Source organism: Kitasatospora sp. NPDC001540, from assembly GCF_042894345.1.
Classification (GTDB): domain Bacteria; phylum Actinomycetota; class Actinomycetes; order Streptomycetales; family Streptomycetaceae; genus Kitasatospora; species Kitasatospora phosalacinea_C.
On record NZ_JBIAVO010000027.1, the window covers coordinates 1 to 108,538 of the forward strand.

General features: G+C 72.4%; 108 protein-coding genes and 1 tRNA gene. 95 read left to right on the top strand and 14 right to left on the bottom strand.

Annotated elements, in window-relative coordinates; all coding sequences use genetic code 11:
- Window positions 1-90: 90 nt before the first annotated feature.
- Both ACFY00_RS26895 and ACFY00_RS26900 read right to left on the bottom strand, forming a co-directional pair.
- A complete protein-coding gene (locus tag ACFY00_RS26895) occupies window positions 91-1,116 on the bottom strand; it encodes an adenosine deaminase (RefSeq protein ID WP_388034132.1) in 1,026 nt (341 codons plus the stop codon).
- Window positions 1,117-1,209: 93 nt separating this feature from the next.
- Window positions 1,210-2,448 (bottom strand): pyridoxal phosphate-dependent aminotransferase, encoded by a 1,239-nt coding sequence (locus tag ACFY00_RS26900; RefSeq protein ID WP_388034133.1) that lies wholly within the window; start codon window positions 2,446-2,448, stop codon window positions 1,210-1,212.
- Between the two features lie 309 nt (window positions 2,449-2,757).
- On the opposite strand from ACFY00_RS26900, the gene ACFY00_RS26905 reads away from it, so the two are divergent.
- The 19 genes from ACFY00_RS26905 to ACFY00_RS26995 all read left to right on the top strand — a co-directional run bounded on the left by ACFY00_RS26905 (window position 2,758) and on the right by ACFY00_RS26995 (window position 25,217).
- Window positions 2,758-2,830, top strand: a tRNA-Trp gene (locus ACFY00_RS26905).
- Window positions 2,831-2,971: 141 nt separating this feature from the next.
- The gene (gene secE, locus ACFY00_RS26910; protein ID WP_388034134.1) at window positions 2,972-3,340 is read left to right on the top strand and encodes a preprotein translocase subunit SecE; all 369 of its coding nucleotides are present in this window, start codon (window positions 2,972-2,974) and stop codon (window positions 3,338-3,340) included.
- Between the two features lie 182 nt (window positions 3,341-3,522).
- Entirely contained in the window at window positions 3,523-4,395 is an 873-nt protein-coding gene (gene nusG / locus ACFY00_RS26915) for a transcription termination/antitermination protein NusG (RefSeq protein ID WP_388034135.1), read from the top strand.
- Window positions 4,396-4,560: 165 nt separating this feature from the next.
- Window positions 4,561-4,995: a 50S ribosomal protein L11 gene (gene rplK, locus ACFY00_RS26920; RefSeq protein ID WP_030457453.1), complete on the top strand. Its 435-nt coding sequence runs from the start codon at window positions 4,561-4,563 to the stop codon at window positions 4,993-4,995.
- Between the two features lie 77 nt (window positions 4,996-5,072).
- Window positions 5,073-5,795 carry a 50S ribosomal protein L1 gene (rplA, locus tag ACFY00_RS26925; protein ID WP_285737048.1) on the top strand — a complete coding sequence of 241 codons (723 nt, stop codon included), beginning with the start codon at window positions 5,073-5,075 and terminating at the stop codon, window positions 5,793-5,795.
- Between the two features lie 188 nt (window positions 5,796-5,983).
- A complete protein-coding gene (locus ACFY00_RS26930; RefSeq protein WP_388034136.1) occupies window positions 5,984-6,787 on the top strand; it encodes a hypothetical protein in 804 nt (267 codons plus the stop codon).
- 101 nt (window positions 6,788-6,888) lie between these two features.
- Complete coding sequence (locus ACFY00_RS26935; RefSeq protein ID WP_388034137.1) at window positions 6,889-7,689, top strand: hypothetical protein; 801 nt, start codon at window positions 6,889-6,891, stop codon at window positions 7,687-7,689.
- Between the two features lie 295 nt (window positions 7,690-7,984).
- Window positions 7,985-8,539, top strand: coding sequence for a 50S ribosomal protein L10 (gene rplJ, locus ACFY00_RS26940; RefSeq protein WP_014136320.1), 555 nt, complete (start codon window positions 7,985-7,987; stop codon window positions 8,537-8,539).
- An 83-nt stretch (window positions 8,540-8,622) separates the two neighbouring features.
- Window positions 8,623-9,006 carry a 50S ribosomal protein L7/L12 gene (rplL, locus tag ACFY00_RS26945; RefSeq protein WP_388034138.1) on the top strand — a complete coding sequence of 128 codons (384 nt, stop codon included), beginning with the start codon at window positions 8,623-8,625 and terminating at the stop codon, window positions 9,004-9,006.
- Between the two features lie 609 nt (window positions 9,007-9,615).
- The gene (gene rpoB / locus ACFY00_RS26950; protein ID WP_388034139.1) at window positions 9,616-13,089 is read left to right on the top strand and encodes a DNA-directed RNA polymerase subunit beta; all 3,474 of its coding nucleotides are present in this window, start codon (window positions 9,616-9,618) and stop codon (window positions 13,087-13,089) included.
- Window positions 13,090-13,188: 99 nt separating this feature from the next.
- On the top strand, window positions 13,189-17,082 hold the full coding sequence (locus ACFY00_RS26955; protein ID WP_285737053.1) for a DNA-directed RNA polymerase subunit beta': 3,894 nt from the start codon (window positions 13,189-13,191) through the stop codon (window positions 17,080-17,082).
- 163 nt (window positions 17,083-17,245) lie between these two features.
- Window positions 17,246-17,914: a hypothetical protein gene (locus ACFY00_RS26960; RefSeq protein ID WP_388034140.1), complete on the top strand. Its 669-nt coding sequence runs from the start codon at window positions 17,246-17,248 to the stop codon at window positions 17,912-17,914.
- 101 nt (window positions 17,915-18,015) lie between these two features.
- Window positions 18,016-19,464, top strand: coding sequence for a WGR domain-containing protein (locus ACFY00_RS26965; RefSeq protein ID WP_388034141.1), 1,449 nt, complete (start codon window positions 18,016-18,018; stop codon window positions 19,462-19,464).
- Window positions 19,465-19,579: 115 nt separating this feature from the next.
- Window positions 19,580-20,752: a sensor histidine kinase gene (locus ACFY00_RS26970; protein WP_388034142.1), complete on the top strand. Its 1,173-nt coding sequence runs from the start codon at window positions 19,580-19,582 to the stop codon at window positions 20,750-20,752.
- Window positions 20,753-20,777: 25 nt separating this feature from the next.
- The gene (locus ACFY00_RS26975; protein ID WP_388034143.1) at window positions 20,778-21,452 is read left to right on the top strand and encodes a response regulator; all 675 of its coding nucleotides are present in this window, start codon (window positions 20,778-20,780) and stop codon (window positions 21,450-21,452) included.
- A gap of 118 nt (window positions 21,453-21,570) precedes the next feature.
- Window positions 21,571-22,152, top strand: coding sequence for a hypothetical protein (locus ACFY00_RS26980; RefSeq protein ID WP_388034144.1), 582 nt, complete (start codon window positions 21,571-21,573; stop codon window positions 22,150-22,152).
- Window positions 22,149-22,898: an NAD-dependent deacetylase gene (locus ACFY00_RS26985; RefSeq protein WP_388034145.1), complete on the top strand. Its 750-nt coding sequence runs from the start codon at window positions 22,149-22,151 to the stop codon at window positions 22,896-22,898. Before ACFY00_RS26980 ends, ACFY00_RS26985 begins: the two co-directional genes overlap by 4 nt.
- 82 nt (window positions 22,899-22,980) lie before the next feature.
- Window positions 22,981-24,192 (top strand): cytochrome P450, encoded by a 1,212-nt coding sequence (locus ACFY00_RS26990; RefSeq protein WP_388034146.1) that lies wholly within the window; start codon window positions 22,981-22,983, stop codon window positions 24,190-24,192.
- A gap of 50 nt (window positions 24,193-24,242) precedes the next feature.
- The gene (locus tag ACFY00_RS26995) at window positions 24,243-25,217 is read left to right on the top strand and encodes an ADP-ribosylglycohydrolase family protein (protein ID WP_388034199.1); all 975 of its coding nucleotides are present in this window, start codon (window positions 24,243-24,245) and stop codon (window positions 25,215-25,217) included.
- Window positions 25,218-25,442: 225 nt separating this feature from the next.
- Here ACFY00_RS26995 and ACFY00_RS27000 read toward each other — a convergent pair whose 3' ends face one another.
- From ACFY00_RS27000 to ACFY00_RS27025, 6 genes are all read right to left on the bottom strand, one after another.
- Window positions 25,443-26,468, bottom strand: a complete 1,026-nt coding sequence (locus ACFY00_RS27000) for an ADP-ribosylglycohydrolase family protein (protein ID WP_388034147.1) — start codon at window positions 26,466-26,468, stop codon at window positions 25,443-25,445.
- 31 nt (window positions 26,469-26,499) lie between these two features.
- Window positions 26,500-27,795: a DUF2786 domain-containing protein gene (locus tag ACFY00_RS27005; protein ID WP_388034148.1), complete on the bottom strand. Its 1,296-nt coding sequence runs from the start codon at window positions 27,793-27,795 to the stop codon at window positions 26,500-26,502.
- Window positions 27,796-27,890: 95 nt separating this feature from the next.
- On the bottom strand, window positions 27,891-28,544 hold the full coding sequence (locus ACFY00_RS27010) for a hypothetical protein (protein WP_388034149.1): 654 nt from the start codon (window positions 28,542-28,544) through the stop codon (window positions 27,891-27,893).
- A 19-nt stretch (window positions 28,545-28,563) separates the two neighbouring features.
- Complete coding sequence (locus ACFY00_RS27015) at window positions 28,564-29,670, bottom strand: hypothetical protein (protein WP_388034150.1); 1,107 nt, start codon at window positions 29,668-29,670, stop codon at window positions 28,564-28,566.
- Window positions 29,667-31,283, bottom strand: a complete 1,617-nt coding sequence (locus ACFY00_RS27020) for a transporter (protein WP_388034151.1) — start codon at window positions 31,281-31,283, stop codon at window positions 29,667-29,669. The genes ACFY00_RS27015 and ACFY00_RS27020 overlap by 4 nt, the downstream gene beginning before the upstream one ends.
- Window positions 31,280-32,059, bottom strand: a complete 780-nt coding sequence (locus tag ACFY00_RS27025) for an ABC transporter ATP-binding protein (protein ID WP_388034152.1) — start codon at window positions 32,057-32,059, stop codon at window positions 31,280-31,282. Before ACFY00_RS27025 ends, ACFY00_RS27020 begins: the two co-directional genes overlap by 4 nt.
- Window positions 32,060-32,326: 267 nt before the next feature.
- On the opposite strand from ACFY00_RS27025, the gene ACFY00_RS27030 reads away from it, so the two are divergent.
- The 51 genes from ACFY00_RS27030 to ACFY00_RS27280 all read left to right on the top strand — a co-directional run bounded on the left by ACFY00_RS27030 (window position 32,327) and on the right by ACFY00_RS27280 (window position 72,938).
- Window positions 32,327-32,812 (top strand): DUF1707 and DUF4190 domain-containing protein, encoded by a 486-nt coding sequence (locus ACFY00_RS27030; protein WP_388034200.1) that lies wholly within the window; start codon window positions 32,327-32,329, stop codon window positions 32,810-32,812.
- A gap of 329 nt (window positions 32,813-33,141) precedes the next feature.
- A complete protein-coding gene (gene rpsL, locus ACFY00_RS27035) occupies window positions 33,142-33,513 on the top strand; it encodes a 30S ribosomal protein S12 (protein WP_014144289.1) in 372 nt (123 codons plus the stop codon).
- Between the two features lie 2 nt (window positions 33,514-33,515).
- Window positions 33,516-33,986 (top strand): 30S ribosomal protein S7, encoded by a 471-nt coding sequence (rpsG, locus tag ACFY00_RS27040; RefSeq protein ID WP_030457432.1) that lies wholly within the window; start codon window positions 33,516-33,518, stop codon window positions 33,984-33,986.
- Window positions 33,987-34,025: 39 nt separating this feature from the next.
- Window positions 34,026-36,131 carry an elongation factor G gene (fusA, locus tag ACFY00_RS27045; RefSeq protein WP_388034153.1) on the top strand — a complete coding sequence of 702 codons (2,106 nt, stop codon included), beginning with the start codon at window positions 34,026-34,028 and terminating at the stop codon, window positions 36,129-36,131.
- A 205-nt stretch (window positions 36,132-36,336) separates the two neighbouring features.
- Window positions 36,337-37,530: an elongation factor Tu gene (gene tuf, locus ACFY00_RS27050; RefSeq protein ID WP_285737068.1), complete on the top strand. Its 1,194-nt coding sequence runs from the start codon at window positions 36,337-36,339 to the stop codon at window positions 37,528-37,530.
- Between the two features lie 518 nt (window positions 37,531-38,048).
- Window positions 38,049-38,357, top strand: a complete 309-nt coding sequence (gene rpsJ, locus ACFY00_RS27055; protein ID WP_012785157.1) for a 30S ribosomal protein S10 — start codon at window positions 38,049-38,051, stop codon at window positions 38,355-38,357.
- A gap of 14 nt (window positions 38,358-38,371) precedes the next feature.
- Entirely contained in the window at window positions 38,372-39,019 is a 648-nt protein-coding gene (gene rplC / locus ACFY00_RS27060) for a 50S ribosomal protein L3 (RefSeq protein WP_285737069.1), read from the top strand.
- Between the two features lie 5 nt (window positions 39,020-39,024).
- On the top strand, window positions 39,025-39,702 hold the full coding sequence (rplD, locus tag ACFY00_RS27065; RefSeq protein WP_033250908.1) for a 50S ribosomal protein L4: 678 nt from the start codon (window positions 39,025-39,027) through the stop codon (window positions 39,700-39,702).
- Window positions 39,702-40,019 (top strand): 50S ribosomal protein L23, encoded by a 318-nt coding sequence (gene rplW, locus ACFY00_RS27070; RefSeq protein ID WP_033214018.1) that lies wholly within the window; start codon window positions 39,702-39,704, stop codon window positions 40,017-40,019. Before rplD ends, rplW begins: the two co-directional genes overlap by 1 nt.
- Before the next feature lie 45 nt (window positions 40,020-40,064).
- Window positions 40,065-40,901, top strand: coding sequence for a 50S ribosomal protein L2 (gene rplB / locus ACFY00_RS27075; RefSeq protein WP_033214016.1), 837 nt, complete (start codon window positions 40,065-40,067; stop codon window positions 40,899-40,901).
- A gap of 11 nt (window positions 40,902-40,912) precedes the next feature.
- Entirely contained in the window at window positions 40,913-41,194 is a 282-nt protein-coding gene (rpsS, locus tag ACFY00_RS27080; protein ID WP_014136283.1) for a 30S ribosomal protein S19, read from the top strand.
- 68 nt (window positions 41,195-41,262) lie between these two features.
- Window positions 41,263-41,610, top strand: coding sequence for a 50S ribosomal protein L22 (gene rplV, locus ACFY00_RS27085; protein ID WP_014136282.1), 348 nt, complete (start codon window positions 41,263-41,265; stop codon window positions 41,608-41,610).
- The gene (rpsC, locus tag ACFY00_RS27090) at window positions 41,610-42,443 is read left to right on the top strand and encodes a 30S ribosomal protein S3 (protein ID WP_388034154.1); all 834 of its coding nucleotides are present in this window, start codon (window positions 41,610-41,612) and stop codon (window positions 42,441-42,443) included. Before rplV ends, rpsC begins: the two co-directional genes overlap by 1 nt.
- A gap of 5 nt (window positions 42,444-42,448) precedes the next feature.
- A complete protein-coding gene (gene rplP / locus ACFY00_RS27095; protein ID WP_030457415.1) occupies window positions 42,449-42,868 on the top strand; it encodes a 50S ribosomal protein L16 in 420 nt (139 codons plus the stop codon).
- Window positions 42,868-43,092, top strand: a complete 225-nt coding sequence (gene rpmC, locus ACFY00_RS27100; RefSeq protein WP_014136279.1) for a 50S ribosomal protein L29 — start codon at window positions 42,868-42,870, stop codon at window positions 43,090-43,092. The genes rplP and rpmC overlap by 1 nt, the downstream gene beginning before the upstream one ends.
- Window positions 43,092-43,364 carry a 30S ribosomal protein S17 gene (rpsQ, locus tag ACFY00_RS27105; protein ID WP_014136278.1) on the top strand — a complete coding sequence of 91 codons (273 nt, stop codon included), beginning with the start codon at window positions 43,092-43,094 and terminating at the stop codon, window positions 43,362-43,364. The genes rpmC and rpsQ overlap by 1 nt, the downstream gene beginning before the upstream one ends.
- Window positions 43,365-43,466: 102 nt before the next feature.
- The gene (gene rplN, locus ACFY00_RS27110; protein ID WP_030300391.1) at window positions 43,467-43,838 is read left to right on the top strand and encodes a 50S ribosomal protein L14; all 372 of its coding nucleotides are present in this window, start codon (window positions 43,467-43,469) and stop codon (window positions 43,836-43,838) included.
- Window positions 43,839-43,854: 16 nt separating this feature from the next.
- Window positions 43,855-44,166: a 50S ribosomal protein L24 gene (gene rplX / locus ACFY00_RS27115; protein ID WP_033214113.1), complete on the top strand. Its 312-nt coding sequence runs from the start codon at window positions 43,855-43,857 to the stop codon at window positions 44,164-44,166.
- Window positions 44,166-44,735 carry a 50S ribosomal protein L5 gene (gene rplE, locus ACFY00_RS27120; RefSeq protein WP_030457412.1) on the top strand — a complete coding sequence of 190 codons (570 nt, stop codon included), beginning with the start codon at window positions 44,166-44,168 and terminating at the stop codon, window positions 44,733-44,735. Before rplX ends, rplE begins: the two co-directional genes overlap by 1 nt.
- Window positions 44,736-44,738: 3 nt before the next feature.
- Window positions 44,739-44,924 (top strand): type Z 30S ribosomal protein S14, encoded by a 186-nt coding sequence (locus ACFY00_RS27125; protein WP_008747480.1) that lies wholly within the window; start codon window positions 44,739-44,741, stop codon window positions 44,922-44,924.
- 266 nt (window positions 44,925-45,190) lie between these two features.
- Window positions 45,191-45,598, top strand: coding sequence for a 30S ribosomal protein S8 (gene rpsH, locus ACFY00_RS27130; RefSeq protein WP_238862988.1), 408 nt, complete (start codon window positions 45,191-45,193; stop codon window positions 45,596-45,598).
- Between the two features lie 22 nt (window positions 45,599-45,620).
- The gene (gene rplF / locus ACFY00_RS27135; RefSeq protein WP_285737073.1) at window positions 45,621-46,160 is read left to right on the top strand and encodes a 50S ribosomal protein L6; all 540 of its coding nucleotides are present in this window, start codon (window positions 45,621-45,623) and stop codon (window positions 46,158-46,160) included.
- A gap of 3 nt (window positions 46,161-46,163) precedes the next feature.
- Window positions 46,164-46,547, top strand: coding sequence for a 50S ribosomal protein L18 (rplR, locus tag ACFY00_RS27140; protein WP_014136272.1), 384 nt, complete (start codon window positions 46,164-46,166; stop codon window positions 46,545-46,547).
- A 48-nt stretch (window positions 46,548-46,595) separates the two neighbouring features.
- The gene (rpsE, locus tag ACFY00_RS27145) at window positions 46,596-47,216 is read left to right on the top strand and encodes a 30S ribosomal protein S5 (RefSeq protein ID WP_014136271.1); all 621 of its coding nucleotides are present in this window, start codon (window positions 46,596-46,598) and stop codon (window positions 47,214-47,216) included.
- A complete protein-coding gene (gene rpmD / locus ACFY00_RS27150; protein WP_014136270.1) occupies window positions 47,216-47,398 on the top strand; it encodes a 50S ribosomal protein L30 in 183 nt (60 codons plus the stop codon). Before rpsE ends, rpmD begins: the two co-directional genes overlap by 1 nt.
- A gap of 2 nt (window positions 47,399-47,400) precedes the next feature.
- A complete protein-coding gene (gene rplO / locus ACFY00_RS27155) occupies window positions 47,401-47,853 on the top strand; it encodes a 50S ribosomal protein L15 (RefSeq protein ID WP_388034155.1) in 453 nt (150 codons plus the stop codon).
- Window positions 47,854-48,113: 260 nt separating this feature from the next.
- Window positions 48,114-49,421 (top strand): preprotein translocase subunit SecY, encoded by a 1,308-nt coding sequence (secY, locus tag ACFY00_RS27160; RefSeq protein ID WP_388034156.1) that lies wholly within the window; start codon window positions 48,114-48,116, stop codon window positions 49,419-49,421.
- Window positions 49,421-50,080 carry an adenylate kinase gene (locus ACFY00_RS27165; RefSeq protein WP_388034157.1) on the top strand — a complete coding sequence of 220 codons (660 nt, stop codon included), beginning with the start codon at window positions 49,421-49,423 and terminating at the stop codon, window positions 50,078-50,080. The genes secY and ACFY00_RS27165 overlap by 1 nt, the downstream gene beginning before the upstream one ends.
- A gap of 114 nt (window positions 50,081-50,194) precedes the next feature.
- Window positions 50,195-51,031: a type I methionyl aminopeptidase gene (gene map, locus ACFY00_RS27170; RefSeq protein WP_285737077.1), complete on the top strand. Its 837-nt coding sequence runs from the start codon at window positions 50,195-50,197 to the stop codon at window positions 51,029-51,031.
- 118 nt (window positions 51,032-51,149) lie between these two features.
- Entirely contained in the window at window positions 51,150-51,584 is a 435-nt protein-coding gene (gene mscL, locus ACFY00_RS27175) for a large conductance mechanosensitive channel protein MscL (RefSeq protein ID WP_388034158.1), read from the top strand.
- Window positions 51,585-51,771: 187 nt separating this feature from the next.
- The gene (infA, locus tag ACFY00_RS27180) at window positions 51,772-51,993 is read left to right on the top strand and encodes a translation initiation factor IF-1 (protein WP_003956442.1); all 222 of its coding nucleotides are present in this window, start codon (window positions 51,772-51,774) and stop codon (window positions 51,991-51,993) included.
- A gap of 34 nt (window positions 51,994-52,027) precedes the next feature.
- Window positions 52,028-52,141, top strand: a complete 114-nt coding sequence (gene rpmJ, locus ACFY00_RS27185) for a 50S ribosomal protein L36 (protein ID WP_003956441.1) — start codon at window positions 52,028-52,030, stop codon at window positions 52,139-52,141.
- Between the two features lie 177 nt (window positions 52,142-52,318).
- Window positions 52,319-52,699, top strand: coding sequence for a 30S ribosomal protein S13 (rpsM, locus tag ACFY00_RS27190; protein WP_033250918.1), 381 nt, complete (start codon window positions 52,319-52,321; stop codon window positions 52,697-52,699).
- Between the two features lie 73 nt (window positions 52,700-52,772).
- On the top strand, window positions 52,773-53,180 hold the full coding sequence (rpsK, locus tag ACFY00_RS27195) for a 30S ribosomal protein S11 (RefSeq protein ID WP_014136257.1): 408 nt from the start codon (window positions 52,773-52,775) through the stop codon (window positions 53,178-53,180).
- A 133-nt stretch (window positions 53,181-53,313) separates the two neighbouring features.
- A complete protein-coding gene (locus ACFY00_RS27200; protein ID WP_030457404.1) occupies window positions 53,314-54,336 on the top strand; it encodes a DNA-directed RNA polymerase subunit alpha in 1,023 nt (340 codons plus the stop codon).
- A 128-nt stretch (window positions 54,337-54,464) separates the two neighbouring features.
- Entirely contained in the window at window positions 54,465-54,965 is a 501-nt protein-coding gene (gene rplQ / locus ACFY00_RS27205; RefSeq protein WP_388034159.1) for a 50S ribosomal protein L17, read from the top strand.
- Between the two features lie 102 nt (window positions 54,966-55,067).
- Entirely contained in the window at window positions 55,068-56,000 is a 933-nt protein-coding gene (truA, locus tag ACFY00_RS27210; protein ID WP_388034201.1) for a tRNA pseudouridine(38-40) synthase TruA, read from the top strand.
- Between the two features lie 42 nt (window positions 56,001-56,042).
- On the top strand, window positions 56,043-57,701 hold the full coding sequence (locus ACFY00_RS27215) for an ABC-F family ATP-binding cassette domain-containing protein (protein ID WP_388034160.1): 1,659 nt from the start codon (window positions 56,043-56,045) through the stop codon (window positions 57,699-57,701).
- 237 nt (window positions 57,702-57,938) lie between these two features.
- The gene (rplM, locus tag ACFY00_RS27220; RefSeq protein WP_014136251.1) at window positions 57,939-58,382 is read left to right on the top strand and encodes a 50S ribosomal protein L13; all 444 of its coding nucleotides are present in this window, start codon (window positions 57,939-57,941) and stop codon (window positions 58,380-58,382) included.
- Between the two features lie 47 nt (window positions 58,383-58,429).
- Window positions 58,430-58,936, top strand: coding sequence for a 30S ribosomal protein S9 (gene rpsI, locus ACFY00_RS27225; RefSeq protein ID WP_176188487.1), 507 nt, complete (start codon window positions 58,430-58,432; stop codon window positions 58,934-58,936).
- 137 nt (window positions 58,937-59,073) lie between these two features.
- Window positions 59,074-60,438 carry a phosphoglucosamine mutase gene (glmM, locus tag ACFY00_RS27230; protein WP_388034161.1) on the top strand — a complete coding sequence of 455 codons (1,365 nt, stop codon included), beginning with the start codon at window positions 59,074-59,076 and terminating at the stop codon, window positions 60,436-60,438.
- Window positions 60,439-60,577: 139 nt separating this feature from the next.
- A complete protein-coding gene (locus ACFY00_RS27235; RefSeq protein WP_388034162.1) occupies window positions 60,578-61,756 on the top strand; it encodes a LamG domain-containing protein in 1,179 nt (392 codons plus the stop codon).
- Between the two features lie 236 nt (window positions 61,757-61,992).
- Window positions 61,993-62,808 (top strand): glycosyltransferase family 2 protein, encoded by an 816-nt coding sequence (locus ACFY00_RS27240; RefSeq protein ID WP_388034163.1) that lies wholly within the window; start codon window positions 61,993-61,995, stop codon window positions 62,806-62,808.
- Window positions 62,805-63,305, top strand: a complete 501-nt coding sequence (locus ACFY00_RS27245; protein WP_388034164.1) for a hypothetical protein — start codon at window positions 62,805-62,807, stop codon at window positions 63,303-63,305. Before ACFY00_RS27240 ends, ACFY00_RS27245 begins: the two co-directional genes overlap by 4 nt.
- Window positions 63,306-63,340: 35 nt before the next feature.
- On the top strand, window positions 63,341-64,447 hold the full coding sequence (locus ACFY00_RS27250; protein WP_388034165.1) for a glycosyltransferase family 4 protein: 1,107 nt from the start codon (window positions 63,341-63,343) through the stop codon (window positions 64,445-64,447).
- On the top strand, window positions 64,444-66,819 hold the full coding sequence (locus tag ACFY00_RS27255; RefSeq protein ID WP_388034166.1) for a hypothetical protein: 2,376 nt from the start codon (window positions 64,444-64,446) through the stop codon (window positions 66,817-66,819). Before ACFY00_RS27250 ends, ACFY00_RS27255 begins: the two co-directional genes overlap by 4 nt.
- Window positions 66,816-67,967: a glycosyltransferase family 4 protein gene (locus tag ACFY00_RS27260; RefSeq protein WP_388034167.1), complete on the top strand. Its 1,152-nt coding sequence runs from the start codon at window positions 66,816-66,818 to the stop codon at window positions 67,965-67,967. Before ACFY00_RS27255 ends, ACFY00_RS27260 begins: the two co-directional genes overlap by 4 nt.
- 24 nt (window positions 67,968-67,991) lie before the next feature.
- Window positions 67,992-69,377, top strand: a complete 1,386-nt coding sequence (locus ACFY00_RS27265) for a lipopolysaccharide biosynthesis protein (protein WP_388034168.1) — start codon at window positions 67,992-67,994, stop codon at window positions 69,375-69,377.
- The gene (locus ACFY00_RS27270) at window positions 69,374-70,531 is read left to right on the top strand and encodes a glycosyltransferase family 4 protein (protein ID WP_388034169.1); all 1,158 of its coding nucleotides are present in this window, start codon (window positions 69,374-69,376) and stop codon (window positions 70,529-70,531) included. Before ACFY00_RS27265 ends, ACFY00_RS27270 begins: the two co-directional genes overlap by 4 nt.
- The gene (locus tag ACFY00_RS27275) at window positions 70,528-71,808 is read left to right on the top strand and encodes a polysaccharide pyruvyl transferase family protein (RefSeq protein WP_388034170.1); all 1,281 of its coding nucleotides are present in this window, start codon (window positions 70,528-70,530) and stop codon (window positions 71,806-71,808) included. Before ACFY00_RS27270 ends, ACFY00_RS27275 begins: the two co-directional genes overlap by 4 nt.
- Window positions 71,805-72,938 carry a glycosyltransferase family 4 protein gene (locus ACFY00_RS27280; RefSeq protein ID WP_388034171.1) on the top strand — a complete coding sequence of 378 codons (1,134 nt, stop codon included), beginning with the start codon at window positions 71,805-71,807 and terminating at the stop codon, window positions 72,936-72,938. Before ACFY00_RS27275 ends, ACFY00_RS27280 begins: the two co-directional genes overlap by 4 nt.
- A 17-nt stretch (window positions 72,939-72,955) precedes the next feature.
- Here the strand turns inward: ACFY00_RS27280 and ACFY00_RS27285 are convergent, their stop codons facing one another.
- A complete protein-coding gene (locus ACFY00_RS27285) occupies window positions 72,956-74,194 on the bottom strand; it encodes a cellulase family glycosylhydrolase (protein WP_388034172.1) in 1,239 nt (412 codons plus the stop codon).
- A gap of 82 nt (window positions 74,195-74,276) precedes the next feature.
- On the bottom strand, window positions 74,277-75,269 hold the full coding sequence (gene coaA / locus ACFY00_RS27290; RefSeq protein ID WP_388034173.1) for a type I pantothenate kinase: 993 nt from the start codon (window positions 75,267-75,269) through the stop codon (window positions 74,277-74,279).
- Between the two features lie 99 nt (window positions 75,270-75,368).
- On the opposite strand from coaA, the gene glmS reads away from it, so the two are divergent.
- The 7 genes from glmS to ACFY00_RS27325 all read left to right on the top strand — a co-directional run bounded on the left by glmS (window position 75,369) and on the right by ACFY00_RS27325 (window position 82,972).
- Window positions 75,369-77,225, top strand: a complete 1,857-nt coding sequence (gene glmS / locus ACFY00_RS27295; RefSeq protein WP_388034174.1) for a glutamine--fructose-6-phosphate transaminase (isomerizing) — start codon at window positions 75,369-75,371, stop codon at window positions 77,223-77,225.
- Between the two features lie 62 nt (window positions 77,226-77,287).
- Complete coding sequence (locus ACFY00_RS27300) at window positions 77,288-77,656, top strand: holo-ACP synthase (RefSeq protein WP_388034175.1); 369 nt, start codon at window positions 77,288-77,290, stop codon at window positions 77,654-77,656.
- A 353-nt stretch (window positions 77,657-78,009) separates the two neighbouring features.
- Window positions 78,010-79,449 (top strand): NAD(P)H-hydrate dehydratase, encoded by a 1,440-nt coding sequence (locus ACFY00_RS27305; protein ID WP_388034176.1) that lies wholly within the window; start codon window positions 78,010-78,012, stop codon window positions 79,447-79,449.
- Window positions 79,450-79,713: 264 nt separating this feature from the next.
- Window positions 79,714-80,898 (top strand): alanine racemase, encoded by a 1,185-nt coding sequence (gene alr, locus ACFY00_RS27310; protein WP_388034177.1) that lies wholly within the window; start codon window positions 79,714-79,716, stop codon window positions 80,896-80,898.
- Window positions 80,899-80,901: 3 nt separating this feature from the next.
- Window positions 80,902-82,056, top strand: coding sequence for an alpha/beta fold hydrolase (locus tag ACFY00_RS27315; protein WP_388034178.1), 1,155 nt, complete (start codon window positions 80,902-80,904; stop codon window positions 82,054-82,056).
- 61 nt (window positions 82,057-82,117) lie between these two features.
- Entirely contained in the window at window positions 82,118-82,630 is a 513-nt protein-coding gene (tsaE, locus tag ACFY00_RS27320; protein WP_388034179.1) for a tRNA (adenosine(37)-N6)-threonylcarbamoyltransferase complex ATPase subunit type 1 TsaE, read from the top strand.
- Between the two features lie 102 nt (window positions 82,631-82,732).
- Window positions 82,733-82,972, top strand: a complete 240-nt coding sequence (locus tag ACFY00_RS27325) for a hypothetical protein (RefSeq protein WP_388034180.1) — start codon at window positions 82,733-82,735, stop codon at window positions 82,970-82,972.
- Window positions 82,973-83,004: 32 nt separating this feature from the next.
- Here the strand turns inward: ACFY00_RS27325 and ACFY00_RS27330 are convergent, their stop codons facing one another.
- The gene (locus ACFY00_RS27330) at window positions 83,005-83,574 is read right to left on the bottom strand and encodes a L,D-transpeptidase (RefSeq protein WP_388034181.1); all 570 of its coding nucleotides are present in this window, start codon (window positions 83,572-83,574) and stop codon (window positions 83,005-83,007) included.
- Window positions 83,575-83,759: 185 nt separating this feature from the next.
- Here ACFY00_RS27330 and tsaB point away from each other — a divergent pair, with 185 nt between their 5' ends.
- From tsaB to ACFY00_RS27355, 5 genes are all read left to right on the top strand, one after another.
- Window positions 83,760-84,407 (top strand): tRNA (adenosine(37)-N6)-threonylcarbamoyltransferase complex dimerization subunit type 1 TsaB, encoded by a 648-nt coding sequence (gene tsaB, locus ACFY00_RS27335; protein WP_388034182.1) that lies wholly within the window; start codon window positions 83,760-83,762, stop codon window positions 84,405-84,407.
- 66 nt (window positions 84,408-84,473) lie between these two features.
- Window positions 84,474-84,962, top strand: a complete 489-nt coding sequence (gene rimI / locus ACFY00_RS27340; RefSeq protein WP_388034183.1) for a ribosomal protein S18-alanine N-acetyltransferase — start codon at window positions 84,474-84,476, stop codon at window positions 84,960-84,962.
- A complete protein-coding gene (tsaD, locus tag ACFY00_RS27345) occupies window positions 84,955-86,043 on the top strand; it encodes a tRNA (adenosine(37)-N6)-threonylcarbamoyltransferase complex transferase subunit TsaD (protein WP_388034184.1) in 1,089 nt (362 codons plus the stop codon). Before rimI ends, tsaD begins: the two co-directional genes overlap by 8 nt.
- Window positions 86,044-86,054: 11 nt before the next feature.
- The gene (locus ACFY00_RS27350) at window positions 86,055-86,300 is read left to right on the top strand and encodes a hypothetical protein (protein ID WP_388034185.1); all 246 of its coding nucleotides are present in this window, start codon (window positions 86,055-86,057) and stop codon (window positions 86,298-86,300) included.
- Window positions 86,301-86,370: 70 nt separating this feature from the next.
- Window positions 86,371-87,255 carry a polysaccharide deacetylase family protein gene (locus ACFY00_RS27355; protein ID WP_388034186.1) on the top strand — a complete coding sequence of 295 codons (885 nt, stop codon included), beginning with the start codon at window positions 86,371-86,373 and terminating at the stop codon, window positions 87,253-87,255.
- On the opposite strand, the gene ACFY00_RS27360 is transcribed toward ACFY00_RS27355, so the two are convergent.
- Window positions 87,231-88,409, bottom strand: a complete 1,179-nt coding sequence (locus ACFY00_RS27360; RefSeq protein WP_388034187.1) for a methyltransferase domain-containing protein — start codon at window positions 88,407-88,409, stop codon at window positions 87,231-87,233. The two genes, ACFY00_RS27355 and ACFY00_RS27360, sit on opposite strands and share 25 nt — an antisense overlap.
- 22 nt (window positions 88,410-88,431) lie before the next feature.
- The gene (locus tag ACFY00_RS27365; protein WP_388034188.1) at window positions 88,432-88,746 is read right to left on the bottom strand and encodes a hypothetical protein; all 315 of its coding nucleotides are present in this window, start codon (window positions 88,744-88,746) and stop codon (window positions 88,432-88,434) included.
- A gap of 270 nt (window positions 88,747-89,016) precedes the next feature.
- Here ACFY00_RS27365 and groES point away from each other — a divergent pair, with 270 nt between their 5' ends.
- The 3 genes from groES to ACFY00_RS27380 all read left to right on the top strand — a co-directional run bounded on the left by groES (window position 89,017) and on the right by ACFY00_RS27380 (window position 92,236).
- A complete protein-coding gene (groES, locus tag ACFY00_RS27370; protein WP_014136232.1) occupies window positions 89,017-89,322 on the top strand; it encodes a co-chaperone GroES in 306 nt (101 codons plus the stop codon).
- A 117-nt stretch (window positions 89,323-89,439) separates the two neighbouring features.
- Window positions 89,440-91,074, top strand: coding sequence for a chaperonin GroEL (gene groL / locus ACFY00_RS27375; protein ID WP_388034189.1), 1,635 nt, complete (start codon window positions 89,440-89,442; stop codon window positions 91,072-91,074).
- A 160-nt stretch (window positions 91,075-91,234) separates the two neighbouring features.
- Complete coding sequence (locus tag ACFY00_RS27380; RefSeq protein ID WP_388034190.1) at window positions 91,235-92,236, top strand: LysR family transcriptional regulator; 1,002 nt, start codon at window positions 91,235-91,237, stop codon at window positions 92,234-92,236.
- A 94-nt stretch (window positions 92,237-92,330) separates the two neighbouring features.
- On the opposite strand, the gene ACFY00_RS27385 is transcribed toward ACFY00_RS27380, so the two are convergent.
- On the bottom strand, window positions 92,331-92,657 hold the full coding sequence (locus ACFY00_RS27385; RefSeq protein WP_285737105.1) for a WhiB family transcriptional regulator: 327 nt from the start codon (window positions 92,655-92,657) through the stop codon (window positions 92,331-92,333).
- Window positions 92,658-93,190: 533 nt separating this feature from the next.
- Here ACFY00_RS27385 and ACFY00_RS27390 point away from each other — a divergent pair.
- The 10 genes from ACFY00_RS27390 (at window position 93,191) to ACFY00_RS27435 (ending at window position 108,018) form a co-directional block, all read left to right on the top strand.
- Entirely contained in the window at window positions 93,191-93,802 is a 612-nt protein-coding gene (locus tag ACFY00_RS27390) for a response regulator transcription factor (RefSeq protein WP_014136228.1), read from the top strand.
- A 195-nt stretch (window positions 93,803-93,997) separates the two neighbouring features.
- Window positions 93,998-94,741: an RNA polymerase sigma factor ShbA gene (gene shbA, locus ACFY00_RS27395; protein ID WP_285737106.1), complete on the top strand. Its 744-nt coding sequence runs from the start codon at window positions 93,998-94,000 to the stop codon at window positions 94,739-94,741.
- Window positions 94,742-95,017: 276 nt separating this feature from the next.
- Complete coding sequence (gene guaB, locus ACFY00_RS27400; RefSeq protein WP_388034191.1) at window positions 95,018-96,520, top strand: IMP dehydrogenase; 1,503 nt, start codon at window positions 95,018-95,020, stop codon at window positions 96,518-96,520.
- A 175-nt stretch (window positions 96,521-96,695) separates the two neighbouring features.
- Window positions 96,696-97,814, top strand: a complete 1,119-nt coding sequence (locus ACFY00_RS27405) for a GuaB3 family IMP dehydrogenase-related protein (protein ID WP_388034192.1) — start codon at window positions 96,696-96,698, stop codon at window positions 97,812-97,814.
- Between the two features lie 249 nt (window positions 97,815-98,063).
- On the top strand, window positions 98,064-99,740 hold the full coding sequence (locus tag ACFY00_RS27410) for a serine/threonine-protein kinase (RefSeq protein ID WP_388034193.1): 1,677 nt from the start codon (window positions 98,064-98,066) through the stop codon (window positions 99,738-99,740).
- 255 nt (window positions 99,741-99,995) lie between these two features.
- Window positions 99,996-101,087 carry a protein kinase gene (locus ACFY00_RS27415; RefSeq protein ID WP_388034194.1) on the top strand — a complete coding sequence of 364 codons (1,092 nt, stop codon included), beginning with the start codon at window positions 99,996-99,998 and terminating at the stop codon, window positions 101,085-101,087.
- Window positions 101,088-101,242: 155 nt separating this feature from the next.
- Window positions 101,243-102,889 carry a serine/threonine-protein kinase gene (locus tag ACFY00_RS27420; protein ID WP_388034195.1) on the top strand — a complete coding sequence of 549 codons (1,647 nt, stop codon included), beginning with the start codon at window positions 101,243-101,245 and terminating at the stop codon, window positions 102,887-102,889.
- A gap of 84 nt (window positions 102,890-102,973) precedes the next feature.
- Window positions 102,974-104,581, top strand: a complete 1,608-nt coding sequence (locus tag ACFY00_RS27425; RefSeq protein WP_388034196.1) for a succinic semialdehyde dehydrogenase — start codon at window positions 102,974-102,976, stop codon at window positions 104,579-104,581.
- A gap of 20 nt (window positions 104,582-104,601) precedes the next feature.
- Entirely contained in the window at window positions 104,602-106,362 is a 1,761-nt protein-coding gene (locus ACFY00_RS27430) for a GMC oxidoreductase (protein WP_388034197.1), read from the top strand.
- A 63-nt stretch (window positions 106,363-106,425) separates the two neighbouring features.
- Window positions 106,426-108,018 carry a hypothetical protein gene (locus ACFY00_RS27435; protein WP_388034198.1) on the top strand — a complete coding sequence of 531 codons (1,593 nt, stop codon included), beginning with the start codon at window positions 106,426-106,428 and terminating at the stop codon, window positions 108,016-108,018.
- The last annotated feature ends 520 nt before the right edge of the window (window positions 108,019-108,538 follow it).

Genomic DNA, 108,538 nt, shown 5'->3' on the forward strand with positions numbered 1-108,538 from the left:
TACCGGGCCGGCGTCGTCCTCGCTTCGCTGATCCTGTGGCTGCGAGCCGAAGAGCAATAACCCACCACAAGATCAATTACGAGACACGGCCTAGGCGTCCTCGGTCAGCCAGGCGTCGATCTCGCCGAGCAGCTCCTTCACCACGTGCTCGGGGGCCTGCGAGGAGCGGATCGACTGGCGGGCCAGTTCGGCCAGTTCGGCGTCGGTGAAGGCGTGCGACTCGCGGGCCAGGGCGTACTGGTCGGCCAGCCGGGAGCCGAACAGCAGCGGGTCGTCGGCGCCCAGGGCGAGCGGGACGCCCGCCTCGAAGAGTTGCCGCAGCGGGACCTGCTCGGGGCTGTCGTAGACGCCGAGGGCGACGTTGGAGGCGGGGCAGACCTCGCAGGTGACCTGCCGGTCGGCGAGGCGCTGGAGCAGCCGCGGGTCCTCGGCGGCGCGCACCCCGTGGCCGATCCGGGTGGCGCCCAGGTCGTCCAGGCAGTCGCGGACGGACTCCGGCCCGGCCAGCTCGCCGCCGTGCGGGGCGGCGATCAGACCGCCGTTGCGGGCGATGGCGAAGGCGCGGTCGAAGTCCCGGGCCAGGCCGCGGCGCTCGTCGTTGGAGAGGCCGAAGCCGATCACGCCCCGGTCGGCGTACCGGACGGCGAGCCGGGCCAGCGTCCGGGCGTCCATCGGGGACTTCATCCGGTTCGCGGCGACCAACACCCGGATGCCGACGCCGGTCGCCTCGGAGGCCTCCCGGACGGCGTCCAGCACCAGCTCCAGGGTCGGGGTCAGACCGCCGAGCAGCGGCGCGTACGAGGTCGGGTCGACCTGGATCTCCAGCCAGCGGGAGCCGTCGGCGCGCTCGTCCTCGGCGGTCTCCCGGACGAGGCGGCGGATGTCGGACTCGTCGCGCAGGCAGGAGCGGGCGGTGTCGTAGAGCCGCTGGAAGCGGAACCAGCCGCGTTCGTCGGTGGCCCGGAGCTTGGGCGGGTGCTCGGAGCTGAGCGCCTCGGGCAGCCGGATGCCGTGCTTGTCGGCGAGTTCGAGCAGCGTCGCGGGGCGCATCGAACCGGTGAAGTGCAGGTGCAGATGGGCCTTCGGCAGGCTCCGGACATCACGCAGGCGATCCATTCACCGATCCTGCCGCAAAACCCCCGGAAACAGGAACCGCCCCCCGCGGCTCGCCCGATCGGGTGAGTCGCGGGGGGCGGTGCTGACGGGAGGTCAGTCGCGGGCCTCGCCGAGCAGCTTCTGCAGCCGGCTGACGCCCTCGACCAGGTCGGTGTCGCCCAGCGCGTAGGACAGCCGCAGGTAGCCGGGGGTGCCGAAGGCCTCGCCCGGGACGACCGCGACCTCGGCCTCGTCCAGGATCAGCGCGGCCAGCTCGGCGGAGGTCTGCGGGCGCTTGCCGCGGATCTCCTTGCCCAGCAGGCCCTTGACCGACGGGTAGGCGTAGAACGCGCCCTCGGGCTCGGGGCAGAACACGCCCTCGATCTCGTTCAGCATCGCCACGATGGTGCGGCGGCGGCGGTCGAACGCGGTCTTCATCTCGTCCACCGCGGAGAGGTCGCCGGAGACGGCGGCGAGCGCCGCGCGCTGGGCCACGTTGGAGACGTTCGAGGTGGCGTGCGACTGCAGGTTGGCGGCCGCGTTGACGACGTCCTTCGGGCCGATCAGCCAGCCCACCCGCCAGCCGGTCATCGCGTAGGTCTTGGCCACGCCGTTGACCACGATGCACTTGTCGGCCAGCTCGGGCAGCAGCGCGGGCAGCGAGGTGAAGGTCGCGTCGCCGTAGACCAGGTGCTCGTAGATCTCGTCGGTGAGCACCCACAGGCCGTGCTCCAGCGCCCAGCGGCCGATCGCCTCGGCCTCGGCCTCGGTGTACACCGCGCCGGTCGGGTTGGACGGCGAGACGAACAGCACCACCTTGGTGTTCGCGGTGCGGGCGGCCTCCAGCTGCTCCACCGAGACCTTGTAGCCGGTGGTCTCGTCCGAGACGACCTCGACGGGGGTGCCGCCGGCCAGCTTCACGGCCTCCGGGTAGGTGGTCCAGTACGGGGCCGGGATGATCACCTCGTCGCCCGGGTCGAGGATCGCGGCGAAGGCGTTGTAGATCGCCTGCTTGCCGCCGTTGGTCACCAGCACCTGCGAGGCGTCCACCTGGTAGCCGGAGTCGCGGAGCGTCTTGGCGGCGATCGCGGCCTTCAGCTCCGGCAGGCCGCCGGCCGGGGTGTAGCGGTGGTTCGCCGGGTCCTGGCAGGCGGCGACCGCGGCGTCCACGATGTAGCCGGGGGTCGGGAAGTCGGGCTCGCCGGCGCCGAAGCCGATCACCGGGCGCCCGGCGGCCTTGAGGGCCTTGGCCTTGGCGTCGACGGCGAGGGTGGCGGACTCGGCGATGGCGCCGACCCGGGCGGAGACCCGGCGGTTGGCGGGGGACACGTTCTCGGGGGTGGGTGCGCTCATGCCCTGAATGGTCCCAGACCGCAGGGGTGCCGGTCATCGCGGTTCCGCGGTGCGGACCCGGGCGTTCCAGCATCCGCGCCGCGGACCCGGACGATCTCGGGCGGACGGCGATCGGAGCCGGAGGATCTCGGGCGGAGGGCGTCGAAAGTCGGCGAATGTGATCTCGGTGAATGAGGTTCGACCAATCGGCGAAGAACCCGTACACTCACTGCTCGATGGCTCCCGAAGTGCGGATCCTCCGGTCGGATACACCACACGGCCGGGCGGATGCGGTAGGTTGGGGGCCACGTCGGAGTCGCGAGGCTCCGTAGGGCACTAGCTCAATTGGTAGAGCACCGGTCTCCAAAACCGGCGGTTGGGGGTTCGAGTCCCTCGTGCCCTGCAGCTCGATCCGTGCCAAGCCCGTTCGCTCCGCAGAGCGAGCGGGCTTGATGCGGAGAGGGCCCCACCCAGCACAGCTTTCGCCGGATCGCCCGTGCACCAGGCACGGACCTCCGCAGGACCGGGATTCAGGTGAGGACGAGTGACGGAGACCACGGGCTCCACCGCAACGCCTGAGAGCGGCAACTCCGAGGGGGCCGAGGGCACCGCGGACGGGACCGCCGGCACCGAGGACGGCAAGAAGCTCTCCCGGCGCGAGCGTCGCCGTGCCAACAAGGCCGAGGGCGGCGAGGGCAAGAAGTCCGGCAAGCGGGCCAAGAAGGGCCTCTTCGCCCGGACGGCGATCTTCTACCGCCAGATCATCGCGGAGCTCCGCAAGGTGGTCTGGCCCACCCGCAGCCAGCTGATCCAGTACACCACCGTCGTGGTCGTCTTCGTGGTCGTGATGATGCTGGTGGTCGCCGGCCTCGACTGGGTCTTCGGGAAGGGCGCCTTCTGGATCTTCGGCTGACGCCCGATCCGGTACCACCCCCCCGCAGGGATCCCCGCCGGTCCCGCACCGAATACTCCACCCCGACCCGGGCCGAATCCTTCGGCCCGGGTCGAGCTGTCGGCGCGAAGGGCCGCGGGCGACTACCGTTGAGTCGGTACTGTTGAGGTATCCGTTCCACAACCAGGAAAGAAGCAGCGACCGTGTCTGAGTCCCCCCTGTACGACGCCGACGAGACCGTCCGCGAGGCGGATGTCGCCGCCGAGCTGGACGCGGCCGAGGCTGCCGACGTCGAGGCTGCCGAGGAGATCGTCACCGAGGCGGACGCCGAGGAGGACGAGGTCGAGGCCGCCGACGAGCTGGAGGCGGGCGAGCCCGCCGAGGCCGCCGCCGTGCACGAGGTGGACGGGGCCGAGGAGGCCGACGTCGAGGCCGCGGAGGAGGTCGAGGCCGAGGCCGAGGAGGTCGAGAGCGACCCGGTCGCCGAGTTCCGCGAGCAGCTGCGCCGCGCGCCGGGCGAGTGGTACGTCATCCACACCTACGCCGGCTACGAGAACCGGGTGAAGCAGAACCTGGAGCAGCGCTCCGTCTCGCTGAACGTCGAGGACTACATCTTCGAGTCCCAGGTTCCGCAGGAGGAGGTCGTCCAGATCAAGAACGGCGACCGCAAGACCATCCGGCAGAACAAGCTCCCCGGCTACGTGCTGGTCCGGATGGACCTCACCCCGGAGTCCTGGGGCGTCGTGCGCAACACCCCCGGTGTCACCGGCTTCGTCGGCAACGCCTACGACCCGTACCCGCTGACCCTGGACGAGGTCGTCAAGATGCTCGCCCCCGACGTGGAGCGCGCCGCGGCCAAGGAGGCCGGCAAGGCCTCGCCGGTGCGCCCGGTCGAGGTGCAGGTGCTGGACTTCGAGGTCGGCGACTCGGTCACCGTCACCGACGGTCCGTTCGCCACCCTGCAGGCGACCATCAACGAGATCAACCCCGACTCGAAGAAGGTCAAGGGCCTGGTGGAGATCTTCGGCCGGGAGACCCCGGTCGAGCTCTCCTTCGACCAGATCCAGAAGAACTGACCCGAAGGTCTCCGGTGCCGGGGCGGGGCGAGAGCCTCCGCCCCGGCACCGTTTTGGTTCCGCGACACCTGACCGGTTAGCCTGGTCCGATGTGTGTCCTGGCGGCCGGGTTTCGCCCCGGGCCGGGCACATCAGCAATCACCTCTCGGAAGGACCCGGAGAGACATGCCTCCCAAGAAGAAGAAGGTCACGGGGCTTATCAAGCTCCAGATCAACGCCGGTGCGGCGAACCCGGCCCCGCCGGTCGGCCCCGCGCTCGGTCAGCACGGCGTCAACATCATGGAGTTCTGCAAGGCGTACAACGCGGCCACCGAGTCGCAGCGCGGCATGATCGTGCCGGTGGAGATCACGGTCTACGACGACCGTTCCTTCACCTTCGTCACGAAGACCCCGCCGGCGGCGCGCCTCATCCTGAAGGCCGCGGGCATCGACAAGGGCTCCAAGGAGCCGCACAAGACCAAGGTCGCCAAGCTGACCTCGGCCCAGGTGCGCGAGATCGCCACCACCAAGATGCCCGACCTGAACGCCAACGACCTGGACGCGGCGGAGAAGATCATCGCCGGCACCGCCCGGTCGATGGGCATCACCGTCGAGGGCTGACCAGCCCGTACGTCCTCCGTGGTAGGGCCGCGCGCGGCCCGTTCCCACCACGACTCCAATAATCACCAGGAGCAGCAGTGAAGCGCAGCAAGGCCCTCAAGGCCGCGGACGCCCAGGTCGACCGCGCCCGGATCTACGCCCCCCTCGAGGCCGTCCGCCTCGCCAAGGCGACCTCCGTCACCAAGTTCGACGGCACCGTCGAGGTCGCCATGCGTCTGGGCGTCGACCCGCGCAAGGCCGACCAGATGGTCCGCAGCACCGTCATCCTCCCGCACGGCACCGGTAAGACCGCCCGGGTCCTGGTCTTCGCGAACGGTGAGCGTGCCGAGGCCGCGCGTGCCGCGGGCGCCGACATCGTCGGCTCCGACGAGCTGATCGACGAGGTCGCCAAGGGCCGTCTGGACTTCGACGCCGTCGTCGCCACCCCGGACCTCATGGGCAAGGTCGGCCGCCTGGGCCGCGTGCTCGGTCCCCGTGGCCTGATGCCGAACCCGAAGACCGGCACCGTGACCCCGGACGTCGCCAAGGCCGTCAACGACATCAAGGGCGGCAAGATCGAGTTCCGCGTCGACAAGCACTCGAACCTGCACCTGATCATCGGCAAGACCTCGTTCACCGACGAGCAGCTGGTCGAGAACTACGCCGCCGCGCTGGACGAGGTCCTCCGGGCCAAGCCGTCCGCCGCCAAGGGCCGCTACCTGAAGAAGGTCTCCTTCTCCACCACCATCGGCCCCGGCATCCAGGTGGACCCGAACCGCACCCGCAACCTCCTCGTCGAGGAGGACCCGGCGGCGGTCTGACCCTGAGTCAGCCCCTGCGAGGTTCCCACCGGGCCCGCACCCCTTCGAGGGGTGCGGGCCCGGTGGCGTTCGAAATGGTGTGCGCGGCGGTCGGCGCGGTTCGGTAGAGTCCGCTCCCGTACTTCAGATGAGAATCCGATGAGTGGGGGACCCTCGTGCGCGCACTGCGTACCGTTGCCGTGGCTTGTGTGGCCATCGGCGCCCTGACCGCCTGCAGCAGCTCCGGTTCGGGCGGCTCGACCGACGGCAAGTCCGGCAGCGACGCCTCGCAGAGCGCCCCGGCCGCGGGCAAGGGCGGGGCCAAGCTGCCCCCCAAGGAGGCCCTGCTGGCCTCGGCCGCGGTGATGGAGAAGGCGGGCAGCGCCAAGCTGACCCTCAAGGACGCCGACGGCGGCGGCTCCGCCGACTACGTCTGGAAGGACCCGTCCTCCTTCCTGATGACCTCCCAGGAAGAGGGCAAGGAGGTCAAGGTCCTCTTCGTCGGCGGCCAGATGTACGTCGGTGCCACCCCCGACATGGCGGCCGCGGCCAAGGGCAAGAAGTGGCTGTCGCTCGACGTGAAGGACGGCTCGGGCGACTCCGACAACGAGGTCGGCTCCTTCGCCGCGGCGATGCAGGTGATGAACCCGGCGGTCCAGCTGGCCGCCGCCGCCCCCACCGCCACCGCGGTCGGCACCGAGACCGTCGCGGGCCAGAGCACCACGCACTACCACAGCCAGCTGAAGGCCGAGGACCTGGCCGCCAAGATGAACCTGGACCCGGCCCTCAAGGCCAAGGCGCTGGCCCAGATCAAGAAGGAGGGCGACACCGTCTCCGCCGACGTGTGGATCAACGGCAAGGGCGAGCTGGTCCAGCAGACCGTCGTCGACCCCACCGCCGAGAAGGGCGGCGCCCCCCTCACGGTCACCTACAGCGACCTGGGCCAGGCCAAGGCCACCCCGGCCCCGACCGCCGACCAGGTCTTCAAGCTCTCGGACCTGATGCAGCAGTAGGCGCGGCTCGGCGGCCCGCCCGGCCCGGGGGCGACTCCGGGGCCGGGCGGGCCGCATGGCATGGTGAGGGGACCGGACGGCAGCGGCAGGAGGAGGGACCGATGGGCGCACGGGCGCGCGGGGCCGGAGCCCTCCTGGCGGTCGCCCTGCTCGTCGGCGCGGCCACCGGCTGCACCGCCTCCGACCGGACGCCCGGCCGCGCCGAGACCTCCACCGCCACCCCGAGCACCGCGCAGCCCAGCCCCACCGACCGCTCCCCGCACGGGGTGATGCTCTCCGCCCAGCTGGTGCTGCACGACGCCCGGCGCGCCGGGTACACCGCGGTGCTGGGCGGCCAGGGGGCCAAGGGCGAGCTGTTCTGGGCGCCGAAGACGGTGCTGAAGTACCAGGCCGACGCGGAGAGCCAGGTGCTGATGGTGCTGGACACCTCCGCCTACCTGGGCGGCGACCCGGGCAGCGCGGCCAGGCTCGGCGGCCCGCACTGGCAGAAGTTCTCCAACGGCCGCATCCCGTACGGCGACCTGATCGACCGGCTCAGCCCGGTGGTCGCGGTCGCCGCCGCCGCGGCCGCCGCGGACCCGCAGCTGGTCGGCGAGGAGAAGCTGCTCGACGGCACCGCCGAGCACTACCGGGTCACCGTGACGGCAGCCCGGTACGTCGCCGCGCAGACCCAGCTCGACCAGACCCGGCGGCAGGCCCTGGCGGCCGCGCTGGGCGCCGGCGACGTGGTGCTCGACCTGTGGCTGGACGACAGCGACCGGCTGGTGCGGCTGCGCCGGGCCGCGGCCGAGGTCGACACCGTGGACTACAGCGAGTTCGGCAGCTCCGCGCTCTCCGTCCAGGCCCCCGCCGAGGCCGACGTCGCGCCCGGCACCGGTGCCAGCCCGCCCGCCTTCCCGTAGCGCGATTTGGTCAAACCCGACTCGTCCCGTTAGGCTGGCCGAGCCAAAGACCGCTGGTTGTCGCCGTGCCCCCGCGAGGGAGGACGGCACCGAAGGGTCCGCACCCGGTGCGGATCGCCCGCGCAGGTTGTGGAGCCAAGTGAAGATCTCCGGGCCGTTCCGGTCCGTCGAGGTCGTTGCCAGCCCCGTGCGCCTGCGCGCCGGGGCTTCTTCGCTTCCTGGGGTCCGAGGCGTTGGATGGTCGACTTCTCGAAGGTCGGCCCGACTTCGACATCACGGAAGGAGGCGTAAGCCTATGGCCAGGCCCGACAAGGCTGCCGACGTCGCCGAGATCACGGACAAGTTCCGTGCCTCCAGCGCCGCCGTTCTGACCGAGTACCGCGGTCTCACGGTGAAGCAGCTGAAGACGCTGCGTCGCTCGCTCGGCGGCAACGCCGATTACGCCGTGGTGAAGAACACGCTGACCAAGATCGCGGCCAATGAGGCCGGGATCTCCGAGCTGGACGACCTGTTCGCCGGTCCGACGGCTGTCGCCTTCGTCACCGGTGACCCGGTGGAGTCGGCGAAGGCTCTGCGTGACTTCGCCAAGGAGAACCCTGCTCTCATCATCAAGGGCGGTGTCCTTGACGGTAAGGCGCTGTCCGCCGATGAGATCAAGAAGCTCGCGGACCTCGAGTCCCGCGAGGTGCTGCTCGCCAAGCTGGCGGGTGCCCTGAAGGCCAAGCCCTCCCAGGCTGCCGCCGTGTTCCAGGCGCTCCCGTCCAAGCTCGTTCGCACCGTGGAAGCGCTGCGCGAGAAGGTCGAGCAGGGCGGTGCCGGTACTCCGGCTCCCGCCGAGGACGCGGAGTAACCACTCCCGTCCCAGCGGGCCCGTAAGCACGCCCGCCAACCCGTACATCCGGCACCTGCCGATTTAGTGGAAGGACGCCAATCATGGCGAAGCTCAGCACCGAGGACCTGCTCGAGCAGTTCGAGGGCATGACCCTGATCGAGCTCTCCGAGTTCGTCAAGGCCTTCGAGGAGAAGTTCGACGTCACCGCCGCCGCCCCGGTCGCCGTTGCCGCCGCCGGTGGCGCTGCCGCCCCGGCCGAGGTCGCGGACGAGCAGGACGAGTTCGACGTCATCCTCGACGGCGCCGGCGACAAGAAGATCCAGGTCATCAAGGAGGTGCGCGCCCTCACCTCCCTCGGCCTGAAGGAGGCCAAGGACCTCGTCGACACCGCTGGTGCCAAGGTTCTGGAGAAGGTCGCCAAGGACGTCGCCGAGAAGGCGAAGGCCCAGCTCGAGGGCGCGGGCGCCAAGGTCACCGTCAAGTGACCCGTTCCTCTCGCTGAGAGGTTCTCTGCCGGGCCGGGCCGGCCACCCTTCGGGGGGGCCGGCCCGGCCTGCTCGCGTTCCGGGCCCGGCGGGCCGTTGCTCCTGATGGCCCACGCGGGACTCGGCTCCTGTCGGTGTCCGGGGGTAGGGTGATCGCTGTCCGTCGGCCCCCGGGTGCAGGCAGCGTGTAACGCCCGGAGCGGTCCGGACGATGGGCAGGACGAGGTCCACACCCTGGTGCGGGCCTTGACGAACAGCACGCGGCGCGCGATTCTCGAGGCGCGTGCCCAAGCGGAACCGCCGCCGATGCATATTCGGGGGCGGCACTGGGAAGGTTCCCGGTGACGCAGAAGTGGGTGCGACGGCCCGGCCGGTGAGGGATCACTGCCCGGGTTGTCGGTTGTACGGGAGGAGCGTCCGATTCGGTCTCCGAATCAGGGCTTGCTAGCAGTGTCGCCTTTGGCTACACTGTCCCTTTGCGCTGCCTGTTAGCTGCTCCGTGACTCGTCGCCCGGAGTGGTCCCTGTCCTGACCTGGGGTTTTCACCCCTCGGCAAGGCCCGGCCGGTATGCGCGTAGTGAGCTCCGAGCCCTCGGAAGGACCCCCCTCTTGGCCGCGCCGCGCAACGCCTCGAACAATTCCGCATCCACCGCCCCGCTCCGCGTCTCGTTCGCGAAGATCAAGGAACCCCTCGAGGTCCCGAACCTCCTGGCCCTGCAGACCGAGAGCTTTGACTGGCTGCTCGGGAACGCGGCCTGGAAGTCCCGGGTCGAGGCTGCCCTGGAGAGCGGTCAGGACGTCCCCACCAAGTCCGGTCTGGAGGAGATCTTCGAAGAGATCTCCCCGATCGAGGACTTCAGCGGGTCGATGTCCCTGACCTTCCGGGACCACCGTTTCGAGCCGCCGAAGAACTCCATCGACGAGTGCAAGGACCGCGACTTCACCTTCGCGGCCCCGCTCTTCGTCACCGCGGAGTTCACCAACAACGAGACCGGTGAGATCAAGTCCCAGACCGTGTTCATGGGCGACTTCCCGCTCATGACCAACAAGGGCACGTTCATCATCAACGGCACCGAGCGTGTCGTCGTGTCCCAGCTGGTGCGCTCCCCGGGCGTCTACTTCGACTCCACGCTGGACAAGGTCTCCGACAAGGACATCTTCTCCGCCAAGATCATCCCCTCCCGCGGTGCCTGGCTGGAGATGGAGATCGACAAGCGCGACATGGTCGGTGTCCGCATCGACCGCAAGCGCAAGCAGTCGGTCACCGTCCTCCTCAAGGCCCTCGGCTGGACCACCGAGATGATCCTGGAGGAGTTCGGCGAGTACGAGTCGATGCGCGCCACCCTGGAGAAGGACCACACCCAGGGCCAGGACGACGCGCTGCTCGACATCTACCGCAAGCTGCGCCCGGGCGAGCCGCCGACCCGCGAGGCCGCGCAGACGCTGCTGGAGAACCTGTACTTCAACCCGAAGCGCTACGACCTCGCCAAGGTCGGCCGCTACAAGGTGAACCGGAAGCTGGGCAACGCCGAGTCGCTCGACTCCGGCGTGCTCACCGAGCCGGACATCATCAACACCATCAAGTACCTGGTGAAGCTGCACGCCGGCGAGACCGAGTGGCGCGATGACGAGGGCCGCGACATCGTCATCGAGGTCGACGACATCGACCACTTCGGCAACCGCCGCCTGCGCAACGTCGGCGAGCTGATCCAGAACCAGGTCCGCACCGGCCTCGCCCGCATGGAGCGCGTGGTCCGCGAGCGCATGACCACCCAGGACGTCGAGGCGATCACGCCGCAGACCCTGATCAACATCCGGCCGGTCGTCGCCTCCATCAAGGAGTTCTTCGGCACCAGCCAGCTGTCGCAGTTCATGGACCAGACGAACCCGCTGTCGGGCCTGACCCACAAGCGCCGTCTGTCCGCGCTGGGCCCCGGTGGTCTGTCCCGCGAGCGGGCCGGCTTCGAGGTCCGCGACGTGCACCCCTCGCACTACGGCCGCATGTGTCCGATCGAGACCCCCGAAGGCCCGAACATCGGTCTGATCGGCTCGCTGGCCTCGTACGGCCGGGTCAACGCGTTCGGCTTCATCGAGACCCCGTACCGCAAGGTCGTCGACGGCGTCGTCACCGAGGCCGTGGACTACCTGACCGCGGACGAGGAGGACCGGTACGTCATCGCGCAGGCCAACGCCCCGCTCACCCCGGAGCTGACCTTCGCCGAGCCCCGCGTCCTGGTCCGCCGCCGCGGCGGCGAGATCGACTACATCCCCGGCACCGAGATCGACTACATGGACGTCTCGCCGCGCCAGATGGTGTCGGTCGCGACCGCCATGATCCCCTTCCTCGAGCACGACGACGCCAACCGCGCGCTGATGGGCTCGAACATGATGCGCCAGGCCGTCCCGCTGCTGCGCAGCGAGGCGCCGCTGGTCGGCACCGGCATGGAGTACCGCTGCGCCGTCGACGCCGCGGACGTCATCACCGCCGACAAGGCCGGTGTGGTGCAGGAGGTCTCGGCCGACTACGTCACCGTCGCCAACGACGACGGCACGTACAACACCTACCGGGCCGCCAAGTTCACCCGCTCCAACCAGGGCACCGCCTTCAACCAGAAGGTGCTCGTGGACGAGGGCGCCCGGGTCGAGGCCGGCCAGGTGCTGGCCGACGGCCCGTGCACCGACGAGGGCGAGATGGCCCTCGGCAAGAACCTCCTCGTGGCGTTCATGTCGTGGGAGGGCCACAACTACGAGGACGCGATCATCCTGTCGCAGCGCCTCGTCCAGGACGACGTCCTCTCCTCGATCCACATCGAGGAGCACGAGGTCGACGCCCGTGACACCAAGCTGGGCCCCGAGGAGATCACCCGGGACATCCCGAACGTCTCCGAGGAGGTCCTCGCCGACCTCGACGAGCGCGGCATCATCCGGATCGGCGCCGACGTCGTCACCGGTGACATCCTGGTCGGCAAGGTCACCCCGAAGGGCGAGACCGAGCTGACCCCGGAGGAGCGCCTGCTCCGCGCGATCTTCGGCGAGAAGGCCCGCGAGGTCCGCGACACCTCGCTGAAGGTGCCGCACGGCGAGTCCGGCAAGGTCATCGGCGTGCGCGTCTTCGACCGCGAGGAGGGGGACGAGCTCCCCCCGGGCGTGAACCAGCTGGTCCGCGTCTACGTCGCCCAGAAGCGCAAGATCACCAACGGCGACAAGCTGGCCGGCCGCCACGGCAACAAGGGCGTCATCTCCAAGATCCTGCCGGTCGAGGACATGCCGTTCCTGGAGGACGGCACCCCGGTCGACATCATCCTGAACCCGCTGGGCGTCCCGTCCCGAATGAACCCGGGACAGGTCCTGGAGATCCACCTCGGCTGGCTCGCCAAGCAGGGCTGGGACGTCTCCGGCCTCGCCGACGAGTGGGCCAAGCGGCTCCAGGCGATCGGCGCCGACCGGGTCGAGGGCGGCACCAACCTCGCCACCCCCGTCTTCGACGGCGCCCGCGAGGACGAGATCACCGGCCTGCTGGACAACACCACCCTCACCCGTGACGGTGAGCGCCTGGTGAACTCCACCGGCAAGGCCCGGCTGTACGACGGCCGCTCCGGCGAGCCGTTCCCGATGCCGATCTCGGTCGGCTACATGTACATCCTCAAGCTGCACCACCTGGTCGACGACAAGCTGCACGCCCGTTCGACCGGCCCGTACTCGATGATCACCCAGCAGCCGCTCGGTGGTAAGGCGCAGTTCGGTGGTCAGCGCTTCGGTGAGATGGAGGTGTGGGCCCTTGAGGCGTACGGCGCCGCTTACGCGCTGCAGGAGCTGCTCACCATCAAGTCCGACGACGTCCTGGGCCGCGTGAAGGTCTACGAGGCGATCGTCAAGGGCGAGAACATCCCCGAGCCCGGCATTCCCGAGTCCTTCAAGGTCCTCATCAAGGAAATGCAGTCGCTCTGCCTCAACGTGGAGGTGCTGTCCTCGGACGGCCAGTCCATCGAGATGCGCGACAGCGACGAGGACGTGTTCCGCGCCGCCGAGGAGCTCGGCATTGACCTGTCCCGGCGCGAGCCGAGCAGCGTCGAAGAGGTCTGACGGAGGTCGGGCCGACCCCTAGTCCGGGTCGGCCCGCCCCCAGGCCCCCCTCAGACCAACAGACAGACTCTCGAATCACGAAAGAGGGCTTGACGACCAGTGCTTGACGTCAACTTCTTCGACGAGCTCCGCATCGGACTGGCCACCGCCGACGACATCCGCCAGTGGTCGCACGGCGAGGTGAAGAAGCCGGAGACCATCAACTACCGCACGCTGAAGCCGGAAAAGGACGGCCTCTTCTGCGAGAAGATCTTCGGTCCCACCCGGGACTGGGAGTGCTACTGCGGCAAGTACAAGCGCGTCCGCTTCAAGGGCATCATCTGTGAGCGCTGCGGCGTCGAGGTGACCCGCGCCAAGGTGCGCCGCGAGCGGATGGGCCACATCGAGCTGGCCGCCCCGGTCACCCACATCTGGTACTTCAAGGGCGTCCCGTCGCGCCTGGGCTACCTGCTCGACCTGGCGCCGAAGGACCTCGAGAAGGTCATCTACTTCGCCGCCTACATGATCACCTGGGTGGACGACGAGCGTCGCCAGCGCGACCTCCCGTCCCTGGAGGCGCACGTCTCGGTCGAGCGCCAGCAGATCGAGAACCGGCGCGACGCCGACCTGGAGGCCCGGGCCAAGAAGGCCGAGGCCGACCTGGCCGAGCTGGAGGCCGAGGGCGCCAAGGCCGACGTGCGCCGCAAGGTGCGCGAGGGCGCCGAGCGCGAGATGAAGCAGCTGCGCGACCGCGCGCAGCGCGAGATCGACCGCCTCGACGAGGTCTGGACCCGGTTCAAGAACCTCAAGGTCCAGGACCTGGAGGGCGACGAGCTGCTCTACCGCGAGCTGCGCGACCGCTTCGGCACCTACTTCTCCGGCTCGATGGGCGCGGCGGCCCTCAAGGACCGCCTGGAGTCCTTCGACCTGGGCGAGGAGGCCGAGCGCCTCCGCGAGATCATCCGCACCGGCAAGGGCCAGAAGAAGACCCGCGCGCTCAAGCGCCTCAAGGTCGTCTCCGCCTTCCTGCAGACCAGCAACAAGCCCAAGGGCATGGTGCTCGACTGCGTCCCGGTGATCCCGCCGGACCTGCGCCCGATGGTCCAGCTCGACGGTGGCCGCTTCGCCACCTCCGACCTGAACGACCTGTACCGCCGCGTCATCAACCGCAACAACCGCCTGAAGCGGCTTCTCGACCTCGGCGCGCCCGAGATCATCGTGAACAACGAGAAGCGCATGCTCCAGGAGGCCGTCGACGCGCTCTTCGACAACGGCCGCCGCGGCCGCCCGGTCACGGGCCCCGGCAACCGTCCGCTGAAGTCGCTGTCCGACATGCTCAAGGGCAAGCAGGGTCGTTTCCGCCAGAACCTGCTCGGCAAGCGCGTCGACTACTCGGCCCGTTCGGTCATCGTCGTCGGCCCGCAGCTCAAGCTGCACCAGTGCGGCCTGCCCAAGGCCATGGCGCTGGAGCTCTTCAAGCCGTTCGTGATGAAGCGCCTGGTCGACCTGAACCACGCGCAGAACATCAAGTCGGCCAAGCGCATGGTCGAGCGCGCCCGCCCCGTGGTGTGGGACGTCCTCGAAGAGGTCATCGCCGAGCACCCGGTGCTGCTGAACCGTGCGCCCACCCTGCACCGCCTCGGCATCCAGGCCTTCGAGCCGCAGCTGGTCGAGGGCAAGGCCATCCAGATCCACCCGCTCGTCTGCACCGCGTTCAACGCGGACTTCGACGGCGACCAGATGGCCGTGCACCTGCCGCTGTCCGCGGAGGCGCAGGCCGAGGCCCGCATCCTGATGCTGTCCTCGAACAACATCCTGAAGCCGGCCGACGGTCGCCCCGTCACCATGCCGACCCAGGACATGGTGCTGGGCCTGTTCTTCCTCACCTCGGACCGCGAGGAGGTCAAGGGCAAGGGCCGTTCCTTCTCCTCGACCGCCGAGGCGATCATGGCCTTCGACGCCCGCGAGCTGGACGTCCAGGCCCCGATCGACCTGCGCCTCCCGGCCGGCACCGTCCCGCCCCGCGGCTGGACCCCGCCGGTGGACGAGGACGGGCAGCCGGCCTGGACCGAGGGCGAGCCGTTCCGGATCACCACCACGCTGGGCCGCGCGCTCTTCAACGAGCTGCTGCCCGAGGACTACCCGTTCGTCGACTACGAGGTCGGCAAGAAGCAGCTGTCGGCGATCGTCAACGACCTCGCCGAGCGCTACCCGAAGGTCGTCGTCGCCGCGGCGCTCGACAACCTGAAGGCGGCCGGCTTCCACTGGTCGACCCGTTCCGGTGTCACCGTCTCGATCTCGGACGTCATCGTCCCGCCGAGCAAGCCCGCCATCCTGGAGGGCTACGAGGCGCAGGCGGAGAAGGTCCAGAAGCAGTACGAGCGCGGTCTGATCACCGACAACGAGCGCAAGTCCGAGCTGGTCGGCATCTGGACCCGCGCGACCAACGAGGTCGCCGACGCGATGGCCGCGAACTTCCCGAAGACGAACCCCATCTTCATGATGGTCGACTCGGGCGCGCGCGGAAACATGATGCAGATGCGTCAGATCGCCGGTATGCGTGGTCTGGTGTCGAACGCGAAGAACGAGACCATCGCGCGTCCCATCAAGGCCTCGTTCCGCGAGGGCCTGTCCGTGCTGGAGTACTTCATCTCCACCCACGGTGCCCGTAAGGGTCTGGCCGACACCGCGCTGCGCACCGCCGACTCGGGTTACCTGACCCGTCGTCTGGTGGACGTCTCGCAGGACGTGATCATCCGCGAGGAGGACTGCGGCACCGAGCGCGGCCTCAAGCTGTCGATCGGCTCGGTCGGCGCGGACGGCGTGCTGCGCAAGGCCGACGACGTCGAGACCAGCGTGTACGCCCGCATGCTCGCCGAGGACATCACCGTCGACGGCAAGCTGATCGCCACCGCCAACACCGACCTCGGCGACGTCCTGATGGACGAGCTGATCCGGCACGGCGTGAGCGAGGTCAAGGTCCGCTCGATCCTGACCTGCGAGTCCGCGGTCGGCACCTGTGCCTTCTGCTACGGCCGCTCGCTGGCCACCGGCAAGCTGGTCGACATCGGTGAGGCGGTCGGCATCATCGCCGCCCAGTCCATCGGTGAGCCCGGCACCCAGCTGACCATGCGCACCTTCCACACCGGTGGTGTGGCCGGTGACGACATCACCCAGGGTCTGCCGCGTGTCGTCGAGCTCTTCGAGGCCCGCACCCCCAAGGGCGTGGCCCCGATCTCGGAGGCGGCTGGCCGCGTCCGGATCGAGGACACCGAGAAGACCCGCAAGGTCGTCGTCACCCCCGACGACGGCAGCGACGAGATCGCCTACCCGGTCTCCAAGCGCGTCAAGCTGCTGGTCAGCGAGGGCGAGGCGGTCGAGGTCGGCCAGAAGCTGACCGTCGGTGCGACCAACCCGCACGACGTGCTGCGCATCATGGGCCAGCGTGCCGTCCAGATCCACCTGGTGGCCGAGGTCCAGAAGGTCTACAACTCGCAGGGCGTGTCGATCCACGACAAGCACATCGAGATCATCATCCGGCAGATGCTCCGCCGCGTGACGATCATCGAGTCGGGCGACGCCGAGCTGCTCCCGGGCGAGCTCGTCGAGCGCGGCCGCTTCGAGCAGGAGAACCGTCGCGTGGTCTCCGAGGGCGGTCACCCCGCCTCCGGCCGTCCGCAGCTGATGGGCATCACCAAGGCCTCGCTGGCCACCGAGTCCTGGCTGTCGGCCGCCTCCTTCCAGGAGACGACCCGGGTGCTCACCGACGCGGCGATCCACGCCAAGTCGGACCCGCTGCTGGGCCTCAAGGAGAACGTCATCCTCGGCAAGCTCATCCCGGCCGGTACGGGTCTGCCCCGCTACCGCAACATCCGGGTCGAGCCGACCGAGGAGGCCAAGGCCGCGATGTACTCGGCCGTCGGCTACGACGACTACGACCTGTCGCCGTTCGGCGCGGGCTCCGGTCAGGCCGTCCCGCTGGACGACTACGACTACGGCCCGTACACCGGCTGATCCCCGGTACGGAACGCAGGGCGGTCACCCCGATCGGGGTGGCCGCCCTGCGGCGTTCCCTAGGGGGAATCCCCCCGGGGAGGGAGGGGGGCGAACCCGCCGCGGGAGGGAGGCGGGCGGGGGTGGGCGGCCGGGAGACTGGGGGTGTCGAAGGGAGGCCGCGGTGAAGCGGTGGGTGGGGACGGTGGCCGTCGTGGGGCTGCTGGCGGGCGGGGCGGCCGGATGCGGGCCGTGGGACGACCGGAAGCAGACGGTGTCGTACGAGGTGCCCGGGCAGGTCACCGAGCTGCGGGTGGACGGCGAGGTCGGCGGGATCGAGGTGCGGGCCGGGGACGGGCCGGTGCAGGTGGTGGAGAAGCGCAGCTGGCGGGACGAGGAGCCGCAGGCCGCCCACGTGCTCGCCGACGGGGTGCTGAAGCTGTCGTACTCCTGCACGCAGTGCGGGATCGGCTACCAGGTGCGGGTGCCCGCCGGGACGGTGCTGCGGCTGACGGCGACCACCGGCGGCATCCGGGTGCACGGCCTGAGCGGCGACGTCACCGCGGAGACGGTCACCGGCGGGGTGGAGGCCACCGGGCTGCGCAGCGCGAACGTGGTGCTGAAGGCCGAGACCGGGGGCGTGTCGGCCCGGTTCGAGGCGGCCCCGACCCGGGCCGAACTGCGCACCGGCACCGGCGGGGTGGAGCTGACCGTGCCCGCCGGGGAGGCGTACGCGGTGGACGCGCACGCATCGACGGGCGGCACCGAGGTGGACGTCCCCTCGCAGGCCGGGGCGGCGCACGCGCTGGTCGCCCGGGCCGACACCGGTGGCGTGAAGGTCGGCACCGGCTGAGCGCCAACTGTCGTTGCCGGGCCGTAGGTTGAGCGGTGTCGGCAGGTGGCGAGACCCCGCCGGCACCCCTCCGAACTCTGTGCCCGAAAGGGGCGTCGGCCATGTCCGTCACCGTTTCCGCGGACCCGCAGGTGACCTACCTGGAACTCTCCGAGGACCAGGGGAGCGCCCACAAGTTCTACGAAGTCACGGTCGAGGGCGCCGAGTTGACGATCCGCTACGGGCGGATCGGCGAGAGCGGCACCACCAGGTCCACGGTGTGCGCGAGCGCCGAGAAGGCCGCCGCGCAGGCCGCCAGGAAGATCGGCGAGAAGGTCCGCAAGGGCTACGCCCCGGCCGTCCGGGGCGTGCGCCGGCGCCGGGCGGTGACCCGGCGGCAGATCACCTCCAGCCGCTCCACCGCCCGCCAGGCGCCGCTGCTGTGGCGCTTCCGCTCCGGCTCGCCCGCCTTCGGGGTGTACGTCGGCGAGGAGCACGCCTGGGTCGGCAACGAGCAGGGCGACGTCTACACGCTGACCACCGACGGGCAGGTCACCGGCCGGTTCGGGCTGCCCGACGGCGTCAAGTGCATCGTCGCCGACGACTGGTGGATCTACGCGGGCTGCGACGACGGCAAGGTGTACGACCTCGGCGGGAAGGTGCCGCGGGTGGCGTACGAGATCGCCCAGGACGTGGACATCTACTGGCTGGACATCCACGACGGCGTGCTCGGCGTCGCCGACGAGCGCGGCGGGCTGACCACCGTCGACCACGAGGACGAGTTCCAGTGGCGGCGCGGCGCGCAGGGCTCGGCCGGCTGGATGGTGCGCTGCGACGCCGAGTCGGTCTACCACGGCTGGTCGGCGGGCGTGGCCCGGTACGCCGGGCGGGGCGGCGAGCAGCTGTGGCACACCCGGACCAAGGGTGCGGTGCTGTTCGGCTGGCAGGAGCGGGACGAGGTGTTCGCGGGCACCTCGCAGGGCTGGGTGCACCGGCTGCGCAAGGCCGACGGCTCGGAGGCCGCCGCGTACAGGTGCGACGCCGCGGTGTTCTCCTGCGCGGCCTCCCCCGACGGGGAGTTCGTCTTCGCGGGCGACAACCACTCGTCCGTCTACTGCTTCGCCGCGGACGGCACCCGGCTGTGGAAGCTCGGCACCGGCTGCGGCTCGGCGTACAGCATGCAGTACCGGGACGGGCGGCTGTACCTGGTCACCACCGACGGCTCGCTGGCCTGCCTGGACGCCTCCCAGGGCGCCGTGCGGGACGCCGAGCGGGGCACCCTGCCGGCCACCGCGGAGGTGAACGGGGCGGGCGTCGAACGCGTCGCGGCGGGCGCCGAGCTGGAGACCGTCAGCGCCGGGGCGGCGGCCGGGGGCGTCGAGGTGGAGTGCGTGGCCGAGGGCGGGCGGCTGCGGGTGCGGGTGGTGACGCCCGGCTACGACGCCGCGCTGCGGGTGCAGTTCCCGAAGGACGTCCGGGTGGCCGGGGCCAGGTACCTGGTCGCCGAGGTGCGCCGGTCCGAGTCCGGCGGGTTCTACCGGGCGCGGGGGGAGATCAAGCGGCTGCTGTGACGTCCCGGGGCGCTCGCCCAGGGGGTGCTCCCGGTCGGGGGCGCCCCCTCGCGCGTGCGGTCGCCGGTGGGGCGGGCGTGCGGCGGTCGACCGACGGTGCGAGAGGATGCGCGGCATGGGGACGTGGGGGAAGTGGACGGACGGGCTGCTCGCTTGGGGGCGGGCCCGGCCCTGGGCGGTGAACGGGCCGGTGGTGGCGCTCGCCGTCGGCGTCTCGCTGTGGGGGGTGTACACCGACCGGATCCCCTCCGAACGGCAGTGGTGGGCCTACGCGTTGGCGCTCGCCGGCTCGCTGCCGCTGTGGTGGCGCCAGCGCGCGCCGTGGGCGGTGATGCTGGCCTGTGCGGTGCCCACGGCGGCGCTGTCGGCGCTCGCGCACTTCGCGATGCCGCAGATCCAGCTCGCCATGGCGGTCGCCATCTACACCGTCGCCGACCGCGGCCGGGACTGGCAGCGGGCCGTGCTGCTGACCGTCGCGGTGCTCGGCAACGTGTACGGCACCCGGTCCTTCGGCGGCATGCTGTTCAGCATGGTGGTGTCGGTGGGCAGCTTCGTGCTCGGCTCGCTGGTGCGGGAGCTGCGCCGCCTGGCGGGCGTCGAGGCCGAACGGGCCCGGCAGGCCGGGCTGCGGGCCGCCAGCGACGCCGCCCGCGCGGTCGCCGAGGAGCGGGCCCGGATCGCCCGCGAGATGCACGACATCCTGGCGCACGCGGTCTCGCTGATGGTGGTCCAGGCCGAGGCCGGGCCGCTGGTGGTGCGCGGCAACCCCGACCGGGCGATCCGGGCGTTCGACGCCATCGCCGACTCCGGGCGTGACGCGATGGTCCAACTCCGGCGGGTGCTGGGCGTGTTGAAGGAGGACGGGGCGGCTCCCGCGCTCGCCCCGCAGCCCCGGCTGGCGGAGCTCGCCGACGTGCTGCAGCGGGTCCGCGACTCCGGGATCGCGGTCGACGCCGAGATCGAGGAGGCCGGGCCCGCCGAGGTGCAGGCCGCGGCCTTCCGGATCGTCCAGGAGGCGCTGACCAACGTGGTCAAGCACGCCGACGCCCGGCACGTCAGCGTCCGGGTCGCGGTCCGCGACGGCGCCCGGCTGCACGTCGAGGTCGCCGACGACGGCGCCGGACCGGCCCCCGCCCCGGTCGGCGCGGGCATCGACGGGCGCTCCGGCGGCCGCGGCCTGCTCTCCATCCGGGAGCGCGCCGCGGCCTGCGGCGGCAGCGCCGAGACCGGGCCCCGGCCGGGTCGCACCGGCTACCTGGTGGCCGCCGTGCTGCCGCTCCATGCCTGAGCAATTCACAAGAGGGGAACGAGAGTTGACCATCCGCGTGGTGATCGCCGACGACCAGGAGCTGGTCCGGGCCGGATTCGGCATGATCCTGGAGGCCCAGCCCGACATCGAGGTCGTCGCCGAGGCGGGCGACGGGCGGCAGGCCGTCGCGGCCGTCCGCGAACACGCCCCCGACGTCCTGCTGCTGGACGTCCGGATGCCCGTCATGGACGGCCTGGAGGCCGCCCGCCGGGTCTGCGCCGACCACCCCGACTGCAAGGTGGTCATGCTGACCACCTTCGACGTCGACGACTACGTCTTCGACGCGCTGTACGCCGGGGCCAGCGGCTTCCTGCTCAAGGACGTCCGCCGCGACGACCTCGTCCACGCCGTCCGGGTCGTCCACTCCGGCGAGGCGCTGCTGGCCCCGTCCGTCACCCGCCGGGTCATCGGCGAGGTCACCGCCCGCAAGGCGGGCGGCGCGCTGGCCCTCTCCCGGCCGCTCGGGCGGCTCCTGGAGTCGCTCACCGCACGGGAGTTGGAGATCCTGCGGCTGGTCGCCCGCGGCATGTCGAACGCCGAGATCGCCGCCGCCCTGGTGGTCAGCGAGCACACCGTCAAGACGCACGTCAGCAACCTCCTGCAGAAGCTCGGCCTGCGCGACCGCGTCCACGCCGTGGTGTTCGCCTACGAGGCGGGCGCGGTCACCGCAGGGGAGTAGCCGACTCCTCCCCGCGGGGGAGGCCCGACTCTCACCGGCGCGGGGGAGGCGCGCCGCGGGCCGCCGCGGCAGGGTTGGGGGTGCCGGAAAGGGCATTCTCACAAGGGGGTCGGGGCAGATGGTGACGGGACGACGGGCGCTGGGGTGGTCGGCCGGGCTGATGGCGGTGTACGGGCTGGTGCGGCTGCTGCCGGGCTCGCGCGACGTGGGCACCGGCTGGACGGTGGGGCACCTGGCGCTGTTCGCCGCCCTGGCGCTGCTGGGCGTCGGCCTGCTCGAACTGTGGCGGCTGGGCGGCCGGACCTCGCGGTGGGGCCGGGCCTGGCTGGCGACGGGCTGGGCGGGCGTCGCCGCCGGACTGGCCCAGTCCGGGATCGACCTGTACGCCAACGCCGTCTCCGCCGACCGGGCGGCCCGCTCGGCGGTGTTCGACCGGGTCCGGTCGGTGCCCGGCGTGCGGCCGGTGGTGTACGACGTGGTGCCGGTGCTGCTGTACGTCGGCCTGATCGCGCTGCTGGTCCGGCTGGCCCTGCGGCGCGCCACCCCCTGGTGGAGCCCCGCCCTGGTGCTGCTGGGCACCCTGGCCATGGCCGCGTCCCTGGACTACCTGGCGGTCGGCGCGGCGCTGTACCTGACCGCCTTCCTGCCGGTGATAACCGGTGGCCGCGGACGGGGACGGGCCGTACCCTCCGGGACATGACCGGTAAGCGGCCGCTGGTGGCGGTGTTGACAGGGGCGGGCATCTCTACGGACTCGGGGATCCCCGACTACCGCGGCCCGCAAGGACTCTGGCAGCGGGACCCGAGCGCGCAGGAACTGGTGACGATCGGCCCGTACCTGGCGAGCCGCGAGGTGCGCCGCCGCTCCTGGCTGATGCGGCGGGACGCCGGGGCGATCGGCGCCGCACCCAACGCGGGCCACCGGGCGCTGGCCGAACTGGAGCGCGCGGGCGTCCCGGTGCGGGTCCTTACCCAGAACGTGGACGGGCTGCACCAGGCCGCCGGCCTCCCGGCGCGCAAGGTGCTCGAACTGCACGGGACGGCCACCGAGGTGCAGTGCGTGCGCTGCCGGGCCACCGGCCCGATGGCGGACGCCCTGGAACGCGTCGCCGCGGGCGAGGACGACCCGGCCTGCGAGCAGTGCGGCGGCGTGCTGCGCCCGCGCACCGTGATGTTCGGCGAGGCGCTGGACGAGCGGGTGCTGGAGCAGGCCGACGCGATCGCCAGGAACTGCCAGGTGTTCCTGGCGGTCGGCAGCTCGCTGCAGGTGCACCCGGCCGCGCTGCTGCCGAAGATCGCGCTGGAGCACGACGCGCGGCTGATCGTGGTCAACGGCGAACCCACGCCCTGGGACTGGGCCGCGCACGAGGTGATCCGGACACCGATCTCGCAGGCGCTCCCGGAGCTGGTGGCCCGCCTGGTGGACGGCGACCTGTCCGAAGTCTGACCGTCGCCGGCCGTCCGCTGCCCGCTGCGGGACGGCGGACCGGCCCGCGTAGCATGGCGGCCCGACGACCAGGGAGGACCCCGTGACGACCGACGCCTTCGACCCCCGGTCGGCCGAGTTCGTGGCCCGCCCCTACCCCGCGTACGCCGCCCTGCGCGAACGGGCGCCCGTCCACCGCCACGAGCCGACCGGGCAGTGGCTGGTCTCCCGGTACGCCGACGTCAACGCGCTGCTGCGGGACCGCCGACTCGGCCGCACCTACACCCACCGCTTCACCCACGAGGAGTTCGGCCGCCCCGCGCCCGATCCGGCGTACGAGCCGTTCCACACCCTCAACGACCACGGGCTGCTCGACCTGGAGGGCCCCGACCACGCCCGGATCCGCCGCCTGGTCTCCAAGGCCTTCACCCCGCGCACGGTCGAGTCGCTGCGCCCCACCGTCCGGCGGCTGGCCGCCGAACTCGTCGACGGCCTGCTCGCCGACGGCGGCGGCGACCTGATCGCCCGGGTCGCCGAACCGCTGCCGGTCGCCGTGATCGCCGAGATGCTGGGCATCCCCGCCTCCGACCGGCACCTGCTGCGCCCCTGGTCCGCCGACATCACCGGCATGTTCGAACTCGACCCGAGCCCGGAGACCGCCCGCCGCGCCGTCACCGCCAGCCTCGAATTCTCCTCCTACCTGCGGGAGTTGATCCGCCGACGGCGCGCCGAGCCCGGCCCCGACCTGATCAGCGCCCTGGCCCTGGCCGCCGAGGACGGGCAGGTGCTCAGCGAGCAGGAGACCGTCTCCACCTGCGTCCTGCTGCTCAACGCGGGCCACGAGGCCACCGTCAACACCACCGGCAACGGCTGGCTCGCCCTGTTCCGCAACCCCGACCAACTCGCCCGGCTGCGCGGCGCGGTGGACGAACTGCTGCCCACCGCCGTCGAGGAACTCATGCGGTACGACACCCCGCTGCAGATGTTCGAACGCTGGGTGCTGGACGACATCGAGATCGGTGGCACGACCGTCCCGCGCGGTGCGGAGGTCGCCCTGCTGTTCGGCTCCGCCAACCGCGACCCCGAGCGCTTCACCGACCCCGACCGGCTCGACCTCGGCCGCACCGACAACCCGCACCTCAGCTTCGGCGCCGGAATCCACTTCTGCCTCGGCGCCCCGCTCGCCAGAATGGAACTCACCGAGTCCTACGGCGCACTGCTCCGCAAGGCCCCCGGGCTACGCCTGCTGCGCGAGCCCGCCTGGCGCCCCGGCTACGTGATCCGGGGGCTGGAACAGCTACTGGTCGAGGTCTGAGGACCGACGTTCGAAGAAGGGGGCGCACGGTGCGACGGGCGACGGGAGCGATGCTGGGGCTGGCGATCGGCGACGCCCTGGGCAAGCGCACCGAATTCCTGAACCTCCACGAGATCGGACTGCTCAGCCCCGCCTGGCGCACCCTCCCGCTCCCGAAGAAGGCCCAGGTCACCGACGACACCCAGATGACCCTCGCGCTCGCTCGCGCCCTGCGCGACGCCCTCACCGAGGGGCCGCTCGCCCCGCTGCGCCTCGAACTGCCGCTGCGCGAGGAGTTCGTCGACTGGTGGCGTTCCCCGGAGAACAACCGGGCCCCCGGCATGACCTGCCTGCGCTCCTGCTTCCGGCTCTCCACCGGGCGCCCCTGGCAGGACGCCAGCGACCTCGGCTCCAAGGGCTGCGGCGCGAACATGCGGGTCGCCCCGCTCGGCCTGGTCCGCGAACTGACCGACCGCCAGGTGGCCGGCGCCGCCCAGCTGCAGTCCGGCCTCACCCACGGCCACCCCACCGCGCTCGCCGCCAGCGAACTCACCGCCTTCACCGTCCGCTGGCTCGCCCGGGGCGTCGACCCCGCCGAGCTCCCCGCCCGGCTGCGCGCCCACGCGCAGCAGCAGCGCACCCACTACGACGCGACCTGGCTCGGCGACCTCGCCGCCCGGGACCACTTCGGCTCCCCGGAGGAGTTCATCGCCCGCGGCTGGGACGAGAGCCTGCGCGCCCTCGACCGGCTCGACGCGGCGCTCGCGGCGGGGGACGTCGAGGCCGACCCGTGCGAGCGCACCGGCGAGGGCTGGGTCGCCGAGGAGGCCTTCGCCACCGCGCTGCTCTGCTTCCTCCTGCTGCCCGACGACCCGGTCGCCGCCGTCCGCCGCGCCGCGGTCTCCTCCGGCGACTCCGACTCGCTGGCCTGCCTGGCCGGCGCGTTCGCCGGGGCCAGGCACGGCGCGGACGCCTGGCCGCGGGAGTGGGTGGACCGGATCGAGTACCGCGAGGAGCTGCTGGCCTTTGGCGCGCTCTGGGACTGAGACGGTGCCCGGATGGGCCCTTCAGGGGCCCGGGGAACGGCGGGCTCGGGACTGCTCACGGTTCACTGCCGGTGCGTGCCATTGGCTTCGGGTTCTGTTCAGGCGGCCCGAAGCAGCACGGACATTCCGATGGGCTCCGGCCGGTAGCAGCTCGGACCCGCCGTTCCCCGGGCCCCTGAAGGGGCTACTGCGCAGCTCGGACCCGCCGTTCCCCGGGCCCCTGGATTACCTGCCCGCCGGGTAGCGCCCGTCCAGCGCCGTGCGGTCGCCGAGGGCGAACGCGGTGACCAGGTCGTCGGCCACCCGGAGGACGACCTCGCGGCCCTCGACCAGCTCGCACCAGTCCGCGGGGAGGCCGGACAGGCCGTGCAGGGCGCCGACCAGGTTGCCGCAGACCGCGCCGGTGGAGTCGCTGTCGCCGGAGTGGTTGACCGCCAGGACGAGGGCCGCGCGGGCGTCCTCGCCGACCAGGGCCGCGTACACGGCGACGGCCAGGCACTCCTCGGCGATCCAGCCGAGGCCGACGCGTTCGACGGCCTCCGCGCTGCCGGGGCCCTCCGCGGCCACCCGCAGGGCCCGGCGCAGGGCGTCGGCGGTCTCCGCGCCCCGGTGCTGGGCGTCGAGCCGGACGAGGACGGCGTCGAGGGCCGGGCGCAGCGGGGTACCGGCGGCGACCAGGGTGATCAGGGCGGCGAAGGCGCCCGCCGCCAGGTAGCCGGTGGGGTGGCCGTGGGTCAACTGGGCGGCCACGGCGGCGCGTTGGAAGGCCTGCTGCGGATCGAGGCCGATCAGGCCGAACGGGGCCGAGCGCATGACGGTGCCGCAGCCCTTGGAGTGGGGGTTGAGCGGGCCGTCCTGGCCGAACGGGGCGGCGGGCCGGTAGTCGGTGGCGATGCCGGTGGTGCAGGCGTTGCCGGGGGCCCGGGAGGCGTACAGGAACTCCTGGGCGGCCAGCCAGCCGTCGGGCCGGGGGCCGGGTCCGGGCAGCCGCTGGGTGGTGAACCAGCGGCGGTAGGCGGCGTGCAGGTCCTCCGGGCGGCCGCCGCGCAGCAGGCCCTCCGCGGTGAACAGGGTCATCTGGGTGTCGTCGGTGACCTGGCCCCCGAGGGGGGTGTCGGCCAGGTCGGTCAGGCCGTCCGGCCCGTACTCGGCCCGGATCTGGTCCAGGCGCCGGAACTCGACCGGCCAGCCCAGGGCGTCGCCCAGGGCCCCGCCGAGCAGGGCGCCCCGTACCCGTTCCGTGAAGTCCATCGTCGTCCCCCCCGTGTGCGCCGACGGTCCGTCAGCGTTCGATGCGTCCGGAGCCGCGGTGCAGGGAGGCCCGGTCGGCGGCGGCCCGGCCCTCGGCCCAGCCCTCGCCGTCGCTCACCCGCACCCGCTGCGACACCAGCTTGGGGAACATTCTGCCCACCGCGTCGTCGACGGCCTCCGCCCGGGCCGCCAGGACCGGCAGCAGGCCGCCGTCGGGGACGGCCGGGAGCGGCGCGCCGTCCGGGTCGGCGGCGGTCGCGCGACCGGTGGCGGCCTCCTGGGCGGCCTCCTCGGTGGCCCGCTCGGTGGCGTCCGCCAGCCGCTCCCGGATCCGGGCCGCGTACGCGACCAGGAAGGACTGCCGGAACGCCTTGGTACGGGCCGCGCCGTCCTTGTGCTTGCGGCTGCCCGCCCGGTGCATCGCGGCCGTGGCCTGCACCAGCAGCGAGGTGTAGAGCAGTTCCACCGCGTCCAGGTCGGCGTCGAATCCGATCACCGTGCAGAACCCGAACTCCTTCGCCCACACCACCCGGCACCGGTTCGCCGCCGCGACGGCGTCCAGCAGCATCGTCTTGGGGCCCTCGTACGGGTTGTCCACGCCGATCCGCACCGCCGCCGGATCGTCCGCCGACCGGCCGCCGCCCGCCGCGAGCAGCGCCTCGTCGATCGAGTGGCGGGCCATCAGCTCCTGCGCCTTCGCGGTCAGCGCCTCCGCCTCCTCCGGGAACCCGGTCGACTCGGCCTTCGCCAGCAGCGCCCGGATCCGGCCCAGCATCCGCGGCTCGTCCGCGCGCGGCGCGCCCGCCCGCGGCGCGGCGGCCTGCCCGGGCGCCGGGCCCACCGGCTGGACGGGCGGCAGCAGCGCCCAGGCCCGCAGCAGCTCCAGCGCGGCGGTGGCCAGCGCGAACCGGTCCAGCCGGTGCCGGGACGCGAACTCCGGCAGGTACGCCTCGTCGGAGGGCCACCACGGGTGCGCGTCCAGCTCCCGCAACTGCTCCCGCCAGCGCCGGTCCAGGGACGCCGCCGGGTGCCGCCGCCCCTCCGCCGCGATCAGGTCCGCCGCCAGCGCGACCTGCACCGGGCCCAGCTCCCGCCGGGCCACCCGCACCAGGTCGGCGGGCTGCCATCCGGCCGCCCAGCAGCGGCCCACCGCGCGCTCCGCGGCCCCGAGCAGCGCCCGGCTCACCGCGGGCCACCGCTCCGCCGAGGCCGCCAGCAGCGACGCGGCCCCGTCCACCACGTACTCCAGGCCGTCGGCGGACGCCCCCGCGACCCGGGCCACCGCCTCCGCCACCAGCTCGTCCACGGGCTGATCGGTGCTGGCCACGGCGGTTCCTGCTTCCTGCGGGGACGGGGGAGGGGACGCCCTCCATGATGCCGGAGCGCGCCGCACCGCCCGGCGCCGCCCGGGAACGCCGCGGTTCAGGCGCGGTGCCGCGCCCGCAGCCGGAGCCGCACCGCGTTGCCCGCCAGGGCGAGGCCGGGCAGCAGCGCGGCCGTGCCGGCCAGCAGCGGCGGGCGCCCGGCGCCGTCCGGCGAGTCCGAGGTCTCCGCCCGCATCCAGTCCTTCCGGACCGCGACCAGCGCGCCGCGCCAGAACACGCCGGTGACCCGGTCCTCGACCGCGACCTGCTGGAACAGCCGTCCGTCGGCCGGGACCTGGACCTCGTGGGGCGCCCCGCCGTCCGGTCCGAGCAGTTGCAGACGCCCCGTGCTCTTCTGGGCGTACCTGCTGACGACCGTCATCGGCACCTCCCGAACGCACTCCCGGGCGCCCGCGGCACAGGACCGCCCGGCGGCGTACGCCCGCTCCTCGGCCCGCGCGTGCGGCAGGGCGAACAGCAGCAGCAGGACGGCCAGGAACAGCAGCAGCGCCGCCAGCGCGACGGAGGCCCCGGCCTGCCGCTGCTCGTCCGGCGTCAGCCGCTGCCCGGGCGGACGCCAGACCTCTCCCCGCCCGAACGGGCCCCTGGGACCGCCCGCCGCACCACCCGTGACGACCGGCCGTCCGACCGGGCCGAAGCCGGTCGTCCCGACGCTTGCCGGTTCGCCGCGCTGTTCCTCGCCCGCCGTCACCGCTCCTGCTCTCCCCCCGTCACGGCCCCGCCCCCGCCGCCGCCCCGTCGCCCGCCCGGAGGGCCGCCAGCAGCGGTGGCGCGTCGGACGCGTCGAGGGCGAGCAGCACCGGCGCACCGGACCCCGCCTCCCGGCACTCGACGGCCAGCGGCTCCTTGCCCGTACCCACCAGGGGATCGTCCCGAAACGGCCGCCGGACCTCCTCCACCACCAGCCGGGCCGGGTACGGCCGCACCGACAGGTTCTCGCCCAGCGCGGTGGACAGCCGGCCGTCGAGGACGATCAGGCAGTGGTGCCCCATCGTCCGCGGGGGAGCGCCGGGGCCGGCCACCGCGCCCGGGACGCAGACCCGGCCCGGGGCCGCCACGGCCGGGACGTCGACCAGCGGCGTCCGGTCCCGGCGGCGCAGGAGCAGCGCCCGCCCGCCCACCACCGCCAGCGCCGGTACGCCGAGGAGCGCCAGCACCGAGGAGTACGGGACGTCGGGCGCGTCGACCGCCCCGGCGAGCATGCCGACCGCGGCCGACGCGAGCGCCGCCTCCCGGGCCGAGCGCAACTGCCAGGGCCGCACCAGCGGGTTGCGCCAGGACCGCAGGCCCAGCCACAGCGCCTGCCAGAGCGCGCCCGCGGCCAGCGGCAGGGTGGCCAGGCCCAGACCCAGCGGGAGGTGGTGCGAGGTGTTGGGCGTCGCCGTGGTCTCCTGCCGCACGCCGTCCAGCCGGAGTGCGACCAGGCCGCCGCGCCAGAACTCGGCGGTGACCCGGGCGCCGTCCTCGGCCCCGAACAGCGAGTCGCCGTCCGGCAGTTCGGGCCGGAGGACGGTGCCGTCCGCCCCGGCCAGCCGCAGCCACCAGGCCTCGCCCTTCCCCGCCCGGTGGTCCTTCCCGACGACGGTCAGCGGCACCTCCAGGACGCAGGCCGCACCGTCCGCCGCCGGGCAGCGCGGCGCGGCCGCGAAGGCCCGCTGCTGGGCCCGGGCGGCGGGCAGCGCACCCAGCAGCGCCCGGCCCGCGACGGCCGCGAGCAGCACGGCGGCCAGCAGGGACAGCCACGCCCCGCGACGGTCCCCCGGTGACACCGGTCGGCGCACCGCAGCCCCGGCCGCCGACCCGCGGCGGCTCGTCACCGCTCGATCACCTTGGCGAGGATCTCCGGCGCCCGCCCGAGCAGCCGCCCCGAGGCCAGCCGGATCCCCAGCAGCGCCAGCCCGGCCCCGTACAGCGCGCCCGCGGGGAGCAGCGGCCAGGCCGGGCGGTGGCCCAGCAGCAGGAAGCCGAGCAGCGCTCCGACCGGCAGGCAGAGCACCGCCACGCCGACCATCGAGCCGAAGGCGTTCAGCATCACCGCGCCGTTCTGCCCGGGCGCCGCGTTGCGCATCGGGTTGCCGTCGGCGGGCAGGGCGTACGGGGCGAGCACGCTGAGCACGCAGCCCAGGCCGAGCGCGGTGCCGAGCGCGGCCAGGGCCAGGCCGAGCGCCGGGGCCAGGTCGGCCCAGTCGCCGGTGAGGGCGGCCACCGGCGGGCCGAACAGCAGCAGCACCGGCACCGCGTACAGCGCGATCGCCAGCACCCGGCCGCGCAGTTCGTCCCGGGCGTCGCGCCGGGTGCCGAGGGTCGCGGCGACCATCCAGAACCCGGAGCCGTCCATGCCGAACAGGTTGCCGGACTGCAGGCCGAGCATCATCCCGCCGATCGCGATCACGTACACCGAGCCCCAGCCCTGCACCACCGACAGCACCGCGAACACCGCGGTCATGCCGATCCCGGTGAACACCGCGGCCTTCGACCGCGGCTCCCGCCAGGCGTACCGCAGGTGCCGCTGGGCGACGGTGCCGACCCGGCCCTCGGGCAGCAGCCGCCACAGGCCCTCCGCCCGGGCGGAGGCGGCGGACGAGGTCTCCAGCAGCGTCGAGGAGTCGCCGCTCACCATCAGCTCCCGCAGGCTGCGCAGCCACCAGCGCAGCAGCAGCGCCAGCAGCCCCGCGGTGAGCAGCAACTGCCCGGCCGCGACCGCGTACGCGCCCTCCCCGGCCGAGCGCACCGCGTCGATCGCCGCCACCGGCGGGATCCACCGCACCACCGAGGCGTACGGGTGCAGCACCGACAGGTCGACGCCCCGGCCCGAGCCGTTCAGGGTGCTCTGCAGGCCCAGGTTCCCGGCCTGCGCCAGGACCGCGAACAGCAGGCCGCCGAAGATCGCGAAGTCCTTGCCGCGGCGGCTCGACAGCAGCCGGGCGTTGCCCGCCCCGACCGACCGGATCAGCGCCACCAGCGTCAGCAGGACCAGCGGCACCGCGAGCACCGCCACCGCCGCCGAGGCCGCGCCCCGCCCGGCCGCCACCGCGGCGCCGACCAGCAGCAGCAGGTTGATCAGCGGCCCCGGCCCGACCAGCCCGCCCAGCAGGGTGCCGCGCAGCAGCGCGGACTCCCGCAGCGGCAGCACGGTCAGCCGGGTCGGGTCGGCGCTCTCGTCGCTGGAGAAGAAGAACAGCGGCATCGCGGCCCAGCACACCGTCAGCCCGGTGACCAGCACCGCGGCCGCGTCCGCCGCCCCCTCCCGGCCGTGCAGCGCCACCAGTCCGACGGCCCCGGACAGCCCGAACAGCAGCCCGATCAGCAGGCCGAGGACGTACCCGACGGCCAGGCCGCGGCTGCGGCGCAGCCCGTTCAGCAGCAGCCGGACCTTGAGCGCGACCAGGGCCCGGACGACCGCGCGGTCCTCGGCGAGGGCGGTGCTCACCGCTGACCCCCGCCCAGCCAGTCGAGCGCGTTCCCGTCGTCCTCGCGGACGCCGACCAGCCCGAGGAACGCCTGGTGCAGCGAAGTCCCGCCGCGCACCTGCTCGGTGGGCCCGGCGGCGACCACCTGCCCGGCGTTGACCACGGCGACCCAGTCGCACAGCGACTCGACCAGTTCCATCACGTGGCTGGAGAACACCACGGTGGAGCCGGAGGCGGCGTACCTGGTCAGCACCCCGCGGATGGTCTGCGCGGAGACCGGGTCGACGCCCTCGAACGGCTCGTCCAGGAACAGCACGTCGGGGTTGTGCAGCAGCGCGGCGGCCAGGCCGATCTTCTTGCGCATGCCGGTGGAGTAGTCGGCGACCAGCTTGTCGGCGGAGCCGGTCAGGTCCAGCACCGCCAGCAGCTCCTCGGCCCGCCGGTCGGTCTCCTTCCCGGCCAGCCCGCGCAACCGCCCGTTGAAGCGCAGCAGTTCGCGCCCGCTGAGCCGCTCGAACATCCGCAGCCCCTCCGGCAGGATGCCGATCCGGGCCTTGACCGCGACCGGGTCCCGCCAGACGTCCGCGCCGTGCACCAGCACCGTGCCCCGGTCGGGCCGCAGCAGCCCGGTGGCCATCGACAGCGTGGTGGTCTTGCCGGCCCCGTTCGGGCCGACCAGGCCGATGAACGACCCGGCGGGCAGGTCCAGGCTCAGCCCGGCGACGGCGGTCTGCGCGCCAAAGCGCTTCCACAGGTCGCGGATCGAGACGGCGGGCGGCGGGGTGGTCGCCTCCATGGCGGGTGGTCTCCTTCGCGGGCGGTCCGGACGGGGTGCCGGTGCGACCCTATGATCATTCCTTTACCCCGCACATCCCCCGAACGGCGGTGCGCCACCGGTTCCCGCCGCGCCCCGGCAACTACCCGGCGCCGCCGTTCGTCCTGCATGCTGGGAAGGCAATCGCAGCACGGGGATTCGGAGGTGGCCGCGGTGGCAGGTCAATGGGGGCCGCCGGCGCCGTACGGGCAGCAGCCCTGGCAGCCGGCACCGACGCCGCAGTCCGCCATGCGGGCCGCCAACGCGGACCGGGAGCGGACCGTCGACGTGCTGAAGGCCGCGTTCGCCGAGGGCCGGCTGACCGCCGCCGAGTACGAGCAGCGGATGTCCGCCACCTACCAGGCCAGCACCTACGGGCAGTTGGCCGCCCTGGTGGCCGACCTGCCCTCCGGACCGATGGTGCAGCCGACGGCCGCGCCCGCCCCGGTGGTGCCGCAGACCTTCCTGCCGCCGCCCTACCCGTTCCCGCCGACGCGCCGCAGCAACGGCCTGGCGGTCGCCTCCGCGACGCTCGGCTGCCTGACCGTGGTCACCGGCGGCCTCACCGGGCTGCCCGCCGTGATCACCGGCCACATGGCGCGCAACCGGATCCGCGTCACCCGCGAGGACGGCGACGGCCTGGCGGTGCTGGGCCTGGTGCTGGGCTGGCTCTCGGTGGCCGGTTGGCTGCTGATCGGCCTGCTCGTCGTGCTGGCGTCCTCGTCGTCGAGCTGACCGCCCGCGCCCGGCGGCCCCGTTCCGCGCCGCGCCGGGCGGCGTGCCCGGCCGGGTGCGCCCCATTTGTTTTGACCGCCGCCTGTGCGCTAGGTACGCTCTGACCTTGTGCCTGGGGTGTGCCCGGGTCCTTGTGCGTGCCAGCAGATCGGCCGCCGCAGCGGAGACTCCACCCGCTCGGTGCGTGCCGTAGCCGCAGCGCAGCTCATGGGATTCCGCGATTCTTCCCCCGAAGAAGGCCCAACACGCCCGACCGCGTGGGTCGGTGTGTGCGGGCCATACCGCAGGTTAGTTCCACCAAGCCTTGGCACACAGAAAACGGAGAAACGGTGCCTACGATCCAGCAGCTGGTCCGAAAGGGCCGGCAGGACAAGGTCGAGAAGAACAAGACGCCCGCACTGAAGGGTTCGCCCCAGCGCCGCGGCGTCTGCACGCGTGTGTACACGACCACCCCGAAGAAGCCGAACTCGGCTCTCCGCAAGGTCGCCCGTGTGCGCCTCACCAGCGGGATCGAGGTCACCGCTTACATTCCGGGCGAGGGCCACAACCTGCAGGAGCACTCCATCGTGCTGGTCCGCGGTGGCCGTGTGAAGGACCTTCCTGGTGTCCGCTACAAGATCATCCGCGGCTCGCTCGACACCCAGGGTGTCAAGAACCGCAAGCAGGCCCGCAGCCGCTACGGCGCCAAGAAGGAGAAGTAAGAATGCCTCGTAAGGGCCCCGCCCCGAAGCGCCCGGTCATCATCGACCCGGTCTACGGCTCCCCGCTGGTGACCTCGCTGGTCAACAAGATCCTGCTGCACGGCAAGCGCTCCACCGCCGAGCGGATCGTCTACGGCGCCCTCGAGGGCGTCCGCGAGAAGACCGGCGCCGACCCGGTGGTCGCGCTCAAGCGCGCCCTGGAGAACGTCAAGCCGACCCTCGAGGTCAAGTCCCGCCGCGTCGGTGGCGCCACCTACCAGGTGCCGGTCGAGGTCCGCCCGGGCCGCGCCAACACCCTGGCGCTGCGCTGGCTGGTCGGCTACTCCCGCGCCCGTCGCGAGAAGACCATGACCGAGCGTCTGCTCAACGAGATCCTCGACGCCAGCAACGGCCTGGGCGCTTCCGTGAAGCGTCGCGAGGACACCCACAAGATGGCCGAGTCCAACAAGGCCTTCGCGCACTACCGCTGGTAGTCCGAACCCCGTCACTAGACAGAGAGAGAACGAGCCACCATGGCTGCAACCTCCCTTGACCTCGCCAGGGTCCGCAACATCGGGATCATGGCGCACATCGACGCGGGCAAGACCACCACCACCGAGCGGATCCTGTTCTACACCGGTGTCTCGTACAAGATCGGTGAGGTCCACGACGGCGCTGCCACGATGGACTGGATGGAGCAGGAGCAGGAGCGCGGCATCACCATCACGTCGGCCGCGACGACCTGTCACTGGACCCTCGACGGTGTCGACAACACCATCAACATCATCGACACCCCGGGCCACGTCGACTTCACCGTCGAGGTGGAGCGCTCGCTGCGCGTGCTCGACGGTGGCGTGACGGTGTTCGACGGTGTCGCCGGTGTCGAGCCCCAGTCCGAGACCGTGTGGCGGCAGGCTGACCGCTACGGCGTCCCGCGCATCTGCTTCATCAACAAGCTGGACCGCACGGGTGCCGACTTCTACTTCTGCGTGCAGACCATCGTGGACCGCCTCGGCGCCACCCCGCTGGTCATGCAGCTGCCGATCGGCGCCGAGGGCGACTTCTCCGGTGTCGTCGACCTGGTGAAGATGAAGGCCCTGGTCTGGTCCGCGGACGCGCCCAAGGGCGAGATGTACGACGTCGTCGACATCCCGGCCGACCTCGCCGACAAGGCCGCGGAGTACCGCGAGGCCCTGCTCGACACCGTGTCGAACGTCAGCGACGAGGTGATGGAGCTCGCCCTGGAGGGCGAGGACATCCCCGAGGAGCTGCTGGTCGCCGCGATCCGCAAGGGCACGCTGAACTCGGACTTCACCCCGATCTTCTGCGGCTCGGCCTTCAAGAATAAGGGCGTCCAGCCCCTGCTCGACGCGGTTGTGAAGTACCTGCCGTCGCCCCTCGACATCGAGGGCATCGAGGGCACCAAGCCGAACAACCCCGACGAGAAGATCGTCCGCCAGGCCTCGGACGACGAGCCGCTCGCCGCGCTCGCGTTCAAGATCATGTCGGACCCGCACCTGGGCAAGCTCACCTTCGTCCGCGTGTACTCCGGCCGCCTGGAGTCCGGCACCTCGGTGCTGAACTCCGTCAAGGGCAAGAAGGAGCGCATCGGCAAGATCTACCGCATGCACGCGAACAAGCGTGAGGAGATCGACTCGGTGGGCGCCGGCGACATCATCGCCGTCATGGGCCTCAAGCAGACCACCACCGGTGAGACGCTGTCCGACGAGAAGCAGCCGGTCATCCTGGAGTCCATGGACTTCCCGGCCCCGGTCATCCGCGTCGCGATCGAGCCCAAGTCCAAGGGCGACCAGGAGAAGCTGGGTGTCGCCATCCAGCGCCTGGCCGAGGAGGACCCGTCCTTCCAGGTCAACACCGACGAGGAGACCGGCCAGACGATCATCGCCGGCATGGGCGAGCTGCACCTCGAGGTGCTGGTCGACCGCATGCGCCGCGAGTTCAAGGTCGAGGCCAACGTCGGCAAGCCGCAGGTGGCGTACCGCGAGACGATCCGCAAGGCCGTCGAGCGCATCGACTACACGCACAAGAAGCAGACCGGTGGTTCCGGCCAGTTCGCGAAGATCCAGATCGCGATCGAGCCGCTGGAGTCCGGCGAGGGCTACGAGTTCGTGAACAAGGTCACCGGTGGCCGCGTTCCGAAGGAGTACATCCCCTCGGTCGACGCCGGTTGCCAGGAGGCCATGGAGTTCGGCGTGCTCGCCGGCTACCCGCTCCAGGGCGTCCGCGTCAGCCTGCTCGACGGTGCGTCGCACGACGTCGACTCGTCCGAGCTGGCGTTCAAGATCGCCGGTTCCATGGCGTTCAAGGAAGGTGCCAAGAAGGCGTCGCCGGCTCTGCTCGAGCCGATGATGGCCGTCGAGGTCACCACCCCCGAGGACTACATGGGCGACGTGATCGGCGACATCAACTCCCGCCGTGGCCAGATCCGGGCCATGGAGGAGCGTCACGGCGCCCGCGTCGTCAAGGCGCTGGTGCCGCTCTCCGAGATGTTCGGCTACGTCGGTGACCTGCGCAGCAAGACCTCTGGTCGCGCGAGCTACTCGATGCAGTTCGACTCGTACGCCGAGGTTCCGCGGAACGTGGCGGACGACATCATCGCCAAGGCCAAGGGCGAGTGACGTCCCGGTAATCGGGACGAACCAGACCCTTTAGGCTAGAAGGAGGGCACCCGGACCTCACCCGTCCGGGTTCCGCCCGGGAGCCCTCCGGCACCCCCACCCGCGGGACGGCTACGGGGCGCGACACCAGCGCCCCGTTACCAAAAACCCGATCCAGACCAACTGACGTCGTACGGCGTACAGAACTGTCCTCAGGAGGACTGCAGTGGCGAAGGCGAAGTTCGAGCGGACGAAGCCCCACGTCAACATCGGCACCATCGGTCACATCGACCACGGTAAGACCACGCTGACCGCGGCCATCACCAAGGTGCTGCACGACGCGTACCCGGACATCAACCCCTTCACGCCGTTCGACCAGATCGACAAGGCGCCGGAGGAGCGTCAGCGCGGTATCACCATCTCCATCGCGCACGTCGAGTACCAGACCGAGGCGCGTCACTACGCCCACGTCGACTGCCCGGGTCACGCCGACTACATCAAGAACATGATCACCGGTGCGGCCCAGATGGACGGTGCGATCCTCGTCGTCGCCGCCACCGACGGCCCGATGCCGCAGACCAAGGAGCACGTCCTCCTGGCCCGCCAGGTCGGCGTCCCCTACATCGTCGTCGCCCTGAACAAGGCCGACATGGTGGACGACGAGGAGATCCTGGAGCTCGTCGAGCTCGAGGTCCGCGAGCTCCTCTCCGAGTACGAGTTCCCGGGCGACGACCTGCCGGTCGTCCGCGTCTCGGCGCTGAAGGCGCTCGAGGGCGACAAGGAGTGGGGCGAGAAGCTCCTCGGCCTGATGCACGCCGTCGACGAGGCCATCCCGACCCCGGCCCGCCTCACCGACCAGCCGTTCCTGATGCCGATCGAGGACGTCTTCACGATCACCGGTCGTGGCACCGTCGTCACCGGCCGCATCGAGCGCGGCATCCTCAAGGTCAACGAGACCGTCGACATCATCGGCATCAAGACCACCAAGACCACCACCACGGTCACCGGTATCGAGATGTTCCGCAAGCTGCTCGACGAGGGCCAGGCCGGTGAGAACGTCGGTCTGCTGCTCCGCGGCATCAAGCGCGAGGACGTCGAGCGCGGCCAGGTCATCATCAAGCCGGGTTCGGTCACCCCGCACACCGACTTCGAGGCCCAGGCCTACATCCTGTCGAAGGACGAGGGTGGCCGTCACACCCCCTTCTTCAACAACTACCGTCCGCAGTTCTACTTCCGCACCACCGACGTGACCGGCGTCGTGACCCTCCCCGAGGGCACCGAGATGGTCATGCCGGGCGACAACACCGCCATGACCGTCGCGCTGATCCAGCCCGTCGCCATGGAGGAGGGCCTCAAGTTCGCCATCCGTGAGGGTGGTCGTACCGTCGGCGCCGGCCAGGTCACCAAGATCCTCAAGTAATTGACGATCTGACCTCGGGTCAACTCCAGGGCCCGGCCCACTCCTTCGCGGGAGTGGGCCGGGCCCTCGGCGTTTTTCCCGCGGGGGAGAGGTTTGGCGGGCGCGCAGCGGGTGTGACGTGCACCCCAGCGGGTGAACCCGATTGGCGTATCGCCCGCGTTCTGTGGCAGGATGTCTGAGTTGCTCGGTTGAGTACCGATGCTGCGCGCCTCCCGCCGGGAGGACCGGAAGCGAGTCCCACGTACTCGTCGTTCCCGTGAATGGCCGTTCATGCTCCCACGTGCTGTGTGTGGGTGCAGTGGTGTGTAAGCGACACCGCGGCAGCTGCGGGGCGAAAGTACGGGAATCTTCCGGGAAGCGTGTGCGGGGTATCGACCCGGCTCCACCTCCCCCAGCAGTTCGAAGCCGACGAGATCGTTTCGCCGGTTTTTTGCAAGCGCGAGTGCGACACGCCCGAGCGCGGGGGTCGGAGGGGGAGTCGTGCAGCAACGGACGACACAAAGGACTACGAAGTAGCCATGGCGGGACAGAAGATCCGCATCCGGCTCAAGGCCTACGACCACGAGGTCATCGACTCCTCGGCGAAGAAGATCGTCGAGACGGTGATCCGTACTGGTGCGCAGGTCGCGGGCCCGGTGCCGCTGCCCACTGAGAAGAACGTGTACTGCGTCATCCGCTCGCCGCACAAGTACAAGGACTCGCGCGAGCACTTCGAGATGCGCACTCACAAGCGTCTGATCGACATCCTCGACCCCACGCCGAAGACGGTTGACTCGCTGATGCGTCTCGACCTGCCGGCTGGTGTCGACATCGAGATCAAGCTCTGAGAGGCGCACCGAAGATGGCTAAGCAGATTAAGGGCATCCTGGGCGAGAAGCTCGGCATGACCCAGGTCTGGGACGAGAACAACCGGGTCGTTCCGGTGACCGTCGTCAAGGCTGGGCCCAATGTCGTGACCCAGGTCCACACCGCCGACAGCCCGGCCGGCTACGACGCCGTGCAGCTCGGCTTCGGCGAGATCGACCCCCGCAAGGTGAACAAGCCCCTCCAGGGCCACTTCGCCAAGGCCGGTGTCACCCCCCGTCGCCACCTGGTCGAGATCCGTACCTCGGACGCGTCCGAGTACACCCTGGGCCAGGAAGTCACCGCCGAGACCTTCGAGGCGGGTGTCAAGGTCGACGTGACCGGCACCTCCAAGGGCAAGGGCTTCGCCGGTGTCATGAAGCGTCACAACTTCAAGGGCCTCGGCGCCGGTCACGGCACCCAGCGCAAGCACCGCTCGCCCGGTTCCATCGGTGGCTGCGCCACCCCGGGCCGTGTGTTCAAGGGCCTGCGCATGGCGGGTCGGATGGGCCACGAGCGTGTGACCACCCAGAACCTGACCGTGCACGCGGTCGACGCGGAGAAGGGCCTGCTCCTCATCAAGGGCGCGATCCCGGGTCCGAACGGCGGCCTCGTCCTCGTCCGCACCGCGGCGAAGGGGCTGTGAAGGATATGAGCACCATTGACATCCTGTCGCCCTCCGGCGACAAGGCCGGCAGCCTGGAGCTGCCCGCCGAGATCTTCGACGCCAAGGTCAGCGTCCCGCTGATGCACCAGGTCGTCGTGGCGCAGCTCGCCGCGGCTCGCCAGGGCACCCACAAGGTCAAGCGTCGTGGCGAGGTCCGCGGTGGCGGCAAGAAGCCGTACCGCCAGAAGGGCACCGGCCGCGCCCGCCAGGGCTCGACCCGCGCCCCGCAGTTCGCCGGTGGTGGCGTCGTGCACGGTCCCGTGCCGCGCGACTACTCGCAGCGGACCCCGAAGAAGATGATCGCCGCCGCCCTGCGCAGCGCGCTCACCGACCGGGCCCGCCACGAGCGCATCCACGTCGTGACCGGCGTGACCGCGACCGAGGCTCCGTCGACCAAGGCCGCCAAGGTCCTGTTCGGCAAGATCTCCGAGCGCAAGAACCTCCTCCTGGTGGTCGAGCGCGAGGACGAGCTGGGCATCCTGTCCGCTCGCAACCTGCCGAACGTGCACATCCTGGACGCCGGCCAGCTGAACACCTACGACGTGCTCGTCTCCGACGATGTGGTCTTCACCCAGGCCGCCTTCGAGCGTTTCGTGGCCGGTCCGGCCGCGTCCGCCAAGGCCGTTGCTGCTGAGGGCGAGCTCGAAGGGACTGCCGCCTGATGAGCGAGATCACCTCCAAGACGTTCACGGACCCCCGTGACGTCCTGATCAAGCCGGTCATCTCCGAGAAGAGCTACTCGCTCCTCGACGAGAACAAGTACACGTTCGTCGTGGCTCCCGGTGCCAACAAGACCCAGATCAAGCAGGCCGTCGAGGCGGTCTTCTCGGTCAAGGTCGAGGCCGTGAACACGCTGAACCGCCAGGGCAAGCGCAAGCGCTCCCGCACCGGTTTCGGCAAGCGCAAGGACACCAAGCGCGCGATCGTGACGCTGGCCGAGGGCAACCGCATCGACATCTTCGGTGGTCCGGTCGCCTGACCCTCGGGTCAGGGACTGCGATCGTCGTAAAGGACGAGGACAGAAATGGGTATCCGCAAGTACAAGCCGACTACGCCGGGCCGTCGTGGCTCCAGCGTGGCCGACTTCGTCGAAATCACGCGGTCCACGCCGGAGAAGTCGCTGGTTCGCCCGCTGCACAGCAAGGGCGGCCGTAACAACGCCGGTCGTGTCACCGCTCGCCACCAGGGTGGCGGTCACAAGCGCGCCTACCGCGTGATCGACTTCCGTCGTCACGACAAGGACGGCGTGCCGGCCAAGGTCGCGCACATCGAGTACGACCCGAACCGCACCGCGCGCATCGCGCTCCTGCACTACGCGGACGGCGAGAAGCGCTACATCATCGCCCCCCGTGGCGTCGCGCAGGGTGACCGGATCGAGAACGGCGCTGGCGCCGACATCAAGCCGGGCAACAACCTGCCGCTCCGCAACATCCCGGTCGGTACCACCATCCACGCGGTGGAGCTCCGTCCCGGCGGTGGCGCCAAGATGGCCCGCTCCGCGGGTGCCGGCATCCAGCTGCTCGCCCGTGAGGGCCGCATGGCGCACCTGCGCATGCCCTCCGGTGAGATCCGCCTGGTGGACGCGCGCTGCCGCGCGACCGTCGGCGAGGTCGGCAACGCCGAGCAGTCGAACATCAACTGGGGCAAGGCCGGCCGTATGCGGTGGAAGGGCGTTCGCCCGACCGTCCGCGGTGTGGCCATGAACCCGATCGACCACCCGCACGGTGGTGGTGAGGGTAAGACCTCCGGTGGTCGCCACCCGGTCTCGCCGTGGGGCAAGCCCGAGGGCCGCACCCGTCGCCCGAACAAGGCGTCGGACAAGCTCATCGTGCGCCGCCGCAAGACCAACAAGAAGCGCTAGGAGCAGGTCAGATGCCGCGCAGTCTCAAGAAGGGCCCCTTCATCGACGACCACCTTCAGAAGAAGGTGGACGTGCAGAACGAGGCGGGCACGCAGAACGTCATCAAGACCTGGTCCCGTCGTTCCGTGATCTCCCCGGCCATGCTGGGCCACACGATCGCGGTTCACGATGGCCGCAAGCACGTCCCGGTGTTCGTCACCGAGTCGATGGTCGGCCACAAGCTCGGCGAGTTCGCTCCCACGCGCACCTTCAAGGGGCACGTGAAGGAAGACCGCAAGTCGAAGCGTCGCTAGTCGCGGCCCGCTTCTACGAGCTGTAGCGCCAGAACGACAAAGTGACTTACTCCATTAAGGGGACAACCATGGAAGCCAGGGCCCAGGCGCGGTACATCCGCGTCACGCCCATGAAGGCCCGCCGCGTGGTGGACCTCATCCGTGGCCTGCCGGCCACGGAGGCCCAGGCGGTCCTGCGTTTCGCTCCGCAGGCCGCCACCGTGCCGGTCGGCAAGGTGCTCAACAGCGCCATCGCCAACGCCGCGCACAACTACAACCACTCCAACGTGGACGACCTCTACATCTCCGAGGCGTACGTTGACGAGGGTCCGACCCTGAAGCGGTTCCGTCCGCGCGCCCAGGGCCGTGCCTACCGGATCCGCAAGCGGACCAGCCACATCACCGTGGTCGTCAGCAGCAAGGAAGGGACCCGGTAATGGGCCAGAAGGTTAACCCGCACGGGTTCCGCCTCGGCATCAGCACGGACTTCAAGTCCCGCTGGTACGCCGACAAGCTGTACAAGGACTACGTCAAGGAAGACGTCGCCATCCGGCGTCTCATGACGAAGGGCATGGAGCGCGCCGGCATCTCGAAGGTGGAGATCGAGCGCACCCGTGACCGCGTCCGCGTGGACATCCACACCGCCCGTCCGGGCATCGTGATCGGCCGCCGCGGCGCGGAGGCCGACAAGATCCGGGGCAACCTGGAGAAGCTGACCGGCAAGCAGGTCCAGCTGAACATCCTCGAGGTCAAGAACCCCGAGCTGGACGCCCAGCTCGTGGCTCAGGGCGTCGCGGAGCAGCTGTCCTCCCGCGTCTCCTTCCGTCGCGCCATGCGCAAGAGCATGCAGTCGACGATGAAGGCCGGCGCCAAGGGCATCAAGGTCCAGTGCTCCGGTCGTCTCGGCGGCGCCGAGATGAGCCGTTCGGAGTTCTACCGCGAGGGCCGTGTGCCGCTGCACACCCTGCGCGCGAACGTCGACTACGGCTTCTTCGAGGCCAAGACCACCTTCGGCCGCATCGGCGTGAAGGTCTGGATCTACAAGGGCGACGTCAAGAACATCGCCGAGGTCCGCGCTGAGAACGCCGCTGCCCGCTCCGGCAACCGCCCGGCCCGTCCCGAGGGCGGTCGTCCCGCCCGCGGCGGCGAGCGCGGTGGCCGTGGTGGCGAGCGCGGTGGCCGTGGCCGTCGTCCCGCCGCTGCCGAGGCCGCTGCGGCCCCGGTCGCCGAGGCTCCGGCTGCCGCTGAGAACACCGGAACGGAGGCCTGACCGCAATGCTGATCCCCCGTCGGGTCAAGCACCGCAAGCAGCACCACCCGAAGCGCCGCGGCGCGGCCAAGGGTGGCACCGAGCTGGCGTTCGGCCAGTTCGGCATCCAGGCCGTGACCCCGGCCTACGTGACGAACCGCCAGATCGAGTCCGCTCGTATCGCGATCACCCGTCACATCCGTCGTGGCGGCAAGGTCTGGATCAACATCTACCCGGACCGCCCGCTCACCAAGAAGCCGGCCGAGACCCGCATGGGTTCCGGTAAGGGTTCGCCGGAGTGGTGGATCGCGAACGTGCACCCGGGTCGGGTCATGTTCGAACTGTCGTACCCGAACGAGAAGATTGCTCGCGAGGCGCTCACCCGTGCCGCGCACAAGCTTCCGATGAAGTGCCGGATCGTTCGGCGCGAGGACGGTGAGAGCTGATGTCGGCCGCTACCAAGGCTGCTGAGCTTCGCGAACTGGACAACGAGGGTCTCGTTGCCAAGCTCCGTGAGGCCAAGGAGGAGCTGTTCAACCTCCGCTTCCAGGCGGCGACCGGGCAGCTCGACAACCACGGACGGCTCCGGCTGGTCCGTAAGGACATCGCGCGGATCTACACCCTGATGCGCGAGCGCGAGCTGGGCATCGAGACGGTGGAGAACGCCTGATGACTGAGAACACCAACGAGACGCGCGGTTTCCGCAAGACCCGTGAGGGTCTGGTCGTCAGCGACAAGATGGACAAGACCGTCGTCGTCGCCGTCGAGGACCGCGTCAAGCACGCGCTGTACGGCAAGGTCATCCGCCGTACCAACAAGCTGAAGGCGCACGACGAGCAGAACGCGTGCGGTGTCGGCGACCGTGTCCTCCTGATGGAGACCCGGCCGCTGTCCGCGACGAAGCGCTGGCGCGTCGTCGAGATCCTCGAGAAGGCCAAGTAACAAGGTTGTTCGCGGTACGGCCGTATGTGCACCAGGCCCCCAGGGGCGCGGGTGTGAGCAGCGGCCGGCCCGTCAACACTTGTTGACGATCAGGAGAAAGCTGTGATCCAGCAGGAGTCGCGACTGCGCGTCGCCGACAACACGGGTGCCAAGGAGATTCTCTGCATCCGCGTTCTCGGTGGCTCCGGTCGCCGCTACGCCGGTATCGGGGACGTCATCGTCGCCACCGTCAAGGACGCGATCCCCGGCGGTTCGGTGAAGAAGGGCGACGTCGTGAAGTGCGTCGTCGTTCGCACCGTCAAGGAGCGTCGTCGTCCGGACGGTTCGTACATCCGCTTCGACGAGAACGCCGCGGTTGTTCTCAAGAACACCGATGGCGACCCCCGCGGTACCCGCATCTTCGGCCCGGTGGGCCGCGAGCTGCGCGACAAGAAGTTCATGAAGATCATCTCGCTGGCGCCGGAGGTGCTCTAATCTCATGGCGAACAGCATGAAGATCAAGAAGGGTGACCTGGTCCAGGTCATCACCGGCAAGGACAAGGGCAAGCAGGGCAAGGTCATCCAGGCCATCCCCGCTGAGAACAAGGTCCTGGTCGAGGGTGTCAACCGGGTCAAGAAGCACACCAAGCCGGGCCCCGGCACCCAGGGTGGCATCGTGACCGTCGAGGCCCCGGTGCACGTCTCCAACGTCCAGCTGGTCGTGGAGAAGGACGGCAAGAAGGTCGTCACCCGCGTCGGCTACCGCTTTGACGACCAGGGCAACAAGATCCGCGTTGCCAAGCGGACCGGTGAGGACATCTGATGTCTGAGACGACTGTTGAGAAGGTGACCCCCCGCCTCAAGGAGAAGTACCTCTCCGAGGTCAAGGGTCAGCTGCACGAGCAGTTCTCGTACGAGAACGTCATGCTGATCCCCGGCCTGGTCAAGGTCGTGGTCAACATGGGTGTCGGCGAGGCCGCCCGTGACAGCAAGCTGATCGAGGGTGCCATCAAGGACCTGACCGCGATCACCGGTCAGAAGCCGGCCGTCACCAAGGCCCGCAAGTCCATCGCGCAGTTCAAGCTGCGCGAGGGCCAGCCGATCGGTGCCCACGTCACCCTCCGTGGTGACCGCATGTGGGAGTTCGTGGACCGTCTGGTGTCGCTGGCCCTGCCGCGCATCCGTGACTTCCGCGGCCTCTCGCCCAAGCAGTTCGACGGCCGTGGCAACTACACCTTCGGTCTGACCGAGCAGGTCATGTTCCACGAGATCGACCAGGACAAGGTCGACCGTCAGCGCGGTATGGACATCACCGTCGTGACCACCGCTCAGACCGACGATGAGGGCCGGGCGCTGCTGCGCGCTCTGGGCTTCCCGTTCAAGGAGGCGTGAGCCATGGCGAAGAAGGCCCTGATCGCTAAGTCCGAGCGCAAGCCGAAGTTCGGCGTCCGGGCGTACACCCGGTGCCAGCGCTGCGGCCGTCCGCACTCGGTGTACCGCAAGTTCGGCCTGTGCCGTGTGTGCCTCCGTGAGATGGCGCACCGCGGCGAGCTGCCGGGCGTGACCAAGAGCTCCTGGTAATCCCTTACCGGTTGTTCTGACATCGGCGAGCAGTGTGCCCGACCTCGACGCTTTTGGGTTCCCGAGAGGGATCCCGTAAGGTGTTGGGGTCGGGCCCCTGCTGCGGCGTCCCCTTCGGGCGAGCCGCGGCCTTCCTTCGAGGGCCCGCAACACCCAGTCTTACTACGTCGCAGGTCCCCTGCGCTTGTGCCCCTTTCGCACTCCTCCGAGTGCGCGGAGGGGGACCTGGCGCGGAGAAACCACGGCGGGAGAGGCCTGAGGCCACCATGACCATGACCGACCCCATCGCAGACATGCTCACGCGTCTGCGTAACGCGAACTCGGCGTACCACGACTCCGTGGCGATGCCGGCCAGCAAGATCAAGGCGCACGTCGCCGAGATCCTGCAGCAGGAGGGGTACATCTCCTCCTACAAGGTTGAGGAGCCGGCTGAGGGCGAGGTCGGCAAGAAGCTGACCATCGAGCTCAAGTTCGGTCCCAACCGCGAGCGTTCCATCGCCGGCATCAAGCGCATCAGCAAGCCGGGTCTGCGTGTGTACGCAAAGTCCACCAACCTGCCGAAGGTGCTCGGCGGCCTGGGCGTGGCGATCATCTCCACGTCCTCCGGCCTCCTGACCGACAAGCAGGCCGCCAAGAAGGGCGTAGGCGGAGAAGTTCTCGCCTACGTCTGGTAATTCGGGAAACGGAGGTACAGCAATGTCGCGCATTGGACGGCTGCCCATCCAGGTTCCCGCTGGTGTGGACGTCACCATCGACGGCCAGACGGTCACGGTGAAGGGCCCCAAGGGCTCCCTCACCCACGTCGTCGCCGCGCCGATCGAGATCGGCAAGGGCGAGGACGGCACTCTGGTCGTCACCCGCCCGAACGACGAGCGTCAGTCGAAGGCCCTGCACGGCCTGTCGCGCACGCTGGTGGCGAACATGATCACCGGCGTGACCGCGGGCTACCGCAAGTCGCTGGAGATCAGCGGCGTCGGCTACCGAGTCACGGCGAAGGGCTCCGACATGGAGTTCGCGCTGGGCTACAGCCACCCGATCCTGGTCACCGCGCCCGAGGGGATCTCCTTCGTCGTCGAGACGCCCACCAAGTTCCACGTGGACGGCACCGACAAGCAGAAGGTCGGCGAGGTCGCCGCGAAGATCCGCAAGCTGCGCAAGCCCGACCCGTACAAGGCCAAGGGCGTCAAGTACGCGGGCGAGGTCATCCGCCGCAAGGTCGGAAAGAGTGGTAAGTAAGCGATGAGCGTCTCTGTCAAGATCGGCAAGGGCAACGCCTACAAGAACGCCGCCCGCAAGCGCCGTGCCATTCGCGTTCGCAAGCGCGTCGTCGGCACCGAGGTGCGTCCGCGCCTCGTCGTGACGCGTTCGAACCGCCACATGGTCGCCCAGGTCATCGACGACGCCAAGGGTCACACCCTGGCGTCGGCGTCCACCCTCGACGTGTCCATCAAGGGCACCGAGGGCGACAAGACCGAGCTGGCCAAGAAGGTCGGAAGCCTGGTCGCCGAGCGCGCCAAGGCCGCCGGCGTCGAGTCGGTCGTCTTCGACCGCGCGGGCAACCGGTACGCCGGCCGCATCGCCGCCCTGGCGGACGCGGCCCGCGAGTCCGGGCTCGACTTCTAAGCCGCTCGTCGACTCTGTCGGCGGACGTAAACGAGAGAGGTAATTCCAATGGCTGGACCCCAGCGCCGCGGTAGCGGCGCCGGCGGCGGCACCGGTGGCGAGCGGCGCGACCGCAAGCGGGACGACCGGGGCGGCGCCCCCGTCGCCGAGAAGACCGCTTACGTCGAGCGCGTCGTCGCGATCAACCGTGTCGCCAAGGTTGTCAAGGGTGGTCGTCGTTTCAGCTTCACCGCGCTGGTCGTGGTGGGCGACGGTGACGGCACCGTGGGTGTCGGTTACGGCAAGGCGAAGGAGGTTCCGGCCGCCATCGCCAAGGGCGTTGAGGAGGCCAAGAAGAACTTCTTCAAGGTCCCCCGTATCCAGGGCACCATCCCGCACCCCATCCAGGGCGAGAAGGCCGCCGGCGTCGTGCTGCTGAAGCCGGCGTCCCCCGGTACCGGTGTCATCGCCGGTGGCCCGGTGCGTGCCGTCCTGGAGTGCGCCGGCGTTCACGACATCCTGTCGAAGTCGCTCGGCTCGGACAACGCGATCAACATCGTGCACGCCACGGTGGCCGCTCTGAAGGGCCTCGTGCGCCCCGAGGAGATCGCCGCCCGTCGTGGCCTGCCCCTGGAGGACGTGGCCCCGGCCGCGCTGCTCCGGGCCCGTGCGGCTGGGGTGAGCGCCTGATGGCTCGCCTGAAGGTCACCCAGACCAAGTCGTACATCGGTAGCAAGCAGAACCACCGTGACACCCTCCGTTCGCTCGGCCTCAAGCGGCTGAACGACACCGTGGTGAAGGAGGACCGCCCGGAGATCCGCGGCATGGTCCACACCGTTCGCCACCTCGTCACGGTCGAGGAGGTGGACTGATCATGACGGACTCGCCGATCAAGCTCCACAACCTGAAGCCCGCCCCGGGTGCCAAGAAGGACAAGATCCGTGTTGGTCGCGGTGAGGGCTCCAAGGGCAAGACTGCAGGTCGTGGTACCAAGGGCACCAAGGCCCGCTACCAGGTTCCGCAGCGCTTCGAGGGTGGCCAGATGCCCCTCCACATGCGCCTGCCGAAGCTGAAGGGCTTCAAGAACCCGGCCCACAAGCAGTTCCAGGTCGTGAACCTGGACCGCCTGGCCGAGCTCTACCCGAACGGTGGCGAGGTCACCGTGGCCGACCTGATCGCGAAGGGCGCCGTTCGCAAGAACGAGCTCGTCAAGGTCCTCGGCCAGGGCGACATCGCGGTGGCGCTGCAGGTGACGGTCGACGCCGTCTCCGGCTCCGCCGCCGAGAAGATCAACGCGGCCGGCGGTTCGGTCACCGAACTGCTCTGACGCCGTCGATCCGACGCACGGACAGACACCGGGCCCCGGCCCCCTCTTGCGAAAGAGGGGCCGGGGCCCGGTGCCGTTGCGGCCCCTTGCACACGGATGATTTGTGTGTCAAACCCGGGCAAGCCGTACCCCGTGAGTGGGGGAGCGGCTGCACGCGCTTCTGTCCGGGACCCGGGCACTGTTAGAGTCCGTGAAGTTCCCTTTCCCCACATCAGGACCGACCCTTCCGCCGACGACGCGCGGGAGGCGCAGGAGGCACCGTGCTCAGTGCGTTCGCGCGGGCGTTCCAGACGCCCGACCTGCGCAAGAAGCTGCTGTTCACGCTGGGCATCATGGTGCTGTTCCGGCTGGGCGCCCACATTCCGATGCCCGGGATCAACTTCCAGGCCGTCCACGAGTGCGTGAAGCAGCAAAGCGATGGACTGTTCGGTCTGGTCAACCTGTTCAGCGGCAACGCGCTGCTGCAGCTGACCATCTTCGCGCTCGGCATCATGCCGTACATCACGGCGAGCATCATCCTGCAGCTCCTCACCGTGGTCATCCCGCGGCTGGAGGCCCTGAAGAAGGAGGGGCAGGCCGGAACCGCGAAGATCACGCAGTACACCCGCTACCTGACCATCGCCCTCGCCGTGCTGCAGGGCACCGGCATCCTGGCGACCGCGTCCAGCGGCGCGCTGTTCTCCGGCTGCCCGCAGGGCAACAACATCGTGCCGGACCAGTCGGTCTTCCGGATCGCCACCATGGTCATCATCATGACCGCGGGCACCACGGTGATCATGTGGCTGGGTGAGCTCATCACCGACCGCGGCATCGGCAACGGCATGTCCATCCTGATCTTCACCTCCATCGCGGCCGGCTTCCCGGGCTCGATGTGGTCGATCAAGAAGACCGGCAGCCTGCTGGGCGGTTGGGGCGAGTTCGCCTCCGTCATCGCGGTCGGCATCATCGTGGTCTGCCTGGTCATCTTCGTCGAGCAGGCCCAGCGCCGGATCCCGGTGCAGTACGCGAAGCGCATGGTCGGGCGCCGTTCCTTCGGCGGCACCTCGACCTACATCCCGCTGAAGGTCAACCAGGCGGGCGTGATCCCGGTCATCTTCGCCTCCTCGCTGCTGTACATCCCCGCGCTGGTGGTGCAGCTGACCAACTCGCAGGCGGACTGGGCGATCTGGATCAAGAACCACTTCGTCAAGGGTGACCACCCGGTCTACATGGCCACCTACTTCGTGCTGATCGTCTTCTTCGCCTTCTTCTACGTCGCGATCTCCTTCAACCCCGAAGAAGTTGCCGACAACATGAAGAAGTATGGTGGGTTCATCCCGGGCATCCGGGCCGGCCGACCGACGGCCGAGTACCTGAACTACGTGCTCACCCGCATCACGTGGCCGGGTTCCCTCTACCTGGGCCTCATCGCGTTGATCCCGATGGTCGCCCTGGTCGCCTTCGGACAGCAGACCAACTTCCCGTTCGGCGGCACCTCCGTGCTCATCGTCGTCGGCGTCGGACTCGAAACTGTGAAGCAGATCGAGAGCCAACTCCAGCAGCGCAATTACGAAGGGTTCCTCCGCTGATGCGAATCGTCCTCGTCGGACCCCCCGGGGCCGGGAAGGGTACTCAGGCGCACGTTCTGGCCAAGACCCTGTCCATTCCCCACATCTCCACCGGTGACCTGTTCCGCGCCAACATCAGCCAGGGCACCCCGCTGGGTGTCGAGGCGAAGTCCTACATGGACGCCGGGCGCCTGGTGCCCGACGAGGTCACCATCGGGATGGCCAAGGACCGGATGCTCCAGCCGGACGCCGCGAACGGCTTCCTGCTGGACGGCTTCCCGCGGAACCTCGGCCAGGCCGAGGCGCTGGACGCCATCCTGGCCGAGAACGGCATCGCGCTGGACGGGGTGCTGGACCTGGAGGTCCCCGAGGACGAGGTCGTCAAGCGGATCGCCGGTCGCCGGCTGTGCCGCAACGACGGCTCCCACGTGTTCCACGTGGTGTACAACCCGCCGAAGACCGAGGGCGTCTGCGACGAGTGCGGTGGCGAGCTGTACCAGCGCTCGGACGACACCGAGGAGGCCGTGCGGGTCCGGCTGGAGGAGTACCACTCCAAGACCGAGCCGATCATCGGCTACTACCAGGAGCAGGGCCTGCTGGTCACCATCTCCGCCCTCGGCAAGGTGGACGAGGTGACCGAGCGCGCGGTCGCCGCCCTGGAGAAGAACAAGAACGCCTGACGCCACGACGCGTCGCGAGACGGCCGGGTCGCCCCGAAGCGGGCGGCCCGGCCGTCTCGTGCGTCGTACGGTGGAGGGCAGTCCGAGATACAGAACGTGGAAGGCGTTGACCAGATGGTGGAGATCAAGACCCCCGAGCAGATCGCCAAGATGCGGGCGGCCGGGCTGGTCGTCGCCGAGGCGCTGAAGGCCTGCCGCGAGGCGGTCGCCCCGGGGGTGACCACCGGGGAGCTGAACGACATCGCCGACGCGGTCATCGCCAAGCACGGCGCCACCTCCAACTTCCGCGCCGACCACGGCGGCCTGTGGTTCCCGGGCGTGATCTGCGCCTCGGTGAACGAGGAGGTCGTGCACGGCATCCCCGGCGAGCGGGTGCTGAGGGCGGGCGACCTGATCTCGATCGACTGCGGGGCGATCCTGGACGGCTGGCACGGCGACGCGGCGATCACCGTCGCGGTCGGCGAGACCGCCGCCGAGAACGTGATGCTGTCGAAGGTCACCGAGGGCTCGATGTGGGCGGGCATCGCCCAGATGAAGAAGGGCAACCGGCTGGTCGACGTCTCCCGGGCGATCGAGGGCTTCATCCGCCGCCAGCCGCTGCCGCCGAAGGGCAAGTGGGGCATCACCGAGGGCTACGGCGGCCACGGCATCGGCACCGCGATGCACATGGAGCCGCACGTGCTGAACTACGTGGCGGGCCGCGGCAAGGGCATGAAGCTCGTCCCGGGCACCGTGCTGGCCATCGAGCCGATGGTCTCGCTCGGCACCCCGCACACCGAGGTGCTGGCGGACGACTGGACGGTCGTCACCACCGACGGGACGTGGGCCTCGCACTGGGAGCACTCGGTGGCCGTCACCGAGCAGGGTCCGCTGGTGCTGACCGCCTTCGACGGCGGCCGGGCCGAGCTCGCCAAGCTGGGCGTCACCGCGGCGCCGGACCCGCTGGGCTGAGCCCGGCGAGCTGAGTCGCTTCTCTCACCGGGGCGGGATCGGGGCCCGGGGGTTTGGTCCTCCGGGCCCCGTGTCCTATTTTCATCAGCTGATACCTGCAGCTATCCAGGGAGAGACAGTGCTCAAGGGTTTCCGCGACTTCATGATGCGCGGCAACGTCATCGACATGGCCGTCGGTGTGGTCATCGGTGCCGCCTTCACCGGCGTGGTCACCGGCTTCGTCACCGCCTTCCTGACCCCGGTGCTGGGCGTGGTGGTCGGCGCGGCGGGCGACTTCAGCGCCTACAAGTTCACGGTGGCGGACGTCACCTTCCCGTACGGCCAGTTCCTGAACGTGCTGATCGCGTTCGTGCTGACCGCCGCGGTGCTGTACTTCTGCGTGGTGCTGCCGGTCTCCAAGGCCACCGCCCGCTACCTGCCGAAGAAGCCCTCGGTGCCCAAGCGCCCCTGCCCGGAGTGCCTGACCGAGATCCCCGAGGCCGCCCGCCGCTGCTCGGCCTGCACGGCCGTGGTGCAGCCGGTCGTCCCGGTCCAGGTCGCCGTCAAGCGCTGAGCGGCGGCGCCGGGCGGCGCTGATTTCGCTCCGGTGCGGTGCTTGGTTTACGATGGTGCGTCGGCTCTCTCGTAGCGTGTTCGCGCACGCCCTCGGCCCAGGGGCAACCCCGGACCGAGGTGAAGCCTGGTTCGCACGAGCGTTCCGCATACGGTAGCCGGACCCCGAAGGGTGGATCTCGCAGTTCATGGCTAAGAAGCAAGGCGCCATTGAGATCGAGGGCACCGTGATCGAGTCTCTTCCGAACGCGATGTTCAAGGTCGAGCTGCAGAACGGTCACAAGGTCCTCGCGCACATCAGCGGCAAGATGCGCATGCACTACATCCGCATCCTCCCGGATGACCGGGTCGTGGTGGAGCTCAGCCCCTACGACCTGACCCGCGGCCGGATCGTCTACCGCTACAAGTAACAACGCCAGATCTAGACCCCGGAGAACCTGAGTCATGAAGGTCAAGCCGAGCGTCAAGAAGATCTGCGACAAGTGCAAGGTGATCCGCCGCCACGGCCGGGTCATGGTGATCTGCGACAACCTGCGCCACAAGCAGCGCCAGGGCTGATCTCCCCCCCGCATTTCTCGTAGGACCTTCGCGCGACGCGCACCAACGTCATAAGCGGGCCGCCCGATCCGTCCGGCAGGACGGACTGCCACCCCCGGTCAGAGGCCGGGGCTCCCTGTCGAGAGACAGCGAGTAGGCGGCGCGTCAGACCTCTGAAAAGAACCACAGGAGCCTTGAATGGCACGCCTTTCCGGCGTTGATCTCCCCCGCGAGAAGCGGATCGAGATCGCCCTCACCTACGTGTACGGCATCGGCAAGACCCGCGCCCAGCAGGCCCTCGCCGAGACCGGCGTGAGCGGTGACATCCGCGTGCGCGACATCAGCGAGGACGACCTCGTCAAGCTGCAGAAGTTCGTCGACGCGAACTTCGAGGTCGAGGGTGACCTCCGCCGCCAGGTCGCCGCCGACATCCGCCGCAAGGTCGAGATCGGCTGCTACGAGGGCCTGCGCCACCGCCGTGGCCTGCCCGTCCGTGGCCAGCGCACCCACACCAACGCGCGTACCCGCAAGGGCCCGCGTCGCGCGATCGCCGGCAAGAAGAAGCCGGGCAAGAAGTAGTCCGTCCCGTCAACCGGACATCCCTCCGGCCCGCGGGTTAGCGGACCGACCACCTCAGTAGGAGAACAGACTTATGCCCCCCAAGGGTCGTCAGGCTGCCGGCGCGAAGAAGATCCGCCGCAAGGAGAAGAAGAACGTCGCTCACGGGCACGCCCACATCAAGAGCACGTTCAACAACACCATCGTTTCGATCACCGACCCCTCGGGCAACGTGATCTCCTGGGCCTCGGCCGGCCACGTGGGCTTCAAGGGCTCGCGCAAGTCCACCCCGTTCGCCGCGCAGATGGCCGCCGAGGCCGCTGCCCGCCGCGCGCAGGAGCACGGCATGCGCAAGGTCGACGTCTTCGTCAAGGGCCCGGGCTCCGGCCGCGAGACCGCGATCCGCTCGCTCCAGGCCACCGGCCTGGAGGTGGGCTCGATCCAGGACGTCACCCCCACCCCGCACAACGGCTGCCGTCCGCCGAAGCGCCGCCGCGTCTGACGCGACGCCTGGGGTCACCAGGCGATCGGTGTTTTAAACCTCGTACGGGCTCCCGTTTGTCGCGGGAGCCCGTACGCTTGAGTTCTGTCGGCATCAAATAGTGGGTGCCGAAGACAACTGGAGGATCCAGAACATGCTGATCGCTCAGCGTCCTTCGCTGACCGAAGAGGTCGTCGACGAGTTCCGCTCGCGGTTCGTGATCGAGCCGCTGGAGCCGGGCTTCGGCTACACCCTCGGCAACTCGCTCCGCCGCACGCTCCTCTCCTCGATCCCGGGTGCCGCCGTCACCAGCATCCGGATCGACGGCGTCCTGCACGAGTTCACCACCGTGCCGGGCGTCAAGGAGGACGTCACCGACCTCATCCTGAACATCAAGCAGCTGGTCGTCTCCTCGGAGCACGACGAGCCGGTCGTGATGTACCTGCGCAAGCAGGGTCCGGGTGTGGTCACCGCCGCCGACATCGCGCCCCCGGCCGGTGTCGAGGTGCACAACCCCGAGCTGGTCCTCGCCACGCTGAACGGCAAGGGCAAGCTGGAGATGGAGCTGACCGTCGAGCGCGGTCGCGGCTACGTCTCCGCCGTGCAGAACAAGGCCTCGGGCCAGGAGATCGGCCGCATCCCGGTCGACTCCATCTACAGCCCGGTGCTCAAGGTCACCTACAAGGTCGAGGCGACCCGTGTCGAGCAGCGCACCGACTTCGACAAGCTGATCGTCGACGTCGAGACCAAGCCGGCCATGCGTCCGCGCGACGCGATGGCCTCGGCGGGCAAGACCCTGGTCGAGCTGTTCGGCCTGGCCCGCGAGCTGAACGTCGACGCCGAGGGCATCGACATGGGCCCGTCCCCGACGGACGCCGCCCTGGCCGCGGACCTGGCGCTGCCGATCGAGGAGCTGGAACTCACCGTCCGCTCCTACAACTGCCTCAAGCGCGAGGGCATCCACACCGTGGGTGAGCTCGTCGCCCGCTCGGAGGCCGACCTGCTCGACATCCGCAACTTCGGTGCGAAGTCGATCGACGAGGTCAAGGCGAAGCTGGCCGGCATGGGCCTGGCCCTCAAGGACAGCCCGCCCGGGTTCGACCCGACCGCCGCCGCCGACGCCTTCGGCGCCGACGACCTGGACGACCAGGGCTACGCGGAGACCGAGCAGTACTGAGTTTCGACACCGGGGGCGGCCCTTCGCCGGGCCGCCTCCGGTGGCGTGAGAAGTCGTGCGGACGCGGTGTCCGCACGCCCGCTGCGGTACCTGGTACGGCCGCAGTCGGAGATCCGAGGAGCTAAACCATGCCCCGTCCCACCAAGGGTGCCCGTCTCGGCGGCGGCCCGTCCCACGAGCCGCTGCTGCTGGCCGGCCTGGCCCGCGAGCTGTTCCAGTACGGCCGCATCACCACCACCGAGGCCAAGGCCCGCCGCCTGCGCCCGCTGGCGGAGAAGCTGATCACCAAGGCGAAGAAGGGCGACATCCACAACCGTCGCCTGGTGCGCAAGACCATCACCGACGTGTCGGTGCTGCACACCCTCTTCACCGAGATCGCCCCGCGGTTCGAGAACCGCCCCGGCGGTTACACCCGCATCACCAAGATCGGCTCCCGTCGTGGCGACAACGCCCCGATGGCCGTGATCGAGCTGGTCGAGGGCGAGATCGCCACCAAGGCGACCGTCGCCGAGGCCGAGGCCGCCACCAAGCGCTCCGTCAAGGAGGCCGAGACCAAGGCCGCCGAGACCAAGGCCGCCGAGGCCGAGGAGACCAAGGCCGACGAGGCCGCCGAGACCACCGAGGCCTGAGCCTCCGCGTAGGTCTTCGTCCGGGCCCGTTCTCCCGCTCGTCGGGGGAGCGGGCCCGTTCGCATCCCGGCTACGGCACAGGACAGGGGAGTGGGAGTGGGAGTGGTGAACGACTGCGCGGAGCTGCCGCCGGTGAAGGACGGCCCGGCGGACGGGCACACCCGGATCCGGCTGGACCTCGCCTACCACGGCGCGGAGTTCTCCGGTTGGGCCCGGCAGCGCGAACGGCGCACCGTACAGGGCGAGTTGGAGGAAGCGCTGCGGGTCGTGCTGCGCAGCGAGGAGAACTTCCCGCTGACCGTCGCGGGCCGCACCGACGCCGGGGTGCACGCCCGCGGCCAGGTCGCCCACGTCGACCTGCCGGACGCGCTGTGGGCCCAGCACGGCGCGAAGCTGCTGCGCAGGCTGGCCGGGCGGCTGCCCGCCGACGTCCGGGTGTACCGGGTCTCCGAGGCGCCGCACGGCTTCGACGCCCGGTTCGCCGCGATCTGGCGCCGCTACGCGTACCGGGTGGCCGACCACCCGGGCGGGGTGGACCCGCTGCTGCGCGGGCACGTGCTGTGGCACGACCGGCCGCTGGACCTGGAGAAGATGAACGAGGCGGCGGCGCTGCTGGTCGGCGAGCACGACTTCGCGGCGTACTGCAAGAAGCGCGAGGGCGCCACCACCATCCGCACCCTGCTGGAGCTGTACTGGGAGCGGGTGCCGATCGACCCGTACGCGGCCCAGGAGGGCTCGCTGGCGGTGGCCACGGTGCGGGCGGACGCGTTCTGCCACAACATGGTGCGCTCGCTGGTCGGGGCGATGCTGCTGGTCGGCGACGGGCACCGGCCGGTGGAGTTCCCGGGCGAGGTGCTGGCGGGCGGGGTGCGGAACTCGGCGGTCAACGTGATCCGGCCGCACGGGCTGACCCTGGAGGAGGTCGGCTACCCGGCCGACGAGCTGCTCGCCGAGCGGAACCGGATCTCGCGGCGGCTGCGGACGCTGCCGGTCGCGGTCGGGGGCGCGACCGCCGGGGGAGCGGCGAGCGGGTAATCCGTTTTGTCGCGGGGTGGGGGCTTGGCACAATTCCGTCGCATGGGACACGTCGAGATTTCGCACCTGGAGTACTACCTGCCGGACGGGCGGGTGCTGTTCGACGACGCGTCCTTCCGGGTCGGCGAGGGCGCGGCCGTCGCGCTGGTCGGCGCGAACGGCGCGGGCAAGACCACGCTGCTGCGGATGATCGCGGGCGACGTCCAGCCGCACGGCGGCTCGGTGACGGTCTCCGGCGGGCTGGGCGTGATGCGCCAGTTCGTCGGCACCACCGGCCGGGAGAGCACCGAGGAGGCTCCGGGCGCGCTGCCCGCCGACGCCTCGGTGCGCGACCTGCTGGTCTCCGTCGCCCCGAAGCGGATCGCCGACGCGGCCCGCGCGGTGGACGCCGCGGAGCTGGCGATGATCGCCCAGGACGACGAGAAGTCGCAGATGGCCTACGCCCAGGCGCTGTCCGACTGGTCGGACGCCGGCGGCTACGAGTACGAGGCCGACTGGGACGTCTGCACCACGGCCGCGCTCGGGATGCCGTTCGAGCGGGCCCAGTGGCGCGGCCTGAACACGCTCTCCGGCGGCGAGCAGAAGCGGCTGGTGCTGGAGGCGCTGCTGCGCGGCCCGGACGAGGTGCTGCTGCTGGACGAGCCGGACAACTACCTGGACGTCCCGGGCAAGCGCTGGCTGGAGGAGGCCATCCGGGCCACCGGCAAGACGGTGCTGTACATCTCGCACGACCGCGAGCTGCTCTCCCGCACGGCCGAGAAGATCATCGCGGTGGAGTCCGGCGCGACCGGCTCCAGCGTCTGGGTGCACGGCGGCGGTTTCGACACCTTCCACGAGGCCCGCAAGGCCCGCTTCGAGCGCTTCGAGGAGCTGCGCCGCCGCTGGGACGAGGAACACGCCAAGCTGAAGAAGCTGGTGGTCACCCTCCGGCAGGCGGCCGCGGTCAGCCACGAGATGGCCTCCCGGTACGCCGCGGCGCAGACCCGGCTGAGGAAGTTCGAGGACGCCGGCCCGCCCGAGGCGCCGCCGCGCGAGCAGTCGATCACCATGCGGCTCAAGGGCGGCCGCACCGGCGTGCGGGCCTTCACCATGCAGGGCCTGGAGCTGACCGGCCTGATGAAGCCCTTCGACCTGGAGGTCTTCTACGGCGAGCGGGTCGCGGTGCTGGGCTCCAACGGCTCCGGCAAGTCGCACTTCCTGCGGCTGCTGGCCGGGGACGGGTCGGTGCGGCACGGCGGCAGCTGGAAGCTCGGCGCCCGGGTGGTGCCGGGCCACTTCCGGCAGACCCACGCCCATCCGGAGCTGCTCGGCCGCACGGTGCGCTCGATCGTCGAGGAGGAGCACGCGCTCTCCCGCGGCGCGGCGATGTCCGCGCTGCGCCGCTACGAGCTGGACCGGCAGGAGGAGCAGAAGTTCGAGTCGCTGTCCGGCGGGCAGCAGGCCCGGCTGATGATCCTCAAGCTGGAGCTGTCCGGCTCGACGGCGCTGCTGCTGGACGAGCCGACCGACAACCTGGACCTGGAGAGCGCCGAGGCGCTGCAGCAGGGCCTGGAGGCCTTCGACGGCACCGTGCTGTGCGTCACCCACGACCGCTGGTTCGCCCGGAGCTTCGACCGCTTCCTGGTGTTCGGCTCGGACGGCCGGGTCTACGAGGCCCCGGAGCCGGTCTGGGACGAGACCCGGGTCGTCCGCGACCGCTGACCCGCCCGTCCGGTGCCCCCGCCGCCGGGCCGGTTTGGAATCCGCGCCACCTGCCCGGTATCGTTGGCCGCTGTTGTGCGTATTGGCTCGCTCTATCTCACGTGAGAGGTCGGTACGCCGGAGACGACAGGCCGAACTCCAGCGGCTGCCCGAATTGCGTCCGGGCAGGTCGGCTGGAGGCCCCGGGCCTTGGTGCTCCTGTCAGGACACACTCACTGAAAAGCGAAGGCTACGACCGTGCGTACGTACAGCCCCAAGCCCGGCGACGTCCAGCGTCAGTGGCACGTCATCGACGCGACCGACGTCGTGCTCGGCCGCCTGGCCTCCCAGGCCGCCAACCTCCTGCGGGGCAAGCACAAGGCGATCTACGCGCCGCACGTTGACACTGGTGACTTCGTCATCATCATCAACGCCGACAAGGTGCACCTCTCGGGCAACAAGAAGACCCAGAAGCTGGCCTACCGCCACAGCGGCTTCCCGGGCGGTCTCCGCTCGGTCCGCTACGACGACCTGCTCGCGAACAACCCGGAGAAGGCCGTCGAGAAGGCCATCAAGGGCATGGTTCCGAAGAACAGCCTGGGCCGTCAGATGCTCTCGAAGCTGAAGGTCTACTCGGGCGACCAGCACCCGCACGCTGCGCAGCAGCCGGTGCCGTTCGAGATCACCCAGGTCGCGCAGTAATTCCGGCCACCCGCACCCCAACTGACGTAGAAGAGCTGAGGAACACCGTGGCCGAGACTGCCATCGAGAGCACCCTCGAGGTCGACTTCGACGACGAGAACGTCGACGAGTACACCACCGAGACCGAGTACACCACCGAGTCGCTGGCCGGCCGCTTCGGCGAGGCCGTCCCCGGCGCCGGCCTCGGCCGTCGCAAGGAGGCGATCGCCCGCGTGCGCATCGTCCCCGGCACCGGCCAGTGGAAGATCAACGGTCGCACCCTGGAGAACTACTTCCCCAACAAGGTGCACCAGCAGACCGTGAACGAGCCCTTCAAGCTCCTCGAGCTGGACGGCCGTTACGACGTCATCGCCCGCATCGCCGGCGGCGGCGTCTCCGGCCAGGCCTACGCGCTGCGCCTCGGCGTGGCCCGTGCGCTGAACGAGGCGGACGTGGACAACAACCGCGGCCCGCTCAAGAAGGCCGGCTTCCTGACCCGTGACGCCCGCGCCGTCGAGCGCAAGAAGGCCGGTCTCAAGAAGGCCCGCAAGGCGCCGCAGTACAGCAAGCGCTAATCGCACCCTTCATGCGATCCTCGCCCCGGAGCACTCCTGTGCTCCGGGGCGTCGTGCCTCCCGGACCGGTGCGGGGTCCGCGGGGGCGGCACCACACGAGCCCACCACAGGCGCGACAGGACGGGACGAACGCGAACATGGCACGACTCTTCGGTACGGACGGGGTGCGCGGGGTGGCCAACGAGGGCCTGACCGCCGAACTGGCGCTCGGGCTGTCGGTGGCCGCCGCGCATGTGCTCGGGGACGCCAACGCGTTCGAGGGGCACCGGCCGGTGGCCGTGGTCGGCCGCGACCCCCGGGCGTCCGGAGAGTTCCTGGAGGCCGCGGTGATCGCGGGCCTGGCCAGCGCGGGCGTCGACGTGCTGCGGGTCGGCGTGCTGCCCACCCCCGCGGTGGCGTACCTGACCGGCGCGCTGGGCGCGGACTTCGGCGTGATGCTGTCCGCCAGCCACAACGCGATGCCCGACAACGGCATCAAGTTCCTCGCCCGCGGCGGCCACAAGCTGGACGACGCGCTGGAGGACGCCATCGAGGCGCACTACCGCCGCTACGGCGCCGGCGACGAGAGCTGGAAGCGCCCCACCGGCGCGGCGGTCGGCCGGGTGCGCCAGTACAACGAGGGCTTCGACCGGTACGTGGCGCACCTGGTCGCGGTGCTGCCGAACCGGCTCGACGGGGTGAAGGTCGTCATCGACGGCGCGCACGGCGCGGCCGCCCGGGTCGCCCCGGAGGCGTTCGCCCGGGCCGGGGCCGAGGTGGTGTACACCCTGGGCACCGAGCCGACCGGCCTGAACATCAACGACGGCGTCGGCTCCACCCACCTGGACAAGCTGCGCGCCGCGATGAAGGAGCACAAGGCCGACCTGGGCATCGCCCTGGACGGCGACGCCGACCGCTGCCTGGCCGCCGACGCGGAGGGCAACGAGGTCGACGGCGACCAGATCATCGCGATCCTGGCGGTCGCCATGAAGGAGGCCGGCACGCTGCGCCGCAACACCGCCGTCGTCACCGTGATGTCGAACCTGGGCTTCACCCTGGCGATGGAGCGCGAGGGCGTCGAACTGGTGCGGACCGCGGTCGGCGACCGGTACGTGCTGGAGGAGATGAAGCGGCACGGCTACGCGCTGGGCGGCGAGCAGTCCGGGCACGTCATCCTGCTGGACCACGCCACCACCGGCGACGGCACCCTGACCGGTCTGATGCTGGCCGCCCGGCTGGCCGCGACCAAACAGCCGCTGGCGGACCTGGCCGCGGTGATGACCCGGCTGCCGCAGGTCATGATCAACGTCAAGGACGTGGACAAGAACCGGGTCGAGTCCTGCGTCGAGCTGCAGGCCGCGGTCGCCGCGGCGGAGGCCGAGCTCGGCAGCACCGGCCGGGTGCTGCTGCGCAAGTCCGGCACCGAGCCGCTGGTGCGGGTGATGGTCGAGGCGGTCGGCCACGAGCAGGCGCAGGACGTCTGCCAGCGGCTCGCCGACGCGGTGCGGCTGCACCTGGGCTGAGGGCCGGCCCTGACGCGCCCTCGGGTGGCGGCGCGTCAGGTCGCGGTAAAGAAGCGGGAAGGTTTCGATGAAGGACTTCGGAGAACTTTCTCGGGATCCGGCGTTCGGGTGAAGAAGCGGATGTTCTAGCATCCGGTCTATGACTGACGGCACCCACCAGCCGGGCGGGCCGGCCGCCCAGGGCCCCGGCCCGAATCCCGCGAACGCCGGAGCGCCGCAAGGTGGCCCGCCGCCCGGGCAGTTCGGCGCTTTCGGCCCCCCGCAGACGGACGCCCCCGCGCCGGGCGCCGCACCGCAGCCCGACGGCTACGGGTACCCGCACGCGGCCGTGCCGCCGCCCGCCTACGGCTACCCGCAGGGCCCGTACGGGCAGCAGGTCCCGTACGGGCCGCCCGCGTTCCCGGCGCAGCAGGACCCCGGCGCGCCCGACTGGGAGGCGCTGGCCGAGGAGGCGGCCGCCTCCTCCCGGCGCCGCCGCCGGTTGTGGACGATCGGCATCGTGGTGGTCGCCTGCCTGCTCGGCGCGGGCGTCGGCGGGGTGATCATCAAGAACCGCGGCGGCCACCCGGAGGCGTCCAGCACGTCCACCGCCTCGCCGGGCGCGAGCGGCGGCCCCTCGGGCGGCGCGTCCCCCTCGGGCAACCTGCCCAGCGACGCGCCGACGGTGCCCGGTCAGCCGAACCTGCTCGCCGACCACTCCGGGCAGGCCAACCTCGGGGTCAGCCCGGACGCGCAGGTCAGCCAGGTGCAGAACGGGTACGTGCTGCGCCTGCGGTCCAACCCCAACTCGTACGCGCAGTCCACCGACCCGGTGGTCGACGTGAGCAAGAGCTTCAGCATCTCGGCCTGGGTCTACAACGAGGCGGGCGGCGTCTCCCGGGCCGCGGTCAGCCAGGGCGACGGCGTCTCGTACTCCTTCCTGCTCGGGCGGGACGACACCAACGGCCACAAGGCGTGGATGTTCAAGGTGCAGACCGCGGACGGCGGGGCCGACGGCACCACCGTGCAGGTGCTCTCCGACAACGCCAACACGGTCGGCGAGTGGGCCCAGTTGACGGCGGTGTACGACGCCGACCAGAAGTCCATCGCGCTGTACGTCAACGGCAAGCTGGCGGGCAGCGCCAAGGTGCCGGGCATCTGGGCCGGGCCCGGGCCGCTGCAGATCGGCCGGACCAGGCTGCACAGCCAGTGGGGCAACTACTGGGCGGGCGTGATCGGGCACATCCGGATCTGGAACCAGGCGATCCCGGCGGAGCAGATCAAGGGCGACGGTTCGGCCATCACGGCCAAGCCGATCGCGTCCTGGCTGGTCGGCTGAGTGCGGAGCGGCCGGCCGCCCGGCCGGCCGCCCGCCCGTGCGGGCCAACCCGGTGGGCGGTGGGAGTCGCCCGGTGCGGCACCGGTATTCTGTCGTTGTTTCAGGCCACGGGGGTGACCACGCACACCACCGGCCGCGGCCGACGACGGTGGACGGTGCAGGGAGAGCAAGCCCCGACCGCCGCCCGTTCGGAAGCGCGTCGCACGTGACGCACGGTCAATTCAGGGGGCGAACCGGTGGACACGCTGTCGATAGTCATTCCCGCGCTCAACGAGGCGGAGAACCTGCCGTCCGTGATGGCCTCCATCCCGGTGGCGGAACTCGCCGCCGAGGGCTGGGAGACCGAGGTCGTGGTGGTGGACAACGCCTCGGTCGACGACACCGCGGAGGTCGCCCGCAGGCTCGGCGCGCGCGTGGTCTCGCAGCCCGAGCGCGGCTACGGCAACGCCTACCAGGCGGGCTTCGACGCCGCCGGGGGCGAGGTGATAGCCACCGGCGACGCCGACTGCACCTACCCGTTCGACGCCCTGCCGGAGATGCTGCGCACCCTGCGCGAGCACGACGTCGAGTTCATGACGACCAATCGGCTGCTGCGCCGCAACCGCGGCGCCATGAAGCCCTCGCACTTCGCCGCCAACCACGCCCTCAGCGCGCTCAGCCGGACGCTGTTCCGCAACGGCCTGAAGGACTCCCAGTCCGGGATGTGGATCTTCCGGCGGTACGTGTGGCACGGCGTGGACGTCCGCTCCGGCGGCATGGCCTTCTCGCAGGAGATCAAGAACGCCGCCACCGACGCCGGCTTCCGCTTCCTCGAAGTGCCGATCGACTACCGGGTGCGCGGCGGCGAGGTGAAGCTGCGCGCCCTGCCCGACGGCATGGGCAACCTGCGCCAGCTGTTCCGGCACCGCTTCCGGCGTCCCGCCGTCAAGCAGACCCCGGACCAGTTGCGGGCCGAGCGCGTCGGCCTGCCGCACCGGTCGCAGCCCGAACCGCGGCCCCAGGAGACGACGTTCGCCGAGGAGCTCCGGACCGGACGGTACGAGGCGGTATGAGCGCCGTCACGGAGGAGGAGGCCGGCTCCCGGGCCGCGGGGCGCCGCGACCGCCGCCGCCCGGGCCGCCGCGGCCCGCGCGCCCTGCTCGCGGTCGCGGCCGCCGTGGTGCTGCTGGCGACCGCCGTCGCGGTCGCGGCCGTCCCCTCGCTGCGGGAGGAGATCAGGCTGTCCTTCACCCGGCGTCCGGCCTCGTTCACCGAGCTGTACTTCACCGCGGACCCGAGCATCGACGGGGCCGCCGTCACCCTGCCGATGGCCCTCAACGCCCACGGCACCGGCGTGAAGTCGTACCAGCTGAAGGTCGTCCTGCAGGCCGCCGACGGCACCGAGGTGGCCGGCACCGTGCTCACGGTGCAGCCCCGGGACGGCACCCCGGTGCCGTCGGTCGCCAAGCTCCAGACCACGAAGGAAGTGACGTCCGCCCTGGTCGAGCTGGTCGGCCACCCGCAGACCCTGCGCTTCCGTTTCGACAAGCCGAAGACCGCCAACCCCTGAGGGCACCGCACCACGCCCCTGCCCCTGGAAGAGCGATGAGCACGATCCTGCAGGTCACCCCCTACTACCCGCCGCACCTGGGCGGACTGGAACGCGTCGTGGAGCAGCTCGCGCAGCGCCTCGCCGCGCGCCACGACGTCCGGGTCGTGACCACCGTGCTCGGCGCGGACGGCGCGCCCCGCCACCAGAGCGAGGGGCGGCTCGGCATCCGCCGCCACCGGGCGGTCGAACTCGCCCACACCGCGCTCGCCCCCGGCCTGCCGCTGGCCCTGCTGCGGGCCCCGCGCGGCGCGCTGGCCCACGTGCACTGCGCGCACGCGCTGATGCCCGAGACGGTGGCCCTGGTGGCGGCGCTGCGCCGGCAGCCCTTCGTCCTGCACTTCCACCTGGACGTGGACGCCTCCGGGCCGCTGGGCCGCCTGCTACGCCCCTACAAGCGGCACGTGTTCGCCCGGGTGATGCGGGCCGCCGCCGCGGTGATCGTGCTCACCGAGTCGCAGCGGGAGTTCGTCCGCACCGCCTACCGGGTGCCGGACGACCGGATCCACGTCATCCCCAACGGCGTCGCCGAGCACTGGTTCCGTCCGGTCGCCGCGCCCCGCCCGGACGGGCCGCTGCGGGTGCTGTTCGTCGGCCGGCTGAACGTGCAGAAGCGGGTGGACCGGCTGCTGGAGGCCGTCGCGCTGGCCCGCGCACCGCTGGCGGTGCGGATCGCCGGGGACGGCGAACTGCGCGCCGAGCTCACCGCCCGGGCCGCCGAACTCGGCCTGGACGACGTGGAGTTCACCGGCGCGCTGGACGCCGACCGGCTGCGCGCCGCGCACGCCTGGGCGGACGCCTTCGTGCTGCCCTCCGACAAGGAGGGCATGCCGCTGGCCGCCCTGGAGGCGATGGCCGCGGCCCTCCCGGTGGTCGCCACCGAGGTGCCCGGCAACCGCGAACTCCTCGACGGCACCGGCCTGCTGACCGCCCCCGAACCGGCCGCCCTGGCCGCCGCCCTGGACCGCCTGGCCGCCGACCGGCAGCTGCGCGCCGACCTCGCCGCCCGCAGCGCCCGCACCGCCGCCGGGCACGGCTGGGAGCACGTCACCGCCCGGGTCGAAGAGGTCTACGAGCTGGTGCGCGCCGGGGGCGGACGGTGAGCCGCCGGGCCGGGGACGCCGGTGGCGCCGGGGCCGCCGCGGGCCGTTCCGCGCGGCTGCGGGCGCGACTGGCGCCGCTGCGCGGCCGGGGCGGCGTGCTGGCCGCCGTCGGTCTGGCCACCGTCCCGGTGGCGCACGACGTCCTGCCCGGCCCGCTGCGCACCCTGGCGGGGCTGTGGCTGCTGCTCGGCGCCCCGGTGCTGATCTGGCGGGGCACCGCCGCCCGGGTGGTCTCCACCCGCGACGGCGCGCTGCTGCTGGCGGTCGGCTTCACCCTGCTCACCGACCTGCTGACCGCGCTGGCCGTGAACACCCTGCTGCCGCTGCTGGGCGAGCCGCACCCGCTGACCCGGCCGTGGCTGACCCTGGCCACCGCGACGGTGCTGCTCGCCCTGGGCGTCCTGCTGCCCGAGGAGGACCGGCCCGCCGCCCCGCGCCGACGCGGCCCCGTCCCCGGCCGGCTGCCGGTGCTGTGCACGGGCGGCCTGGCGCTGCTGCTGTCGGTGGCCGGTCCGGTCCGGCTCAACAACGGCCTGCCCGGCACCGTCAGCGCGGTGGCGACGGCGGTCGTCGCGGCCCTGCTGGTGATGCTGCTGGTGCGCCGCCGCCGCTGGTCCACCGGGGTGCTGGAGCTCGGCCTGTACCTCGGCTCGGCGTCGTTGCTGCTGCTGAACTCGCTGCGCGGCTGGTACATCACCGGCCACGACGTGCAGCGCGAGTACGAGTACTTCCGGCTGGCGCTGGGCGGCTCGCTGTGGTCGGTGAACACCTACCCGGACGCGTACAACGCCTGCCTGAGCATCGTGCTGCTGCCGGTGAGCGTGGTCCGGATGACCACCCTGCCGGACATCTACGTCTTCAAGGCGCTGCTGCCGCTGCTGTTCGCGCTCGCCCCGGTGCTGGTGTACCGGGCGGTGCGCAACACCGCGCCGCAACTGGTGGCGCTGCTGTCCGCGGTCTACTTCCTGGTCTTCCCGACCTTCCTCAACGACATGACCTCGCTGGGCCGGCAGGAGGTCGCGTTCCTGCTGCTGGGCTGCGCGCTGGTGGTGCTCACCGACCGCGGCCGACCGCTGGCCCGGCGGCGGCTGGTGTTCCAGGTGCTGCTGGGCGGCGTGGTGCTCTCGCACTACGCGACCATCTACGTGGTGGTGGCGGTGCTCGCGGTCGCCTCCGCGGTCGACCTGGCGTGGCGGCTGGTGACCCGGCGCGGCCGGGCCCGCACCCGGCGGCGCAGCCGGGGCCAGGCCCGGGAGTGGACCTTCGTCACCTGGTGGATGGTGCTGGTCCCGGCCGCCCTCGCCCTGGTGTGGGCCGGTCCGGTCACCCACACCGGCGGCCAGCTGCGCACCACGCTGTCGGCGGTGGCGCACTCAGCGCTGCACCCGGGCAGCGGTGGGGGCGGCTCCTCCGACACCGCGTACAGCCTGTTCGGCGGCAGCTCCTCGATGACCCCGGAGCAGCGGCTGGCCGCGCACCGGCAGGAGAGCCTGGAGAAGACCGAGCAGGCCCGCAACGAGGGCGTCTACCTGCCGCTGAAGACCGTCAACGCCTACCCCACCAAGCTGATCAAGCAGCGCGAGATGCCGCTGACCTCGGCCGGGCGGGCGCTGGACTCCGCCGGGGTCGACGTGTCCTGGCTGAACGCGGCGCTGCGCGCCCTCATCACGAAGTGGTTCCAGCTGCTGATCCTGGTGGGGCTGCTGGTGGCCCTGCTGGCGCGCCGCCGACCGGTGTTCCGGCCGCAGCGCGACCAGGTGACGCTGGCGGTCGGCTCGGTGGTGCTGCTCGGGGCGATCACCGTGCTGCCGCAGTTGTCGGTGGACTACGGCGTGCTGCGGGCCTTCCAGCAGGGCCTGTTCTTCTTCGCCCCGTTCCTGGCGGCGGGCACCGTCTGGCTGGCCCGGTTCGCCGGGCGGCGCGCGGTGCCGCTGGTGGGCACGCTGGTCGCGGCGCTGCTGCTGGACCTGGGCGGCGTGGTGCCGCAGACGCTGGGCGGCTTCCCGGCGCAGCTGCAGCTCAACAACGCCGGCCAGTCGTACGACATCTACTACCCGACCACGGAGGAGCGGCTCGCCGCGTACTGGCTGGAGCAGCGGACCTCCAAGGACAAGCCCCGGCTGACCCTGCAGACCGACAACTTCACCTACGGCCGGGTGCAGACCCTGGTCTCCGGCCCGGTGAAGGGCGACGTGTTCCCGACCGTGGTCGGCACCCGGACGTACGTCCTGCAGGGCACCACCACGACCCGCACCGGCGACGTCACGCTGTCCTACCGGGGCGACCTGATCACCTACCACTACCCGACCGACCTGCTGGAGCACACCAAGAACGAGGTCTACAGCAGCGAAGGGGCGAGGATCTTCCGATGACGTCCATCGCGCGCCCGCAGCGGGTCCTGCTGGTCAGCCACTACTACCCGCCGCACCTGGGCGGGGTGGAGAACGTGGTGCGCCAGGAGGCCCTGCACCTGGCCGCCGCCGGTGCCGAGGTGACCGTGCTGACCAGCGGCGAGCGGAGCTCCCGCACGGTCGAGGACGGCGTGCGGGTGGTCCGGGTCGCGGCCTGGAACGGCCTGGAGCGGGCCGGGGTGCCGTTCCCGGTGCTGTCGCCCGCCGTGCTGCCCGCCGCGCTGCGCGAGGCCCGCCGGGCGGACGTCGTGCACGTCCACGACTGCCTGTACCTGACCTCGTGGACGGCGGGCCTGGCGGCCGCGCTGACCCGCACCCCGCACCTGCTGACCCAGCACGTCGGCCTGGTCGAGCACCCGTCCGCGCCGGTCCGCGCCGTCCAGCGGGCGGTGTACGCCACCGTCGGGCGGGCCCTGCTGCGCCGCGCCCGCGCCGTGTTCACGCTGAACGCCGACGTCGCCGCGTTCGTCCGCCGCTACGGGGCCCGGCCGGAGCGGGCCCGGCACCTGCCCAACGGGGTGGACGCCGAGCTGTTCCGGCCCGCCGCCTCCGAGCGGGAGCGGCAGGAGGTCCGGGCCCGGTACGGGTTGCCCGCCGGGCGGCCGCTGGTGCTGTTCGCCGGGCGGCTGGTCCCGAAGAAGGGCTACGACCTGCTGCTGGAGGCGCACGACCCGGCGGACGGCTGGGACCTGGTGCTGGCCGGGGACGGCGCGCCGGTGCCGGACCGCCCCGGGGTGCACCGGCTGGGCGCGCTCCCCGCGGAGGAGCTGGCCGGGGTGTACCGGGCCTGCGACGTGTTCGCGCTGCCGTCCACCGCGGAGGGCTTCCCGCTGACCGTCCAGGAGGCGATGGCCTCCGGCCTCCCGGTCGTCACCACCGACGACCCCGGGTACGCCCCCTACCGGCTGGACCGCGCCCTGGTGGAGCTGGTGCCGCGCCGCCCCGACGCGCTGCGGGCCGTGCTGACCGCCCTGGCGGGGGACGCCGACCGGCGCGCCGCGATGGCCGACTACTCTCGTCGCCATGCCACGGAGCAGTTCGCCTGGGAGGAGCACGTGCGCGTGCTGAGCGGCCACTACCGCGGTGCGGCGGACGCGGGGACGACATGAGCAGCACCACCGCGGCGTCCGCCGATGGCTAGGCACGGCCGTCCGGCGGGCGCGCCCCCCGCGGTGCCGGCCGCCCGGGGCGGCGGCGGCCACCGCCGGGCCCGGCACGCCAAGAAGGCCGACCAGGTCTACCGCAGCTCGTTCTTCGTGCTGGCGGCGACGGCGACGACCGCCGCCCTCGGCTTCGTGTTCTGGGTGGTGGTCGCCCGCTACTACACGCCCTCCGAGGTCGGCCTGGCGACCTCGCTGATCTCCGCGACCACGCTGATCTCCTACCTGAGCATGTTCGGCCTGAACAGCACCCTGGTGCGGTTCCCCGCCGACGAGTCCGCCCGCAACGGCCAGCTCACCCTCGCGGTGGTGCTGGTCGCGGGCATCTCCTGCGTGGTCGGGGCCGGCTACCTGCTGGGGCTGCCGCTGTACGGGCGCAAGCTGATGTTCGTCCGGGACGACCCGGTCGCGATCGCCGCCTTCGTGCTGTTCTGCGCCTGCGCGTCGGTCAACCAGCTCACCAAGTCGATCTTCGTGGGCTCCCGGATGCCGCAGACCAACGTCCTGGTGGACGGCCTGCTGCAGGGCGCCGCCAAGCTGGCCCTGCCGGTCGCGCTGGCCGGCTTCGGCGTGTTCGGGGTGGTCGGCTCCACCGGCGGCGGCTACGTGGTCGCCGCCCTGGTCGCGCTCGCGGTGATGCACCGCCGACTCGGCTGGCGGCCGGACTTCCGCACCCGCGGCACCCGGCTGCGCGAGCAGTTCCGGTTCTCGCTGGCCAGCTACACCTCCAGCCTGCTCAACCTGCTCCCGCAACTGGTGCTGCCGCTGATCGTGCTGCACCACCTGGGCGCGGCCGCGGCCGGCTACTACTACGTGGCGTTCCAGATCGCGGCGCTGCTGAACGCGGTGTCCTTCTCGGTGGGCGAGGCGCTGTTCGCCGAGGCGTCCAACGACCCGTCCCGGTTCTTCGTCCTGCTGCGCCGCACCGCCGCGATCATCGCCGCCGTCCAGGTGCCCGCCGCGCTGGCCGTCGCGCTCGGCAGCGGGCTGCTGCTGCGGCTGTTCGGCGCCGGGTACGCGGGCCAGGCCAGGTCGCTGCTGGTGGCGTACGCGGTCGGCGCGCTGGCCGTCGCCCTGAACACCTGGGTGGCGTTCGCCCTCAAGCTGACCGGACAGCTGCGCAACCTGGTGCTCGGCAACGTGGTGTACGTGCTGGTCACCGTCGGGACGGCGCTGCGCACCGCGCCCCGCGGCCTGGTCTGGATGGGCTGGAGCTGGGGCGCGGGCAACCTCGCGGCCGGCCTGGTCGGCCTGGTCGGCCTGTTCTGGTGGCGCTACCGGCAGCGCAACCCGCGCCGCGCCGCCGCCGGGCCCCCCGCGGCGGGGAGCGCCGCGCCGACCGCGGAGGCCGTCCGGTGAGGGTGCTGCAGATCGTCAACCTGGGCTTCGGGGCGGGCGGCGCCGAGAAGAGCGTCCGGCTGATCGCCGAGGGGCTCGGTGCCCGCGGCCACCGGGTGCGGGTGGTCGCCACCGACCTGCTCGCCGACGGCCGCGAGGTGTTCGCCGACCGGCTGGTGCCCGCCATCGGCGGCTCGGCGGCGGCCCGGCTGCGCCGCAAGTTCTGGTACCGGCGGGCGTACCGCGACCTGCGCGCCGAGATCGCCGAGTTCCCGCCCGACGTGGTGCACCTGCACACCGTCGGCGAGTTCAGCCCGTCGGTGCTGGACGCCACCCGCGGCCTGCCCCGGGTGCTGACCGTGCACGGCCCGGAGGACTGGACCCGCGACCTGCTGCGCTGGAACCTGCCCAGCGCCGCGGCCGGCGGCCGGCTGTCCGCCGCCGACACCGCCCGGCTGCTGTACCTGCGGCTGCTGCAGCGCCCCGCCTACCTGCCCCGGCTGCGGCGGGTCGACCTGCTGCTGGCGCCCAGCCGGTACTTCGCCGGGGCGGTGCGCGCCGACGCCGGTCGCGTCCCGGTGCGGGTGCTGCCCAACGGCATCCCGCGGCTGACCGCGGCCGCGCCGCCCGCCCCCGGGCGGGAGGTGCTGTTCGTCGGCCGGCTGGAGCGGGTCAAGGGCGTGCACGTGCTGCTGGAGGCGTTCGACGCGGTGCGGCGGCGGTTCCCGGACGCCCGGCTGACCGTGGTCGGGGACGGCGCCGAACGGGCCGCGCTCGAACGGACGGCCCGCGAACTCCCCTGCGGCGGCGTGGAGTTCACCGGCTGGGCGGAGCAGCGGCAGGTCGCCGAACGGCTCCGGGCCGCCGCCGTCGTGGTGCTGCCCTCGCTGTGGCCGGAGAACTTCCCCACCGTCGCCCTGGAGGCCCTGCAGCTGGGGCGCCCGCTGGTCGCCTCCCGGGTCGGCGGCCTGCCCGAACTCGTGGGCGAGGACAACGGCGTGCTGGTCGCCCCCGGCGACCCGGCCGCCCTGGCCGCGGCGCTGACCGGCCTGCTCGGCGATCCGGAGCGGCTGCGCCGGCTCGGCGCGGCCTCGGCGGCCCGCGCCGACCACTACGGCGTCGAGGAGTTCCTCGACGCCCTCGAACGGCACTACGGAGAGGTGCGGACGCGGTGAGGGTCCTCGTCGTCAACATGTTCGTCCGGGGCAACCGGGGCGACGCCGCCCTGCTGTCGGTGGCCCTGGAGCAGGTCCGCCGGGCCTGGCCGGACGCCGAACTGGCGATCGCCGGGTTCGAGCACCCGGCGCAGTGGCCGACCTTCGACGGCGTCCCCAACCTGGGGTCGATCCGCCGCTACGCGGGCGAGGAGTCGGCCGGCCGGCTGGCCCGCCCGGCCCGCAAGCTGCTGGCCTTCGGCCTCGGCCTGCTCGCCGCACTGCCCCGCGGCGGCCGGCTGGTGCGCCGCCTCGCCGGGCGGCTGCCCGCCGAGATGCGCGCCGAGGTGCGGGCGCTGGCCGCCGCCGACCTGGTGCTGTCGGTCGGCGGCGGCTACCTCAACGGCCGCAAGGACTTCGCCTCCGACCTGTCGATCGCGCTGTACGCGCTGCCGCTGTGGCTGGCCCAGCGCTTCGGCGTGCCGGTGGTCCTCGGCCCGCAGTCGTACGGCCCGTTCCCGACCCGGCTGCAGGCGCTGCTGATCCGCCACGTGGTGGGGCGCAGCCGACGGGTGGTGGCCCGGGAGGGCATCAGCGTGCAGCGCCTGGCCGAGGTCGGGGTCCGCGCGCCGCTGGTGGTGCGCGGCGTGGACAGCGCGTTCGCGTTCCGCGGCACCTCCGACCGGCCGTGGCGGGCCGAGCTGGGCGTCCCGGCCGACTCCCGGCTGGTGCTGGTGACGGCCCGCCGCTCGCTGACCGGCGCCGCCCAGGACCGCTACGAGCAGGCGGTGACCGCCGCGGTGCGGCACCTGCTCGACGAGGGCTGCCACGTGGTGCTCGTCCCGCAGGTCACCTGCGCGTACCTGCAGGACGACGACCGCCTCGTCAACCGCCGGATCGCCGCCGCCCTCGGCGGCGCCGACGCCTCGCCGAGGCTGCACGTGCTGGACGACGACACCCTCGACCACCACGAGGTGTTCGGCCTCTACCGGACCGCGGACCTCATCCTCGGCACCCGCTTCCACTCGGTGATCTTCGGCCTGGTCTCCCGGGTGCCGTGCATCGCGATCGAGTACGACCACAAGACCTCCGGCATCATGGCCGACCTGGACCTGTCCCGCTGGGTGGTGCGCACCGAGGACGCCGACCCCGCCACGCTGGTCGCCCTGGTGCGGCGCCTGGTCGCCGAGCGCGAGGAGTACCGGGCCCACCTGGAGGAGGTGTTGCCCGCCTACTCGGCGCGCGCCGAGGAGTTCACCGCGCTGCTGCGCGCCGAGGTGGCGGCGGCGGCCCGGTGAGCGCGCGCACCGTCGCGGTGGTCGCCCCGTACTACCCGCCGCGGATCGGCGGCGTCGAGCACTACGCGTCCCGGGTGGCCCGGGCGGTGGCCGCCGACCCGGCGTTCCGGGCGGTGGTGATCACTAGTGGCGCGGGCCTGCGCACCACCGTCACCGAGGAGGACGGGGTGCGGGTGGTGCGGCTCGGCACCTGGCTGAAGCTCTCCAACACCCCGCTGAGCCCGCTGTGGCCGCTGCAGCTGCGCCGCTGGCTGCGCCGCACCGGCGCGCAGGTGGTCAACGCGCACGCCCCGGTGCCCGGCCTCGGTGACCTGGCGGTGCTGCTGGCGGGCCGCCGACCCGCGGTCCTGACGTACCACGCCGGGTCGATGCGCAAGGGCGGGCCCGGCAGCGGCCTCGCGGACCGGTTGATCGGCGCCTACGAGCGGCACGTGCTGCCGCGGGTGTTCGCCCGGGCCCGGACGCTCGTCGCGGTGTCGCCCGTGTCGCTGGCCGAGGGCCGTCCGCACGCGGTGCGGATCACCCCGGGCGTCGACCCGGAGCGCTTCACCCCGGGCGCGCCGCCGTCCGCCCGCCCGCGCACCGTGCTGTACGTGGGCCGGATGGACCGCAGCTCGGCCTGGAAGGGCGTGGACGTGCTGCTGCGGGCCTTCGCCGACCTGCCCGCGGACCCCGGGGACCCGGTGCGGCTGCGCCTGGTCGGCGGCGGCGACGCCCTGCCCGACCACCTGGCGCTGGCCGCCGACCTGGGCGTCGCCGACCGGGTGGAGGCCACCGGCGAGCTGACCGGCGACCGGCTGGTGGAGGCGGTGCGCACCGCCGCGGTGGTGGTGCTGCCCTCCCGCACCGAGGCCGAGTCCTTCGGCATGGCGCTGGTCGAGGCGATGGCCTGCGGCACCCCGGTGGTGGGCTCCGCGGTCGGCGGCATCCCGTACCTGGTGGAGGACGGGGCCTGCGGGCTGCTCGTCCCGCCGGGCGACCCGGTGGCGCTGGCGGCGGCCGTGCGGCGGGTGCTGGCGGACGGCGCGCTGGCCGACCGGCTGGGCGCGGAGGGCCGCCGCCGGGCCGAACGCGACTACGCCTGGCCCGCCCTGACGGCCCGCTACCTGGAGCTGTTCGCCGCGTCCTGAGGCCGCCGGGGCGGCTCTCAGCGGCCGGCGCTCGGGCTCGGGCCGCGGCGGCCCGCCGCCAGCCCGTCGCGGTAGGCCGCCACCGCCGCGCCCCACGCCGCGAGGGCGGGCTTGGGGGTGCCGTCGTAGCGGCGCAGCCCGTAGAACATCGAGCGGTGCGCCTTGTCCTTGTCGGTGCCGGAGTCCTGGTCGGAGTACCAGAACACGGCGTTCACGTGCGGGTTGGCGGCCGAGGCCGGGACGGTGTCGGTGGCGATGGCGGCCTGCAGGTCCTCGGTGACGTGGGTGGCGTTCGCCGGGGTCGTCCTCCCGTCACTGGCCTGCCCGGGGCCGTTGGTGGCGGCGCCGGTCTCGGTCAGCCAGATCGGCAGGTTCGGGGTGCCGTAGCGCTGCAGGATCCCGACCAGGTTGTCGTGGGTGGAGCTGATGTTCTCGAAGGCGGTGCCGAAGTCGGTCCGGTCGCTGGGCAGGTGCGGGTAGGTGTAGGGGTGGTAGCCGATCGCGTCGACCACCTTGTTGGCGCCGAGCTCGCAGACCGCGGTCAGGAAGTCGAACTGCGAGACGTAGCCCTCGTTCTGACCGGTCGACACCGCGGCGAGCCCGCCCAGCACGACGTACGCCTGCTTGTCGGCGGCGCGCAGCGCGGCGGCGGTGGACTTCAGCAGCTTGGTGTACGCGGCCGGGTCGGGCTTGGGCGCCCAGAACGGCAGGTTCGGCTCGTTCCAGACCTCCCAGGTGTGCACGCCCATCGGCGCGTACCGCTCGGCGGCCTTGCGGGCGAACGCGGCGAAGGTGTCGGGGTTGGCCGGGGCGCAGGACGAGTCGCCGCCGCAGCCGGTGCGGCGGGCCCACTTGGGGGTGTAGCCGATGGTGGCGAGCACGGTGAGGTGGCGCTCCTGGGCGGCCTTGGCGATCCGGTCGAAGCGCTGCCACTCGTAGTTCTTCGGGGTGTCCGGCTGGATGTTGTTCCAGGACAGGTCGACCCGGATCCAACCGGCGCGGCTGTTCACCGCGTCGTCCAGGGCGACGGCGAGCTCGGTCTCGGACTTCCAGGTCAGCGAGTCGCCGTAGGCGATGCCGATGTTCAGCTCGCGGGGGCCGTCGGACGCGGTCGCCGACGGTTCGGCCGTCGCGCCCGTCCCGGGGGCCGGTGCGGCCGGCGGCGCGTCGACGGCCAGCAGCGTGGCGATGAGCGAGACAACGAACGCGCCGAGCGCGATGATCAGCCGCTGGCGCTTCCCCGAGTGCGTCATCATGCGCGCCAGCCTAGGACAGTGCTCTCCGGCGGTACCCGGAGGGTTGTGGAAACGGCCGCCGGGCGGCCCTCCCGGGGCCGGGTCAGAGTTTGCGCAGCAGCGCCCGGCGGACCTTGTGGTCCTGGCCCTTCTGGAGGATCAGGGTGGCCCGGCCGCGGGTGGGCAGCACGTTCTCCAGCAGGTTGGGGCGGTTGATGGTCCGCCAGACCTGGCGGCCGTAGTCCATCGCCTCCTCCTCGGGCACCTCGGTGAAGCGCCGGAAGTAGGAGTTCGGGTCCTGGAACGCGGTCTCCCGCAGCTTGCGGAACCGGTCCAGGTACCAGGCCTCGATGTCGTCGGTGCGGGCGTCGACGTAGATCGAGAAGTCGAAGTAGTCGGCGACCGCCATCCTGGTGCGGCCGTCGGTGCCGGGCAGCGCGGGCTGCAGCACGTTCAGGCCCTCGACGATCAGGATGTCGGGGCGCTCCACCACCAGCCGCTCGTCCGGCACGATGTCGTACACCAGGTGCGAGTACACCGGCGCGGTGACCCGGTCCTTGCCCGCCTTCACGTCCGCGACGAAGCGCATCAGCGCCCGCCGGTCGTACGACTCGGGGAAGCCCTTGCGGGCCATCAGGCCGCGGCGGCGCAGCTCCGCGTTGGGCAGCAGGAAGCCGTCGGTGGTGACCAGTTCGACCCGCGGGTGCTCGGGCCAGCGGGCCAGCAGCGCCTGCAGCAGGCGGGCGGTGGTGGACTTGCCGACCGCGACGGACCCGGCCACGCCGATGATGAACGGGGTGCGCACCCGCTCGGTGTCGGGCGTGTCGAGGAAGCTCCCGACCGCGCCGCGCAGCTCGTGGGTGGCGTGCACGTAGAGGTTCAGCAGGCGCGACAGCGGCAGGTAGACGTCCCGGACCTCGTCGAGGTCCAGGGCGGTGCCGAGTCCGCGCAGGCGCTCGACCTCCTCGGCGGTCAGCGGCAGCGGGGTGCGCTCGCGCAGCGCGCTCCACTCGGCGCGGTCCAGATCCACGTACGGGGAGGGAGTGGGCGCGGGCGGCGCACCCGTCGTACAGAGTTCGGTCAGCACGCTGTCCATTGTGAGCCGTTCCGGGGGCGCCGGGTGCTGTGGTGTCGGTCACCCGGTGTGCTCATCCGACCCCTCGGGGGTCGAACGGACGCACATATGCTGGCGCACATGTGCGGAATTGTTGGATATACCGGGCCCCAGGGGGCCCTGGACGTGGTGATCGCGGGACTGCGGAGGCTGGAGTACCGGGGCTACGACTCGGCCGGCGTCGCGGTCCAGACCCGGGGGGCCGACGGGCAGTGGCTCCTCACCACCGACAAACGGGCCGGAAAGCTCGTCAACCTGGAGAAGTCGCTGGCCGAAACCCCTCTCCCGGCCGGCACCACGGGCATCGGACACACCCGGTGGGCCACCCACGGCGGCCCCACCGACGCCAACGCCCACCCCCACCTGGACGACCACCGCAGGGTCGCGGTGGTCCACAACGGCATCATCGAGAACTTCGCCACGCTGCGCGCCGACCTCGCCGACCGGGGCCACACCCTCCGCTCCGAGACCGACACCGAGGTCGTCGCCCACCTGCTCGCCGAGGCCTACGACGGCGACCTCGCCGAGGCCATGCGCACCGTCTGCCGCCAGCTCGACGGTGCCTTCACCCTCGTCGCGGTGCACGCCGACGCCCCGGGCACGGTGGTCGGCGCCCGCCGCAACTCCCCGCTGGTGGTCGGCGTCGGCGACGGCGAGAACTTCCTCGCCTCCGACGTCGCCGCGTTCATCGCGCACACCCGCGAGGCGATCGAGCTCGGCCAGGACCAGGTCGTCGAACTGCGCCCCGACGGCGTCACGGTCACGAACTTCGACGGCACGCCCGCCGAGGTCCGCGCCTACCACGTCGACTGGGACGCCTCCGCCGCCGAGAAGGGCGGCTACGACTACTTCATGCTCAAGGAGATCGCCGAGCAGCCCAAGGCCGTCGCCGACACCCTCCTCGGCCGGATCGGCACCGACGGCCGCCTCACCCTCGACGAGCTGCGCATCCCCGACCAGGTGCTGCGCGAGGTCGACAAGGTGGTGATCGTCGCCTGCGGCACCGCCTTCCACGCCGGGATGATCGCCAAGTACGCGATCGAGCACTGGACCCGCGTCCCCTGCGAGGTCGAGGTCGCCAGCGAGTTCCGCTACCGCGACCCGATCATGGACGACCGCACCCTGGTCGTCGCCATCTCGCAGTCCGGCGAGACCATGGACACCCTGATGGCGCTGCGGCACGCCCGCGAGCAGGGGGCGAAGGTGCTGGCGATCTGCAACACCAACGGCTCGACCATCCCGCGCGAGTCCGACGCCGTCCTCTACACCCACGCCGGCCCCGAGGTCGCGGTCGCCTCCACCAAGGCCTTCCTCACCCAGCTGGTCGCCTGCTACCTGGTCGCCCTCTACCTGGGCCAGGTCCGCGGCACCAAGTGGGGCGACGAGATCTCCTCCGTCATCCGCGAACTCGGCGACGCCCCCCGCCAGGTCGAGCAGGTGCTCGGCACCATGGAGCCCGTCCGCGCCCTGGCCCGCTCGCTGGCCGACGCCCGCTCGGTGCTCTTCCTCGGCCGGCACGTCGGCTACCCCGTCGCCCTCGAAGGCGCGCTCAAGCTCAAGGAGCTCGCCTACATGCACGCCGAGGGCTTCGCCGCGGGCGAGCTCAAGCACGGCCCGATCGCCCTGATCGAGGAGGGCCTGCCGGTGGTCGTCGTGGTGCCCTCGCCGCGCGGCCGCTCGATCCTGCACGACAAGATCGTCTCCAACATCCAGGAGATCCGGGCCCGCGGCGCCCGGACCATCGTGATCGCCGAGGAGGGCGACGAGGCCGTCGTCCCCTACGCCGACCACCTGATCCGGATCCCCGCCACCCCCACCCTCCTGCAGCCCCTGGTCTCCACCGTCCCGCTCCAGGTCTTCGCCTGCGAACTGGCCACCGCCAAGGGCCACGAGGTCGACCAGCCGCGCAACCTCGCCAAGTCCGTCACCGTCGAGTAGCCGCGTATCGTCCATCCCCGGGGCGGTCGGCCCGTCCCGGGGACGGACGAGGGAGTACACAGGTGATCATCGGGGTCGGCATCGACGTGGCGGACATCGAACGGTTCGGACAGTCCCTGGAACGCACCCCCGGACTCGCCGAGCGCCTCTTCACCCCCGCCGAACTGACCCTCCCCTCCGGCAAGCGCCGCGGCACCGCCTCCCTCGCCGCCCGCTTCGCCGCGAAGGAGGCCGTCGCCAAGGCCCTCGGCGCCCCGCCCGGCCTGCACTGGGAGGACGCCGAAATCCGCGTCGAGGAGTCCGGCCGCCCCGTCCTCCACATCACCGGCACCGTCGAAGCCTGCGCCGCCAAGCTCGGCGTCACCTCCTGGCACCTCTCCCTCAGCCACGACGCGGGCGTCGCCTCGGCGGTGGTCGTCGCCGAGGGGTGAGCAAGCAGGGGCCGGGGAACTCTTCGGCAGACGAGCACGCACAACAGGGGCTCGGGGAACTCTTCGGCAGACGAGCATGCACAACAGGGGCTCGGGGAACGGCGAGTCCGAGCTGCTGCTGGTCGGAACCCACCGAAGGTCCGTGCTGCTTCGGGCCGCCTGAACAGAACCCGGAGCCACGGCACGCACCGGCAGTGCACCGCCAGCAGCCCCGAGCCCGCCGTTCCCCGGGCCCCTGATTGCACGACCCGTGTGCCCGACAGTTCCCCGGGCCCCTGATCGCACGACCCGTGTGCCCGACAGTTCCCCGGGCCCCCGATGTCGCTTCCCGTCCGTCGAGAATGGAGAACCGCATGCGCCACGCCCACACCGTCGAGCAGGTCCGTTCCGCCGAAGCCGCACTGATGGCCGCGCTGCCGGAGGGCACGCTGATGCAGCGGGCCGCCGCCGGGCTGGCCGCGGTCTGTGCCGGGCTGCTGCCCCGGGTGTACGGGAGCCGGGTGCTGGTGCTGGCCGGGTCGGGGGACAACGGCGGCGACGCCCTGTTCGCGGCCGCGCGGCTGGCCCGGCGCGGGGCCCGGGTCGAGGCGCTGCTGCTGGACCCGGCGAAGGCGCACGCCGGGGGCCTGGCCGCGCTGCTCGCCGCCGGAGGCCGTCCCACCGCCGACCGGGACGCCTTCACCCGGGCCGACCTGGTGCTGGACGGCATCGTCGGCATCGGCGGCCGCGGCCCGCTGCGCCCCGCCGCCGCCCCGTTCGCGACGATGCCGCGCCGCGGCCGCCTGGTCGCGGTCGACGTCCCGTCCGGCGTCGACCCGGACACCGGCGAGGTCGCCGGACCCGCGCTGCGCGCCGACGTCACGGTCTGCTTCGGCACCCACAAGCCCGGCCTGCTGATCGACCCCGGCGCCCAGTACGCGGGCGTGGTCCACCTGGTCGGCATCGGGCTCGACCTGCCGCCCGCCCCGGTCGAGGCGCTCCAGCACGCCGACGTGGCCGCGCTGCTGCCGGTGCCCGGCGCGGAGAGCGACAAGTACCGGCGCGGGGTGGTCGGCGTCGCCGCCGGGTCGGCCCGCTACCCGGGGGCGGCGGTGCTGGCCGTCGCGGGGGCGCTGCACGGCGGGGCCGGGGCGGTGCGCTACACCGGGCACGCGGCCGCGGAGGTGGTCCGCCGCCACCCCGAGACGCTGGTCACCGAGGACGGCCCGGCCCGGGCCGGGAAGGTCCAGGCGTGGGTGGTCGGCCCGGGCGGCGGCGCGGACGCCGAACGGACGCTGCGCGAGGCGCTGGACAGCGAGGTGCCCGTCCTGGTCGACGCCGACGCCCTCACCGAACTCGCCCGCCTCGGCCCGTCCGCCCTGTCCGGCCGCCCCGCCCCCGTCCTGCTCACCCCGCACGCGGGCGAGGCCGCCCGCCTGCTCGCCGGGCTCGGCGAGGACACCGACGCCACGGCCGTCGCCGCCCGGCGGCTGCGCACCGCCCGGCGGCTCGCCGCGGGGTACGGCGCGACCGTGCTGCTCAAGGGCTCCACCACGGTCGTCGCCGACCCGGACGGCCGGGCCCGGGTCAACTCCACCGGCACCGGCTGGCTCGGCACCGCGGGCAGCGGCGACGTCCTCTCCGGCCTGGCCGGCTCCCTGCTCGCCACCGGCCTCTCCCCGCTGGACGCCGCCTCCGCCGCCGCCCACCTGCACGGCCTGGCCGGCCGCCACGCGGCCGCCCCGGGCGCCCCGATCACCGCCCTCGACCTCGTCGCCGCCCTCCACCACGCCTGGGCGTCCCTCACGGAGTAGCGGGACGCGCGTCCAGGGGCTGGGGGAACGGCGGGTCCGTGCTGCCGACGGCCGGAGCCCACCGATGCGTCCGTGCTGCTTCGGGCCGCCCGAACAGAACCCGGAGCCACCGCACGCACCGGCGGTGCGCCGCCAGCAGCCCCGAGCCCGCCGTTCCCCGGGGCCCCTGCGTACGCGCCCTCCGGGCGGGCAGGCGGGTGGTGCGGCCCGGTCGGCCGTGCCCCTGATGGGGGGACCGGTCGCTGTCTGGGAGACTGATACGCGATGACGACTGCGAACACCACCGGGACGCCCGCCCTGGCCCAGGGGGCACGGGCCGAGGCGACCGTCGACCTGGCCGCGCTGCGCGACAACCTGGCCGCGCTGCGGGCCCGCACCAACGGGCCCGAGCTGATGGCCGTGGTCAAGGCGGACGCCTACGGCCACGGCGCGCTGCGGTGCGCCCGGGAGGCCGTCGCGGCCGGGGCCGGCTGGCTCGGGACGGCGACCCCGGAGGAGGCGCTCGCGCTGCGGGCCGCCGGGATCGGCCCGGAGCAGGCCCGCATCCTGTGCTGGCTGTGGACGCCGGGCGGCCCGTGGGCGCGGGCGCTGCGCGAGTCGGTGGACATCTCGGTCAGCGGCCAGTGGGCGCTGGACGAACTGCTCGCCGCCGTCCGCGAGACCGGCGTCCCGGCCCGGGTGCACCTGAAGGCCGACACCGGCCTGGGCCGCAACGGCTGCCAGCCGCACGACTGGCCGGACCTGGTGGAGAACGCGGTCAAGGCGCAGGCCGACGGCCTGCTGCGGGTGGTCGGCGTCTGGTCGCACTTCGCGGCCGCCGACGAGCCCGGCCACCCCTCGATCCAGGCCCAGCTGGACGGCTTCGCGCAGGCCCTGGCGTTCGCCGAGCGCTCCGGCGTCGACCCCGAGGTGCGCCACCTGGCGAACTCCCCGGCGACGCTGCTGCTCCCGCAGTCGCACTACGACCTGGTCCGCCCCGGCCTGGCGATGTACGGCCTGTCGCCCGTCCCGGACGTCGGCGCCCCCGCCGACTTCGGCCTGCGCCCGGTGATGTCGCTGGCGGCCCGGCTGGCGCTGGTCAAGCGCGTCCCCGGCGGCCACGGCGTCTCGTACGGGCACCACTACACGACCTCCGGCCCGACCACGCTCGGCCTGGTCCCGCTCGGCTACGCGGACGGCGTGCCGCGGCACGCCAGCAACACCGGCCCGGTGCAGATCGGCTCGACCTGGTACCGGGTGGCCGGGCGGGTCGCGATGGACCAGTTCGTCGTCGACCTCGGCGGGGACGCGCCGGAGGTCGGCGAGGAGGTGCTGCTGTTCGGCGCCGGGGAGCGGGGCGAGCCCACCGCCGAGGACTGGGCGCGGGCCTGCGGCACCATCGCGTACGAGGTCATCACCCGGATCGGGGGCCGGGTCCCGCGACGCTACGTCGGCGGACTGCGGGGGTGACGGATGGCTGAGGAGTCCTCCTCCGGCGGGGTGTCCCGAGCCGGGCTGATCGGCATCTCGCTGGGCGTGCTGGCGGCCGGGGCGGCCGCCGGGGTGGCGATCGAACGGCTGACGGTCGGGAGAGCGATGCGCAGGCGGGCCCGAGAGGAACTGGACGCGGCCGCGGGCTTCGGAACGCTGCGCGGCACCGCCGTGACGGTGCCCGCCGCGGACGGCACCGGGCTGTACGTGGAGGTCGACGAGGCGGACGGGGCGCCCGGCCCCACCGTGGTGTTCTGCCACGGCTACTGCCTCAACCAGGACAGCTGGCACTTCCAGCGGGCCGCGCTGCGCGGCGTCCTGCGCACCGTGTTCTGGGACCAGCGCAGCCACGGCCGCTCCGAGCGCTCCCGCACCCACCTGGACGGCGAGCCCGCCTCGATCGACCAGCTCGGCGCCGACCTGGCGGCGGTGCTGGACGCGGTCGTCCCCGAGGGGCCGGTCGTGCTGGTCGGGCACTCGATGGGCGGGATGACGGTGATGGCGCTCGCGGACCGGCACCCCGAGCTGTTCGGCCCCGGCGGTCGGGTGGTCGGCGTCGCGCTGCTCGGCACCCTGGCGGGCGACTGGGACGCGGTGCCGCTGGGCCTGCCCGCGGTCGGCGCCAAGGTGGTCAAGCGGGTCGCGCCCGGGGTGATAAAGGCGCTGGGCCGCCAGGTCGAACTGGTCGAGGCCACCCGCCGCTGGGGCTCCGACCTGGCCGCGGTGTTCTACCGGCGGTTCTCCTTCGGCAGCAGGGACGTCGACCCGTCGGTCGCCCGGTTCGCCGACCAACTGCTGGACGCCACCCCCATCGACGTGGTCGCCGAGTTCTACCCGGCGTTCTCCGCGCACGACAAGCGCGCCGCACTGGCCGCGCTGTCCGGCCTGCCCGCCCTCGTCCTGGCCGGGACGAAGGACCTGCTGACCCCGCCCGAGTACTCCGAAGCGATCGCCGCCGAACTGCCCGGCTCCCGGCTGGCGCTGGTCGAGGGCGCCGGACACCTGGTGATGCTGGAGACCCCCGGCACCGTCGACCGCGAGCTCGCCGCGCTGCTGGAGCGCGCCGCCGAGCGCGCCGGGACGGGCCCGCTGCCGGACGCGGTGCGGAAGCTGGCGCAGCAGCCGACCGAGGACTGAACCGAGCCCTTCGCGCGGTGTGGCACCTTAGGGGTGGCCGCAACGATCGAAGAAGGACGCCATGGGTTCGCAGACCACTCTGACCGTCGAAACCGCGGAGCGGATGACCGGCCTCGGCCGGCGCCTGGCCGCCCTGCTGCGCCCCGGCGACCTGGTGCTGCTCTCGGGGGAGCTGGGCGCGGGCAAGACCACGCTGACCCGCGGCCTGGGCGAGGGCCTGGGCGTGCGCGGCGCGGTCACCTCGCCGACCTTCGTGATCGCCCGGGTGCACCCCTCGCTGACCGGCGGCCCCGCCCTGGTGCACGTGGACGCGTACCGGCTGGGCGGCGGGCTGGAGGAGATGGAGGACCTCGACCTGGACGTGTCGCTGCCCGAGTCGGTGGTGGTCGTCGAGTGGGGCGAGGGCAAGGTCGAGGAGCTCTCCGAGGACCGGCTGGAGGTCCGGATCGAGCGGACCCTCGGCGGCGAGGCGGTGGGGGCGCTGGACGAGGAGTCGGACGGGCGGCGGGTCGTCCTCACCGGGCTGGGCGCTCGCTGGGACGGTGCGGACCTCACCGGATTGGGTGAGAACTGACCCGGGTTTCCGACACCCTGTCGGGAAACGGTTGCGGCGCACCGGGCGGGCGTGATGGGATGGCGACAGCAGGTTAGGTATGCCTAACTAGGGAGGCGCCCGATGCCGAGCACACCCCCCACGAACACCGAGGACCGCCCGGAGCGGACTCCGGCCGCCGGAACCACCGGAGCCGCCGGAACCACCGGAGCCGCCGGAACCACCGGAACCACTGGAGCCGCCGGGGCCGGGCCGGAGCGCGTCGCCGCGACGCCCGTGCCGATGCGCGCCCTGCTGGCGTCCTGCCGGGCCGCCGAGGCCGTCTCCACCCCGCCGGAGCGCGACGCCGCCGCTGCCGCGTAGCGCTCCCGTGCGGGGCGTGCGGGCGTGCGGGGTCAGGCGACCACGACCACCCGGGTGCCGGCCGGCGCGAAGTCCCAGATCAGCTGGCCGTCCGCCCGGGTGGCCCGGATGCCGCCGGTCTTCGTCTTCGGGTCCAGCGACGGGGCCGGGGCCTTCTCGTCCACCAGCGCGCTGAAGCCGAAGACCGTGCCCGACTGCTGGGCGAACCGCACCACGTGCTCGATCTGCCGCCCGTCGGTGCCGGTGCCCGCCGCGGTCCGGCTGGCGACGCTGTAGGTGCCCACCGGCGGGAGGGTGTTGCCCGGCACCACCTTGAACGAGGCCACCACCGGGGTCGGCTTCTTCGGGTCGACCAGCCACACCTGCTGCTGCTGCAGCGAGTACACCACCCGCAGACCCGAGCCGGACTCGGCGGGCAGCGGTGGCGCGGTCGGCCGGCCGCTCTCCGGGGCGGAGGCCGAGGGAGCGGCGCTCGACGCGGACGGCGCGGCCGCGACCGCGCGCGATGCCGCGCCGTTCGCCTGGAAGGCCAGCAGCCCGATCACCGCCAGGGCGCCCAGGGTGAGCCCGCCGACCACCGCACCAGGACCCAGCTTCGCCACGTCTGCTCCTCCACGTTCCGCGCCGCACCGCATCGACCTCAGCGAAGCCCATCGTGCCAGGTGCGGTCCGCCGTTCCGGCCTCTTGGCGATCGTGTGTTCCCGGCCGTGGCCGCCGGGCCGCCGGGCCGCGGGCGGGGACGGGCGCGGTGCGGGCCGCCGCGCCGGACCCTCTAACCTTGAACCCGTGCTCCTCCTCGCCTTCGACACCGCCACCCCCGCCGTCACCGCCGCCGTCCACGACGGCGAACGGGTGCTCGCCGAGTCCTACGAGGTCGACGCCCGGCGGCACGGCGAACTGCTGCTGCCCACCGTCGCCGCCGTCCTGCGCGACGCGGGCGTGGACAAGCGCGAGCTGACCGACCTCGCGGTCGGCGTCGGCCCCGGCCCGTACACCGGCCTGCGGGTCGGCCTGGTCACCGCCGCCGCCCTCGGCGACACGCTCGGCCTGCCTGTGCACGGCGTCTGCACCCTCGACGCGATCGCCCACCAGGCCCGCACCGAGGGCCTGGACGGGGCGTTCACGGTGGCGACGGACGCCCGCCGCAAGGAGGTCTACTGGGCCTCGTACGGCGCGGACGGCGCCCGGCTGAGCGGCCCCGCGGTGGACCGCCCGGCGGAGATCGACCCCGGCGAGCGGACGGTCGGCGCGGGCGCCCTGCTGTACGCGCTGCCCGCGGCCAGCGGCCCCGAGCACGTCTCGGCGGGCGCCCTGGCCGACTTCGCCGTCCGCGAGCTGGCCGCGGGCCGCGCCCTGCTGCCGAACGTGCCGCTGTACCTGCGGCGGCCGGACGCGCAGGTGCCCGCGGGCTACAAGGCGGTGCTCCCGGCATGACCGCAGGTGCGCGCCGCGCCCCGGCCGGAACGGCCGGTCGGCGTGGCTAGGTACGCGTTGCGCCCGATGCGGTGGTGGGACATCGAGCCGGTCATGGCGCTGGAGCACCAGCTGTTCCCCGAGGACGCGTGGTCGCGCGGGATGTACTGGTCGGAGCTGGCGGAGGCGCACCCGGGCGGCAGCCGGCACTACGTGGTGGCCGTGGACGGGAGCGGCGCGGTCGTCGGGTACGCCGGGCTGATGGCGGTCGGGACGGACGGCGACGTGCAGACGATCGCGGTGGCCCCGGAGCACCAGGGGGCGGGGCTCGGGGCGCTGCTGCTGGCGGAGCTGACGGGGGAGTCGGTCCGGCGCGGCTGCACGGAGACGCTGCTGGAGGTGCGGGTGGACAACCCGCGCGCGCAGCGGCTGTACGAGCGGTTCGGGTTCGAGCCGGTCGGGATCCGGCGGGGCTACTACCAGCCCGCCAACGTGGACGCACTGGTGATGCGTCTGGACCACCTGGCAAGTGACGCAAGTGACGCAAGCGATCTGAAGGATCATCACAATGGCTGACGAACCCCTCGTCCTCGGCATCGAGACCTCCTGCGACGAGACCGGCGTCGGCATCGTCCGCGGCACCACGCTGCTGGCCGACGCGGTCGCCTCCAGCGTCAACGACCACGCCCGGTACGGCGGCGTGGTGCCGGAGATCGCCAGCCGGGCGCACCTGGAGGCGATGGTCCCCACCATCCGGCGGGCGCTGGAAACCGCCGGGGTGAAGGCGAGCGACCTGGACGGCATCGCCGTCACCGCGGGCCCGGGCCTGGCGGGCGCGCTGCTGGTGGGCGTGAGCGCGGCCAAGGCGTACGCGTGGGCACTGGACAAGCCGCTGTACGGGGTGAACCACCTGGCCTCGCACATCTGCGTGGACCAGCTGGAGCACGGCCGGCTGCCGGAGCCGACGATGGCGCTGCTGGTGTCGGGCGGGCACTCCTCGCTGCTGCTCAGCGGTGACATCACCTCCGACGTGCGGCCGCTGGGCGCGACCATCGACGACGCGGCGGGCGAGGCGTTCGACAAGGTGGCGCGCGTCCTCGGGCTGGGCTTCCCGGGCGGGCCGGTGGTGGACCGGATGGCCAAGGAGGGCGACGGCTCGGCGATCGCCTTCCCGCGCGGGCTGAACAACGCCGGGGACCCGGCGTACGACTTCTCGTTCTCCGGCCTGAAGACGGCCGTGGCGCGCTGGGTGGAGGCCAAGCGGCGGGCGGGGGAGCCGGTGCCGGTGGCGGACGTCGCGGCGTCCTTCCAGGAGGCGGTCACCGACGTGCTGACCCGCAAGGCGGTGCGGGCGTGCAAGGACAACGGCGTCGACCACCTGATGATCGGCGGCGGCGTGGCGGCGAACTCGCGGCTGCGCGAGATGGCGCAGCAGCGCTGCGACAGGGCGGGCATCGTGCTGCGGGTGCCGCGGCCGGGCCTGTGCACCGACAACGGCGCGATGGTGGCGGCGCTCGGCGCCGAGATGGTGTGGCGGGACCGCACGCCCTCCTCCTTCGACCTGTCGGCGGACTCCTCGCTGCCGGTCACCGAGACCCACGTGCCGGGCGACGGGCACGGGCACGTCCACGCGCACGCGCACGAGGCGCTGAAGTGACCCTGGCGGCGATGTGGGAGGCCCGGGCGGTGGACGGCCGGGGCGGTGAACTGCACGCCTGGGCCCGGGAGTTCGCGCTGCCCGCGGTGCGCGCGGCGGCCGGTCTGGAGCGGGTGGAGCTGTTCACCGCGCCGGGCGACCGGGTGCTGCTGATCGCGCTGTGGGAGGGCGAGCCGGTGCCGGTGCCGGAGCCCCCCGCCGGGCTGCTGGCCCGTCCGGTGCACCGCTGGACCTTCACCCGCACGGACGCGGGGTAGCAACCGAGAGACCACCCCCGTTAGTCCTATTATCGACACGCGTGTCGAGGACGAGCGGGGGACATCGGTGATGCAGCGGGTACGGATCGGGTACGGGGCGGGTGCCCTCGCGGTGCTGCTGGCGGCCAGCGGGTGCAGCAGCGGATCGGGGCCCGCCGACTCCCGGCCCGTCCCGGCCAAGCCGGTCGCCGCCGCCTCCCCGGCCGCCTCCGCCTCCGGCGCCCCCTCGGCGCCCGCGCAGCAGGCGGTCAGCGAGGCCACCTGGGCGAAGTGGGGCGTCAAGCCGCTGCCCAAGGCGCCCGCGCCGCCCGCCGACCGGCCGGTCAAGCTCACCAGGTCCGGCCCCGTACCGGTGTTCAGCGACGTCCCCACCGGCGACAAGGTCGTGTTCGTCACCATCGACGACGGGGCCGAGAAGGACCCGAAGTTCGTCGAGATGCTCACCGAGCTGAAGGTGCCGATCACGATGTTCCTGACCAAGGACATCGTCAAGAACGACTACGCCTACTTCAAGCCGCTGCAGGCGCTCGGCAACAGCATCCAGAACCACACCGTCAGCCACCCGGTGATGAGCAAGCTCCCGGCCGCCCAGCAGAAGTCGCAGGTCTGCGACGACCAGGCGGCCCTCACCGAGCAGTACGGCACCGCCCCGTACCTGTTCCGCCCGCCCTACGGCGACGGCGCCAACACCCCGACCCTGAACACCGCCGTCCAGGAGTGCGGGCCGCGCGCCGTCGTGCTGTGGCGCGAGTCCATGCAGATCCACGACATGCAGTACCAGGCCGCCGACAAGAAGCTCCGCAACGGCGACATCATCCTCGCCCACTTCCGCGGCCCGTCCGAGCTCAAGGGCGAGACCATGACCCAGATGTTCGCCGAACTGCTCAACCGGATCCAGGAGCAGGGCTTTGCCGTCGCCCGCCTCGACGACTACGTGGCCGGGCCCACCGGCTGACCCAGCATCATCACCGGGCCGGCCGCGGTGCGGGCCACGATCACCGTCACCGCGTTCGGCCCGGCCGGCTTCAGCTGCCGCCGCAGCTCCTCCGGCACCACCGACGCCCCGCGCTTTTTGACCACCACGGTGCCGATCCGGCGCTCCTTCACCAGTGCCTTCAACCGCTTGACCTGGAACGGCAGCACTTCGGTCAGCTCGTACGCCTGCGCGTACGGGGTCGGCCGCAGCTCGTCCGAGGTGACGTACGCGATCATCGGGTCGATCAGCCGCCCGTTCACCGCCGCCACCACCTCGGCCACCATCCGGCCCCGGATCACCGCGCCGTCCGGCTCGTACAGGTAGCGGCCCACCGGGCCCACCGGCGGGTCGGGCAGCGCGCCGCCGGACAGCGAGTGCGGGCCCGGCAGCAGCGTCGCCCGGTACGGCTCGGCGGCGGCCGTGCCGAACCACAGCACCGCCTCCTTCACCTCGCCCCGGTCCGACACCCACTCCGCCTCGGCGCCCTCCGGGACCAGCTCGTGCGGGATCCCCGGCGCCACCTTCAACGCCCCGAACGGGGCGCTGCGGGCCGCCCGCACCGCCCAGGACAGCGGCGGCGAGTACGCCTCGGGGTCGAACACCCGGCCGCGCGAGGTGCGCCGCGCCGGATCGGTGAACACCGCGTCGAAGCCCGCGGTGTCCACGTCCGCGACGTCCGCCCGGCGCACCTCCACCAGCTCCGCCACGCCCAGCGCCGCCGCGTTCGCCCGCGCCACCTCGCAGGTCAGCTCGTCCCGGTCCACCGCCAGCACCGCGATCCCGGCCCGGGCCAGCGCGACCGCGTCCCCGCCGATCCCGCAGCACAGGTCGGCCAGCCGCCGCACCCCCAGCGCCGCGAACCGACCCGCCCGCCACTCGGCCACCGAACGGCGGGTCGCCTGCTCCACCCCGGGCTGGGTGAAGTACATCGACGCGGCGTCCGCCCCGAACTTCGCCTCCGCCCGCTGCCGCAGCCGGGCCTGCTCGAACGCCGCCCGCACCAGCTCCGCCGGGTGCTCCCGCCGCAGCGCGGTCGCCAGCGCCAGCTCCCGCTCCGCCGTGAACCCCTGCAACTCGGCCAGCAGCGCCTGCCCCTGCTCGGTCAGCAGCGCCCGGAACGACTCGATCTCCACCGCACCATTGTCCCGGCTCGGATCAGTGCGCCAGCACCGCGAACACCGCCGCGACCAGCGCGGGGGCGGCCAGCCCCACCGACAGCGGCGCGATCCGGTAGCCCCGCCGGGCGGTCACCACCACCGCCACCGCCGGCACCGCCACCCCCACCACCGCCACCGCGACGCCCAGCGCCACCAGCGCCCCGGCCCCGCCCCCGCGCTCCGACGCCGCGCTCACCGCGAACACCACCAGCATGAGCGCGTAGGGCACCGCGCACAGCAGCGGCACCGACAGGGCCGTCAGCCACACCGCGTGGAACGCGTCCCGTCCCACCGGAGGTCGTGTCGTCGTCATGGGCCGAGCCTGGCGGGGGATCCGGACCGCCGCCTGAGTAGCCGTACTCGGAAGGAGCCGGGTCGGCACCCGGGTCGAACGGAAACTCGACCGCGACGTCGTTGGCACTCTGGTTGACTGAGTGCTAACGGCGTCCTAAGGTCATACCTGGCACTCCCCCCATGGAGAGTGCTAACGCGATGAAGCGCGTCCGACCCCCGCGACGGCGGCCGCGAACATTCGCCACCTACCTGTTAGACAACCCCGTAATCTCCGAAGGGGAGCTCGGACGTGACCACCAGCAGCAAGGTTGCCATCAAGCCGCTCGAGGACCGCATCGTGGTCCAGCCGCTCGACGCCGAGACCACCACCGCCTCCGGCCTGGTGATCCCGGACACCGCCAAGGAGAAGCCCCAGGAGGGCGTCGTCCTGGCCGTCGGCCCGGGCCGCTTCGAGGACGGCCAGCGTCTGCCGCTCGACGTCGCCGTCGGTGACATCGTCCTGTACTCGAAGTACGGCGGCACCGAGGTGAAGTACCAGGGCGAGGAGTACCTCGTCCTCTCGGCCCGCGACGTCCTCGCGATCATCGAGAAGTAAGACGTCCGCGCAGTAAAGACGTCCCAGCCCCGCCCCGGATCCGTGTCGCACCGACAGGGGCCCGGGGCGCGGTTGTTGCTCCACGTACGCAGACTGAACCCCTGAGGAAACGGGACCATGGCGAAGACCCTGCAGTTCGACGAGGACGCCCGCCGCTCGCTGGAGCGCGGTGTCAACAAGCTGGCCGACACGGTCAAGGTGACCATCGGCCCCAAGGGCCGCAACGTCGTCATCGACAAGAAGTTCGGCGCCCCGACCATCACCAACGACGGTGTGACCATCGCCCGCGAGGTCGAGCTCGACGACCCGTACGAGAACCTCGGCGCGCAGCTGGTCAAGGAGGTCGCCACCAAGACCAACGACGTCGCGGGCGACGGCACCACCACCGCCACCGTGCTCGCCCAGGCCCTGGTGAACGAGGGTCTGCGCAACGTGGCCGCGGGCGCCGGCCCGGCCGCCCTGAAGAAGGGCATCGACAAGGCCGTCGCCGCCGTCTCCGAGCACCTGCTCTCGGTGGCCCGCGAGATCGACGGCAAGGACGACATCGCCGCCGTCGCCTCCCTCTCCGCCCAGGACACCCAGGTCGGCGAGCTGATCGCCGAGGCGATCGACAAGGTCGGCAAGGACGGTGTGATCACCGTCGAGGAGTCCAACACCTTCGGCGTCGAGCTCGAGTTCACCGAGGGCATGCAGTTCGACAAGGGCTACCTGTCGCCGTACTTCGTCACCGACGCGGAGCGCCAGGAAGCGATCCTGGAGGACCCGTACGTCCTGATCAACCAGGGCAAGATCTCCTCCATCCAGGAGCTCCTGCCGCTGCTGGAGAAGGTCCTGCAGGCCGGCGGCTCCCGCCCGCTGCTGATCATCGCCGAGGACGTCGACGGCGAGGCCCTCTCCACCCTGGTGGTCAACAAGATCCGCGGCACCTTCAACGCGGTCGCGGTCAAGGCCCCCGGCTTCGGCGACCGCCGCAAGGCCATCCTCGGCGACATCGCCACCCTCACCGGCGGCCAGGTCGTCTCCGAGGAGGTCGGCCTCAAGCTCGACCAGGTCGGCCTGGACGTGCTCGGCACCGCCCGCCGGATCACCGTCACCAAGGACGAGACCATCGTCGTCGACGGCGCCGGTGACTCCGCCGAGGTCGCCGGCCGGGTCGCCCAGATCAAGGCCGAGATCGCCAACACCGACTCCGACTGGGACCGCGAGAAGCTCCAGGAGCGCCTCGCCAAGCTGGCCGGCGGCGTCTGCGTGATCAAGGTCGGCGCGGCCACCGAGGTCGAGCTCAAGGAGCGCAAGCACCGCCTGGAGGACGCCATCTCCGCGACCCGCGCCGCGGTCGAGGAGGGCATCGTCGCCGGTGGTGGCGCCTCGCTCGTCCACGCCGCGAAGGTCCTGGCGGACGGCCTCGGCCTGTCCGGCGACGAGGCCACCGGTGTCGCCGTGGTCCGCAAGGCGCTCGCCGAGCCGCTGCGCTGGATCGCCCAGAACGCCGGCCTGGAGGGCTACGTCATCACCTCCAAGGTCGCCGAGCTGGACGCGGGCCAGGGCTACAACGCCGCCACCGGCGAGTACGGCGACCTGGTCAAGGCCGGCGTCATCGACCCGGTCAAGGTCACCCGCTCCGCCCTGGAGAACGCCGCCTCCATCGCCTCCCTGCTGCTCACCACCGAGACCCTCGTGGTGGAGAAGAAGGAAGAGGAGGAGGCCGCGGGCCACGGCCACTCGCACGGCGGCCACGGCCACAGCCACTGAGGCGCTAGCCGCTAGCCGTTGAGGCGGCGAGAGGCGAAACCAGGGGCGCGAGGAACCGCGCGACCGACCGGGCACCCCCGTGGTGCCGGGCTCGGACCGCCGGTTCCCCGCGCCCCTTCGCGTGCGCGGGGCGCGCAGCGGGTTCCGTACAGTTGACGGCGTGATCGAAGCCCGCCACCTCCGTGTCCTGCACGCCGTCGCCCGGACCGGGTCGTTCTCCGCCGCGGCGCGGGAGCTGGGGTGCACGCAGCCCGCGGTGAGCCAGCAGATGAAGGCGCTGGAGAAGGCGGTGGGCACCCCGCTGGTGGTGCGGGCCGGGCGGGAGATGCAGCTGAGCGAGGCCGGGCGGGTGCTGCTGCGGCACGCGGACGGGATCCTCGCCGGGCTGTCGGCCGCCGAGGAGGAGGTCGCGGCGATCGCCGGGCTGCGGGCCGGCCGGGTGCGGCTGGTCTCGTTCCCGACGGCGAGCTCGACGCTGGTGCCGCGGTCGGTGGCGCAGGTGCGGGCGGCGCACCCGGGGGTGCGGGTCTCGCTGGTGGAGGCGGAGCCGACCCAGGCGCTGGCGATGCTGCGCGGCGGGGAGTGCGAGGTGGCGCTGGCGTTCCGGTACCCGGACTCGCAGGGCGGGCTGAGCCTGCCGTCCCCGCACGCGACGCTGCGCGAGGCGCGGGCCGAGGCGGCGCTGGAGGCGGCGGCGACGGCGGCCGCGAACGACTGGTCGGAGCTGGTGGTGCGCCCGCTGCTGGACGACCCGCTGGTGGGCCTGGTCCCGGCCGGGCACCCGCTCGCGGACCGCGGCGAGGACGCGCCGGTGGACCTGTCCGAGCTGGCGGGGGAGCAGTGGATCGCGGGCTGCCCGCAGTGCCGGGGCCACCTGGTGGAGCTGTGCGCGGACGCGGGCTTCGCGCCGTCGATCGAGTTCGCGACGGACGACTACCCGGCGGTGGTGGGCCTGGTGGGCGCGGGCCTGGGGGTGGCGGTGCTGCCGGGGCTGGCGCTGGAGTCGGTGCGGCACCCGGGTGCGGCGGCGGTGCCGGTGCGGGTGGCGTCGGGGGAGCCGGCCCGGCGCGAGGTGGTGGCGCTGACCCTGCCGGACCTGGTGGGGGTTCCGGCGGTGGCGCTGATGCTGGAGCAGCTCGCGGCGGCGGCCGCCGCCCGCTGAGCGCGGCGGCCGCCGGGGACGGGCGGGCGACGCGTCCGCGCGGTGCGTTCCGCTGCGGCGGGGACGGCCGCGGCGGGGCGGGGGCGGGCGGGGTTCAGCGGCGGATGGTCTGCGGCATGGCCAGCGGCACCTCGGCCAGCCGGTTGCGCGAGCGGCCGAGCAGCTCCTCGCGCTCGTCCTCGGTCATGCCGCCCCACACCCCGTAGGGCTCGCGGACGGCCAGGGCGTGGGCCGCGCACTGGGCGCGCACCGGGCAGCGCATGCAGACCTCCTTGGCGCTCGTCTCGCGGGAGGTCCGGGCCGCGCCGCGCTCGCCCTCGGGGTGGAAGAACAGCGAACTGTCCACGCCGCGGCAGGCTGCGGAGAGCTGCCAGTCCCAGAGATCTGCGTTGGGGCCGGGGAGGCGGGAGAAATCTGCCATGGCACGTTCCCTTCATGGCTCGGGGCCGGGCTCCTCGGTCGCGGTCGTTGCGGCGAGGCTGCACGGGGCCGGTACGGACACCTGGAAATATGACTTACGCCCACTACACGGACAAGTCACCCACAGTCCAGCGAATCAGTCAATGACCTGACAGAAGCTATAAAAACGGACAAAAGGGGCAATAGGTTTGAACCCGAATGCTGCACCGATCGGGTGTCCGACCGGGCGCGGACCGCCCCCGGAGGGCGCGCAGGACGCGGACACCGCGTGCGAGCTGCACAAAAGAGCGGCGCGTGCACCGCGAGGTGGCTCCTGCGTGATGGGTTGGCCACGTACAGTGGTGGAGATGGAGGTGAAGCCGTAACTCATTCGAGTGACGGTCGTTGGATGTACGGAGGCGGTCAGAGGGCACGGGACATCGGGGACGGTCGCGCAGCGAGGCGATCGGAACGGGTCCGTACCGGGGCCGTGTCGGAGAGGTTCGTACCAGCCAGGAGGCTCAACGTGACGCGGATCAGCTGCGGAGGACGGTCATGACATCCGTACTCGTCTGCGACGATTCCCCGCTCGCCCGGGAGGCGCTTCGCCGTGCGGTGGCGACCGTGCCCGGAGTGGACCGGGTGACCACTGCGACGAACGGTGAGGAGGTCCTCCGCCGCTGGGTGGCCGACCGTTCCGATCTCGTTCTGATGGACGTCCGGATGCCCGGCCTCGGCGGGGTCGAAACGGTCCGCCGACTGCTGTCGGCCGACCCGGGCGCCCGGATCATCATGCTCACCGTCGCCGAGGACCTGGACGGGGTGGCCCTCGCGGTCGCCGCCGGGGCCCGCGGCTACCTGCACAAGGACGCCTCGCGCGCCGAGCTGCGGGCCACCGTCACCCAGGCGCTGGCCGACCCGACCTGGCGCCTGGCGCCGCGTCGGCTCCGCAGCCCGGACATGGGCGCCGCGCCGACCCTGACGGCCCGTGAGATCCAGGTGCTGGAGGGGATGAGCCACGGCCGTTCCAACGCCGAGATCGGCCGCGAGCTGTTCCTGTCCGAGGACACCGTGAAGACGCACGCCAGGCGGCTGTTCAAGAAGCTGGGCGCCTCGGACCGCGCGCACGCGGTGGCGCTGGGCTTCCGTTGGGGCCTGGTCCGCTGAGCGGACGCGCGAACTGCGCTCGCTCGGACGTGTGACGTTGTGGTCCCGAGGCTGCACCATGGAGTAGTGGAGCACCTCGGGGACCAGCGGACAGGCAGGGGAGGCGGCACGGTGCACGCGGCGACGGATAACGTTCCGATGCACAAGTCCGGACGCGGTGCCGCGTTTTCCGGCCCGACCAGGCACCATGGACCGATGCGTGACGACGAGGAGGCCGCCGGGCCCGACCCGGTGCAGCCCGCCCCCGGGGGTGCGGCTGCCGATCCGTCGTCGGCACCGGAGGGTGCGGTGAGCGGCTCCGACGACCGGGCGGCCGGATTCGACGACCCGTCGGGAGCGGCGCCCCGCCCGCCCGTCCTCGGCGCGGGGACGTCGCCGGAGGTGGCCGAACTGGTCGCGGCGGCGGTCCGCGGGGACGGCCCGGCGATCGAGGCGCTGCTCGGCTACGTGCTCCCGCTGGCGCTGCGCTACTGCCGCGGCCGCCTGGTGCGGCTACCCGGCGGGGCCCGGCACCACGTGGACGACGTGGCCCAGGAGGTCTGCGTCGCGGTGCTCTGCGCGCTGCCCCGCTACCGGGACACCGGGCGTCCGTTCGAGGCCTTCGTCTACGGGATCGCCGCGCACAAGATCGCCGACCTGCAGCGGGCCGCGATGCGCGGGCCCGGCTCGACCGTGATCCCGCCGGACGACCTGCCGGAGACGCCGGACGACTCGCTCGGCCCCGAGGAGCGGGCGCTGCTCTCCAGCGACGCCGAGTGGATCAAGGAGCTGCTGTCGTACCTGCCGGCCCGTCAGCGCGAGCTGGTGCTGCTGCGGGTGGCGGACGGGCTGTCGGCGGAGGAGACCGGCGAGGTGCTCGGGATGTCGCCCGGCGCGGTGCGGGTCGCCCAGCACCGGGCGCTGTCGCGGCTGCGGGCGCTGGCGGAGGAGAGCGGCTGAGCCCCGGCCCGCTCACCGTCCGCGCTGCTGGACGCGCGTGGACGACGGGCGGGCCGCGCGCGGAAGAAGCGCGGGCGGTCGGGCGTTGTCAAGAGGGCGCGACGACCTACCCCGCGTCACCAGTACCATGGGGTATCGGCGCCTGGTCGGGTCGCCAAAGTTTCTCCGGTGCGCGCGGGGTTCCGTTGGAGGTTCCTCCAGTTGCCGGGCGTCTTGGCGGCCGATGACAGCCGGGCGCCCGTGCGCAGAACGACGGCCCGCCACGGAAGGTTCCCCATGTCTTACAACGCCGCCGGCGTACCCGAGAAGTTCGCGATGCTCGGACTCACGTACGACGACGTCCTGCTGCTGCCCGGGGCCTCCGAGGTGCTGCCCAACCAGGTCGACACCTCCTCGCGGATCTCCCGGAACGTGCGGGTCAACATCCCGCTGCTGTCGGCGGCGATGGACAAGGTCACCGAGTCGCGGATGGCGATCGCGATGGCCCGCCAGGGCGGCGTCGGCGTCCTGCACCGCAACCTCTCGATCGAGGACCAGGTCAACCAGGTCGACCTGGTGAAGCGCTCCGAGTCCGGCATGGTCACCGACCCGATCACGGTCGGCCCGGAGGCGACGCTGGCCGAGGCCGACGCGCTGTGCGCCCGGTTCCGGATCTCCGGCGTGCCGGTGGCGACGCCGGAGGGCAAGCTGCTGGGCATCGTCACCAACCGCGACATGGCCTTCGAGACCGACCGCAGCCGCAAGGTCGCCGACATCATGACCCCGATGCCGCTGATCACCGGCAAGGTCGGCATCTCCGCCGAGGACGCGGTGGCCCTGCTGCGCCGCCACAAGATCGAGAAGCTGCCGCTGGTCGACGACGAGGGCCGGCTCAAGGGCCTGATCACCGTCAAGGACTTCGTCAAGGCCGAGAAGTACCCGAACGCCGCCAAGGACTCCGAGGGCCGACTGCTGGTGGGTGCCGCCGTCGGCGCCTCCGCCGAGGCCTTCGACCGCGCCCAGGCGCTGGTCGGCGCGGGCGTGGACTTCCTGGTCGTCGACACCTCGCACGGGCACTCGCACAACGCGCTGTCCTGGATCTCCAAGATCAAGGCCGCCGTGCCGGTCGACGTGGTCGGCGGCAACGTCGCCACCCGGGACGGCGCCCAGGCGCTGCTCGACGCGGGCGTGGACGGCGTGAAGGTCGGCGTCGGCCCCGGCTCGATCTGCACCACCCGGGTGGTCGCGGGCGTCGGCGTCCCGCAGGTCACCGCGATCTACGAGGCCGCCCAGGCCTGCCAGGACGCGGGCGTCCCGATCATCGGCGACGGCGGCCTGCAGTACTCCGGCGACATCGGCAAGGCGCTGTGCGCCGGCGCCGACACCGTGATGCTCGGCTCGCTGCTGGCCGGCTGCGAGGAGTCGCCCGGCGAGCTGCTCTTCATCAACGGCAAGCAGTTCAAGTCGTACCGCGGCATGGGCTCGCTGGGCGCGATGCAGACCCGCGGGCAGGCGAAGTCCTTCTCCAAGGACCGCTACTTCCAGGCCGAGGTGTCCTCCGACGAGAAGCTGATCGCCGAGGGCATCGAGGGCCAGGTGCCCTACCGCGGCCCGCTGTCCGCGGTGCTGTTCCAGCTGGTCGGCGGCCTGCGCCAGACCATGGGCTACGTGGGCGCGGCGAACATCGAGGAGATGCAGACCAAGGGCCGGTTCGTCCGGATCACCTCGGCCGGCCTCAAGGAGAGCCACCCGCACGACATCCAGATGACCGTCGAGGCGCCGAACTACAACGCGCGCTGAGCGTCCTCCCGCACGGATCCGCCCGGCCCGCAGCTCGCTGCGGGCCGGGCGGATCTCCGCTGTTCCGGGGGGAGCGGGTGCGCCCCTGGCGGGGCGGGCGGGCCCGGTACGGGATACTTGGGGGCGTGGCCGGGGGGACCCGGTCGGGAGATGGAAAGCAGCAGAAGGGCTCGAAGTGACTGAGATCGAGATCGGGCGAGGCAAGCGCGGCCGCCGGGCGTACTCCTTCGACGACATCGCCGTCGTCCCCAGCCGCCGTACGCGTGACCCGAAGGAGGTCTCGATCGCCTGGCAGATCGACGCCTACCGGTTCGAACTGCCGTTCCTGGCCGCGCCGATGGACAGCGTGGTGTCGCCGCAGCAGGCCATCGCGATCGGGCAGCTGGGCGGCCTGGGCGTGCTGAACCTGGAGGGCCTGTGGACGCGGTACGAGGACCCGCGGCCGCTGCTGGAGGAGATCGCCTCCATCACCGACGAGGCGGCGGCGACCCGGCGCCTGCAGGAGGTGTACGCGGAGCCGATCAAGGCCGAGCTGATCAAGGAGCGGATCAAGGAGGTCCGTGACTCGGGCGTCGTGACCGCCGCGGCGCTCTCGCCGCAGCGCACCGCCGAGTTCTCCAAGACCGTGGTGGACGCCGGGGTCGACGTGTTCGTCATCCGCGGCACCACCGTCTCCGCCGAGCACGTCTCGGGCGCGGCCGAGCCGCTGAACCTGAAGCAGTTCATCTACGAGCTGGACGTGCCGGTGATCGTCGGCGGCTGCGCCACCTACACCGCCGCGCTGCACCTGATGCGCACCGGCGCGGCCGGCGTGCTGGTCGGCTTCGGCGGCGGCGCCGCGCACACCACCCGGGGCGTGCTGGGCATCCAGGTGCCGATGGCGACCGCCGTGGCGGACGTCGCGGCCGCCCGCCGCGACTACATGGACGAGTCCGGCGGCCGGTACGTGCACGTGATCGCGGACGGCGGCGTCGGCTACAGCGGCGACATCCCCAAGGCCGTCGCCTGCGGCGCGGACGCGGTGATGATCGGCGCCGCGCTGGCCCGCGCCACCGACGCGCCCGGCCGGGGCTACCACTGGGGCATGGAGGCCGTCCACGAGGAGCTGCCGCGCGGCAAGCGGGTCCACCTGGGCACCGTCGGCACCACCGAGCAGATCCTGGCCGGCCCGTCGCACACCCCCGACGGCACCATGAACCTGTTCGGCGCGCTGCGCCGGGCGATGGCCACCACCGGCTACACCGAGCTCAAGGAGTTCCAGCGGGTCGAGGTCACGGTCAACCCCGCCCGCTGACCGCCCCGTTGGAGCCGGAAGGGCCCCCGCCGTCACGCGACGGCGGGGGCCCTTCCGGATGTCGGCGGGTGGCGGGCCCCGGAGCCGCCGACGGCACGGCCACGGCCAGGGGGGCGGGTGGCCGGGACGGGACGGGACAGGGGATGATGGGTGTCCGGCGTGCGACCGCCACCCTCGGCGGTCCGACACGCCGTCAGGTCGCGGCGGGGCGCCCGCCGAGGGCCGCAACACCATGGGGAGAGCGCACCGATGACGCAGCCGCAGGAACCGACCGGCCGACTGCTGGCGGACCGCTACCGGCTCGGAGAGGTGCTCGGGCGCGGCGGCATGGGCACCGTCTGGCGGGCCGAGGACGAGACGCTGGGCCGGATCGTCGCGGTCAAGGAACTCCGGATGACCGGCACCGTCGACGAGATCGAGAAGCACCGGCTGGTCGTCCGCACCATGCGCGAGGCCAAGGCCACCGCCCGGATCCGGCACACCGCCGCCGTCACCGTCTACGACGTGGTCGAGGAGGACGACCGGCCCTGGATCGTGATGGAGCTGGTCGCCGGGCGCTCGCTGGCCGACGTGATCGCCGAGGACGGCGCGCTCACCCCCGAACGGGCCGCGAAGATCGCCCTCGACCTGCTCGGGGTGCTCGGTGCCGCGCACGGCCAGGGCATCCTGCACCGGGACGTCAAGCCGTCGAACGTGCTGATCGGCGAGGACGGGCGCACCGTGCTCACCGACTTCGGCATCGCCAGCGTCGAGGGCGACACCTCCATCACCTCCACCGGCATGCTGGTCGGCGCCCCCTCCTACATCGCCCCCGAACGCGCCCGCGGCCGCCGCCCCGGACCGCCCTCCGACCTGTGGTCGCTGGGCGGCACGCTGTACGCGATGGTCGAGGGCGTCCCGCCGTACGACCGGGGCGACGCGCTGGCCACCCTCACCGCCGTGATGACCGAACCGCTCCCGGCGCCGCGCAACGCCGGACCGCTGCGGACCGTCATCGAGGGCCTGCTGGAGAAGGAGCCGGAGCGGCGGATGGACGCCGACACGGCCCGCCCGCTGCTCGAACTGATCGCCGCGGGGAAGCCGCTGCCGGAGGCCGGGACCAAGTCCGCGGCCGAGGCCGCGACCGTGGTCGTTCCGGCTCCGGCCCCGGTCCCGGCCGAGGTCCGGGGGCCCGAGCGGACGGCCGAAGTGCCGCCCGCGGGCGGTCCGTTCGGCTCGCGGCGGCGGGCGGTGCTGGCCGGGGCCGCGGTGGTCGCGGTGCTCGCGGTGGTCGCGGCGCTGGTGGTGTTCTGGCCGAAGGGCGACGGCGGGGACGGGCGGGGCTCCGCGGACGGCGCCGTGCCGCCCCCGGCGCCGGCGACGGCCTCCGCGAGCGCCTCCGACCCGGCCTCCGCGGCGTCCCCGGCCTCCTCGGCCCCGGCGTCGGCCACCGCTTCCGGATCGCCCTCGCCCTCGTCCGCGCCGACGGCCGGTCAGCCGCCCGCCGGGTACCGGGTCTACAAGGACCAGTCCGGGTTCAGCATCACGCTGCCCGACTGGATGGCCGACCAGGGCCCCGACTACCGCGCCACCAGCCGGCGCTTCGAGGGGCGCGGGCTGCGGCTGGTCGTCGACTGGCAGAGCCCGGCCGGGGACAGCGCGCTGAAGGACTGGCAGGAGTCCGACCGCAACGCGAAGATGACCAACTACCGCAAGGTCCGGGTGGAGTCCGTCGCGTACCGGGACTGGACCAACGCCGCCGACTGGGAGTGGACGTACACCGGCAAGAGCGGCACCCTGCTGCACTCGCTCAACCGCGGCTTCGTCACCGGGAACGGCAAGTACGGGTACGCGATCTACTGGACCATGCCCGAAGAGGTGTGGACGGCGCCGGAGGGCTCGCTGGCCCGGCAGACCTCCTTCGAGAGCTTCCAGCCCGCGCCGTGAGCACGGGCGCCACGCCGGGGCGGTGCACGTCCGCGGCGGGGTGCGGGGCGGAGTCGGCGGCGGGCCGGGCGCGCCCGGGGCGGTGGGCGCCCGCAGCGGCCCGGGGCGGGGAGTTGGGGGCGGCTCCGGCGCGGACGGACGGGGGTGCGGGGGCGGAGGGGCGGCTTCCGGTGGTGGAGGGGAAAGCGCGTACCGGGCGGTGGCGGGGGCAGGCGGGGGCCGTACGCTGGCGGGACTACGGCGTGAGGAACAGGCATGCGAGCGGAGCCGGGGCAAGTGGTGGCCGGGCGGTACCGGGTGACGGACCGTCCGGAGGACGGGGCCGGGGTGCTCGCGGTGGACGTCCACGGCGGGGCGCGGGTGCGGCTGTTCGGGCTGGAGCTGCCCGAACTGCTGGTGCCGGGGCACCCGGCGGGGGCGCCCGCCCCCTCGTACGGGCCGCGGGTGACGGCGCGGGTCGCGCAGGTCGCGGCGGCGGCGTCCAGGCACCCGCGGCTGCTGCGCGGGCTCGCGGCCGGGCCCGAGGACGAGGTGCTGTGGGTCGCCGAGGAGGCGGTGCCGGGGGTCCCCCTGGAACGTCTGGCGGGCAACGGACCGGTCTCGCCGTACCGGGTCGCGGAGATCGGGGCGGACCTGGCGGGCGCGCTGCGCTCCCTGCACGAGGACGGGCTGACGCACGGGAACCTGACCCTGCGCACGGTGCTGGTCTGCGAGGACGGCGCGGCGATGCTCGGCGGGCTGCTGCTGGGCGCCGCCGAGGAGGAGCTGTGCGCGGCGCTGGGCGGCGAGGTGCCGCGCCGGGTGTACGAGACCCGGGCGCTGATGCTCGGACCGCTCGCCGAGCGCTGGGCGATCGACCCGGGCGCCCCCGCGGACACCTGGGCGCTGGGCGTGCTGCTGTACCGGCTGCTGACCGGCCGCGGCCCGTACCCGGAGAGCGACCTGCCGACGCTGCTGGCGGCCGTCCGGGACGGGCGGCACCACCCCGCGGACGGCTGCGGGCCGCTGCGGCCGCTGGTCGAGCGGCTGCTGCAGCCGGACGCCGCGGCCCGGCCGGACGCGGTCGCCGTCCAGCGGGAGCTGCGCGAACTGCTGGTGTTCGCACCCGAACCGGGCCTGGACGGCCCGCCCGACCCGCTGCTGCCGGTGCTCCGGCCGCCGGCCGGTCCGCTGGTGCCGCACCCGCGCGGCGGACGGCGGGAGCGGGCGGCCGGACGGGCGACGGGGCGTCAGGGGCCGGTGCGGCGGCCGCGGGTGCCGCCGCGGCTGCTCGGTCCGCTGATCCTGGGGGGCGTGCTGGTGCTGCTGGTCGCGGCGCTCGCCGGGATCGTCGCCGTCGCGGGCTGAGAGCGCCCGGTCACGGTGCGACGCGTAGCCGGGGTGCGATTCCCGGGGGACGCCGCGCGGCCTAGGCTGGCCTCCTGAACCGTCGGTGCGAGCAGGCACACGGTCTGCCAGGACCCCGTCCGACCGACGGTGGGGGAACGAAGGGGGGGCGGCCCATGGGCGCGCAGGAGCAGTCGACCGGCCGTCTGCTGGCCGGGCGGTACGCGCTCGGCGAGCGTCTGGGGCGCGGCGGCATGGGGACCGTCTGGCGCGCCAGGGACGAGATGCTGGACCGGGAGGTGGCCGTCAAGGAGCTGACGGTCAGCCACCTCTCGGAGGAGGACCTGGAGATGCTCCAGTCCCGGATGAAGCGCGAGGCCCGGGCCGCCGCCCGGATCAAGCACCCGGGCGTGATCACCATCCACGACGTGCTGGAGCAGGACGGCCGGCCGTGGATCGTGATGGAGCTGGTGGACGGCCGCGCGCTGTCCGACGTCATCACCCAGGACGGCACGCTGACGCCGCGGGAGGCCGCCGACGTCGGCCTCCAGGTGCTCGCCGCCCTGCACCGCGGTCACCAGCTGGGGGTGCTGCACCGCGACGTCAAGCCCGCCAACGTGCTGCTGGAGCACGGCACCGGGCGGGTCGTGCTGCTGGACTTCGGCATCGCCAAGTTCGAGGGCGCGATGGACATCACCCGCCCCGGCGACCTGGTCGGCTCGCCCGACTACCTGGCCCCGGAGCGGGCCCAGGGCCAGCGCCCCGGCCCGGCCTCCGACCTGTGGGCGCTCGGCGCGACGCTGTACCACGCGGTGGAGGGCGAGTCGCCGTTCCGCCGCGACAACCCGCTCAGCACGCTCACCGCCGTCGTGGACGAGCCGCTGCCCGAACCGCGCCGGGCCGCCGGGCTCGGGCCGGTGCTGGCCGCGCTGATGGCCAAGGACCCGGCCGAGCGGCCCGGCGCCGACGAGGCCGCCCGGATGCTGCGCGAGGTCGCCGACGGGCACACCGTCAGCATCCGGGTGCCCGAGCAGGCGGGCGAGCCCCGGCTGCCCACCCAGCTGGTCCCGGTGGTCGACCGGACCACCGAGCCGGACGCCACCGCGTCGGACGCCGAACCGGCCACCGAGCCCGTCCCGGCCCCGGCCCCGGCGCCGCCCGCCGCGACGGCCGCGCCCGCGGCGCCCCGGCGGCGCGGGCGGGCGGTGCTGTGGGCGGTGGTCGGCGTGCTGCTGCTCGCCGGTGCGGGCGGGGGCGCGTACTACCTGCAGCGGCACCGCGGCGGCCCGCCCGTCGTCCCGGGCCCGGTCGCGTCCGGGACGACCGGCGCGGACAACCCGCTGCCCGGTGACAGCCCGCTGCCCAGCGGCGCGCCCGCGCCCGCCGGGTACGCCTGGCGGGACGACCCGGCCGGGTTCCGCTTCCTGCTGCCCACCAACGGCGACTGGGTGCGCACCGAGAAGAGCGGCGGGCAGATCTACTACACGCCGGACAACCAGGAGCACTTCCTGCTGTTCGCGGTCACGGTCGGCCAGCCGCTCTCCCCGCAGGAGCACTTCCTGCAGATGGAGGCCACGCTCAGCAAGAGCCTGAAGGACTACCAGCGCACCAGCCTCGCCATCGCCAAGATCAAGGGCGAGGAGGGCGCGGTGTGGGAGTTCAGCTTCGGCGCCAAGGACGCCCGGCGGCACGCCAAGGAGGTCGAGTTCCGGCGCAGCGACGGCACGGCGTACATGGTGTACGTCTCCGGGCCGGAGAAGGACTGGGTGGACAGCCTGCGGCAGTTCACCACGGTGCTGAACAACTTCACCCCGACCTCCTGAGGCGCCCCGGCCGGAGCGCCGGGTTCCGCCTTTTGGTGTTACCGGCGGGTACACAAGTCGGGGTCCAGGGCCTAGGCTGCCCGCATGACGGAGAGCACGAGCCAGGTCCGGCGCAATCCTGCGGCGAAGGGTGCGGCGCGCGGCGTCGCTTCGGCGGTCCCGGCGACACTGGTCGCCCGGCTGGCCAAGGGCGTCACCGCCTCCGGCGAGCAGCGCGCGCAGACCCTCGCGCCGCTCACCGGCGAGGCGCTGGCCGAGCTGCCGCTGTCCTCGGAGCAGGACGTGGAGCGGGCCTTCGAGCAGGCCCGGCGGGCCCAGCCCGCCTGGGCCGCGCTGTCGGTGCGGCACCGGGCGGGCGTCCTGCTGCGCTTCCACGACCTGCTGCTGAAGCGGCAGGACGAGGTGCTCGACCTCATCCAGGCGGAGACCGGCAAGGCCCGGCTGCACGCCTTCGAGGAGGTGATGGCCGTCGCCTCGGCGGCCCGGCACTACGGCCGCACCGCGCGCTCCTACCTGCGCGACCGCCGCCGCGGCGGCGCCGTGCCGGGTCTGACCAGCGCCGTGGAGGCCCGCCGCCCCAAGGGCGTGGTCGGGCAGATCTCGCCCTGGAACTACCCGCTGGAGCTGTCCGTCGGCGACGCGCTGCCCGCCCTGGTCGCGGGCAACGCGGTGGTCAACAAGCCGGACACCCAGACCGCGCTGACCGCGCTGTGGGCCCGCGAGCTGTTCGTCGAGGCCGGGCTGCCCCCGCAGGCCTGGCAGATCGTCCTCGGCGACGGCCCGGTGGTCGGCCCGCAGGTGGTCGAGCGCGCCGACTACGTCGCCTTCACCGGCTCCACCCGCACCGGTCGGGACGTCGCCCGGCGGGCCGCCGAGCGGCTGGTCGGCGCCTCGCTGGAACTCGGCGGCAAGAACGCCATGCTGGTGCTCGCCGACGCCGACCTCGACCGGGCCGCCGCGGGCGCCGTCCGGGCCTGCTTCTCCTCGGCCGGCCAGCTGTGCATCTCCATCGAGCGGCTCTACGTGCACCGCTCGGTCGCCGACGCCTTCCTGGCGAAGTTCGCCGAGAGGACCTCCGCGCTGCGCCTGGGCGGCGGCCTCGCCTACGGCGCCGACATGGGCTCGCTGGTCTCCGCCCGCCAGCTGGAGACCGTCACCCGGCATGTCGAGGAGGCCGTCAAGGCCGGCGCGAAGGTGCTGGCGGGCGGCCGGGCCCGGCCCGACCTGGGCCCGCTGTTCCACGAGCCGACCATCCTGGACGGCGTCACCCCCGACATGGCGGTCTGCGCCGAGGAGACCTTCGGCCCGGTCGTCTCGGTCTACCGCTTCGACACCGAGGACGAGGCCGTCGCCGCCGCCAACGCCACCCCGTACGGCCTGAACTCCAGCGTCTGGACGAAGGACACCGCCCGCGGCCGCCGGGTCGCCGCCCGGCTGCGCACCGGCACCGTCAACGTCAACGAGGCGTACGCCGCCGCGTACGGCTCGGTGGCCTCGCCGATGGGCGGCATGGGCGACTCCGGGCTGGGGCGGCGGCACGGCGCCGAGGGCATCCTGCGCTACACCGAGGCGCAGACCGTCGCGGTGCAGCGGCTGCTGCCGATCGGCCCGTCGATGGGCATGGACGACCGGAAGTTCGCGGAGCTGTTCACCACCGGCCTGAAGGCGATGAAGGCGTTCCGTCTCAAGTAGCCAACCCAGAGGGGGCAGCAGTGTCGTACGACTACGACGTCGTGGTGGTCGGTTCGGGCTTCGGCGGCTCGGTCGCGGCCCTGCGGCTGACCGAGAAGGGCTACCGGGTCGCCGTCCTGGAGGCCGGGCGCAGGTTCCGCCGCGAGGAGCTGCCCCGCACCTCCTGGAACCTGCGCGACTACCTGTGGGCACCCGCCCTCGGCCGCTACGGCATCCAGCGCATCCACCTGCTGCGCAACGTGCTGATCCTGGCCGGGGCGGGCGTCGGCGGCGGCTCGCTGAACTACGCCAACACCCTGTACGTCCCGCCGAAGGCGTTCTTCGAGGACCGGCAGTGGCGGCACATCACCGACTGGCAGGCCGAGCTCGCGCCGTTCTACGACCAGGCGCAGCGGATGCTCGGGGTGCGGCTCAACCCGACCATGACCCCCTCCGACGTGCACCTGAAGGCCGCCGCCGAGGCGATGGGCTGCGGCGACACCTTCCACCTGGCGCCGGTCGGGGTGTTCTTCGGCGACGGGCAGGACGGCACCGGCGAGGCGAAGGCCGCGCCCGGCGGCGAGGTCGACGACCCGTACTTCGGCGGCGCCGGGCCCCGGCGCCGGGCCTGCACCGAGTGCGGGGAGTGCATGACCGGCTGCCGGCACGGCGCCAAGAACACCCTCACCGAGAACTACCTGTACCTGGCCGAGCGGGCCGGGGCCGAGATCCTGCCGATGACCACCGTGCACCGGCTGCGCCCGCACGGCGAGGGTTACGCGGTCGACGTGCTGCCCACCGACGCCCGCACCCGGCGGGCCCGGAGGGCCGGGGCGCGCACGATCACCGCCGAGCGGGTCGTGGTCGCGGCGGGCACGTACGGCACCCAGACGCTGCTGCACCGGATGCGCGAGGCCGGGCTGCTGCCGCGGATCTCCGCCCGGCTCGGCCACCTCACCCGCACCAACTCCGAGGCGCTGGTGGGCGCGCAGACCTCCACCCGGCGCTACGGGGAGCGTCCCGACTTCACCCGCGGCGTGGCCATCACCTCCTCGGTGCACCCCGACGAGAACACCCACATCGAGCCGGTCCGCTACGGGCGGGGCTCCAACGCGATGGGCGCGCTGTCGATCCAGCAGGTGTCCGGCGCCGGGCGCGGGCCGCGCTGGCTGCGCTACCTGGGCACCGCGGCCCGGCACCCGTGGACCTTCGTCCAGTCGATGAACCAGCACCGCTGGTCGGAGAAGACGATCATCGGCCTGGTCATGCAGTCCCTGGACAACTCGCTGACCGTCTCGCTGAAGAACGGGAAGCTCACCTCCCGGCAGGGCCACGGCGCCCCCAACCCGAGCTGGATCCCGGCCGCCGAGGAGGGCGCCCGGGCGCTCGCCGCCTCCATCAACGGCTTCCCCGGCTCCACCGCGGGCGAGATCTTCGACATCCCGCTGACCGCGCACTTCCTCGGCGGCTGCCCGATCGGCGACAGCGCCGACACCGGCGTCGTCGACCCCTACCACCGGCTGTACGGGCACCCCGGGATCAGCGTGGTCGACGGCTCCGCGGTCTCCGCCAACCTGGGCGTCAACCCCTCGCTGACCATCACCGCGCAGGCCGAGCGGGCCATGTCGATGTGGCCCAACCGCGGCGAGGCCGACCCGCGCCCCGAGCCGGGCGCCGCCTACCGCCCGGTGCCGCCCGTCGCGCCGCTGCGGCCCGCCGTCCCCGACGGCGCGTTCGGCGCGCTGCGGCTGCCGCTGCTGGCCGTGCCCGAGGTGCCCCGCCGTGCCGCAGAAGGAGATTGACATCCCTTTACCCCCGGTGGGATAAACGGGCCCTCATCGCACGAAGCATCCTGGGGGACCACCATGCCCATCTGTCCGTCCTGCGGGGCGGCCTCGGCCGACCCCGCGGTGACCTGCGCCAACTGCGGGAGACCGCTCGCCGCCCCCGCGATCGGGGACGTGATCGAGGGCGCCGGCTCCGCGGGCACCGGCCCCTCCCCGTGGGGCGCCGGCCGGGTGCACCACACCCGGGAGACGCCGCTGCTCTCCCGCGGCTGGCTGACCGCGGGCCGGGTGCTGATCGCGCCGACCGCGCTGCTGGTCCTGGCCGCCGTGATCGGCGCCGCCAGCCAGGACGGCGGCGACGCCTCGGCGGCCGGCCTCGGTTGGTCCGCCAAGGGCTTCCAGACCTGGCTGACGCTGGCCCTCACCGCCTTCGGCGCGCCGCTGACCTCCCGGGTCCAGTACACCGGGAAGTCGTCCTTCGCCGACGGCACGGACGCCGTCTCCACCAGCAGCACCCACCTGGTGATGTACCTGGTCGCCTTCGGCTGGCTGCTGCTGCTCTGGGCCGGCCTGCACCTGGCCGGCCGGGCCCGCCGCCGGGCCGGTGCCGCCGAGCCCACCGCCCCCGCCGCCGCCCTGCAGGCGCTGCGCACCGGCGCGCTGTCCGGCGCGGTCGCGCTGCTGCTGGGCTGGCTGGCCGGGCACGACGCGGGCCTCGGCTCCGACGACGACCTGTCGATGACCATGGAGACCGGCACCTCGCTGCTGCCGCTCACGGTCTCCGCGGCGCTGGCCGCGGCCGCCCTGGTGCTGGCCGTGGACGGCGCGGCCGCCCTGCGCGCGGAGGCCGCCCGGCGCGGCTGGCTGGGCAGCCTGCTGCTCGCCTGGCAGCACGCCTCCCGGGTGGTCGGCGGCCTGCTGGTGCTGCTCACCGCGGTCGCGCTGGTGGTGCGGCTCTCCTCCGACGGGGTGTTCTCGGAGAACGGCTCCGGCCCGCTGGGCATGGTCACCAACGACGGCCTGCGCCTCTACGGCGTCGGCAGCGGCGCGACCGCCCTGGGCCTGGGCAGCTTCGGCCTCCACCCGACGGCCTTCTCGCTGTTCGACCTGAACGGGCACGGCTCCGGCTGGTGGTTCGCGGTCCTCCCGGTGCTGGCCGCCGCGCTGGCGCTCGGCTGGTCCGCGCACCGCGGGCGGCTGTTCCACCGCGACCGGGCGGTGCTCGCGGGCCTGTACGCGGTGCTGACCGCCGCGCTGCTGCTCGGCACCTCGATGTGGTACGACAGCTCCCGCACCAGCCCGAGCGGCGAGCACCTGGGCACCACCATGGACCTGGTCGGCTGGTCGCTGGTCTCGGTGCTGCTCTCCGCGCTCTGCTGGGGCGTGTTCGGCGCGCTGGTCGTGCCCGCCGTGCTCGACGCCCTGCGCCGCACCCGGGTGCCGCTGGCCCCGCCGCGCCCGCAGGCGCCGCCGATGCCCGCCGTGCCGCCGCAGCCCGGCGCGCTGCCCCTGCTCCAGCCCGTGCTGCCCGGCCAGGGCGGCGCGGACCTGCTGGAGAAGGTCTCGTACGGCTCGGTCGAGCTGGTCGTGGACGAGCCGCCCGCCCGCGCCGCCGCGCGCGACGGGGACGAGGACCCGCACGCCGCGTTCCGCCGTCCCGTGGCGGACTGACCGGGCGGGGAAGGTGCCGGGGGAGGACTCCGGAAAGGGCAAAGGGCCCCGCGGGGGAACGGGGCCCTTTGTCGTAGCACTCGGCGTCAGGGCCGCGCCGGTGCCGGATGACGGCGCCGGGGGAGGAGCGCCGTCGCGGAAGGATGGTCACGGACACGCGCCGGGGCCGGATCGGCCTCACGGAGCGTGAAAGAGGGGCCGCCCGCGCGAACGGGCCCTCCGCGGTGACGGGTGCACGGTGAGCGCCCGCCCTCCCTGCATCGTCCTGGACGAGGGCCTTGCCGTGCAACCGATTCGGCGTAAATGAGCGGTGGGTCCGGAAGCGGACACGGCACGCGGAGGCGCCGGCCCGGCCGCCGGAGGGCGGTCACCGTCCGTGATAAAGGCTTGCTGGGCGTACCGGGGCGTACGCCGGAGCGGGCGGCTGACTGAGGTGTGGCGGCCGGCACCGGTACCGGCCGCCACACCCCGGGTCCGCCCGGTCGCGGACGGGGTCGCTGTCCCCAGCTGACCCGACCGC

Coding starts and splice junctions, on each gene's coding strand:
- rpsS (WP_014136283.1), top strand. CDS start 40,913: ATGCCGCGCAGTCTCAAGAAGGGCCCCTTCATCGACGACCACCTTCAG.
- ACFY00_RS27235 (WP_388034162.1), top strand. CDS start 60,578: ATGACTGACGGCACCCACCAGCCGGGCGGGCCGGCCGCCCAGGGCCCC.
- rplV (WP_014136282.1), top strand. CDS start 41,263: ATGGAAGCCAGGGCCCAGGCGCGGTACATCCGCGTCACGCCCATGAAG.
- ACFY00_RS27385 (WP_285737105.1), bottom strand. CDS start 92,657: ATGGCAGATTTCTCCCGCCTCCCCGGCCCCAACGCAGATCTCTGGGAC.
- ACFY00_RS27350 (WP_388034185.1), top strand. CDS start 86,055: ATGTGGGAGGCCCGGGCGGTGGACGGCCGGGGCGGTGAACTGCACGCC.
- alr (WP_388034177.1), top strand. CDS start 79,714: ATGACGACTGCGAACACCACCGGGACGCCCGCCCTGGCCCAGGGGGCA.
- ACFY00_RS27245 (WP_388034164.1), top strand. CDS start 62,805: ATGAGCGCCGTCACGGAGGAGGAGGCCGGCTCCCGGGCCGCGGGGCGC.
- rplL (WP_388034138.1), top strand. CDS start 8,623: ATGGCGAAGCTCAGCACCGAGGACCTGCTCGAGCAGTTCGAGGGCATG.
- rplQ (WP_388034159.1), top strand. CDS start 54,465: ATGCCCCGTCCCACCAAGGGTGCCCGTCTCGGCGGCGGCCCGTCCCAC.
- tsaD (WP_388034184.1), top strand. CDS start 84,955: ATGGCTGACGAACCCCTCGTCCTCGGCATCGAGACCTCCTGCGACGAG.
- rplD (WP_033250908.1), top strand. CDS start 39,025: ATGAGCACCATTGACATCCTGTCGCCCTCCGGCGACAAGGCCGGCAGC.
- ACFY00_RS27265 (WP_388034168.1), top strand. CDS start 67,992: ATGGCTAGGCACGGCCGTCCGGCGGGCGCGCCCCCCGCGGTGCCGGCC.
- glmM (WP_388034161.1), top strand. CDS start 59,074: ATGGCACGACTCTTCGGTACGGACGGGGTGCGCGGGGTGGCCAACGAG.
- ACFY00_RS27025 (WP_388034152.1), bottom strand. CDS start 32,059: ATGGAGGCGACCACCCCGCCGCCCGCCGTCTCGATCCGCGACCTGTGG.
- rpsG (WP_030457432.1), top strand. CDS start 33,516: ATGCCTCGTAAGGGCCCCGCCCCGAAGCGCCCGGTCATCATCGACCCG.
- guaB (WP_388034191.1), top strand. CDS start 95,018: ATGTCTTACAACGCCGCCGGCGTACCCGAGAAGTTCGCGATGCTCGGA.
- rplC (WP_285737069.1), top strand. CDS start 38,372: ATGGCTAAGCAGATTAAGGGCATCCTGGGCGAGAAGCTCGGCATGACC.
- ACFY00_RS26900 (WP_388034133.1), bottom strand. CDS start 2,448: ATGAGCGCACCCACCCCCGAGAACGTGTCCCCCGCCAACCGCCGGGTC.
- rplX (WP_033214113.1), top strand. CDS start 43,855: ATGAAGATCAAGAAGGGTGACCTGGTCCAGGTCATCACCGGCAAGGAC.
- groL (WP_388034189.1), top strand. CDS start 89,440: ATGGCGAAGACCCTGCAGTTCGACGAGGACGCCCGCCGCTCGCTGGAG.
- ACFY00_RS27030 (WP_388034200.1), top strand. CDS start 32,327: ATGCGGGCCGCCAACGCGGACCGGGAGCGGACCGTCGACGTGCTGAAG.
- rpsC (WP_388034154.1), top strand. CDS start 41,610: ATGGGCCAGAAGGTTAACCCGCACGGGTTCCGCCTCGGCATCAGCACG.
- rpsE (WP_014136271.1), top strand. CDS start 46,596: ATGGCTGGACCCCAGCGCCGCGGTAGCGGCGCCGGCGGCGGCACCGGT.
- ACFY00_RS27315 (WP_388034178.1), top strand. CDS start 80,902: ATGGCTGAGGAGTCCTCCTCCGGCGGGGTGTCCCGAGCCGGGCTGATC.
- ACFY00_RS26980 (WP_388034144.1), top strand. CDS start 21,571: ATGGTGACGGGACGACGGGCGCTGGGGTGGTCGGCCGGGCTGATGGCG.
- ACFY00_RS27390 (WP_014136228.1), top strand. CDS start 93,191: ATGACATCCGTACTCGTCTGCGACGATTCCCCGCTCGCCCGGGAGGCG.
- rplJ (WP_014136320.1), top strand. CDS start 7,985: ATGGCCAGGCCCGACAAGGCTGCCGACGTCGCCGAGATCACGGACAAG.
- ACFY00_RS26935 (WP_388034137.1), top strand. CDS start 6,889: ATGGGCGCACGGGCGCGCGGGGCCGGAGCCCTCCTGGCGGTCGCCCTG.
- tsaE (WP_388034179.1), top strand. CDS start 82,118: ATGGGTTCGCAGACCACTCTGACCGTCGAAACCGCGGAGCGGATGACC.
- rpsJ (WP_012785157.1), top strand. CDS start 38,049: ATGGCGGGACAGAAGATCCGCATCCGGCTCAAGGCCTACGACCACGAG.
- rplR (WP_014136272.1), top strand. CDS start 46,164: ATGAGCGTCTCTGTCAAGATCGGCAAGGGCAACGCCTACAAGAACGCC.
- ACFY00_RS26995 (WP_388034199.1), top strand. CDS start 24,243: ATGCTGGGGCTGGCGATCGGCGACGCCCTGGGCAAGCGCACCGAATTC.
- fusA (WP_388034153.1), top strand. CDS start 34,026: ATGGCTGCAACCTCCCTTGACCTCGCCAGGGTCCGCAACATCGGGATC.
- ACFY00_RS27260 (WP_388034167.1), top strand. CDS start 66,816: ATGACGTCCATCGCGCGCCCGCAGCGGGTCCTGCTGGTCAGCCACTAC.
- ACFY00_RS27165 (WP_388034157.1), top strand. CDS start 49,421: ATGCGAATCGTCCTCGTCGGACCCCCCGGGGCCGGGAAGGGTACTCAG.
- ACFY00_RS27435 (WP_388034198.1), top strand. CDS start 106,426: ATGCCCATCTGTCCGTCCTGCGGGGCGGCCTCGGCCGACCCCGCGGTG.
- rpmD (WP_014136270.1), top strand. CDS start 47,216: ATGGCTCGCCTGAAGGTCACCCAGACCAAGTCGTACATCGGTAGCAAG.
- ACFY00_RS27355 (WP_388034186.1), top strand. CDS start 86,371: ATGCAGCGGGTACGGATCGGGTACGGGGCGGGTGCCCTCGCGGTGCTG.
- rpsH (WP_238862988.1), top strand. CDS start 45,191: ATGACCATGACCGACCCCATCGCAGACATGCTCACGCGTCTGCGTAAC.
- rpmC (WP_014136279.1), top strand. CDS start 42,868: ATGTCGGCCGCTACCAAGGCTGCTGAGCTTCGCGAACTGGACAACGAG.
- rimI (WP_388034183.1), top strand. CDS start 84,474: ATGCGGTGGTGGGACATCGAGCCGGTCATGGCGCTGGAGCACCAGCTG.
- rplF (WP_285737073.1), top strand. CDS start 45,621: ATGTCGCGCATTGGACGGCTGCCCATCCAGGTTCCCGCTGGTGTGGAC.
- shbA (WP_285737106.1), top strand. CDS start 93,998: ATGCGTGACGACGAGGAGGCCGCCGGGCCCGACCCGGTGCAGCCCGCC.
- ACFY00_RS26895 (WP_388034132.1), bottom strand. CDS start 1,116: ATGGATCGCCTGCGTGATGTCCGGAGCCTGCCGAAGGCCCATCTGCAC.
- ACFY00_RS27420 (WP_388034195.1), top strand. CDS start 101,243: ATGGGCGCGCAGGAGCAGTCGACCGGCCGTCTGCTGGCCGGGCGGTAC.
- ACFY00_RS27410 (WP_388034193.1), top strand. CDS start 98,064: ATGACGCAGCCGCAGGAACCGACCGGCCGACTGCTGGCGGACCGCTAC.
- rpmJ (WP_003956441.1), top strand. CDS start 52,028: ATGAAGGTCAAGCCGAGCGTCAAGAAGATCTGCGACAAGTGCAAGGTG.
- map (WP_285737077.1), top strand. CDS start 50,195: ATGGTGGAGATCAAGACCCCCGAGCAGATCGCCAAGATGCGGGCGGCC.
- rplK (WP_030457453.1), top strand. CDS start 4,561: ATGCCTCCCAAGAAGAAGAAGGTCACGGGGCTTATCAAGCTCCAGATC.
- ACFY00_RS27285 (WP_388034172.1), bottom strand. CDS start 74,194: ATGATGACGCACTCGGGGAAGCGCCAGCGGCTGATCATCGCGCTCGGC.
- rplW (WP_033214018.1), top strand. CDS start 39,702: ATGAGCGAGATCACCTCCAAGACGTTCACGGACCCCCGTGACGTCCTG.
- ACFY00_RS27200 (WP_030457404.1), top strand. CDS start 53,314: ATGCTGATCGCTCAGCGTCCTTCGCTGACCGAAGAGGTCGTCGACGAG.
- rplB (WP_033214016.1), top strand. CDS start 40,065: ATGGGTATCCGCAAGTACAAGCCGACTACGCCGGGCCGTCGTGGCTCC.
- glmS (WP_388034174.1), top strand. CDS start 75,369: ATGTGCGGAATTGTTGGATATACCGGGCCCCAGGGGGCCCTGGACGTG.
- ACFY00_RS27415 (WP_388034194.1), top strand. CDS start 99,996: ATGCGAGCGGAGCCGGGGCAAGTGGTGGCCGGGCGGTACCGGGTGACG.
- rplE (WP_030457412.1), top strand. CDS start 44,166: ATGTCTGAGACGACTGTTGAGAAGGTGACCCCCCGCCTCAAGGAGAAG.
- ACFY00_RS26970 (WP_388034142.1), top strand. CDS start 19,580: ATGGGGACGTGGGGGAAGTGGACGGACGGGCTGCTCGCTTGGGGGCGG.
- ACFY00_RS27305 (WP_388034176.1), top strand. CDS start 78,010: ATGCGCCACGCCCACACCGTCGAGCAGGTCCGTTCCGCCGAAGCCGCA.
- rplP (WP_030457415.1), top strand. CDS start 42,449: ATGCTGATCCCCCGTCGGGTCAAGCACCGCAAGCAGCACCACCCGAAG.
- ACFY00_RS27325 (WP_388034180.1), top strand. CDS start 82,733: ATGCCGAGCACACCCCCCACGAACACCGAGGACCGCCCGGAGCGGACT.
- rpsK (WP_014136257.1), top strand. CDS start 52,773: ATGCCCCCCAAGGGTCGTCAGGCTGCCGGCGCGAAGAAGATCCGCCGC.
- infA (WP_003956442.1), top strand. CDS start 51,772: ATGGCTAAGAAGCAAGGCGCCATTGAGATCGAGGGCACCGTGATCGAG.
- ACFY00_RS27250 (WP_388034165.1), top strand. CDS start 63,341: ATGAGCACGATCCTGCAGGTCACCCCCTACTACCCGCCGCACCTGGGC.
- ACFY00_RS27125 (WP_008747480.1), top strand. CDS start 44,739: ATGGCGAAGAAGGCCCTGATCGCTAAGTCCGAGCGCAAGCCGAAGTTC.
- ACFY00_RS26965 (WP_388034141.1), top strand. CDS start 18,016: ATGTCCGTCACCGTTTCCGCGGACCCGCAGGTGACCTACCTGGAACTC.
- ACFY00_RS27000 (WP_388034147.1), bottom strand. CDS start 26,468: ATGGACTTCACGGAACGGGTACGGGGCGCCCTGCTCGGCGGGGCCCTG.
- ACFY00_RS27425 (WP_388034196.1), top strand. CDS start 102,974: ATGACGGAGAGCACGAGCCAGGTCCGGCGCAATCCTGCGGCGAAGGGT.
- rpsQ (WP_014136278.1), top strand. CDS start 43,092: ATGACTGAGAACACCAACGAGACGCGCGGTTTCCGCAAGACCCGTGAG.
- ACFY00_RS26985 (WP_388034145.1), top strand. CDS start 22,149: ATGACCGGTAAGCGGCCGCTGGTGGCGGTGTTGACAGGGGCGGGCATC.
- rpsM (WP_033250918.1), top strand. CDS start 52,319: ATGGCACGCCTTTCCGGCGTTGATCTCCCCCGCGAGAAGCGGATCGAG.
- ACFY00_RS27215 (WP_388034160.1), top strand. CDS start 56,043: ATGGGACACGTCGAGATTTCGCACCTGGAGTACTACCTGCCGGACGGG.
- coaA (WP_388034173.1), bottom strand. CDS start 75,269: ATGGACAGCGTGCTGACCGAACTCTGTACGACGGGTGCGCCGCCCGCG.
- rplO (WP_388034155.1), top strand. CDS start 47,401: ATGACGGACTCGCCGATCAAGCTCCACAACCTGAAGCCCGCCCCGGGT.
- ACFY00_RS27365 (WP_388034188.1), bottom strand. CDS start 88,746: ATGACGACGACACGACCTCCGGTGGGACGGGACGCGTTCCACGCGGTG.